This is a genomic window from Vibrio caribbeanicus ATCC BAA-2122 (genome assembly GCF_000165125.1).
GTDB classification, from domain to species: domain Bacteria; phylum Pseudomonadota; class Gammaproteobacteria; order Enterobacterales; family Vibrionaceae; genus Vibrio; species Vibrio caribbeanicus.
Window position 1 is genome coordinate 1 of record NZ_AEIU01000099.1, and the last position, 115,343, is coordinate 115,343.

The window sequence follows — 115,343 nt, forward strand, 5'->3', positions numbered from 1 at the left end:
AAGTTGGATTATCATCAACGAGTGCCCACACAGATTGATAGGTTTATATTGTTAAAGAACATTTCTTCTTAGCTATTTGCTTCGGAAGAGGCGGCCATTCTAGCGAGATAATCTTGAGTGTCAAACACTTTATTAAATTATTTCGTTTTTTGTTTTAGCCTTGTCTCTTGGCTGGATTCTCTTATTGAGCCCTTGCCCTGTCGACGAGGAGGCATTATAGAGATCTCGCTCACGTTGGCAAGTGATATTTTTAAAAAAATGTAAAAATAACGCTTAAACGATGATCTTTCGCCCAAATAGCTATTTATTCATGTTTACCCCAAAAAACCCAACAAGATAACCACAGAGTTATCCACATTTTTATTATTATGAATAAAAAAGACCACTCATATGGCCCTTTTATTCTGTCAATCTCCAAAGAAAACTATATTCCCGAGCCATCTTGCTCTGTGGAATCATCTTCATGTAAACCACATTCACGCTTTAAGCCGAAAAATCGTGTTTCCTCTTCACTCATCCCTGGCTGCCACTTTTTCGTGGTATGAACATCACCAACAGAAACGTATCCTTCGTTATGAAGCGGGTGATAAGGTAAATTATGTTTTGCCAAGTATTGGTGAACGGCTTTATTACTCCAATCAAGAATTGGAAGAAATTTAAACACTCCATTTTGAATGGAAAGAATAGGCAAGCCTGCTCGAGAGGATGATTGTTCTCTGCGAAGGCCAGAAAACCAAGTCCCCGCTCCAAGTTCATCTAAAGCTCGCTTCATCGGCTCAACTTTATTGATGTGATTGTATTGCTCTATTCCGCGTACACCTTGTTCCCAAAGCTTTCCGTATTTTGCTTCTTGCCAAGCGGCGCCGTGTTTCGCGCGATAAACAACGAGGTTTAGACTTAGCTGGCTAGAGAGTTGTTCAATAAACTGGTAGGTCTCTGCAAAAAGATAACCAGTATCGGTTAAAATAACCGGAATCTCGGGGGCATGTTCAGTGACCAAATGAAGCATTACTGCAGCTTGGATGCCAAAACTTGATGACACAACGAATTGACCCGACAAATTTTGTAATGCCCAATCAACTCTCTCTTTTGCCGTCAATGACTCAAGCATGTCATTGATCTCAGCCAGTCTGAGTGCTTGCTCAGCTTTACCAAGTGACAGCAATTCTGATAATTGTGGCTTAAGCATAAAAGTCCCTCTTTGATACCTTGACTTCATCAACAATGCCTGAGCGAATGGTAAAATCACCAAATCCCTCACCTTGAATGCGCTCGGTTGACCAACGCCCTACAAGATGATCGAGCTCTTCTAATATCTGCTTATCTGTGATGTTCTCTTTATACATCTTAGGTACGCGAGTACCCGCGCGGTTACCACCCAAGTGTAAGTTGTATCGTCCTGGAGCTTTCCCCACTAAACCAACCTCAGCTAACATTGCTCGGCCACACCCATTAGGACAACCAGTCACTCTCAGAATAATGTTGTCTTGTTGATCAAGTCCGTGGTTATCTAAAATCGCTTCAATATCTGTGACAAAGTTAGGGAGAAAACGCTCCGCTTCAGCCATCGCTAGGGGACAAGTTGGAAATGAAACACACGCCATTGAATTCTTGCGCTGTTCACTCACCGCATCATCCATTAGCCCATGCTCTCTCGCTAGTCGTTCAATCTGGGCCTTATCTTTCTCATCGATACCTGCAATGATTAAGTTTTGGTTCGCAGTCATACGAAAATCACCTCGATGAATCTTAGCGATTTCTGCCACCCCTGTTTTTAGCGGTTTATTGGGATAATCAAGTAAGCGACCATTCTCTATAAATAGTGCCAAGTGATGTTTACCATCAATGCCTTTAGTCCAGCCGATCCTATCGCCACGATCGGTAAACTCGTAAAAACGACTTGCTGCAAACTCCACTCCTGCTCTTTTTTCTACTTCTTGTTTAAACGTCTCAACACCAACTCTATCTAATGTGTATTTGGTCTTCGCATTTTTTCGATTAGATCGATTACCCCAATCACGCTGAGTGGATACCACGGCTGCAGCAACATCGAGCGTTTTATCTAAGGGAATAAAACCAAAATCATCGGCCCGTCTAGGATAAGTAGAGGTATCTCCATGAGTCATGGCCAAGCCCCCACCAACCAAAACATTAAATCCAACCAATTGCCCTTTTTCTCCAATTGCGACAAAGTTGAGATCATTGGCGTGAACATCGACATCATTTTGTGGGGGGATCACAACCGTTGTCTTAAATTTTCGTGGTAAATAGGTTTTACCTAATATGGGCTCATCACTTTCTGTCGTCTCAACTTTTTCACCATCCAACCATATCTCTGCATACGCTTTAGTCTTAGGCAGCAAGTGTTCACTGATTTTCTTTGCCCACTGGTAAGCTTGTTGATGAAGTTCAGACTCAACTGGGTTGGTTGTACATAATACGTTGCGGTTAACATCACCAGCAGTTGCAATTGAATCAATGCCAATATCATTTAAGGTCTGATGCATCAATTTAATATTCGGCTTCAATACACCATGAAATTGAAAAGTTTGCCTTGTGGTAATACGAATACTTCCATAAAGCGAATGCTCACTGGCGAATTTATCGATAGCTAGCCATTGCTTAGGCGTAATAATTCCACCCGGCATCCGTGCCCGAAGCATGACATTATGCAAAGGCTCAAGCTTTTGTTTAGCTCTCTCGTTACGGATATCACGATCATCTTGCTGATACATGCCGTGAAAACGAATCAATTGAAAGTTATCCGCTTCAAAGCCACCTGTTATCGGCCACTGTAAATCATAATCTATTGTGCCTCGCAGAAAATCACTTTCAGCTTTGAGGCGCTCATTGTCAGACAAAGGTCCAAGCTCTTTACCAAGAACCACTTGCTTATTGTTCATCAGTACACATCCTTTTGGTAACGTTTCGCTTTACGAAGTTCATTGAGAAAAGCTTCTGCTTCCTCGGGGGAATATTGACCTTGTGTTTCTATCACGCTGACAAGAGCCTGATGGACATCTTTTGCCATCCGATTCGCATCTCCACAGATGTAAATATGCGCACCTTGCTCTAACCACTGCCACACCTGCTGGGCTTGCTCGAGAATGCGGTGCTGCACATAGTACTTTTCATTCTGGTCTCGGCTAAATGCCACATCCAACCGAGTGAGCAGTCCAGACTTGAGATATTTTTGCCACTCAACCTGATAAAGAAAGTCCTGAGTGAAAGTACGATCGCCAAAGAAGAGCCAGTTTTTCCCGGTGGCACCGCGATTATCACGTTCTTGAATAAAGCTGCGAAATGGTGCGATGCCCGTTCCAGGACCAATCATGATCACCGCTACATCATCGTCTTCAGGGAGTTTAAAATGATCATTACTTTCTACATACACTTTAAGCTCGCTGCCCTCTTCAAGTTGTTGGGATAAGAAGTGTGATGCGCCGCCAAAGCGCTTTTCGTCACCGTGTTGATATTCGACCAAGCCTACAGTTAGGTGCACTTCTTCTTCTACTTCCGTTTGACTTGACGCAATCGAATACAGTCTTGGCGTCAACCTACGTAATATAGAGAGCAATTGCTGCGCGGATAAGGCGCTCTTCTTCTCTGCCAACACATCAATAACCTGCGTACTTGCAGCATAGAGGCGCAGATTTTCTTTATCTTCAATTAACTTAAGCAGTTTTTTACTCTTGGATAGGCTAGCAAATTGTGTAACCAACTGCGGGTTGGCACTGGTAACTTCGTAGTATTGGATAAGCGCATCCGTCAGGGCCATCGCTTTCCCATCAACCTCAACCTGCTCTGTTCCGGAAAGACCAACCCGTTCAACGATCGCTTGAACCAGCTTAGGACTATTTTCGAACCAAACACCAAGCGCATCACCTGGCTGGTATTGGATCGACGAGCCCTCAAGATCAATTTCAATGTGGTGGACAGATTTGCTGGAATCACGCCCGGTAATCTTTTGACTGGTGAGTAAAGTTGCACTGAATGGGTTTTGCTTAGTAAACGTGCTTTTGATTGATTGACCAAGAGGTAATGAGACCACCTCAGCTGAGGTCGCAGAGGCTAGCATCGACTCTACCGTTTGCAGTGCATTGTCACTCCAAGTACGTGCATCCGATTCATAATCAACATCACAATCAATTCTTTCCTGAAAAGCCTTGGCACCGAGTTTTGCTAAAAATGCATCGAAGTCTTTTCCTGTTTGACAGAAAAATTCATAGCTTGAATCACCAAGCCCAATAACAGCATATTGCAGTTGATCAAGCTTAGGCGCTTTTTTGGATTGAAGAAACTCATGCAGACCTAACGCATTATCAGGCGCTTCTCCCTCACCATTGGTCGACGCAACGATAATTACGTGGCTCTCTTTGGCTAAATTCTTCGGTTTATAATCGGCGGCGTCATAAAGCTCAACCGCGATTCCTCGCTCTCTTGCTTGCTGCTCTATAGATTGCGCGACGCCCTTTGCATTACCTGTTTGCGACGCAAAAATAATAGTGAGCTTACCCGCTGGTTCAGTAGCGACTGCAAGTTCCGCTGGTTGGCTTGAGATACTCTGAGCGAGCGAGCCGGACTGAGCCAACCCCCAAAAATAGCCACTCAACCAAGATAATTGCTGTCCAGATAAGCCAGCACTACCTTGTTGCAAGAGGCTGAGTTGCTGTTCATTGATGGGAGCAGAAATAGACGCCACTCCCTGAGGTGAGCTTTCACCAGATGTAACCTTACTGGTTGAAGACAGTTTATGATTCGAAGGCATAGACCTAACATCCCTATTCATTGCGTGATGTAAGGTTAAACAATGCTTCTAATAACAAGAAAGAATATAAACTTATGCTTTATAACATTTTGAGATAAGAATGGGGAACTGAGACGAACAACAAGAGCTAATCAGCTTCAACGCGTACCTGCTTGAAGCCCACGGCCATCGCCGATTTGGAGGCGAGATCGACATCGCCATAATGACATTCCTCACCGTGAACATCAGTCAGGATCACAAAGCCGCCACGCGCATGACGAAACTCCACAATCCAATTACCTTCGCGAGTCGAAGGTTCAATGATGGCTTCCACAAGCTGCTGCTCACGATAGAGATTTCTAAGTTCATTGATCGTCATAGTGATCCTTCTCTGACCGACAACTCTCTTATTCAATAAGCATGGTCAATCTATGAGAAAGTGCTAAATGAAAAGCAAGGTTATAAAGAATAGATATAACAGAACGTTTCTTATACCCGAAGGAAATGAAAATATAGGGTATAAGTCACGTTTATTAGGCGAATCACTAAAACGAATATTCTGCTCCAGCAAAGAAGCCGTTGGCAAATATCATGGGATCACCTTTTGAGCTAGGAAAGTCTTTGGACTCCATATCAATCACTCGATAGCCAGCTTTAATGATCATTGGACTATCTCCCATTGGCACTCGATATTGCATCCCTGCCATTAAGTCAGTATTTTTAATCCCACTGCTATCACCAAAATTCATTTCACCAATCACATCCCAGTGACTGTTCGGCAGCGTAATTTCGGCATACGCATACCAAGCCCAGATCAATTTGTTGAAGTCGGCTCGCGCCCCATTTTCAGGGTTAACGTATTTGGTATTACTCAAATCAGTAAAAGTAACACCAGCATCAAAATACAATAAATCATGATTGAGCAAAGGGTAATAAATACTCAAATCGAGTTTATTCAACGCCATATAATCTTCATCGAGGGAGAGATAACGTATCTGAGCATTGGGGAGATAACTAATATCATGGGATATCGCGGAATATAAAATGGGAACCATACCCGCATCTTGCCTCACCTCATTCACTTTAGTATCCGCCAACCATAGATCGGCCCCTAGGTTTATTGTGACTTCGGCTTGAGTCGGCAATGAGGCAATAGATAACATGACCAGCGTCGCTTTGGCGTACATAAAACCGTTCCCTCCATGGTTTCGTCACCTAATCATAGTTGGAAAACAGAATGTTAGATGTGTGCTGTGCGTCAAAACCCATCATACTTCTATAATATTGTATCAATAGCTTTTATTTGCTAACTATCGCGGCTGTGCCACATAAGTTTTGAAAAACCATACCCCTAGTGCGATAACGATAATCCAAGGCAGTAGTTTTAACACCACGCCGACCATACCAAGTAGCAGCATTACGACAAACGAAAACAGTACGCCTGCAATGACAGTCGCAAACGTCACACCGGTGACTAATAAAGTAGCAGCAAAGACCAAAATAAAAATCAGTTCAAACATGGTTTTCTCCTTTCAGACCTTATTACCACTACACTAATCATGCCAACAAAAGAGAAATATTAAAGCATTGATTTATAATATAAAAAAAGAGCGTCATTCATGACGCTCTAAAAGTAAAGGTGAGTATAGGTAAAAAATACCTATCTAGTTGGTGATATTTACACACCCAACTCTTGAGGAATTTTGGCCAATGCCGTTTGGACAACCTCAATACCCGAGCCAGGTTTGTGCGCATTTTCGCTGATATACCGACGCCACTGGCGAGCGCCTGGCATATTTTGAAACAAGCCCAACATATGGCGAGTTATATGCCCAAGGTACGCGCCTTGCGATAGTTGTTGTTCAATGTAAGGATACATTTCTTCAACTACTTGGCTGCGTTTTTTTATCGGACTATCAGCGCCAAAAATCAATTGATCCACTTGCGCGAGAATATAGGGATTTTGATAGGCTTCACGCCCCATCATGACGCCATCAAGGTGCACCAAATGCTCTTGAGATTCTTGCAGCGTCTTTACCCCGCCATTAATAGCGATATTCAAGTGGGAAAAGTCTTTTTTCAACTGGTAGGCTCGCGGATAATCGAGCGGTGGAATTTCTCTATTTTGCTTTGGGCTTAAACCAGAGAGCCAAGCCTTGCGAGCATGGATGGTGAACTGCTCACAGCCCCCCTTCTCTGCAACGATAGAGACAAAATCGGTCAAAAATTGGTAAGAGTCTTGGTCATCAATACCAATGCGCGTTTTTACTGTCACCGGAATATCGACCACTTCGCGCATCGCAGCCACACAATCAGCCACCAGCTGAGGCTCTGCCATCAAACACGCTCCAAATCGTCCATTTTGCACTCGATCCGATGGGCAGCCTACATTGAGGTTAATTTCATCATAACCACGTTGCTCCGCTAACTTCGCGCACTGTGCCAAGTCTTGCGGATTCGAACCGCCCAATTGCAGCGCAACAGGATGTTCCTCTTGGTTATACGCCAAGAAATCACCCTTGCCATGAATAATGGCTCCAGTGGTCACCATTTCGGTATAAAGCAAAGCTTCATTTGTGAGTAAACGATGAAAGAATCGGCAATGGCGATCAGTCCAATCCAGCATGGGAGCAATGGAGAATCGATTTGCGGCAAATGTGTGGGTGTTTTCAGGCTTCATTGGATGTTACTCAAAATCTTACTACTGTCGATAACAACAGATACTGACAACAATGACACTTTAAAATAGCAAGCTACGTTGTTGTGTTCATCTTAGTTAAAATTAGTGAGCCGATTATACACAGTTTTAAAAACATTCATAAAAAAGCACTATGCAGCAATAAACTGCTTTTAGGTAAATGTGTACATCGAAATACATAGAGTAACGGAAAACATCTAGGCCAAGAGCGGCAGCAGTGATTGCTTGGGTGGGTAAAAAGATACGCTGGCTATGGGATGAATTTAAACAACTCGTAAATAGTCTACCGGATGCTTTAATCCCTGAAGGATGGAAATTGCAAACCGAAGAAGCAGGCAAACAAGTGGATCAGTTGGCAGGGAAACTGAACAAGATAAAAGACAAGAATACCAAGTTAGGTATTACAACCAATGAGACATATAACCGAACAGAGCAACACGGTTACACTGGATATCAAGCCGGAGGATTGACCGCTCAAAGTCAATACCAACCTTATCAACCACTGGCCCCACAAACAATGAAGAGTAAATCTGAAGTATCACTGACGATAAAATCTGATAAGCCTGTTTCCGTAGACCAAGCAAAAACAGACAAAGGGACCGATCTCAATATGGATGTTGGGAATATGGGGTGGAGTTTTTGAAGTTACCTCATACTCCCAGTCTAGTTACCATGCATATTTCAGATTCAAAAAGCGCAAATCTGGACACTTCTGAGTTACAGAAATGTCATCTATGAAGGTTCAGGACAAATTCCTTTTCACGTCTTTTTAGTTAAAAATACTATAAATTCAGTTATTTTTGTGTCTTCCCAAACAGTCTTATCAGACGTTAAGATAACTCTGACAAGTTTAATAAAGGACTAAACAGTGGCTAAACGCGAATATTGTAAAATACAAGGCTTAAAACCTTCACCTCGTACCATGGCATATATAGAGCAAATGAACCACATTACTGATATGTCGACGATCTTAGATCGAATTATGAAAGTAATACCTTTTTTTCAGATTTTTGCGGGTCGTGGTTCCTACAAAGGTCTTTCCTTGGCGTCAGCCTCTTATAATGTAGAAACCTATAATTGGAATTTATATCATGATACGGTCATGGCAATAGAGCCTGTAAAGAGGGAACGTCTAGAACAAATTGCTTTAAGTGCGACGCTGAACACGTCAGGAGAAGAACGAAAGTTTTGGGAGTGTGTCTACAATGCACTTTAAATATCTATCATTGAGCCTAATACTCTGCAGTCTATCTGTCCAAGCAGAAAATCCTGACGTCTGGGCCAAACAGCTCAAAACTGAAATGGAATCCAATTATACTCTTCTAAATAATCGAGTGTCCGAATGTAAATCAATGAGAAAAGATTTTGATTATTCAAAAACACTCGATACGCAGTGGTTTACGGGTTTAGATAAATCCGAAAAACAAGCCATTATCAAATATGGCTTTGCCTATGCATCACAACAATGTGCGCTTAAAGAACGTCAAAGCTATACTAACTCTTTGATAAATTACGTCGCCTATTCAGGAGATAAAGAACCGCTAAACGAGTGGTTAAAGCTTTTAGAAGGAGACAAGAATTTACAACAAGAAATTAATTCTATTGGTATTGTGGACACTCAAAAGTTTGTCTCTGCCTATTTGTCCACTCCTTTTGATGCTCTTAAGCTACTAAAAAGTCATAAGTTGTTTTAATAAAATGTCCAATTTCTATTTGTAAATAGGAATTGGACAAAAATGTGTCAGTGGTTTTACTAAATTAGTAAGTCACCAATAACTTCAGGTATGGCAAGTTTACTGGTGAAGAGCTGGTGCGATGAGTAACATCGCACCAGAAAAAGTATTGGCTGGGTTCGCACTAAGTGACGTTACGTTAAATTTAATTCCTCACATTAAAATACATGTTGCCATCTAAAATTCAAAAAAACGCTTTAAGTCTCTGATTTTATATTGACCATGAAAGGTTAAATAGGCATAAATCAACGTATAAATACTGCATCTCGCCGTATAGAAAGCGTTAACTGGTAAAAGGAGTATTAACATTGGAAGAGCTTATAGCCCAGTATACGGGGGCAAATGAAGATGAAAGGCTAACTCGACAGTACATCACACAGCTAGAGTTTGACACAACAATGCATAAACTAATGCCTTATTTGTCAAATGGTAAATCGGTGTGTGAGTTGGGAGCAGCTACAGGTCGCTATTCTTTGACTTTTGCAAAAATGGGCTGTGATGTAACAGCTGTAGAGCTTGTGCCTGACCAAGTCGATATTTTAAACACCAAAGCAAAATCTGAGGGCATCGAATTAAAAGTGTTTGAAGGTAATGCATGTAAAGTGCCATTTATCGAAAGCAACTCTCAAGATCTTTGTGTAATCCTAGGCCCTCTTTACCATTTGAAAACTCAACATGAGAGAGAGCTGGCGATCAACGAAGCATTTCGAATTTTGAAGCCGAATGGAGTGTTAGCAGTTGCCTACATATCTCGTTTTTTTGTCGCGGGACTGTTCGCTCAGCAATTTCCAGAACTAGTAACTCCAGAAGTACTAATTGAACTAAATAAACATGGCACAGTTTCAAACTCGAAAGCAGATAGATTTTTCAACATAGGGTACTTTGCCACACCAACTGAAGTGGAAAGTTTGGTACAAGACAAAGGTTTTAGTGTTATCGGACACTCTGCGACAGACGGTTTTGGACGCTATATATCTAACGGTGTAAATAACTTTACGCCATCTCAATATCAAACTTGGTTAGACTATCACTTAATAAATTGTGATGAGCCAACTTTATTGGGCTCAAGCAATCATGGCTTAGTGGTCGCTAGAAAAGTCAGTTATCAAACTGTTTAAGAGTGATTCGCAATGCTTGGCGTTAGAAATCTGGTGTTCATTATTCCTATTATGGCAAATGTGTGTGTTTGCTATCAGAAAAAGCCACTAGACCGCCTCAAACGCTCTTAGTGAAGATTTTCGACACTTGTTCAAGGCGGTATGCTTCCATAACGCCTTGTAAGTGTGTGACGCTTCAAGAGCGGTTTGTAGAGCAAAAGTCATCGAGTTGCTTTTAACTAACAACTGCACTCTGATACTCATTTTTCGTACTTTATGAGCTTTGGGTTTCAGATTAGTTATGTTTAGTCAAAACCCATCTGACCGAGAGAGTGGCCTTTTTGGCGAAACTAACAATGGGGCATTTTTAATTTACAGCATTCCAACTGTGAAGGTTCTGGACACTTCTGAGTTAAGAAGTGCTAACTGTGAGGGTTCTGGATATAACTGAGCACAACGTTAGCGAAGCCTTCTATGTCTGGCGAGCATGCTTATTCGTCATTGATGTTATCTCACCATTTCGGCATTATGGTGCCCTGATTTATTATGTATGGGACCTCCAGTGGAGAATGATTACAAGAGAGTACAATCCAAGGAAGCACTTATTGCGTTGTTGAACTCTCTGGCTCAACAAGATACAGATAATTGGGAAAACATGTCCACACAGGATTACCTTCAAGCATTGGCGGCTTGGCTTGAAAGTTCTGATGCCTTTTATGACAATGCAAAGATTTCAATATCACACTCACCAAGCTGGCAGTTATTCGCTGATGCTATGCAAGCAGCAACAATTTATGAATGAGCTATTTTGGGGAATAGATATTTTTACAGGAGTGTGTCCTGAATAATTTTCGTCCCCGAAGGGGTGCAGAACATTTGTTCTAACACGGAAAGGGGCAGAAATGAGTTAGAGCGGTTCACCTATGGTACACCTTGAAGTCACAAAGCCCTTTAAATACTTAAAAAGTGCGTCCAATCCAGCATGGGAGCAATGGAAAATCGATTTGCGGCGAATGTGTGGGTGTTTTCAGGCTTCATTAGGTGTTACTCAAAATCTTACTATTGTCGATAACAACAGATACTGACAACAATGACACTTTAATGGGGTGGAGTTTTTAAAGTTACCTCATACTCCCAGTCTTGTTAATATACATATTTCAGATTCAAAAAAACGCAAATCTGGACAAAAGCATGTGAGTACACAAAAGTACACCTTTGTGATCACCAAGCGACTTTGTCGTTCGCTTAATTACCGAGGGAAAATATCCATACTTTAGGTGTGTGTCCCCGCTGCATACTCGCTTACTGCAATTTCTAATAATGTGACTATCAAAATCAGGGTAATACCTGATAGGTCCTTTATAGGCTTTTATTTACAATCAAGACCATTTTGAGCACCCTCTTTTCTCATGAAATTAGACAAAACAGCTCGAAGAAGAAAACACCTTTTTTTAACGAAAAATCATCATTTTAATTGTAATAATAAGTTTAGGTAGATACCGGAAATGAATATGAAATCCATATGGATAATATTGTTGTCACTTTTTTTATACGCATGTGGGGGAGGAGGAGGTGATGGTTCTAAAGAAACCTCTAGTCCCTCTAGTCCGTCCACAACGCTAACTTACCAGTCTTCAAATCAGGGACGCGCCCTCATCAATGTCGCTGGACTAAGTGAAACGACATTTACGATTGAAAACTCCAGTTCGGCTCAGTTGACCATCACCACAGAAACGTCAGGTTTGGCAGCAGGATTTTCGGTGACCAACAATCAATGTCAGGGAGCGAATCTAGCTACTTCTGATACATGCCAAATCACGGTCCAATACCAAAGAGATGAAAACTCTCAAGGAAGTATAACAGTCAGTGGCATAGCTCAAAATGGTAATCACCGGACAACTCTAGACTTGCCCGTATTTGGTATTGTTGATCCATTTAATAATAATACGGAAGAATATTCTGGCCACATTGATCCCACCAGCGCTTTTTGTAGCGTAATTGACCCTACATTGGTAAATTGTCATTTATACAAACTAGGTCAGGTGACATCTCCAGAACAAGATGCTTGGAGAACAGGAAGTGCCTCCTATCCATTAGCGTTCAATGCACCACTGATACAGACATATTTTCCCGATCAATTTCTCTTTATGACTCCTTTGGTTGCAAAGCATTCCTGCTCATCAGCAGAGTTTTATTTTGTTGCCCAGTATGGCTCCACTGTCTCAGGCGCTATCGATACCAACAACCAAGAAGATAATGTCTTTATCAAATATCATCCGCTTATGGCGAATGGGCTAACGAATGGAGTCGCAGGTAATGCTGTCAACTTCTCTGGTAGGTTAAATCTATCCACAAGTTCGGGTGATAGTTTCGCAGACAACATCACTCAGTCAGCCCATGATAGTGTTTGGTCTGGACCAAGTAACGTGGCAGGGTTGCAGCAATTGCTCAATACTAATACTAACACTTACGTTACATCATCCTACAAAGATTCCAATAACGGTAAAGCGGTATACACCGTTAACAGTCTTCTCAATAAAGACGACTTGCAAGCGTTGCTGACGTATTTACAAACCAACCCCAACCCACATGAAATTGAGACCCCTGCCGATGCTCCTGACTTGCAAGAGCCTGCTTTCCAGGCAAGTGTACGTCAGTACCGTGAAATAATCGCTCAACATTGCCTGACAGGATTCAATTGAATAAGGCTTATATAGGAGCCCTAAGGGATTTCTGGGGCATTTTCGTTTTTGATGCCCCGATAGCAAAGCTTTGGACAAAACCTTGCCAGCGCTTTAATAAATCATAAAGCCATCAATAAATAGGGTGTGAAAAAATATACTTGTAAAGAGCTAGTGCGATGAGTAGCATCACACTAGCAAAAGTATTGGTTTAGGTGCATATTAAGCGACGTTACGTTAAATTGAGAACCTTCGCACTACGGGTGTTATGTTAACTATCGATTTCAGATAACCATGCCTTAACATCACTATCAGTATAACCTCTATGAAAGCGATACCTCCATGGGTACGCTTTTTGTTTTATATTCCCTTTAAGTCTAAGAATATTGGACTTGCACAATTTTTTAGCGGGGTTCCCTGAAAAAACCAAACCGGTATCAATATTATTTTTAACAACACTACCTGCTGCGACTACAGAATCTTTACCAACTATAACACCAGGAAGTATTAAGACTTTAGAAGCCAGAACAACAAAATCCTCAATAACAACACCCTCTAAAGTTTCACTTGGTGGTGTTGGATCGTTTGTTAGTAAGACTTCAGGAAACATCCAAACATACTGTCCAACTTTTGATGCTTTTCCAATATGAACATCAGCATGCATTTTTGTAAAATTACCTATTTCACAATCGCCTTGAATGTCACCCCGAGATCCTAATTGAACGTTGGTACCTATACTGCTATTTTCACGAATAGTTACATAGTGTCCAGATACAAAATTATGACCAATGTTAGATCCAGTGTATAAACAGCTATGGCTTCTAATTCTTGAGTTGTCACCAATAATTAAGGCGTCACTGTTAGCTAACGGTGTAGGAATTCCTAATTCACAATAATTATCTATCGTTGAGTTATCACCAATTTCCACAAAATCATGGATAATACAAAATGCGCCAATTGTTACATTATTTCCAATTTTTGCATTTGGTGAGATAATAGCACTTGGATGTATCATTACGCGGTACTCCCTGCATCAACGGTAAAGGTAGCACCTGTAACGCCCGCAGCATCTTCAGACAGCAGGAACAAAGCCATGCTAGCAGCATCTTTTACATTTGCTAGACGACCCAAGCAACTGCGTCTTTTGATTTTTTCAAGCTTGTCACCAACTAAGCCTCCAGTCATATTTGTTTCCATATAACCAGGTGCGAGCGTATTAACTGTGATCTGAGATCTACCTAACTCTCGAGCTAAAGATTTTGTAAAACCACCGAGAGCTGACTTGGTAGCGCCATAAACACTCAAACCATTGAAACCTGTAGAGCCAATAATTGAACCAACATTAACAATACGGCCACCACGATTTAGTAACATAGAGCGAGATACATACTTTGTCAGTAGGATAGGAGCTTCAACATTGACTTTCAGGAGTGACGAAATATCAGATTCATGCATAGTTGCTAATACACCATCATGACCAAGAGCAGCGTTATTGATTAACCCAAAAATATGCCCGTGTTCTTTAGTGATCTTCTTAACCAACATTGATATATCTTTTACTTCAGAAAAATCATATTGATAAAAGAATACTGCCTCTGGATTACTGTCTTGTAGTTGCTGGTACTCATCCGTTGGCGTGCGGCTTATACCAAGTACTTTATATCCTGCTTCAGAAAGCATTTTTGATGTTTCTAACCCAAGTCCTTTGGCACAGCCTGTAATTATTACATTTTTCATTAACTTCTCACTTTTTTACCTGTCGCATTGGTTTTTATCGAATCAACAACTTTAATCAATGCTGGCACCTCAAATGACTGAAGACCTTTTTTACTGAATGATAAAACTTCTCGTTTAATCTCTTTAGATGAGTATTCTTTTGCACTCTCATCAATAATAATCTCACAAGCGACAAGAGAACCAAGTACTGGGTTGGCTTTGGAGAAAACCTTTGCCATAACGACATATGGATGCTGTTCAAGTACAGACTCCACTTTTTCGGGCATTACTTTATTACCACCAACGTTAATTGATCCACTTTCCCGACCTTGGAAAAGGACTCTATCATTTTCAATACGGACCATATCCCCCGTATTAATGAATCCTTCATCATTAACCTCTAGCTCTCCTTTCACAAACCTAGAGCAACCGTTAGCACTTTTTATCCATAAGTTGCTATCAATAATTTTTAGTTGGCAAGATAGGTTAGATTCATTAGTTAAATATGAACAAGGAAATCCTTCTTTTTTATCCTTAACCACAAAGCCTACGCCAGCTTCTGTTGAAGCGTATATATGAATAATAGTTGCAGAAGGATAGCGCTGTTCTAATGCAGATAGCACGCTTTGGCTGCTGATTTCTCCCCCTAAGGTTATTCGCTTGAACGAAAGGTGAAGATGTTCAGGTTCCATTAACAGTTTACGCCAAAAAGATGGGGTAGCCGATAAGCAATTCACAGAAGAGCTTGCAAACAGCATGATTACCTCACTCATGCTTGCTACGTTTGAAGGTACTGAGAGCGTTGAACCAGAGGCTAGGGCTTGAAGGTAAACCTGTAACCCTGCAAACCGATTAATGTCATAGGTCAATCCCCAAGTGAACTCGCTCCCTCGTTCAACATTATCTTTCGTAGTCATGAGTAATGTTGACAGTGAGTAGCTAGCCAGTTTTGGGGTACCTGTAGTTCCTGATGTCGCTAGAATATAGGATCTTGTTTCGTCGTCATTAACAGATGATGGCCCCGATACTGCTTTGATTCCTTGAACTTGCCCTTCAGATAGAGATATAACGTATTGGATATCAGCAGATTGATAGAAGGCATCTTCATGCCCTTCTGTATCTTGGGGTAGCAACAATACATTGCGACAAATACTGTCAATTGCAGGAAGAAGTAATGCTAAAGATTCACGATCATGAGAAATTATGGCGCAGTTTTTATCAGCAAGTTGAGGGAAGTCTAAGGAGAACTTTTTACTAATTTTCACTACATCATGATACGTGTAGGATGATACTTGTGTTTCAAGAAAAATTCTATTGAGAGGTACTCGTTTTACAAGTTCAATCAAACGAGTGGAATTATGCTGAGTATTTTTCATAAATAGCTACAAATTCACCAAAAGTTGTAGGGTAGACAGCATCTTCCATCTTTTGGAATGGGTCTAAATCTAGTTCTTCTTCGAGTAAAGCAACAAGAATTGCAAAGCCAAGAGAGTCCAAACCACTATCAAGTAGAACTTGATCATCAGGGATTTCGTCATAACGTTGTTCTACATCCATTTGCTCTAGAGCTTCATTAAATTTTTCTAAGATGATTTTTTTCATATCGACCACTAGTTAGAGACTGATTAATTAAAGATTCCAATTATCTCATATTAACTATGAAAAAAAAATTATTTTAGTAGTCATTATTCCTATTATGGTAAATACGCGAGTTTGCTATCAGAAACAGCTCCCAGAAGGCCTCAAACGCTTTTAGCGAAGATTTTAGAGACTTGGTCAAGACGATATGCTTCTATAACGCGTTGTAATTTTTTAAGCTTTAAGAGCAGTTTGTAGAGCAAAAATCATCGAGTTGCTTTGAGGTAGGAACGGAACAATGACGGCCATTTTTCGGACTTTGTGAGTTTTGGCTATCGGATTAGTTATATTTGGTCAAAATTCATCCGGAAGATGGCGTGGGCGTTTGGGCGAAAGCAATAATGGGGCACAAGTGAATTAGAGCAGCTCGCCTATGGCACACCTTGAAGTTATCAAACCCTTTATATACTTGGAAAGTTCGTCCAATCCAACATCAGGACAATGGAAGTGCAACAATCATCGATAGTCACAATGCACAATGATTGAAAGCCTTTACCTCTGAGGCGCACCCAGTCAAAAACGACAAAACCATAGTATCCAAAACAAGATTTAACGATCTCTGGCACATCTCTTAAACAAGAAACGAGGAAAACTGTCTTTTTAAGTATCGTTTTCATACCAGATAATGTAAGTTACGGTGTTACAGTTATCCTATTTACTGTTTTAACTATAGATAGTGGTCGGATAGCATTAAGTTAGGATGTTACCCAATCAGCGACGATAAACCGCAATAAATGGTATATTATTAAATTGTCCAATTGGTAATGGTGATAAGTTTGGACCAGCAGTTAGTGAAGCAAATTGAAGACATATGCTCTGCAAGAGGTGTGCGTTTAACCACTCAAAGAAAGCGTGTATTTGAATTGATATGCGCGAGCGCAAAGGCCTCAAGTGCCTATGAGCTCTTGGAGGAGTTAAAGCAAAGCGAACCTCAAGCAAAACCTCCTACCGTTTATCGGGCACTGGAGTTCTTGCTTGAACAAGGTTTCATCCACAGAGTTGAATCAACCAATAGCTACATTCAATGTGTTTCATGTAATGCGCACAAGCACTTTTCGCAACTTCTAATTTGTGACGGGTGTGGCAGCGTTATTGAGCTTCAAGATGATAGCTTGATAGCTTTACTAGCGAAAAATGCAGAGAAGCATGGCTTTGCCATTAATAACCACGTGATTGAATCACACGGTACTTGCCAAGCTTGTATCTCTGACAAAGAAAAATAGAGATATAGAAGAAGATTATGCGCGCTGAATTTGTAAACCCGTTCTTAGCCTCATTGATGAACGTGTTAAAAACGATGGCTTCTATGGAATTGACGCCTCAGAAACCACGTGTAAAAAAAGATGAGATCGCCCGTGGCGATGTATCTGGTTTAATAGGTATGGTCGCTCCACAGAGCCGCGGCTCTATGTCTATCACCTTTGACGAAAGCTTGGCATTAGAAATAATGCAAAAAATGCTCGGTGAGCGTCCCAATGGTCTCAATGATGAAGTCACTGACATGGTGGGTGAAATCACTAATATGGTGACAGGTGGTGCAAAACGTATTCTTGCCGAAAGCGGTTTTGATTTTGATATGGCAACGCCTGTAATTGTCTCTGGCAAAGGGCACACCATTCGCCACAAGTGTGAAGGCTCGATCATTCTGATGCCCTTTACCTCTCAATGGGGTAACGCATTTATCGAGATCTGTTTCGAGTAATAATCCCAACCCATTTCATTAAAAACGCTTCCCATTGGAAGCGTTTTTTTAACCTATGATTTCTCTCTCTTTGAGTAACGCAATACACTGCTCAGCTAATTCGCTTGGGGTATACTCGCCTGCTAACAGCTCAAGGGCAGGATTAAGCGGTGGCTGATATTCAGAGTCAATGCCAGTGAAATGCTGAATTTCACCAGCTCGAGCCTTTTTATATAGCCCTTTCGGATCGCGCTGTTCACAGACTTCCAAACGAGTATTGACGTAAATTTCTATAAACTCACCTTCTTCAAGAAGATCTTTAACTAGCTCTCTCTCTGCTTGGTGCGGCGAAATAAAAGCAGACAGCACAATAAGTCCAGCATCGGCCATCAATTTTGCTAGCTCACCAATACGACGGATGTTTTCTCTGCGGTCTTGGGTAGAAAAACCAAGATCACCACAAAGTCCATGGCGTACATTATCACCATCAAGTAAATAAGTATGAAATCCCGCGTTAGCTAAACGTGTTTCTAATGCTCCCGCTATGGTTGACTTACCCGCTCCAGAAAGGCCGGTGAACCATAACACAGCAGGTTTTTGCTTCTTTTGCTCAGCGCGAAATTGCTTATTGATTAGGTGCTGATGCCAAACAATATTCTCTTCGTTCGCAACGGATGTAGTGGTCATAAAACCTCCTGTTAAAAGGGAAAAAATTGGGGGATCAAACTCAAGACTAAAATTGAGTAAACCAAAGAGAGCGGGATGCCCATACGCACATAATCACTCAGACTATAATTACCCACGTTATAAACCAGCAAGTTAGTCTGATAACCGTAAGGGGAAATAAAACTGGCGCTAGCGCCAAATAACACGGCCATCACAAAGGGCATAGGATCAACCCCATAAGTCATCGCCATGCTATAACCAATCGGAAAGGCGAGCGCAGCGGCGGCATTATTGGTCACAAGCTCAGTCAAAATAACGGTAAATAAGTAGGTGGCAACCAGAGCACCAAACACGCCATAACCATTAAACGCCGAGATAAACAAGGTTCCTAAACTTGAGGAAAGTCCAGTGGTTAACATTAACTGCGCAAGAGACAAAGCAGAGCCAACAATCACAATAATATCAACTGGAAAACGCCGCCTCAGTTCACTCAGTTGAACCACGCCGCTCAACACACAAAGCAATAAGAACACACACAAACCTTTGAGTAACGGCAATACCTCACACAGTGCCAGAAGCACGACACTGGCAAACCCAGCGAGAACCCAGGTGGATTTTTGACGATCGAGACGTGCTGTGGAATCGAGATCATTGACCAGCACAAACTCTTTTCCGTTGAGCTCTCGCTCTCGCTCGAAGCGCTTTCCTGGTACAAGCACGAGCGTGTCTCCTGCAGCGAGGGTGATATTGCCAAGGCCGCCTTGTAGCCGCTCATGGCCGCGACGAATCGCAACCACCACCGCATCGAAACGATCTCTGAAATGGCTATGCTTTAATGTGGTATTACAAATACTGGCCGAAGAGCTCACGACCACCTCAACAAAGCGTTGACCATTGAGATGAGGCTGACCAAACAGTGATAGACCCTCAATTTCTTGAAGTGTGGCAACACTCTCTATGTCACCGCAAAACAACAGCCGATCGCCCGCTTGCAAGACAAAATCAGGCTGTACGGACGCGATTGTCTGCTTCCCCCTTACCACTTCAGCAAGAAACAGTTTTCTAAGCGCTCGTAATTTATTCTCACTGATGCTGCGCCCGATCAAAGGCGATCCGGCTAGTACTCTGGCTTCCAAAAAATAGGGTAAATCTTCATCGCTATGATCATCATAGCTCGGCAGCCAGTAACTTAAGGGGATTAAGATCAACAGGCCACCAATGAGTACAGACACACCGATCATAGTCGGAGCAAAAAAGCCTAAACTCGGTAACCCTGCATCTTCGACAAAGCTATTAATGATCAAGTTGGTTGAGGTTCCGATCAAAGTCAGCGTACCACCTAAGATCGCGGTGTAAGACAAAGGGATCAATAGCTTGGATGGGGCGTGTTGTTGATTACGCTTCACCGCCCCGATCAGAGACACCACAACCGCAGTGTTGTTGGTAAAAGAAGAAAGCAGTGCTGTCGACAAGCCCAGCTTGGCGACAACGGCTCCCAATCTCCCGCTTGATAAACAGCGGCTAACCCAACTGATCAAGCGAGTTTTTTCTAGCGCTGCCGACGCCAAAATCAACATCACCAAAGTTAAAAGAGAAGCATTGGTAAAGTTGGTCACAACATCTTTGAGTTCAATAATGCCACTCAAAAAAGCAATCGAGGCCATCGCTGCAAATACGTAGCTTGGCTTGATTTTGGTTGCAATAAGGCACAACACAATCCCAATCAGCAGCGCCAGAACAAAGCTTTGTTGCCACATATCCTTGTGCTCACTCTAATCACTATTTTATCCACTGACTAAGGTCGTTAGCCTGCCAATGCGGAAAGTGCTTACGAACCAGCGCATTCAACTCGATTTCAAATTGAGAGATATCAGGTTTATTATCCGCTTCAAACTCGAGTTTCTCACGCACCATAGCCGCACCGACTGTAACGTTGGTTAAACGATCAATAATGATAAACCCACCAGTATCTTGGCATTCTCCATAAGAGTCACAGGCTACGGGCTCTGTAAATGTCCATTCACAAAACCCAATACCATTGAGTGGGAGTTCATCAGCATCTAAAATAGATAAGTTATTGATGTTGTATTGATAATGGATGCTATCGACCCTGCCAAGAACACGCTTGCCTGCCAGTTTAATATCGTATTCCTTTCCGCGCTCTAGAGGCTGTTCCGTCATCCAAACCACGTCGGCGATCAGGTGCTGTGAAGCGCTCATTTCACTGCTTTGCGGAACAATCAAATCACCGCGGCTAACATCAATTTCATCTTGTAGCGTGAGTGTAACGGCTTGACCTGCTTGTGCTGTACTTAACTCACCGTCAAACGTCACAATACTTTTGATGGTCGATACCTGACCAGAAGGCAGCACTTTCACCGCTTGCCCTACGTGAACCTGTCCAGTAGACAAGGTTCCAGAAAAGCCACGAAAATCAAGATGCGGCCTATTAACGTACTGGACAGGGAATCGAAATTCACCTTGATTTGACTCACACTCGATATTGACCGTCTCTAGCACATCCAGCAATGAAGGCCCTCGATACCAAGCCATGTTTGTACTTGTCTCAACAACATTATCACCCTCAAGTGCCGACAAAGGTAAAATCTCTATACTCTTGTTGCTGCCTAAATGCTGGGCAAACGCAATGTATTCATTGCGTATTTCGTCAAAGCGAGACTGGGCATAGTCAACCAGATCCATTTTGTTGATCGCAACGACAAAATGTTTGATACCAAGTAAATCAGCAATAAAAGAGTGACGACGCGTTTGATCTAAGATGCCCTTACGCGCATCAATTAAGATCACTGCCAGATCGCAGGTCGACGCGCCCGTTGCCATGTTGCGGGTGTATTGCTCATGTCCTGGGGTATCAGCAATGATAAATTTACGCTTTTGAGTTGAAAAATAACGATAGGCAACATCAATGGTGATCCCTTGCTCTCGCTCAGCTTGCAAGCCATCGACCAGCAAGGCTAAATCTGGCTTTTCTCCCGTCGTCCCCACTCGCTGACTGTCATTGTGTACCGCAGCTAACTGATCTTCATAGATCTGTTTCGAGTCATGAAGCAGGCGTCCTATCAAGGTACTTTTGCCATCATCAACGGAACCACAGGTGAGAAATCTAAGAAGTGATTTATGTTGATGCTGAGTAAGGTAACCTTCGATCCCTAACTCACTGAGCTGAGTTTCTACTGCGTTGTTCATTTGCTTTCCTTAGATCCCTAGTTAGAAATAACCTTGGCGCTTTTTAAGCTCCATCGATCCTGACTGATCGTGGTCGATCGCCCTGCCTTGACGTTCGCTGGACGTTGCCACCAGCATTTCTTCAATAATGCCCGTCAAAGTATTCGCCTTTGATTCAATGGCGCCCGTAAGTGGATAACAACCCAAGGTCCGAAAGCGCACACTTTTGTGCTCAACTTTTTCACCTTCAGCAAGCTCCATTCTTGCGTCATCGACCATTATTAGCATGCCATCACGCTCAACAACCGGGCGGGTATCGGCGAGGTACAAAGGCACTATTTCAATCTGCTCTAGGTAGATGTATTGCCAGATATCAAGCTCTGTCCAATTGGAGAGTGGGAATACGCGAATGCTTTCGCCTTTATTGATTTGGCCGTTATAGGTATGCCATAGCTCTGGGCGCTGATTTTTCGGATCCCAGGTATGATGCTTATCGCGAAACGAATATACCCTTTCTTTGGCACGGGATTTTTCTTCATCCCGCCGTGCACCGCCAAAGGCAGCATCAAATCCATACTTGTTGAGTGCCTGCTTTAATCCTTGGGTTTTCATAATATCGGTATGTTTTGATGAACCATGAGTAAAAGGGCTGCAGCCCATCGCAAGACCTTCAGGGTTCTTATGTACCAACAGCTCAAAGTCATACTTTTTAGCCATACGATCACGAAAGGCAATCATATCCTTGAACTTCCAATCGGTATCAACGTGCAAAAGAGGAAAAGGGATCTTACCGGGGTAAAAAGCCTTGCGCGCCAAATGAAGCATCACAGAAGAGTCTTTGCCAATTGAATACATCATTACTGGATTATCGAACTCGGCAGCAACCTCGCGGATAATGTGAATACTCTCAGCTTCAAGTTGCTGTAAGTGGGTTAAACGTTGTTGATCCATGTCAGTTGCTTCCTTAATCGACGAATAGATATGGAGTAAAAAGTTACGCGCGGCGACGAATGGCGGATTTTGGTGGAACATTAAACCAAGCCAGCTTATCAGCTAGTGCCACCACCTCACCGACCACAATAAGTGAAGGCGACTGTGCGTTTTGAGCCATCTGTGACAGTTGATTGAGCCGGCCTTTAAGTACTCGCTGATTAGCGTGAGTACCGCGCTCAATAATGGCAACCGGAGTATTAGAGTCGCGTTTGTGTTTGATAAGCTGCTGCTGGATGTATTCTGATTTCATCAAACCCATGTAAATCACCAAGGTTTGCTGACTGCGTGCCAATGTCGCCCAGTCCATCACGTCTTGATCGGCTTTTAAATGCCCGGTAATAAACAAAGCAGACTGGGCATAATCCCGGTGCGTAAGGGGAATACCTGCATAGGCCGTCGCACCAGCTGCAGCCGTAATGCCGGGTACTACATGAAAAGAGATCCCCTCATTGGCAAGAACTTCAAGCTCTTCTCCGCCACGACCGAAAATAAAAGGATCGCCACCTTTAATCCGCAGTACTCGATAACCCTGTTTGGCAAAGTCGAGCAAGAGTTGGTTGGTTTTTTCTTGTGGCACACTATGATGGCCTGCTCGTTTCCCGACACAAACCAATATGGTGTTGTCTGGAATCAAGGCCAAAATCTCATCTGAAACAAGGTAGTCGTAAAGCACCACATCAGCTTGCTGAAGAAAGCGCATGGCTTTTAGTGTCAACAACTCCACATCACCCGGCCCTGCGCCGACCAATGCCACTTCACCGTACCCCAGCATACTCTGGCCTATACTGTTAAAGTCAGCCAAAGCACTCTCTTTCTGATAGTGCTTGCTAAGAGGGAATTGAGAAACCGTATCCATGCTCGCCATAACATCATCCTTATCATTGATAGAAGCATTATGGCGTTAACTTTATATTACCTGAAATTCTAAAATTATCTTTTTTATGCCAATTGGAAATATGGGTTACATCGATTTCTCTTCTTATTTGGGCTGAGCCTCACCATATTGACAGTTTAAATAAAAATAAAATGCTCAATATCACACATTGCGAATCGACAAAATCCGGGTAAAGACTGCCTTTGTTACATTATGCGCGACAATATCAATAGCACCGGATCGCAATCATGAAGCATCGTCTTTCCCCACTGTCTTTAGCTCTTTTTGGTAGTTTGTTTGGTTTTACCTCTTCAGTGATGGCCGACACCATTAACCTAAGAGTCATCGAAACCACCGATATCCACGCAAATGTCATGGATTACGACTACTACAAAGGTAAGCCATCTCTCAAAATAGGATTAGCTCGCACGGCCACCTTAGTCAAACAGGCTCGCGCGGAAGTAGAGAACAGCGTCTTAGTAGATAATGGGGATCTTATTCAGGGAAGTCCTATGGGCGATTATATGGCAGCCAAAGGCATCAAAGCTGGCCAAGTCCATCCGGTCTATAAAGCTATGAATCAACTGAATTATGATGTCGGTAACATAGGAAACCATGAGTTTAATTATGGCTTGGATTTTTTAAAAGAATCTCTTAATGATGCCAATTTTCCTTACATTAGTGCCAATGTTTTTGATAAACAAACCGGTAAACATTACTTCAAGCCCTACATCATAAAAGACCACAGCTTCAAAGATACCAAGGGTAAAACGCACAACATTAAAGTCGGTTATATTGGTTTTGTTCCACCTCAAATTATGATTTGGGATAAGAAAAACCTGACAGGCAAAGTTTTCACCCAAGACATCAAAGAATCTGCGCAAGCGTTAGTCCCACAGATGAAAAAAGAGGGTGCGGATGTGATTATCGCGATTCCTCATTCTGGTATTTCCTCTGATCCATATCGACTTGGCGCTGAAAACTCCACTTACTACCTCGCCGATGTCCAAGGCATTGATGCGATCGCCTTTGGACACTCTCACGCGGTTTTTCCCGGAAAAGGATTTGATAATATCCAAGGTGTCGATAACCAGAAGGGCACAATAAATGATGTGGCAGCGGTTATGCCGGGCCGTTGGGGCAGTCACATTGGAGTCATTGACCTTGTGCTTGAAGAAAAAGAGGGTAAATGGCAAGTTGTAAACGGTCAGGCGAAAGCTCGCCCTATCTATGATAAGAAAAAGCAGACCTCACTTGCTGCTGCTGACCCTAATATTCATAAAGCACTTGCCTCAGATCATCAAGCAACACTTGATTTTGTCAACCAACCGCTCGGAAAAGCCAGCGATGTCATGTATAGCTTTTTAGCCTTAGTTCAGGATGACCCTACAGTGCAAATTGTTAACTTAGCGCAAAGGGATTACGTCGAGCGCTATATTCAAGGCGACCCTGATTTATCTGATCTCCCCGTCCTATCAGCCGCTGCTCCCTTCAAAGCCGGTGGACGCAAGAACGACCCGACTAACTTCACTCAGGTTGAAGCCGGTCAGCTCACATTCCGTAATGCCGCCGACCTTTACCTTTACCCCAATACGCTTGTTGCCTTAAAGATATCAGGAGCGCAAGTCAAAGAGTGGCTTGAATGCACTGCAGGCCAATTTAACCAAATTGACCTTCATCAGCCCAAGCCACAACAACTGATCAACTGGGACGGTTTTAGAACCTACAACTTCGATATTATTGATGGCGTAAACTATCAAATTGACGTCTCTCAACCTGCAAAATACGACAGTGACTGTCAGATAATTAACCCAAATGCACAACGTATCACAGGTCTCAGTTATCAAGGCAAACCGATCGATCTTAAACAAAACTTCTTAGTGGCATCGAACAACTACCGAGCCTACAGCAATAAGTTTCCCGGCACTGGTGCTGAGTTTATTGCCTTTGACTCACCCAATGAAAACCGTTCGATCATCGCCGACTACATCAGTAGAGTCAGTCAACGGGACGGCCAAGTAGTTCCGACGGCAGACAACAACTGGTCATTCGCACCAATCGAGTCAAAAACTCGACTCGATATACGCTTTGAAACCTCTCCAAGCCAGGCCGCAAATGATTTTATAGAACGTAAAGGTCAATACCCAATGAAACGCGTTGCGACCGATGATGTCGGCTTTGCAGTTTATAAAATTGATCTGCAACAATAATCTAACACTAGGTCACGACGAAGTCGTGACCTAACTTCTCTTATCATCTCAATAAACTGTTGTTATTACGATCAGATCCTAAAGCCAAGTCCTGACTCAAAACTGAGCAACATCACAGTATGCATATAGGCGCATTATTTGTTGCATCCTTCTTTGCTAGATTAAGCGATTATTTATGCTGTAATCTTAATGGGAACGTTTATGAATGGACTCATAATTCACACCTCTGTGGTGAGCTTAATCCTGTCAGCCATCATGTCGCATACGGTGTTGGCAAATACTGTCGAGCTGCGCATTATAGAGACAACCGACCTACATATGAGCCCGTCGAGTAGCGCCAACTCTAAGTTGATCTCCCCACAAATGGCAAACAGACAATTAATTAATAGAGTTAAACAGGCTCGTTCTCAGGCTAAAAATAGCTTACTCATCGATAACAGTGCCTTATTTCAAAACAGCCCCATCGGCAGTTATTTAGTCAAAAAAGGGCTTGCCCCAAATTTTAGCCAGCAGATTTTAGCCCTCAACTATGATGTCGGTAATGTTGGTAGCCATGAGTTCAAATATGGCTTAGATGCTTTGAAAAAAGCTGTTTCTACAGTAAGCCATCAGTATGTAAACGCTAACTTACTCGATATTAAAACCAAGGATTATCTCTTTAAGCCCTACCATATTAAAACTCATACAGTGACGGACAACGAGGGAAATCCGCAGCAAATTAAGATTGGTTATATCGGCTTTCTTCCAGAAAAAATAATGGACTGGAGCCAACAAAGCTTGCAAGGAAAAGTGGTCAATCAACAAACGCTCGAAGCAGCTCAGGCCTTGGTTCCCAAAATGAAGCAAGAAGGCGCGGATATTATTATTGCTATCCCCCACTACATTTCCGTCGACCCTTTCAACCTAAGTAAGGAAAGTGCACTTTATCAACTGACTGATATCAAGGGTATTGATGCAGTGGTGTTTGGTCATTCACACACGCTTTTTCCTGCTAATACTTTTGCTACCACCCAAGGAATAGACAAAAATAAAGGCACTATGAATGGAGTCCCTGTGATTATGCCAGGGCGCTTCGGCCATTATCTTGGTGTCATCGATTTAGTCATCGAAAAGCAATCGCAGCAGTGGCAAGTTACCCACAATCAAGCACGCTTAAGTGCAGTATTTGACGAAAAACTCAATCAGGACATAACACATAAGTCAGGCCTAGATCTCAACCAACACATAGCGACACTAGATGGGGAACTGTCTAATGTATTGTCATTTGTTCAAGATGAGCCTAATGTACAAATCGTCAACACAGCGCAAAAACACTACGTCAAACAAGTCACGAATAGCGACCCTGACTTTGCCGGATTACCGATTCTCTCTGCAAGCTCTCCCTTTCAATCAAAGCAGAGCACTAACCAATTTTTTTACTTAAACGCTGGTGAGATAGATCTCAATCAAGCACTGCAGCTCTACCCATACGACAATAAATTAGTGGTATTAAAAATTAACAGTCAAAACATCAAAGAGTGGCTAGAATGCTCGGCCAGTTTTTTTGAGCAAATTGACGCCGAAAGCCATCAGCCACAAACACTCACCAACCAACCACAGTTCCCAGCCTATCATTTTGATATTATCGATGGCATTAACTACCAAATTGATGTGAGTCAGCCTGCAAGATATAACGCACAATGTCAGCTTATCAACCCGACAGCAGAGCGAATCGTCAATGCCCATTTCAAAGGAAAACCTCTAGAGCGCAATCAATGGTATCTTCTTGCAACCAATAACTATCGCGCCTATGGCGGCAACTTCCCTGGCACAGGCAAAAACGCCGTGGTTATTGACAGCCCCTATGATAATCGCCTCATTGTCGCTGACTACATGCAGCGCCTCAATGCCAGCAAAGGTAGCATCCACTTCTCGGTAGATAACAACTGGTCATTAAAGCCCATTGAGTCAAAACACCCTCTCGACATTCGATTTCGAGCTCCCAAAAATAAGCTGGCAACTGAATTTATTCAGCGCCACAGCCACTATCCAATGACCTTATTAGAGAGCGAAGAAAAAGAGTGGAATGAGTATCGAATCCAGCTAATCCATAATCTGTGAAATTAAGCTCGATAGCCGAGTAACAACCTCGGTGATCGAGCAACATAAGTTCTTTTGGTTCAGGTCAGCACAGGCATTTCATCGTTAAATCAACTTTAAAGTGAGTACTCATTGATTGTCATTCAACTCGAACCTGTGACTCTGTTCTTGATCCCACACCTTGAAGTCACCTAGGTATACTGAGTTAAGATAGGCACAAAGAATTAACTCAGCGAACCTAAAGATGGAAGACTTTAACCGACAATTGGTGGAGAGTGGCTTTACTGAACCAGAGATCCAACAACTACTCGAAGTAACTCAACTATTAGAATTACCAACAAGGCATGTATTACTCAAGCAAGGCGAAGTCGCACAACATATTTTTTTCCTCAACCAAGGCTTATGCCACTCTGCTTACCTGACGGAAAATGGCAAAGAATTCAGTAAAGAATTTTATTGGCACCAAGAGTGGATCATTGGTTTTGAAAGCCTGATTAACCAAAGGCCCTCACCTTATATGCTCGAATCACTCACTCCCTGTTCAATACTTACCTTACCGATTGAAATACTACGAGAATGGCGTATACAAAAACGCGACATCTATTTGAAGTTAATTGAGCGCCAATTGATGCACAAAGAGAATAAAGAACGCTTCATGCTGCTTTACTCTCCTGAGCAACGCTATGATCTCTTTTGTCAGCACTATCCTGAACTTTTGGAGCGCCTCAATGATTATCAGATTGCCGCTTATTTGGGTATAACCCCCATTAGTCTCAGCCGAATCAAGAAACGTAGCCAAAATTAACAATTGTTAATGCTGACACTTGTTTGGCTTGATAGATTGTCATTCACCTTAGATAAAGTTGTTTAATTATGATCACATGGCAATTAAAAACCTTTGCTGAGCTCACAACAAAAGAGCTCTATCAATTACTCAAGCTACGAGTCAACATCTTCGTTGTCGAGCAGACTTGCCCCTATCCAGAGCTGGATGACAAAGATCATCAAGATGGTGTCTACCACTTACTTGGCTACGCAGACAATCAACTTGTTGCCAATGCACGTTTGCTGCCAGCTGGGATAAGTTTTGATTCTGTGAGTATCGGTAGAGTTGCTACACACAAAGAATACCGAGCAACAGGACTTGGACATCAGTTGATGCAACAAGCGATAATCCATTGTGAAAATTTATGGCCGGGCATCTCGATTGAAATTGGTGCTCAGCAGCACCTTACACCCTTTTATCAGCGACACGGTTTCATCCAAACATCTGAGATGTATCTTGAAGATGACATTCCCCATGTCGACATGAAGCTGAGCAAATAATCATGAATTTTAGCCCCACTTATGCTGCAATCTTGCTTCTCGTTGCTGGAAACTTGCTTGCATCCCTCTCTGATGTAGCGGTAAAACTGGTTGGGGGTGAGATTGCCACGTTTCAATATGTGTTTATTCGTCAACTGCTATCGACACTGGTTATTTTTCCACTCTGGTGGTTCCAACCTTCCAGCCTGCGCCCACTCGAAAAAGTGGCGTTGAACACTTTTCGCGCGCATCTTATCATTATTGGCAGTGGATGTATGGTGGTTGCTATTAGTCATTTGACGCTCGCAACCGCTAATGCGGTCTTTTATGCAGCACCTCTATTGATGTTACCTTTGTCCGTATTATTACTTGGAGAAATGCCCCATATTAAAACGATATTGGCAACAGGATTCGGCTTTATCGGGGTCTTAGTCGTTCTCAGACCTGATGAATTTCATTGGGCAGCTTTCTTTGCCTTAGGCACCAGTATCACTTTGGCACTATTCAACCTTACAGCTCGGCGTCTCCCTAAACGTCAAACCACCATCAGCACCTTATTTTGGACATCAGTACTTTCGTTACCAGTATCAGCAATACTGGCTTTTCTGTCATGGCAAGAAATCACTTGGTATCAAGTTGCTTTAATCCTAATCAGTGCTGGTTTAATACTTATGTATAATGGGTTGGCAGTCATAGCCTACCGAAAAGCGCCAGCAAACCAAATTGCATTGGCAGAAAACTCTGGGTTAGTTTTTGTAGTGATACTCGGAATAAGCTTATTTAGCGAAATACCGAGTGTGCTCACCCTCATAGGGATTTTGATGATTGTTGCGCCACTGTTGCCATGGAGAGCCATTATCAAACGCAGTAATTTTTACGGTTTACTGCGTCCAAAGCCGCCGTTGGATAAACGAAAAAACATCACTGACTGATCTTTTTTCTCTAACTGGAGAATATCCACACTACCATCTTTCTTAAGCTTATAGCGAACCAGTTGACCTTTCTTAATATGGCTTAGGGGTTTATCTTGGCCTTCAACTTTGACTAAAGCGTTTAGGTCTGACATAGGTAAACCATTGCTACGAAAGACTTGGGCCAACGTATCGCCACTTTGAACCGTATATTCATGCCAGGCTGCTAAAAGTATAGGATCCTGCTTCTCACTTTTTTGCTCACTCAAACTGCGTGTATTAATATCGATAGAGACACGTTCGGGTTCTGACTTCACATTGTTGTTTTCCTCTTTCTCTGATGAAGGAATGAATAACAAAATGATGAGAACGATAGTAATGATTAATATTCCACGACGGTGAAGTTGGGGCAAAACATGCCAATAGCTAATACTTTGTTCTTTGAGAGCCTGCCAGTCAATTTGTTTGACCATTTCCAAAACGACGTCGCTCGAAACTGGGTTTTGCTGCTTTTTTCTTTTTCTGCGATTCATCGCATTAGTACTCCCCACACCACTTAACTGCAAGTATAAAAACCCGTTTGCGCTGAGTACAGTGGTTTCGTGTGGAGAGAGTAAGAAGCATGCTAAAATTCAATAAAATATTATTAAACTTAGATCGCTATCTCACAAAGTGTTCTGATACACTTGATCGTCAAAGCAGCATTTGATCGCAACATGAATGCTGGTATCCTTATCTGTTCTAAACACTACACAAAGAGAGACATCATGTCTGAAGCTAAATTTGAAACTGTGGAACAAAAGGCAAGCTACGGTATCGGTCTACAAATGGGCCAACAACTTGCTGGTTCTGGTCTTGAAGGGTTAAACGTTGAATCTATTGCTGCTGGTATCGCTACAGCACTCGTTGGCGAGCAACCACAAATCGAGATTGATCAAATCAACGAAGCACTACAACAAATGCACTCTCGTGCTGAAGAAGTACGTCAAGAAGCAGCAAAAGTTGCAGCCGCGGACGGAGAAGCATTCTTAAAAGATAATGCACTTCGCTCAGAGATCACAGTACTTGAGTCTGGTCTTCAGTATGAGATCCTTAATGCCGGTACTGGTGAGATCCCAACTGCGGAAAGCCAAGTCCGCGTTCACTACCATGGTGAGTTAACCGACGGTACAGTTTTTGATAGTTCTGTATCACGTGGTCAGCCTGCTGAATTCCCAGTAACGGGCGTTATTAAAGGTTGGGTTGAAGCACTGCAGCTTATGCCTGTTGGTTCTAAATGGAAGCTCTACATTCCTCAAGACCTTGCATATGGTGAGCGTGGTGCTGGTGCAGCGATCCCTCCTTATGCAGCACTTGTCTTTGAAGTTGAATTACTCGATATCCTGTAATCCAATTCAATAAAAGCAGCGCTAGCGCTGCTTTTTTATAATTGCCGTTAACTTTCCAAAAACTTAGAATTTGGCAAAATATCAGCATAAAAAAAGCCGAGCATAAGCTCGGCTTTTTTTCATTTCGAACCTGATTACTCAGCAGCTTCTTCAGCAGCTGGGCGATCTACAAGCTCAATGTAAGCCATTGGAGCTTTATCACCAGTACGGAAACCAGCTTTTAGGATACGAGTGTAACCGCCCTGACGAGCAGCAAAACGTGGACCTAGTTCGTTAAATAGTTTTGCAACTACTTCGTTGTCACGAGTACGTGCAAATGCTAGACGACGGTTAGCAACGCTGTCAGTCTTAGCTAGTGTAATCAAAGGCTCAACTACGCGACGTAGCTCTTTTGCTTTTGGCAATGTAGTCTTGATGACTTCATGACGTACAAGAGAGCTAGCCATGTTGCTGAACATCGCTTTACGATGTGAGCTGTTGCGGTTGAGTTGACGACCACTCTTACGATGGCGCATGACCTAATCCTTCTAACTATTATCGATTAATCTTCAGCGATAGACGCTGGTGGCCAATTTTCTAGGCGCATACCTAGAGATAGACCACGTGATGCAAGTACGTCTTTGATCTCTGTAAGAGATTTTTTACCAAGGTTAGGCGTTTTAAGTAGCTCAACCTCAGTACGCTGTACAAGATCACCGATGTAGTGAATCGCTTCTGCTTTTAGACAGTTAGCAGAGCGAACTGTTAGTTCAAGATCGTCTACAGGACGCAGTAGGATTGGATCGAATTCTGGCTTCTCTTCCTTCTCCTCAGGTACACGTACATCACGGAGATCTACGAACGCATCCAATTGCTCAGCAAGAATTGTTGCTGCACGACGGATAGCTTCCTCAGGGTCAAGAGTACCGTTTGTTTCCATATCGATGACAAGTTTGTCTAAGTCAGTACGCTGCTCTACACGAGCTGCTTCAACTGAGTAAGCAATCTTGTCTACTGGGCTGTAAGTAGCGTCTACCAGTAGGCGACCAATAGGACGCTCATCTTCTTCAGTATGGATACGCGCCGAAGCTGGAACATAACCACGACCACGTTCTACTTTGATGCGCATTGCAATCTCAGCATTGTCATCCGTTAGGTGACAAATAACGTGTTCAGGGTTAGCGATCTCTACATCACCATCATGGGTGATGTCACCTGCAACCACAGGGCCCGAGCCTGATTTGTTCAACGTGATGAACACTTCATCTTTGCCTTCGGCAACGCGTACAGCTAGACCTTTAAGGTTAAGTAGGACTTCAAGAATATCTTCTTGAACACCTTCTTTAGTACTGTACTCATGAAGTACGCCTTCGATTTCTACTTCTGTCACAGCACAACCTGGCATAGAAGATAGAAGAATACGTCGAAGCGCATTACCAAGAGTATGGCCAAAACCACGCTCTAATGGCTCAAGAGTTACTTTTGCGTGAGTCGTGCTAACTTGTTCAATGTCAACAAGACGTGGCTTAAGAAATTCTGTTACAGAACCCTGCATTGTGTCCTCTCTTTAGTTTAAACCTTACTTAGAGTAAAGCTCGACGATCAATTGTTCGTTGATGTCAGCAGATAGATCTGAACGCTCAGGCAAACGCTTGAACGTAGCTTCCATCTTACTACCATCTACTTCAATCCAAGTTGGTTTTTCACGTTGTTCAGCAACTTCTAGAGCCGCTTTGATACGAGACTGCTGTTTAGCTTTCTCGCGAATAGAAACAACATCATTTGCCGCTACTTTGAAAGAAGGAACGTTTACAACTTTACCGTTAACTAGGATAGCTTTGTGACTAACTAGCTGACGTGCTTCTGCGCGAGTTGCACCAAAGCCCATGCGGTAAACTACGTTATCAAGACGACCTTCAAGAAGTTGAAGTAGGTTTTCACCAGTGTTGCCTTTTAGACGAGCAGCTTCTTTGTAGTAGTTATGGAATTGTTTTTCTAGAACGCCGTACATACGACGAACTTTTTGCTTCTCACGAAGCTGAACGCCATACTCAGATAGACGACCGCGACGAGCGCCGTGTACACCTGGTGCGTTATCAATTTTACACTTGGTATCGATCGCGCGTACACCAGACTTAAGGAATAAGTCAGTACCTTCGCGACGGCTAAGCTTCAGCTTAGGACCCAAATATCTTGCCATGATCTTTCTCCAATTATCCTAGAAACGTTATACGCGACGTTTCTTAGGTGGACGACAACCGTTATGAGGGATTGGTGTCGCATCAACGATGTTCGTAATGCGGAAACCAGCAGCGTTCAGTGCGCGAACAGTAGATTCACGACCTGGACCTGGACCCTTAACCATAACTTCCAAGTTCTTTAGACCGTACTCTTTAGCCATTTCAGCGCAACGCTCAGCAGCAACCTGTGCAGCGAACGGTGTAGACTTACGAGAGCCACGGAAACCTGAACCACCTGCAGTAGCCCAAGCTAATGCATTACCTTGACGGTCAGTGATGGTAACGATTGTGTTGTTGAAAGAAGCATGGATGTGCGCAACGCCATCTGCAACTTGCTTGCGTACGCGCTTACGAGCGCGAGTTGGTTGTTTAGCCATTGTACTCTACCTTCCCGATTATTTCTTGATCGGCTTACGCGGACCCTTACGGGTGCGAGCGTTGGTTTTAGTACGCTGTCCACGTAGTGGTAGACTGCGACGATGACGAAGACCACGGTAACATCCAAGGTCCATTAGACGCTTGATGTTCATGGATACTTCACGACGTAGATCACCTTCTACAGTGTATTTAGCTACACCATCACGCAGTTGATCGATCTGCTCTTCAGTTAGTTCACTGATCTTAACACTTTCAGCAATACCCACTTCAGCTAGAATAGCTTGAGAACGAGTTTTACCGATACCGTAGATCGCAGTTAGTGCGATTACAGCATGTTTTTGATCAGGAATGTTAATGCCTGCAATACGGGCCATTATTCACTCCTAGTGTTTCATAAAAGAATTAGCCGCAGCAAAGCCCGTTTCGGATACGCTGCGGGATACTACTTCTTTTGCACGCAAAAGGTAGGCCGAGCAATATACTCAACACTACCTTATATTTCAAGTAAAAATTTCTGCTTATTAGCCTTGGCGCTGCTTGTGCTTTGGCTCACTGCAAATCACGCGAACGACACCGTTACGCTTGATAACTTTACAGTTACGGCAGATTTTTTTAACGGAAGCACGAACTTTCATTGCTAAACTCCGTAATAAAATCTGAGTACTAGTGCCGAGTTATCGGCCATAGCCTTTCAGATTCGCTTTCTTTAACACAGAATCATACTGTTGAGACATCAGATGAGTCTGTACCTGTGCCATAAAGTCCATGATAACAACCACTACGATAAGCAGTGATGTTCCGCCAAAGTAGAAACGAACGTTCCACGCGGCCATCATAAACTCCGGAATCAGACAGATAAATGTAATGTATAACGCACCGGCTAAGGTTAAACGAGTCATTACTTTATCAATGTATTTAGCTGTCTGCTCACCTGGGCGGATACCGGGTACAAATGCACCAGACTTCTTCAAGTTATCCGCTGTCTCTCTTGGGTTGAAAACCAACGCCGTATAGAAGAAACAGAAGAAAATAATCGCTGCCGCATATAGCATTACATACAGAGGTTGACCTGGGCTAAGAGCCAATGACACGTCAGTTAACCAACCAAACGCGCTGCTCTGGCCACCTTGACCGAACCACTGTGCCAATGTTCCTGGGAACAGTATAATGCTTGATGCAAAGATTGCTGGAATTACACCTGCCATATTTATTTTCAATGGCAAATGAGTGCTTTGTGCAGCAAATACCTTACGACCTTGTTGACGCTTTGCGTAGTTAACAACGATTCTACGTTGACCACGCTCCATGAAAACAACGAAGTAGATAACTGCAAAAGACAATACAGCAATCAACAACAGAAGAAGTACATGCAAATCACCTCGTTTCGCTTGATCGATTGTTTGACCGATTGCCGAAGGCAACCCAGCAACAATACCTGCAAAAATCAGTAGTGAAATACCATTACCAATTCCACGCTCTGTAATTTGTTCACCTAACCACATCAGGAACATGGTACCGGTTACTAAACTTACGGTAGCAATAAGTGTAAACATGGTTTGATCGATAACGACCAGATTTTCGACCATGTTTGGTAGACCTGTTGCAATACCAATAGCTTGGAGTGTTGCAAGTACAAGCGTGCCATAACGCGTATATTGGCTTATCTTACGACGGCCTGCTTCACCCTCTTTCTTGAGCTCAGCTAACGCAGGATGGACTACAGTTAGCAGTTGGACAACAATGGAAGCCGAAATATACGGCATGATGCCCAACGCTAATATAGATGCACGCTCAAGAGCACCACCAGAAAACATGTTGAACATGTCTACGATGGTACCCGCCTGCTGATCGAACAAGTCGGCAAGCACAGCAGCGTCAACACCAGGAATCGGCACGAAAGAGCCTGCTCGGAATACTAAAAGTGCACCAATTACGAATAATAAGCGCGACTTTAGCTCACTTAAGCCGCTCTGAGCACTACGAAAATCTTGTCCTGGTTTCTTAGCCATCTGTACCTCGCTCCTCGAGATTATTCCTCGATTTTACCGCCTGCAGCTTCGATTGCAGCTTTAGCGCCTTTAGTCACACGTAGACCTTTAACAGTCACTGCTTTGTTAATTTCACCAGATAGAACAACTTTTACAAATTCAATGTTCTTAGTGATTACGTTTGCAGCTTTAAGACTGTTTAGATCAACCACGTCACCAGTTACCTTCGCTAGCTCAGCTAGACGAACTTCAGCAGACACTAGGCTCTTACGAGAAGTGAAGCCGAATTTTGGTAAACGTTGTTTCAAAGGCATTTGACCACCTTCAAAACCTGGACGAACACTGCCGCCAGAACGTGATTTTTGACCTTTGTGACCACGGCCACCTGTTTTACCCAGGCCAGAGCCGATACCGCGACCTACGCGTTTAGCAGTAGTCTTAGCACCTGCAGCCGGTGATAGAGTATTCAAACGCATTATGATTACTCCTCAACTTTAACCATGTAGAAAACTTTATTGATCATGCCGCGCACGCACGGAGTATCTTCAAGTTCTACAGTGTGGTTGATTTTACGAAGGCCCAAACCTTTCAAACACGCTTTGTGCTTAGGTAGACGACCAATTGAGCTTTTAGTTTGAGTTACTTTAATAGTTGCCATTGTGTTCTTACTCCGAAATAGATTCAACAGTTAGACCACGTTTAGCAGCAACCATTTCTGGCGACTTCATGCTACCTAGCGCATCGATCGTAGCACGAACGATGTTGATAGGGTTCGTAGAACCGTATGCTTTAGATAGTACGTTGTGTACGCCAGCAACTTCTAGTACTGCACGCATCGCACCACCGGCGATAACACCCGTACCTTCTGCAGCAGGCTGCATGTAAACTTTAGAGCCCGAATGGCGACCTTTCACTGGGTGGTGAAGAGTGCCTTCGTTAAGCGCGATCGTAGTCATGTTACGACGTGCTTTTTCCATTGCTTTTTGAATCGCTGCAGGTACTTCACGGGCTTTGCCGTAACCGAAACCTACGCGACCGTTACCGTCACCAACAACTGTTAGTGCAGTAAAGCTCATGATTCGACCACCTTTAACCGTTTTTGATACACGGTTAACTGCGATTAGCTTTTCTTGCAAATCATTCGCTTGAACTTGTTGTTCTTTAGCCATCTTCCAACCCTACCTTAGAATTTCAGACCAGCTTCGCGAGCAGAATCTGCTAGCGCCGCCACTCGACCGTGGTATTGGAAACCAGAACGATCAAATGCAACTGAGTCAACGCCTTTTTCAAGCGAACGCTCTGCAATAGCTTTACCTACTGCTTTTGCTGCATCGATGTTACCAGTGTTCTTAACTTGCTCACGGATCGCTTTTTCTACAGTAGAAGCTGCTGCGATAACCTCAGAGCCGTTCGCTGCAATAACCTGAGCGTACACGTGACGAGGAGTACGGTGTACTACTAGGCGAGTTGCACCCAGTTCTGCAATCTTACGACGTGCACGTGTAGCACGACGGATGCGAGATGCTTTCTTATCCATAGTGTTACCTTACTTCTTCTTAGCTTCTTTAGTACGCTCATTTTCATCTGCGTAACGAACACCTTTACCTTTATAAGGCTCAGGCTCACGGTAAGAACGAATGTCAGCCGCAACCTGACCAACTAATTGCTTATCACAACCAGAGATCACGATTTCAGTTTGGCTTGGACATTCAGCTTTAATACCCGCTGGCAATTCATGCTCAACTGGGTGAGAGAAGCCTAATGTTAGGCCTACAGCGTTGCCTTTAATAGCAGCACGGTAACCAACACCTTTTAGAGTTAGCTTCTTCGTAAAGCCTTCAGTAACACCCACAACCATGTTGTTTACTAGAGCACGAGCAGTACCTGCTTGAGCCCATGCATTAACAACACCGTCGCGTGGACCGAAAGTTAGATTGCTTTCTTCCTGAGCTACAACTACCGCATCGTTAAGAACGCGTGATAGTTCGCCTTTAGCACCTTTTACAGTGATTTCTTGGCCGTTTAGTTTCACCTCTACGCCAGCTGGAATAGCGACAGGTGCTTTAGCAACACGAGACATATTCTACTCCTATTACGCTACGTAGCAGATGATTTCACCACCAAGACCTGCTTTACGTGCAGCACGGTCTGACATGAGACCCTTGGAAGTTGAAACAATAGCAACCCCAAGACCACCCATTACAGAAGGAAGATTATCTTTCTTCTTGTAAACGCGTAGACCTGGACGAGAAACTCGCTTAAGTTGCTCGATTACTGGTTTAGCTTGGAAGTACTTAAGAGTAACTTCTAGCTCAGGTTTAACTTCGCCTTCAACAGCGAAATCAGTGATGTAACCTTCAGCTTTTAATAGTGCAGCAATTGCAACTTTAAGCTTTGAAGAAGGCATTTTAACAGCAACTTTATTTGCTGCCTGACCGTTACGAACGCGGGTCAGCATATCCGAAATCGGATCTTGCATGCTCATATGATTTACTCCAAATGATTAAGTGGCAATTACCAGCTAGCCTTACGAAGACCCGGAATCTCGCCTTTCATGCAAGCTTCACGAACCTTAATACGGCTTAGACCGAACTTACGTAGGTAACCGTGTGGACGACCAGTTTGGTTACAACGGTTGCGCTGACGTGATGCACTTGAATCACGTGGAAGAGTCTGCAATTTAAGAACTGCGTCCCAACGATCTTCTTCTGATGCGTTTACATCGCTGATGATAGCTTTTAGCGCCGCACGCTTTTCAGCGAACTTAGCTACTAGCTTCGCACGCTTTACTTCACGTGCTTTCATTGAATTTTTAGCCATAACAGTAACCCTTCACCTTACTTACGGAATGGGAAGTTAAAGGCAGCCAGCAGAGCACGGCCTTCCTCATCAGTACCAGCAGACGTCGTAATAGTGATGTCTAGACCGCGTACTCTATCAACTTTATCAAAGTCGATTTCCGGGAAGATGATTTGCTCGCGAACGCCCATGCTGTAGTTACCGCGTCCGTCAAAAGACTTAGCGCTAACGCCACGGAAGTCACGTACACGTGGAAGAGCGATGTTAATTAAACGCTCAAGAAAATCCCACATACGTTCGCCACGCAAGGTTACTTTACAACCGATAGGGTAGCCTTCACGGATTTTGAAACCTGCAACAGATTTACGCGCTTTAGTGACAAGTGGCTTTTGACCAGAAATGATCGCCATGTCAGCTGCTGCGTTTTCTAGCAGTTTCTTATCGTTGATTGCTTCACCAACACCCATATTTAGGGTGATTTTCTCGATTCTAGGGACTTGCATGACGCTTGTGTAGCTGAACTCTTTGGTAAGTTCAGCGACTACAGACGACTTGTAGTAATCATGCAGTTTCGCCATAGTAGAACTCCAAATTACTTCTATTAGTTAGAAACGATTTCGTTGTTAGACTTAAAGAAACGAACTTTCTTACCATCTTCGAAACGGAAACCGATACGGTCAGCTTTACCAGTAGCTGCGTTGAAAACTGCAACGTTAGAAACATCAATTGCCGCTTCCTGCTCAACGATACCACCTTGGGTGCCTAGAGCTGGAACTGGTTTTTGGTGTTTTTTAACTAAGTTGATACCTTCAACGATAACTTTACCAGTTGCTAGAACCTTAGTTACTTTACCTTTCTTGCCTTTGTCTTTACCAGCAAGAACGATTACTTCGTCATTACGACGGATTTTAGCTGCCATCTTACGTGCTCCTTACAGAACTTCTGGAGCCAGTGAAACGATCTTCATGAACTTATCGCCACGAAGTTCACGAGTCACAGGACCAAAGATACGTGTACCGATTGGTTGCTCAGTGTTGTCATTTAACAATACGCAAGCATTACGGTCGAAGCGAATGACAGAACCGTCTGGACGACGTACGCCTTTACGGGTGCGAACTACCACCGCCTTCAGTACATCACCTTTTTTAACTTTACCGCGAGGAATTGCTTCCTTAACCGTAATCTTGATGATGTCACCGATATGTGCATAACGGCGGTGAGAGCCACCCAGAACCTTAATACACATTACGCTGCGAGCGCCTGAGTTATCAGCTGCGTCAAGCATACTTTGCATTTGGATCATGTTAGTGCTCCGCTAAATATATAAAAAAACTAGACCCTCACGGGTCGGGCTGCCTCTTTAAAAGGGACGCGAATTGTACCACCCTTTTTTATAATTGGGTAGTCAAAAAATAAACGGCCCCAAAATTTATTTTTGGGGCCGTTTTTGTTCATAGAATTAGAAAGATTAAATCTTCGCTTTTTCCAGAACTTTCACCAAAGTCCAAGACTTAGTCTTAGACAGTGGACGACACTCTGCGATTTCAACTTTGTCGCCTAGGCCACAATCGTTGTTCTCGTCATGTGCGTGTACTTTAGTCGTACGCTTTACGTATTTACCGTAAATTGGGTGTTTCACCATGCGTTCGATAGCAACAACGATAGACTTATCCATCTTGTCGCTAACAACACGACCTTGTTGAGTACGTTTTACTTCGCTCATTATGCGCCTGCCTTCTCAGTCAAAACAGTTTTCACACGTGCGATATCACGGCGCACAGCTTTCAGAGTATGAGTTTGCTGAAGCTGACCAGTTGCAGCTTGCATACGCAAGTTGAACTGTTCACGTAGCAAATTCAATAGCTCAGCGTTAAGCTCTTCAACGCTTTTCTCGCGTAGATCTTGTGCTTTCATCACATCACCTGCTTAGTTACAAATGTAGTTTTGAATGGCAGTTTACGAGCCGCTAGACGGAACGCTTCACGAGCCAATTCTTCAGGTACACCACCCATTTCGTACATTACCTTTCCAGGTTGGATTTGGGCTACCCAGTACTCAACGTTACCTTTACCCTTACCCTGACGAACTTCAAGTGGCTTTTCTGTGATAGGCTTATCTGGGAACACACGGATCCAGATTTTACCTTGACGCTTAACGTGACGTGTCATCGCACGACGTGCCGCTTCGATTTGACGAGCAGTTAGACGACCACGGCCAGTAGCTTTAAGACCGAATTCGCCGAAGCTTACATCAGTACCTTTAGCTAGACCACGGTTACGACCTGTCTGAACCTTACGGAACTTAGTACGTTTAGGTTGTAGCATCTGTCGACTCCTTACTTACGGCCTTTGCGCTGCTTCTTAGGCTTATCGCCTTTAGGCTCTACAGCATTAGCTGCTGGCATACCGCCTAGAATCTCACCTTTGAAGATCCAAACTTTAATGCCGATCACACCGTATTGAGTGTGAGCCGAAGAAGTTGCGTAATCAATGTCAGCACGTAGAGTGTGTAGAGGTACACGACCTTCACGGTACCACTCTGAACGTGCAATTTCAGCGCCGCCTAGACGACCACTTACTTCTACTTTGATACCCTTAGCACCTAGACGCATTGCATTTTGTACCGCGCGCTTCATAGCACGACGGAACATAACACGACGCTCTAGCTGAGACGCGATGCTATCACCAACAAGCTGTGCATCTAACTCAGGCTTACGTACTTCAGCGATGTTAATTTGCGCTGGTACACCTGCAATTTTAGCTACAGCTGTGCGTAGTTTTTCTACGTCTTCACCTTTCTTACCGATAACAACGCCTGGACGAGCAGTGTGAATAGTCACACGGATGCTCTTAGCAGGACGCTCGATAACGATACGTGATAATGATGCTTTTTTCAGTTCACTTGTAAGGAACTGACGTACCTTGAAGTCGCCGTCTAGGTTGTCAGCGAAATCTTTGGTATTAGCAAACCATGTAGCATTCCAAGGCTTAACGATGCCTAGACGAATACCATTAGGATGTACTTTTTGACCCATTGCTTACTCTCCTAGTCTCTTAGCGATCTGCTACAACAACAGTGATGTGGCTTGAACGCTTCAAGATACGATCCGCACGACCTTTAGCACGAGGCATAATACGCTTCATGATAGGGCCTTCATCTACGAAGATTTTTGCGACATTTAGATCGTCAATATCTGCGCCTTCATTATGCTCCGCGTTAGCGATAGCTGACTCAAGAACTTTCTTAATTAGATCAGCAGCTTTTTTGTTGCTGAACGTTAAGATTTCTAGAGCCTGGTCTACAGACTTACCACGAATTTGATCCGCAACTAAGCGTGCTTTCTGAGGCGAAATGCGAGCAAAGTTATGTTTAGCTAGTGCTTCCATCATCTACTCCTTAACGCTTCTTAGCTTTCTTATCCACGACGTGGCCGCGGTAAGTACGAGTTGGTGCGAATTCACCCAGTTTGTGACCGATCATTTCTTCAGTTACAAATACTGGTACGTGCTGACGACCATTATGGACAGCGATGGTCAAACCGATCATCGTAGGGATGATCATTGAACGACGGGACCAAGTCTTAATAGGCTTTTTGTCTCCGCTTTCCACCGCTTTCTCTACCTTCTTCAGCAAGTGTAGGTCAATAAATGGACCTTTCTTGAGAGAACGTGGCATGGCGATTCCTCTTTATATAGATTACTTGTTACGACGACGTACGATGTACTTGTCGGTGCGTTTGTTCTTACGAGTCTTGAAGCCTTTAGTTGGCTGACCCCATGGTGAAACTGGGTGACGACCACCAGATGTACGGCCTTCACCACCACCGTGTGGGTGGTCTACTGGGTTCATCACAACACCACGAACGGTTGGACGAACACCACGCCAGCGGTTAGCACCAGCTTTACCAAGTTCACGTAGCATGTGCTCAGAGTTACCAACTTCACCGATTGTTGCACGGCCTTCAGAAAGTACTTTGCGCATTTCGCCAGAACGTAGACGGATAGTTACGTATGCACCGTCGCGAGCAACGATTTGAGCATATGCACCAGCCGAACGAGCTAGCTGACCACCTTTACCAGGCTTAAGTTCAACGTTATGTACTGTCGAACCTACTGGGATGTTACGCATTGGAAGTGCGTTACCAGCTTTAATTGGTGCATCAGCACCAGACTGGATAGCATCACCAGCTTGAACACCTTTAGGTGCTAGGATGTAACGACGCTCACCGTCTGCGTACAGAACTAGAGCGATGTTAGCGCTACGGTTTGGATCGTATTCTAGACGCTCAACTTTCGCTGGGATACCGTCTTTAGTACGTTTGAAGTCAATTACACGGTAATGGTGCTTGTGACCACCGCCGATGTGACGTACTGTAATACGACCGTTGTTGTTACGACCACCATTCTTAGAGTTTTTCTCTAGAAGAGGTGCGTACGGCTTGCCCTTGTGTAGGTCAGCGTTAACAACTTTAACAACGTGACGACGACCAGGGGAAGTCGGCTTACATTTAACAATAGCCATTTCTCAACTACTCCTGTTATTCCGCGCCGCCAACGAAGTCAAGATCTTGACCTTCTTTCAAAGTAACATACGCCTTTTTAACGTCGCTGCGGCGACCTTGGCGTAGACCTTGACGTTTGGTCTTACCCTTAGTGATAAGAGTATTTACAGACTTAACTTCAACTTCAAATAGCTTTTCTACAGCTGCTTTGATCTCTTTTTTAGTAGCATCTGTTGCTACTTTGAAAACGATAGTGTTCGCTTTCTCAGCAGTCATAGTTGCTTTTTCAGAGATGTGCGGAGCACGTAGAACTTTTAGGATACGCTCTTCAGTGATCATGCTAGCATCTCCTCAACTTGCTTAACTGCGTCTGCAGTCATTACAACTTTGTCGAACGCGATCAGTGAAACTGGATCGATACCAGCTGCATCACGAGCGTCAACTTTGTATAGGTTACGAGCTGCTAGGAATAGATTCTCATCTACTTCACTAGTCACGATAAGCGCGTCTGTTAGCTCAAGCTCTTTCAGCTTAGCGACAAGCTCTTTAGTTTTTGGTGCTTCTACTGAGAAGTTATCAACAACGATTAGACGCTCTTGACGAACAAGCTCAGAAAGAATGCTCTTCATAGCACCACGGTACATTTTCTTGTTAACTTTTTGGCTGTGATCTTGTGGTTTCGCAGCAAAAGTAACACCACCTGTACGCCAGATTGGGCTACGGATTGTACCAGCACGTGCACGGCCAGTACCTTTTTGACGCCATGGCTTAGCGCCACCGCCAGAAACTTCTGAACGTGTTTTTTGAGCACGAGTACCTTGACGAGCACCTGCTGCGTACGCAACAACTACTTGGTGTACAAGAGCTTCGTTAAACTCACGTCCGAAAGTAGTTTCGGAAACAGTTAGTGCATCAGCACCTTTAACCATTAGTTCCATTACTTACTCCTGAGACGTTATGCTTTAACAGCTGGTTTAACGATCACGTTGCCACCTGTTGAGCCAGGGACTGCACCTTTGATAAGAAGCAGATTGCGCTCAGCGTCAACACGTACGATCTCTAGGTTTTGAGTCGTTACACGCTCAGCACCCATGTGACCTGCCATTTTCTTGCCTTTAAATACGCGACCTGGAGTCTGACATTGACCGATAGAACCAGGAGCACGGTGAGACAATGAGTTACCGTGAGTCATATCTTGAGTACGGAAGTTCCAACGCTTAACTGCGCCTTGGAAACCTTTACCTTTAGATGTACCAGTAACGTCTACTTTCTTAGTATCGTTGAACAATTCAACGGTTAGCTCAGAGCCAACTGCGAATTCTTCACCGTTTTCCAAACGGAATTCCCAAAGACCGCGACCAGCTTCAACACCTGCTTTCGCGAAGTGACCTGCTTCTGGCTTAGTTACGCGGTTAGCTTTCTTAGCACCAGTAGTAACCTGAATTGCTGCGTAGCCGTCTGTTTCAAGTGTTTTCACTTGAGATACACGGTTAGCTTCAACTTCAACTACAGTTACTGGGATAGAAACGCCTTCTTCAGTAAATACGCGGGTCATGCCCACTTTACGACCGATTAGACCAATCATTCTTCTAATCTCCCTTAACCTAGGCTAATTTGAACGTCAACGCCCGCAGCAAGGTCTAGACGCATTAGAGCATCAACAGTTTTGTCTGTTGGCTCAACGATGTCGATTAGACGCTTGTGAGTACGAATTTCGTACTGGTCACGTGCTTTCTTGTTAACGTGTGGAGAGATAAGAACTGTGAAACGCTCTTTACGAGTAGGTAGTGGGATTGGACCACGAACCTGTGCGCCAGTGCGCTTAGCTGTTTCAACGATTTCCGCTGTAGAAGCATCGATCAATTTGTAATCGAAAGCTTTTAGGCGGATACGGATGCGTTGGTTCTGCATGAGACAGAGCTCCAATATTAAAAATTACACAAACAATATCGCCACTCAGACTCGTAAGAACGAGAGAATGCCGATTGATTCATGTGAAACCGTAGCATCCAAGATTAGGATGCATTGTCAGTTAATTTTCGATTAACTACCCCTACGTGTCAGAGTCACCTCTGAGAATAGTTATTCCGAAGAATAGATAGCTAATTGTATTAACCGCGAACATAAGCTGAGTTTACATTACCTGAAATATCATAGTGATATTCCAGCTCCTCGCTGCTCATTGGTTCACAACTGGCTTAACCAGTGGGCTGCATTATACAGATCACAAATTGACATGCAAGCCCTGTTTGATAAATAAGCTTGGTGATTTTGTTATCAGGCGCATAAAAACAAGAGGTAAGGTTCTAATAGGGCAATACAAGACAGCGCAGGTTACCCTGCGCCGAATGGTTATTGAGCGAGTCGCTGACGAACAGCTTCAAAAAGGCATACGCCCGAAGCAACCGAGACATTAAGGCTGGAAACAGTGCCAGCCATGGGGATTTTTATCAAATCATCGCATGTTTCACGAGTTAAGCGACGCATTCCATCGCCCTCTGCACCCATCACGATCGCTAGTGCACCGGTTAACTTTGCTTGATAGATATCTTGGGTTGCCTCACCAGCTGTTCCGACAAACCATACCCCTTGCTCTTGTAAAGCTCGCATAGTGCGCGCTAAGTTAGTGACCCTAATCAAAGGCACAGTTTCTGCAGCTCCACAAGCCACCTTACTCACAGTGGCATTGATGTTGGCCGATTTATCTTTGGGCACGATTACCGCCGCAACCCCTGCCGCATCGGCGTTACGAAGGCAAGCTCCTAAGTTGTGCGGATCAGTCACACCATCGAGAACCAGTAATAAAGGCGCAGTATGCTGAGCAATAATATTATCCAAATCATGTTCATTGAGTAGCTTGGCAGGCTTAACCCTGGCCATAATCCCCTGATGATTGGCTCCTTTTGCCTTATCATCAAGCGTTTTACGTGTCATTAACTGAATCGAAACGCCACATACCTGTAAATCATTAAGAATTGGCCTTAGACGATCATCTTGACGCCCTTTCAAAACAAACGCTTCGATAAAGCGCTCAGGTTCTCTTTCTAAAACGGCTTTTACGGCGTGAATACCATAAATAAACTCATTGCTCATTTAATAACCTATTTACTGCTTTTATTGCGCTTCTTTTTTACTGCGCTTGGTCTTTTTGGGTTTACTACCGGGCTTTTTCTTACGCGCCTTGGTTACTTTCGGCTTGTTAGGCTTACTTTTTGACTTAGTGCCGCTCGGTGGCTTGGTTGGCTCAACTTGGGGACTGGCTGATTTAGCCGACTTATTTCCCTTAGTTGCTGCCCTTTTTTTCTCTTTGGCTTTTCTTTTCGCTTCAGCAACACGCTTTTTCGCCGTTTTGCCTTCGCCGCGTAGCTTACGACTTGTTTCCACTAATTCAAAGTCAATTTGACGATCATCAAGGTTCACAGAAAGAACTTTGACTTTGACCGCATCACCAAGACGGTAGATAGCGCCAAAGCTTTCACCTATTAATCTCTGTCCAATAGGGTCAAATTGATAGTAATCGTTCGCTAAAGCTGAAATATGTACTAGACCATCGATATGAAGCTCACTCAAACGAACAAAGAAACCAAAGCCTGTTACATTCGCGATTACACCATCGAGCTCTTCTCCGACATGGTCTTGCATGTATTCACATTTTAACCAATCAGAGACCTCGCGCGTTGCATCATCTGCTCTACGTTCAGTCATGGAGCACTGCTCACCGTAAAAGTCCATGTCATCAAAGGAATAATGGAAACCTCCGGTTGGTGTCCAGCGCTCTTTGAGCGTGCCCTGCTCTTTGGCGATTAGGTACTTGATGGCTCGATGAAGAAGTAAATCTGGGTAGCGGCGAATCGGAGAAGTAAAGTGTGCATAGCGCTTTAAGGCCAGGCCAAAGTGACCACAGTTATCAGCGTTATAAACCGCTTGTTTCATTGAACGCAACAGCATAGTTTGAATCAGTTCTTTATCCTGGCGCTCTGAAATCTGTTTAACGAGATCGGCATAATCTGTAGGGGATGGTTCAAGACCACCATTGAGATGAAGTCCCAATTCTCCTAAGAAATCTCTAAAGCCTTGCAGTTTCAATTCCCCAGGTGATTCATGAATTCGGTATAGAGCAGGCTCCTTTGCCTTTTCAACCAGAGAGGCAGACGCGATGTTGGCTAAAATCATACATTCTTCAATGATCTTATGCGCATCATTGCGAATTACGGGCTCAATACTATCGATCTTTCTTTCAGCGTTAAAAATAAACTTAGTCTCAACCGTCTCAAATTCGATAGCACCGCGGTGGTCTCTTGAACGCTTGAGGACTTTATACATCTTGTGCAACTGTTCCAGGTGAGGCACTAGAGGTTCGTATCGTTCTCTAAGCTCCTCATTACCCTCAAGAATATCATTAACCTTACTGTAAGTTAGACGAGCATGTGAATTCATGACCGCTTCGTAGTGCTGGTAGCCTGAAAGTTTCCCTGTCTCTGAAATCGTCATCTCACAAACCATACACAAACGGTCAACTTGAGGATTAAGAGAGCATAAACCGTTGGATAATACTTCGGGTAACATAGGAACGACTTGAGAGGGGAAATAGACCGAGTTTCCGCGATTGATGGCCTCTTTATCAAGTGCAGTGTCAGGACGAACGTAGTAACTCACGTCAGCAATAGCTACCCATAAGCGCCAGCCCCCGCTCTTTTTCTCTTCACAATAGACTGCATCATCAAAATCTCTGGCATCTTCACCATCTATAGTCACTAGAGGTAACTGTCTTAGATCAACTCTTCCCTCTTTCGCTTCTTCAGGCACTTCCTCACCTAGATTGGCAATTTGCTTATCGACTTCTACTGGCCACTCATGAGGGATTTGGTGAGTACGAATCGCGATTTGTGTTTCCATACCAGGTGCCATATTCTCACCTAGAACTTCAACCACTTTCCCCATCATACCTCGTGAGCGCTCTCCTCTATCGGTAATGTTAATAACCACGACATTCCCCATACGCGCCCCTGCACGTTCTTCGTTAGGAATCAAAATATCTTGGCTGATACGAGAATCGTCAGGGACCACATACGAATAACCGTACTCAGTGAAGAAACGACCTACGATTTGCGTTTGCCTTTCTTCAATAACTCGAACAAGTCGGCCCTCTTTACGCCCTCTCTTGGAGTTTTCGGTTGGTTGAACTAAAACAAAATCACCATGCAAAATGGTTTTCATTTGGTGGTGAGGCAAAACAATATCTGCGTCTTTACCTATGCTACCTTCTGGTCGAACCCAGCCGTGTCCATCTTTGTGCCCAATGACATAGCCTTTGATCATTTCTAACTTTTCAGGCAAGGCATAGCATTGCCTTCGCGTAAAGACTAATTGACCGTCTCTTTCCATCGCCCTCAAACGTCGGCGCAAGCCTTCATAATGATCTTCTCCCTTTAATTTGAGTGCTTCAAAAAGATCATTGCGATTCATAGGAACCCCGACGTTTGCTAAAAATTCAAGAATGAATTCTCGGCTGGGGATAGGATTTTCATAATTTTCCGATTCACGCTCAGCAAAAGGATCATTATGGATATTGTCTGACATAGGCACGCCTAATTAAGAAGGAAGGGTAATAAAGGTTAGTATATCCGACTGTCGTCGGAACCTACAGGTAAGTCGCTTTAATTTCGAGATTTTTGCTATGGGGCATCACCTAATAAGTCATAAATACTGGATTCGTTTGCTTCTTGAACAACAAAAACACCACTACCGTTTATTAGGCTCTTAGCTGATTAGTGAAAGGTGGGAACGTATATTACCAAAAGACATCGCGCATTTTAGCCCTTGCAACGATATTCTGTGGCATTCTTAATTCCAAACCCTGCCTGAGACGACTGATCCTCTTATGCATTCTCTGGTCTGCGGTCACAGAGTTATACAACCAACGATAAGTATCCTCATAATCAAGAGGGCTACCATAGTCACGAAGAAGGAGTTCAGCAAGGTGGATAGTCGCATTCAAATTACCCATCGCCGCCGCTTCTCGCAAATAAGGAATGGCTCGTTCCTTGTCTTGTTGCACTAAGGTTCCACGCGAATAATAACGTCCAAGCTGCTCTAGAGCGGCCGGTAATCCTTGATGAGCAGCACTTTGAATGTAATAAAGCCCAAGCTCAATATCTTTATCAACGCAGACCCCCCAAGCGAGCATGTCACCATAGAGAAACTCATAGGATGGCAGGCTGATACGCGTCGCTCGCGCAACAATGTCTTCCACCAATTGGCATTTGTCCTCTTGGACACGCTCAAGATGTTGATTATTATTTATGAGTTTAATTAGTTCTGCTTCTGTATATATCGGTATCGGCTTACCTATATCATCCGATACGTCTTCCGCTCGGGCTAGGCATGCCGTCAATATGAATACCATCGAAGCCACTAATTTTATTAGCTTCATTCTCTGCACTCTTTGCTACTATTCTCGATATGACTCTTAGGTCAACTCCTGCCCCGCCCATAAACTGGCAAGTATAAATTTGCTATCGGCAACAAATGTTAACTCTTTAATCAAAATTGCCGCTCTAGGGCAAATTGTTGCCACAAAAATGATTATTGACAAGAAAAATAATACAAAAAAGCCGACGAAAAACGCCGGCTCTTAGCAAAAAGACAAGATTAACAGCCATTAAGACTCGAAAGGATGAACCTTGATAATCGTCTCATTACGATCTGGACCTGTTGAAATAATATCAACCGGCACTCCAGTTAACTCTTCAATACGTTTGATGTAGTTGAGAGCAGCCTGCGGCAGATCATCGATAGACTTAGCACCAAATGTTGTTTCAGACCAGCCTGGCATAGTTTCATAAATTGGTGTCGCTTGTTCAAAGGCTTCAGCAGCCATTGGAGACACTTCTAAAACTGAGCCGTCTTGCATCTTGTATCCAGTACAAAGCTTCAGTTCTTCAAGCCCATCTAACACATCAAGTTTGGTCAAACAAAAACCTGAAATAGAGTTAATTTGGATAGCACGACGCATGGCTACCGCATCAAACCAGCCCGTACGACGAAGTCGACCTGTAGTTGCACCAAACTCCTGACCTACATCGCCCAAGTGCTTACCAATTGGGTCTTGTTTGTCGAGGCCATCATAGAGCTCAGTTGGGAAAGGGCCTGAACCTACACGAGTACAATACGCTTTTGTAATACCCAATATATAACCAATGTGACGAGGCCCAAAACCAGAACCTGCTGCAACACCACCAGCAGTCGTGTTAGAAGAAGTTACATAAGGGTAAGTACCGTGGTCGATGTCCAGCAGCGTGCCTTGAGCACCTTCAAACATGATCTTATCGCCACGCTTACGTGCCGCATCAAGCTCATCAGTAACATCAATAACCATTGATGTTAGTAGGTCAGCATAACCTTTAGCCTGCTCAAGTACCTCATCGTAACTTACTGGCTCTGCTTTATAGAAATGCTCTAACTGGAAGTTATGGAATTCCATCACTTCTTTTAGTTTTTCAGCGAATGCTTCCATATCGAATAAATCACCGACGCGCAAACCACGACGAGCAACTTTATCTTCGTAGGCTGGGCCAATTCCTCGGCCAGTGGTTCCTATGGCTTTTTTACCACGAGCCAACTCACGAGCCTGATCCATCGCAATGTGATATGGAAGAATTAATGGACATGCTTCAGAAATGAAAAGACGCTTACGTACCGGAATACCACGCTCTTCCAAAGGCTTCATCTCTTTCATTAGAGCTTCAGGTGATAACACAACACCGTTACCGATGACACATTTGATGTTATCGCGAAGAATACCTGATGGAATTAAGTGGAGAACGGTTTTTTCACCGTCAATGACCAGAGTGTGGCCTGCGTTGTGTCCGCCTTGATAACGAACCACATATTTGGCATCTTCAGTTAAAAGGTCAACAATTTTACCTTTACCTTCGTCACCCCATTGGGTGCCTAGAACGACTACGTTATTTCCCATCTTTCCAGTTCTGATTACTAGTTAAAAATGGATTCTAGCACTGAATCATTTTTCTTGCAGTCATTTTTTAATCATACAGGTGCAATCTTTTGCAATTAAAAGCGGCTAAAATGTGACTTCGTATTTTATCAGACACTTAGTAAAAAACGCCGAGAATGCACTACTCGTCAGCATAGATTTTAACACTCAGTGTGCCATATTTATCAATTCCCGCTCGGTACATACCAGAGCTATTCATGGCAAAATGTATATCTCCTTGGCCATTGATGCCAATCAGACCACCTTCACCACCCATTGTTTTGAGTTCACCGTCAATTATGGTATTGCATGCAGTGACAAGGTCTTCTTGTAAGTACCGCATTCTTGCTGCCACATCCACAGCCACCGATTGACGAATAAAAAACTCACCCATACCCGTTGTCGATATCGCCACATTGCCATTTTGCGCAAACGTGCCAGCACCGATCACAGCAGAGTCACCGACTCGACCATATTTTTTATTGGTAATACCACCCGTGCTAGTCGCAGCGGCAAGATTCCCATGTTTATCGAGTGCTACAGCGCCCACGGTACCGTATTTATTATCGTCAGGGTATTTCGACTCCGAGAGAGCATAGAGACCTTTCTCTCGCATTGATAACAACTGTTGGTAACGCCTTTCCGTTAAGAAATAGTCTTGCTCAGTGAAAAGGTGTCCGTGGTCGAAGGCAAATTGTTCCGCCCCTTCACCAATCAACATCACGTGATCACTGTCTCTCAGTACATCCCTTGCTAATGACACCGGATTTCTAATATGGCGCAATCCTGCAACAGAACCAGCTTGTCGCTCACGTCCATGCATTACGGAAGCATCCATTTCCACAATTTCATGATGGCTCAATACTGACCCTTTGCCCGCATTAAAATGTTCAGAGTCCTCTAATACTTGTACCGCTGCAACCACCGCATCCAGAGCATCTCCTGAATCAATTAGCACTTGATGACCGGCTCGAACTGAACGCTCTAAATCAGCAAGCAGCTCTACTTTCAACTCTGCACTCATTTGCTCGGCGACAATCGTCCCTGCACCACCATGAATTGCGATAGAAAAAGGCTTAGTCATAGCAACAACCTCCCTAATATGAATAAACAAAGAGCGTTTCGTGCTCAAAGGCAGGAAACGCTCTCTATTGGCTCTGGCGTTTATGACACCGAGTCTGGATTACTCACCGTCGCAGCAGCCACCGTCGTGGTCATGGTCATGACCACAACCGCCAGCTTGATGTACATGGCCATGTTCGATTTCTTCTGCCGTTGCCTCACGCAAAGCAACAACTTCAACATCAAATGTCAACGTATGGCCGGCCAGCATATGGTTTCCATCTACAACGACTTCGTCGCCATCTACTTCGGTTACTTCGACAGGAACTGGGCCTTGATCCGTATCCGCTAGGAAGCGCATACCAACTTCAATTTGCTCAACCCCTTGGAAAACTTCAGCAGGAACGCGTTGCACAAGTGCTTCATTATGCTCACCATACGCATCGTCAGGAGAAACAGTCACAGAGAACTTAGCGCCCGCTTCTTTTCCTTCCAACGCAGTTTCAAGACCAGTAATTAGGTTGTTGTTACCATGCAGGTAATCTAATGGCGCATCTACCGTTGATTCATCGACCACTACGCCGTCTTCAACTTTTACTTGGTAAGCTAGACTAGCAACTACGTTCTTTTCAATTTTCATATTGGCTCCAAGGAGAGTGAAGACTCCAGCAAACGCTGGAGTCTGAATGTTTACTCAGTATTATGGGGGCGTTTTAGAGAAAGGCAATCAATCTGGTTTAAAAATCCCAATCATCTCACCACCTCCGCGCTGAGTGCTTTTCTCTGGCTGAGGAGTACGCTGGTCTTTGTGACCACATTCAACACATTCAACAAGCTCAATATTATTTTCTATCCACCATCTCAGTGTGTCACTCGTCGCGCATTTCGGGCAACTTGCCCCGGCAATAAATCTCTTTTTCATGCTTCGTCTTATATTACTTATATTATTCCCAAAAACTTTTGGCTTGCTTTTCGTTTTCTAATTCACGCCCAAAAATTTCTTCGAGTTCTTTGCGAGCTTCTTTCGCTCGCTCAGCTAGCTGCTTGTCATCATTATGCTGAGGGAGTAATTCTTTCAACATAGCATCGTCCAATTTACGAAAATGCGCCTCAGCTCTTTTCGCTTGATAAGGGTGCATTCCAAGCTCGACCAATGTCTGCCGACCCAAATCCAAGGCCCCCAGAAATGTCTCGCGAGAGTAATTATCGACCCCATGACTCAACAGCTGGTAAGCCTCTACTCGGCTCCTTGCTCGAGCGAACAACTTAAGGTGAGGAAAGTGAACCTGGCATAACTCAATGGTCTTCATAATTTCATCGGGCCTGTCGGTGCAGATCACCATAGCTTCAGCTTTCTCTGCGCCGGCTGATCTCAGTAAATCAAGCTGAGTTACATCGCCATAAAACACTTTGTAGCCATATTTTCTCAGGAGTCTTATCTGGCTTGCATCGCTCTCAAGAACTGTAACTTTAATCCGGTTGGCGTACATTAATCGGCCGATGATTTGCCCGAAACGGCCAAATCCAGCGATGATCACTCGAGGCTGCTTATTGACCACATCGCTTTTCAACGTTTCAGTGTCAGTGTTTAAACCGCGGGCATACCACTTGCTTTGTGCCATTAGTAACAAAGGTGTTGTCACCATGGACAAGCTGACAACCACTAAAAGAAACGCAGTTTGATCAGAATCCAATAGGCCTTCTTTTCCCGCCGCAGTAAAAATAACAAACGCGAACTCGCCCCCTTGGCTTAAAATAGCCGCCATTTTGCTCCGAGACTTCGCGTTACTACCTGATACGCGCGCTAAGGCATAAAGGATCAGCCCTTTTACCGCAACTAAACCAAATACCGCGAGTAATACATTCACCGGATCTAGGGCCAGTAATCCTAAGTTCACCGCCATACCAACAGCAATAAAAAATAGACCAAGCAACAACCCTTTAAAGGGTTCAATCGCAATCTCTAATTCATGACGATACTCGCTCTCAGCAAGCAGCACACCCGCTAAAAACGTACCTAAAGCCATCGACAAACCAAGCTTTTGCATCAGTAATGCGATACCTATAACAAGCAGCAGTGCCGCCACGGTAAACAATTCTCTGACACCACTTAGCACCACATATCTGAACAATGGACGAAGTAAAAAGTGCCCTCCGATAAGTAGCCCACCAACACCAACCAGCATCCATATCGCATCTAACCAATTTCCTGCCGTGTTACCAGCTAGCACAGGCAATACCGCCAGCATTGGAATTACCGCGATATCTTGAAATAGTAAGACTGCAAAACCAGATTGACCTGTCTCTCCACCTGCAAGCCCTTGCTCTTCAATGACTTTCAGTGCTATCGCCGTGGATGACAGCGCTAACCCCATGCCGATCACAATACTGGTTTGCCAAGTTGCTCCAAAGAGGTTAGCGACAACAGCAATAACCACAGTACTTACGAAAACTTGGGCACCGCCTAGCCCCAGAATTGGACCGCGCATTTGAATCAATTTTTTGGGGTTAAGCTCGAGGCCAATCAAAAACAATAACAAGACCACGCCAAACTCGGCAAAATGAAGAATGGCTTCAACATCCCGAATCAAGCCAAGTCCCCATGGGCCAATGGCAACACCGGCAAGCAAATAACCCAGAACGGAACCTAAACCTAAACGCTGAGCGAGTGGAACCGCAACCACAGCCGCAGTGAGAAAAATGACACTACTTTGTAAAAAATCGCTCTCTAGTGCCATATTACCCCCCTATCTCAATCGAACAGGTTCCCAATGGGTCATTAAGCCAGCGCCGATAAACTTCGGCATGCTGGTAACGTTCCATCTCGGGTACATTTCTGGCCCAGTAAAGCACCAAAGGCTCTATCCATTGCATCTGACATAGGGCTGCTGTCAACTCAAAAGGTTGTAAGATCTCGGACAATGGATAACGGTTGTATCCCGTATCACAGAAGGCCTCCTCTTTGCCCCCAGTGGTAATCACACTACGCCAATATTTGCCCTTCATTGCTTCACCTTTGCCAAATGCAAAACCTTTCCCTAAAACACGATCTAACCATTCCTTAAGTAAAGCAGGACAAGAGTACAAATATAAGGGGTGATGAAAAACAATAACTTGGTGTTGGTTAAGCAGCCTTTGTTCGGCAGCAACGTCAATAAAGAAATCGGGATATTTGGCGTACAAATCGTGCACGGTGACATGCTCAAGTAATTCTACTCGCTCTAGCATGATCTTATTCGCGACCGAACTAGAGGACTCTGGGTGAGCGTATAGAACCAATACTCTAGGTTTATCGGCTGATGATGTCTGCATACTTTCGACGGCAATCCTTATGCTGGGTTGTGCCAGCCAAACTATTTTTTTGGTTGTCACTTTGTTATACGTGGTTCGCTACAATAACGCAATATTCGACATCGCTGGTTAACTGACCTACTATGCGACGCATTATGAGCGAAGACAAAATATAAGACTATGATTACTTTCTCTAGCATTCAACTTCTGCGTGGTGGCAAACCACTTCTAGAACAGGCGTCGGCTACCATTCACCCCGGTGATAAAATTGGCCTCGTGGGTAAAAATGGTTGCGGAAAATCGACCCTGTTTGCATTAATTAAAGACGAATTGTCAATAGATGCAGGAAGTTTTACTAAACCCGCCCATTGGGAACTGGCGTGGGTTGCCCAGGAAACCCCTGCTATAGAACGTAGTGCAATCGAATATGTCATTGATGGAGATCGTGAATACCGTGGACTCGAAGCTCAGCTAGTTGAAGCGGAAAAGCAAGACAATGGAACCTTAGTCGCCGAGCTTCACGGAAAGATTGAAACCATTGGTGGCTATAGCATACGTGCTCGAGCTGCTGAATTGCTCGATGGACTTGGTTTCAGTCAAGAGCAAATGACATGGAATCTTACCCAATTTTCGGGGGGATGGAGAATGCGATTAAATCTTGCTCAAGCTCTATTGTGCCGCTCGGATTTATTGTTGCTCGATGAACCTACCAACCACCTAGACCTTGACGCTGTCATGTGGCTAGAGCGTTGGTTACAAAACTACCCAGGCACTTTGATCCTTATCTCTCATGACCGCGACTTTCTTGACCCTGTGGTGAATCGTATCATTCATGTCGAGAACCAAAGTATGAATGAGTACACAGGTAACTATTCGTCATTCGAAGAGCAAAGAGCACAGAAACTCATTCTTCAACAAGCTCAATTCGAGAAACAACAGAAACAAATGTCACATATGCAAAAATATATTGACCGTTTCCGTTATAAGGCTTCGAAAGCTCGACAAGCACAAAGCCGTATAAAAGCTCTCGAACGAATGGAGAAAGTACTCCCTGCTCAACTAGACAATCCCTTTAGCTTTGAGTTTCGCCAGCCTGACGCTCTCCCCAACCCCATTATCATGATGGATGAAGTATCAGCAGGTTACGACCAGCACTTAATTCTAGAAAGGATTCGTCTAAACTTAGTGCCCGGTAGTCGTATTGGTTTACTAGGGCGCAATGGCGCAGGTAAATCTACCCTTATCAAATTGCTTTCAAAAGAACTAAAGCCTCAAAGTGGCTTACTCACTTATTCACAAGGGGTTAAAATCGGCTATTTTGCCCAGCACCAACTTGAAACTTTGCACCCAGAAGAAACACCGCTACAGCACATGATGCAAATCGCACCGCACAAAACAGAGCTAGAACTGCGCAACTACCTTGGTAGTTTTGGTTTTCAAGGTGAAAAAGCATTGGAGAGCGTCGCGCCTTTCTCTGGCGGAGAAAAAGCCCGCTTAGTTCTAGCTCTCATCGTGTGGCAAAAACCCAATCTTCTTCTCTTGGATGAGCCGACCAACCATCTCGACCTTGACATGCGCCAAGCACTCACTTTTGCTTTGCAAACTTTCGAGGGAGCCATGGTTATTGTTTCACACGACCGTTATTTACTCAAAGCAACCACCGATGACTTATATTTGGTTCATAATAAGCAAGTGGCACCGTTCGATGGTGACCTCAATGATTATTATAAATGGCTTACTGAGCAACAACGTCAAGAGCGTCGGGTTAACCAAGCGTCGACAGATGACAAAGTTAGTCTCAATAGTGCTGCAGCAAAAAAAGAGCAAAAGCGCCGTGAAGCTGACTTTCGTAAACAAACGGCTCCGATACGAAAAAACTTGGTCAATTTAGAAAAAAAGATGGCGTCCATCGGTGATATCTTGATGGAAGCAGAGGCACAATTGTCAGATAACGCGCTTTATGATGCAGAAAATAAAGCTAAACTTACTGAAGTATTGTCTGTCCAATCTACCAACAAGAGTGCGCTTGAAGAGGTGGAACTGGAATGGATGACCCTACAGGAACAATTGGAACAGATGGAGCAGGAGTTCAATCAACAATGAATGCAAACCGCATTAGTCTCTCACTAACTTTAGAGCGCCTGTGGCAATTTAGCCTACAATACTACGGTGTTCGAGAAGTGAAGGACGCGTGCTTACATTTGCAAAATCAGTACAAAGGTAATGTTAATCTATTGCTGTTACTGAAATGGCTTGATGAACAGAATGTGTGTTTTAGGGAACAGGACTGGCATAAAGTTGAAGAGTGTCTCGGCCGCTCAGAAACTTTACTTCATAGTTACAGAGATATGCGACGTAAAATAAAACACCACGTTCCTGAAACCCTCTACCGAGAGTCTCTACAGTTCGAACTTCAATTAGAAAAACAACAACAGTCCGACCTAGTAGATTGCATCAACGCCCTCAAACTAGAACTGAACCATGCGGAACCTCTTACTTTGAGATATTGTCGTCAGCTCGGAGGAGAAGCACTCTATGCTTCGTTTTCCGAGCCTGTTAACGACATTGCTAACTTATAGAATCACTGATGACACAATTTATTGCTGCGACAGGCTTATCCAATCCACATTTGCAAACACTGGCGCCACGCTTGATTCGTAAAAAGGCACTCTTTGAGCCTTTTTGGCAAACACTCGACACACCAGACGGTGACTTTCTTGATATCGCATGGAGCGAAGACCAAAACGCCCCAACATCCAATAGTAAGCCGATATTTATTTTGTTCCACGGCCTTGAAGGATGTTTTTATAGCCCCTATGCCAATGGACTTATGAAAGCATTTTCGGACCAAGGCTGGTTATCGGTTATGATGCATTTTCGTGGCTGTAGCGGTAAACCAAATAAACTGGCAAGAGCCTATCACTCAGGGGAAATCAATGACGCTCGATTTTTTCTAGAATATTTAGACCAACACTACCCAAATCGAATTAAAGTTGCTGTCGGCATTTCACTTGGTGGTAATATGCTGGCGAATTATTTAGCTCACTTCAACCAAAAGCCTTTACTTGATGCAGCAACCATAGTCTCAGCACCACTTGATCTTTCGGCATGTTCAAAGAGAATAGAGCAAGGCTTTTCTCGTTTATACCGTGGTTATTTGCTGTCTTCTTTAAAAAAGAGTGCACTACAAAAACACCATTTACTCAAAGGGCATCTCGGGATTAGCTATAGAAATATAAAAAGAGTGACGAGATTGTATCAATTTGACGATCTAATCACCGCGCCTTTGCATGGTTTTGAAAATGCGGATGATTATTATCAAAAGTGCTCAGGAATACACCAACTACAAAAAATCACTTTACCGACCCAAATCATTCATGCCAAGGACGATCCTTTTATGACCGAAGAGGTCATTCCTAGGTATGTACTTCCTTCCAACATAGATTATCGGCTATTCGATAAAGGTGGCCATGTTGGTTTTATCACTGGGAGTGCATTCAAACCACGATTTTGGTTAGAAGAAGCCCTACCAACCTACTATGAAAGTTTGGCTATTTCGGCATAATAGACTCCTTTAGAATCATCTAAGATACATAAAACTATGATCGTCCCTTGGCAACAGATTGAACCAACCACACTAGAAAACCTTATTCGCGAATTTGTCCTTCGGGAAGGTACAGACTATGGAGACAATGAAATTCCCCTAGCGAGCAAGATTTTGCAAATCCAAAAGCAGTTACAATCTGGCGATGCAGTGGTGGTATTTTCCGAATTGCATGAAAGTGTTGATATTCAATTGAAACGCTAGCTTCAACTAATTCAACAGCTTGCATTTTTAACGTACCCCATACAGTCAGACAGGGATAAATCGTGTTATAGTGAGTACTTGGATTAGCAACACAATTCTTAGACAAGGTTTGTCATGTCAGCAAAGCATCCCATAATTGCCGTTACAGGTTCCTCCGGAGCAGGCACCACCACAACTTCAGAAGCATTTCGTAAAATGTTTAACATGATGAAGGTAAAACCTGCTTGGGTTGAAGGTGACAGTTTCCATCGCTACACACGACCGGAGATGGACGTTGAGATCCGCAAGGCTCGCGATCAAGGCCGACATATAAGTTACTTTGGACCGCAAGCAAATGATTTTACTGGTCTCGAAGAGTTTATGCGTAAGTATGGACAGGAAGGGGTGGGACAAATACGTCGTTATTTGCATACCTTTGATGAGGCGGTTCCTTTCAACCAAGCGCCTGGAACCTTTACACCATGGCAAGACCTACCCGAAAACTCTGACGTCCTTTTTTACGAAGGATTGCACGGTGGTGTTGTTGATGGAGAGGTAAATGTAGCGCAGCACGTTGATTTTTTAATTGGGATGGTGCCTATTGTTAACCTCGAATGGATTCAAAAGTATATTCGTGACACACGCGACCGTGGTCATTCAAGGGAAGCTGTCACGGACTCTATCGTTCGTTCTATGGACGACTACCTAAATTACATTACACCGCAATTTTCCCGTACTCACATCAATTTGCAACGAGTTCCAACTATCGATACGTCCAATCCACTAAACGCTAAGGGCATTCCTAGCTTAGACGAAAGCTTTGTGGTGATCCGTTTACGTGGAATAAAAAAAGTCGACTTTCCGTATTTACTCGCTATGATTGATGGTTCATTTATGTCACAACACAACACGATAGTCGTGCCCGGTGGTAAAATGAGTTTTGCTGTTGAACTTATCGTAAGGCCGATACTCCAGCAGCTGATAGAAACAGGAAAAATTGGCTAGTAATCACATTCGGTGCACGATTACTTTTCATACCGTGATCATGTGCACGTTTTTGCTTAGGAAAAGCGCCTTCGGATTCGATTAAAGTCAAGAAATCGTTTTCGAAAAAGGATACTATTTGTAACCGAAACACAAGTTGGCTTGCAGTACTTTTAAAGTGCTCTTATCCTAATAGGTCTGAACAAGGCTTGCGATAACATGGAAAGTAGCAAGCGTACCCTGCAGAGGAAGTGAGATATTATGGTTCTAGGTAAACCTCAAACCGACCCTACATTAGAGTGGTTTCTTTCACATTGTCACATTCACAAGTACCCTTCAAAAAGCACGCTTATTCACGCGGGCGAGAAAGCGGAAACCTTGTACTACATAGTCAAAGGTTCTGTCGCGGTACTCATTAAAGATGAAGAAGGTAAGGAGATGATCCTTTCTTATCTTAATCAGGGTGATTTCATCGGTGAGCTTGGTCTTTTTGAAGAAGATCAGGAGCGTACCGCATGGGTTCGTGCTAAATCCCCTTGTGAAGTTGCAGAAATCTCATTTAAGAAATTCCGTCAGCTGATCCAAGTGAACCCGGATATCTTAATGCGTCTTTCGTCACAAATGGCCAGCCGTTTACAAGTTACGAGCCAAAAGGTCGGTGATTTAGCCTTCTTAGATGTTACAGGCCGAATCGCACAGACACTGCTGAATCTTGCTAAACAGCCAGACGCAATGACACACCCAGATGGCATGCAAATCAAGATTACTCGCCAAGAGATTGGTCAGATTGTTGGCTGTTCGCGTGAGACCGTTGGCCGCATCCTTAAGATGCTTGAAGAGCAAAACCTTATCTCAGCGCACGGTAAAACGATTGTCGTTTACGGCACACGTTGATAACACCTAAAAGCAAAAGCCACCTTAAAGGTGGCTTTTTCGTCAGTTTCAGCGCAGCAAAAACTTAACCGTTGGTACTTTCAAAAATTTTATCGGCAGAAGCTGCAACAAACCCTGGGTATAAGTTACCGTCTTTCATCGGGTAGCGCTTAGCAAACTCATAAAAGCCGCCTGGGATCTCCTCAACACCACCAGAAAACTCTACTGATACCTTATCCGCCATGGTCGAAGACTGCTCAAGCAAGACCTCGGGGGAGCCTTTTACTTCACCACCAAATTCATTGATGGTAAAGCCTGAGTCTCGCAGGTGTTGGTTAACCTCGACAACTTCTGAAAAAGCGTTCAATTGATTAACGCTAACCGTAAAGTGGTTAGCACCATAGCCATGCGCAGCCAGCCAAGAAGCATACTCGCTCTCTTGTGCCAGAACTTGGAAATCAGAGAAACTCAAGTCCCACAAACGACCACCATATAAGAACTCTGGGCTATTCAGTCGTTCTGTTTCTACTTGAGCCACTAAACGTCCTACGATCGCTTGTAGCTCCTGTGAGCATTCTTCAACCTTGAGCTCACTGATAAATATTTTGGGCTGTTTGGGGTCGGGGTGTTCATAATGTTTCGCGACGAGTTTCTTACTTTCAAAGAGATAATCACCACCTTCTGTGTAACCTATCTCTAAGAAAGGTTTGGCAAGAGTCTCAATGCCAAGCGGAGCAATATTAAAGGTTCGCAGCGCAATGTGATCATTGATCAACGCTTCGTCTTCCTGAAGTAATTGGTGAACTTGGTGAGCGGATGGGCATAAACGTTGAATATAGTCATCCCATAACTTTTGAAATAAAACATCTGGCGTCATAACGCCTCCTTGTATCAGAGTAATTTGCGTTAACAGAATTTAATTTATGGTAAAAAAGAGGCTAACCAACAAAGCTTTTATACTCTATTTGGAAAGCCTCCAACCTGTGACATTGCAAAAGCCTTCGGCTCATGAAGGCAAAAAGGGAACTGCCATCCCCAAGTGACCTCTAGGTACTTAGGTGTATACCCAAGTAACTTCAAAATGCAGGATTCAGAGCGATGCCACAGTGGTGAGTTCAAGGAAAATAACGCGGCGTAATAGTCGACTCTTACCAAGTTATTTGACAATGAAATCGGCGCTGTGGCACGCTCCCAAAGGGCGAGTTATCTAGCTTTACATGCTTCGTTACCGATTTTCAATTTAGGTGTCTAGATTTTCAAATCGTTGCCTTGCCTGTAAAGCAAGCTATTCTCGCTGAACCTAGCATCTTGAGGTCACTTGGGTATATATTATTATTTAACCTTTACAGCTCCAGTCCTGGGCTTAGTGTGTCGGGTAGTAAGGTTTCCCCCCCTTCCATCGAAGCCATAGGGTAAGCACAATAGTCCGCAGCGTAGTAAGCGCTGGGGCGCAAGTTTCCAGATGCACCAGGGCCACCAAACGGTGCGTCACCGCTGGCTCCTGTGAGCTGACGGTTACGATTAACAATCCCTGCGCGAATATGATCAACAAAATAGTCCCATTCACTATCATCGGTCGATACCAGCCCGGCCGACAAGCCGAAGCGAGTGTCATTAGCCAATTCAACGGCAGTTTCTAATCCTTGATAACGAACGACTTGTAATAATGGACCAAAATATTCCTCGTCAGGCAGATCTGTAATTGGGGTAACGTCAATGATACCCGGCGAAACGAACGCCGCTTGACCGGCCTTTGCCTCCAGTAAACTCTTCCCGCCTAATGATTGTAAGTTAGCTTGCGCAGCAAGAATAAAATCTGCAGCCGCTTTTGATATCTGAGGCCCCATGAAAGGTGCTGGCTCAGCAAAGGGCTCATCCACACGAATCTTTGTTGTCGCTTCAACCAGTTTATCAACCAACTGATCGCCCTTATCACCAACAGGCACATACAAGCGGCGTGCACATGTGCATCGCTGTCCCGCACTGATAAAGGCAGATTGGATTATGGTATAGACAGCCGCATCAAGCTCACCAAACTTCTCCGAGATCACCATAGGGTTATTGCCCCCCATCTCAAGCGCTAACATTTTTCCTGGTTGACCAGCAAACTGACGATGAAGAATATGTCCAGTATTGGCACTGCCAGTAAAGAGCACACCATCGACTCCTTTGGCTTCGGCAAGCGCGATCCCAGTCTCTTTAGCACCTTGAACAAGGTTAATCACACCTTTAGGTAAGCCAACTTCTTCCCATAGTTTCATCGCAAGCTCACCTGTAAGCGGTGTTTGCTCCGAAGGTTTAAACACCACGGTATTCCCTGCAAGCAACGCTGGAACAATATGCCCGTTTGGTAAGTGTCCTGGGAAGTTATAAGGACCGAAGACTGCCATCACACCAAGTGGACGATGACGGAGTACAATTTGATTCCCTGCCGCTTCACGCTGCGCACCACCGGTGCGATCATGATAGGCACGGATAGAAATCGCGATTTTACCTGCCATTGCAGCAGCTTCAGTGCGAGTTTCCCAAATCGGCTTTCCCGTTTCCTGCGCAATAACCGTCGCTATTTTTTCGCTGTTTTCTTTGACCTTATCTGCAAAGGCAAGCACGATTGCCTCACGCTCAGCAAAACTGAGCTTTTTCCATGAGAGGAAAGCCTCTCGTGCCGATGAAACCGCCAGTCCAACTTGTTCTGCAGTCGCGCTTTCGCCCTGCCAAATGGTTTCATTGTTATATGGGCTCTGAGAAGCAATCGACTCACCTTGGCCTTTTACCCATTCTCCAGCAATCCAATGTGTCATAATCTTTTCCTTAAACTCTTTACAGATTGAGCATGCGAACAAAGTCGCCTTGATTAACTTGCAGCGCCTCAGCGACTTCCGGTGATAGAACGACCGACTCAGATGCCTGATCATAGGAAGCCTTCGCTGCGGTTGCGCGGAAGTGTTCAAACGAGGTATTCGAGATCAAAAAGTCTTGTGAGCTTGCATGAGGAGCTATGGTGACTTTGGCTCGGAATGAGTGGCGAACCGATTCGATATTACGGACTTCACACTCAACCGATGGGCCCCCATCAAAAATATCGACGTAATTACGACACGTAAAACCTTCTTTCTCCAACAACCTCAGAGCCGGTTTGGTATTTTCATGTACTTGGCCTATCACGGCCTGAGCTTCTTTGCTCAAAAGATTGATATAAATTGGCAATTTCGGCATTAGATCAGCGATAAAACCTTTCTTGCCAATGCCTGTCAGATAATCTGCTAACTTAAAATCGATAGAGAAAAAGTGCTCTTCTAACCACTGCCAGAATGGCGAATTACCATTTTCATCTGAAACACCACGCATCTCAGCAAACACCGTTTTAGAAAAACGATGAGGGTGTTCCGCCATCATAAGAAAGCGGCATTTAGACATCAGACGACCATTAAGGCCTTGACGAAATTCAGGGCGTAAAAATAACGTACAAATCTCACTGCAGCCCGTGTAGTTGTTACCAAACGTCAACAGCTTCACTACATTATTGACGCCAAGCTTAGCGGAGGAGTGAACAATCGTACTGATGTGATAAGAATAAAAAGGTACATCCCAACCAATCGATGCTTCGATCCCGGTACAACCAGCGACCTCTCCTGTATTGGTATCAAAACCAACCATTAGGTAGCCCTCATCTCCGGGCTCAGTAACATCGGGTTTAGAAAAACTGTATTCCGAATGGGTGATACGGTTAGTTAAGAGGTCTTTATCCACCGGTAAAGAGGTGAATCCATGACCCGATTCCACTGCACACGTGTGCAATGCATCATAGTCGGACATCGCTATAGGGCGAACAACCAGCATCGTTAGTCCCTCCTGATACTGATTCCACCTGTTGACATCATTAACCGATAGGCAATACCAAACGGAGAAGAGATAAAAACCTCAATCACTGCACTCCATTTCGTTTCCACACCCTACGATCCATGTTTTCAACAGGTGGCGTTAATGTAGCAAGACCAAGCTGCAGCTTGGTCTCAATTCTGATTATTTTGCTAGAGAAGCAATCGCTCTTTCCAGTCGCGCTAAACCTTCATCAATCTCTTCTTTACTAATGACCAAAGAAGGTGTGAAGCGCACAACATTGAGGCCTGCAACCAATACCATTAGACCTTCTTTACCTGCTGCAACCAATACATCGCGAGCACGGCCTTGCCATTGCTCGTTCAATGCAGCGCCCAGTAGCAGTCCTTTACCGCGTACCTCAGCAAAGATGTTGTACTTAGCGTTAATTTTCTCCAATCCTTCACGGAAAAGTGCTTCACGCTCTAAAACGCCCGCCAATGTCTCTGGCTTGCTCACAACATCAACCACAGCTTCGGCCACCGCACAACCAAGCGGGTTACCGCCATAAGTAGAACCATGGGTTCCCACTTTCATATGTTCAGCGAGTTCTGCCGTAGTTAGCATTGCACCGATTGGGAAACCGCCACCTAAAGATTTTGCTGTGCTTAATACATCAGGTGTCACACCAAGGCCTTGGTAAGCATAAAAGTTACCAGTACGACCGTTACCTGTTTGCACTTCATCAAAGATGAGCAGTGCGTTGTGCTTATCACACAATTCACGTACCGCTTGAGCAAACTCTGGCGTCGGAGGAATAATCCCCCCCTCTCCTTGTAAAGGCTCCATCATGATGGCACAAGTACGGTCTGACATATGTTCTGTCAATGCTTCAATATCATTGTATGGCAGATGAGTAATATCGCCTGGCTTTGGACCAAAGCCATCAGAGTAAGCCGCTTGACCACCAACAGTTACAGTGAAGAAAGTACGACCATGGAAACCTTGTTTAAAGGCGATGATTTCAGTTTTCTCAGGACCGAACTTATCCGCAGCATAACGACGTACTAATTTCAGCGCTGCTTCGTTGGCCTCTGCACCCGAGTTAGCAAAAAAGACTTTATCCGCAAAACACAAATCCGTCAGTTTCTTTGCCAAACGCAGTGCGGGTTCGTTGGTCATGACGTTACTAAGGTGCCATATTTTTTGGCTTTGTTCATTAAGTGCATTGACCATGTCTGGATGACAATGACCAAGACAGCTCACTGCAATTCCGCCAGCAAAGTCGATGTATTCCTTACCTTGCTGATCCCAAACGCGAGCCCCTTCTCCCTTAACGGGAACCATTTCCATTGGGTTATAACAAGGTACCATCACCTCATCAAACAGGCCACGTTCTACTTTATTTTCTACAGTCATTGCACATTCCCTCTAGATACCGCATGCATAGCGAATATGGTGTCCTTACTTCTCTATTCAATGAAATAAGATATTGTTTTGCTTTTAAGCAATTACGGCATTGTATTTACAAATAATTAACCATTTCAATAGTGATTTATTCTTTTCCGCCCTGGTACTAGGGGCCAATAGTCACTGTGTTTGCTTATTTATGCATTAGGTAACCAATTTTATAAAGCAATATATTCTTATAGTTACAATAAGCTGTGATTAAATAGGCTCTTGATAGACAAATAAGACAAGACCTATTAGGGGCTGCGCATACTTTTTCACAAAATATTTGCGGCGCAGCTTATGAAAGAAATGTTAAAAAAAGTGATCTAAATCAGGATTTGGCAAAAACAAAAGTGTTAAAGCAATGTGGTTATAGCGGCTTACGTGACAAAAAATTGGCCAAAATCTGATGGCCTTGTTCGGTTTTAATCGACTCTGGATGAAACTGGACCGCATCAATGGGTAAATTTCGGTGTTGATAAGCCATAATTTCATCCATGCTTCCATCGGCATGCTCTGTCCAAGCCGTCAGTTCAAAACACTCAGGTAAGGTGCCATTTTTAACCACTAGTGAATGATAGCGAGTCACCGTCAGAGGATTTTTTAAGCCACGAAACACACTGAGACCGTTGTGTCGTATCGGAGAGGTTTTACCATGCATTACCTGACGAGCACGCACAACTTCACCGCCAAAAACCTGAGCGATGGCTTGATGGCCCAAGCACACTCCCAAAATAGGAAGTTTGCCAGCAAAGTGTTCAATCACCTGCATTGAAATTCCGGCTTCATTAGGGGTACATGGACCCGGTGAAATCACCAGATGGCTGGGATCGAGCGCTTCAATTTCAGCCAAGGTCGTTTGGTCATTGCGCACCACTTCAACATCTGCGCCCAACTGACAAAAATACTGGTACAAATTGTAAGTAAACGAATCGTAATTATCGATAATCAGTAGCATCTTGACGGGCTAGTAAATATAAATTTCCATATTAGGGCGGTATTTTGCAGCAAGAATAGAGAAAGGCAAGCGCAATTGACGAGATAGTTTTGTTTTGTGCTGTCAACAGTGAAGGAGTGAAACTAGAATATCTTCCCCAAACTTACGACACCTGATCGTGTTTCCTCAGTCAATTTTTGGTCAAACGCTTCGAAAATACCTTAAGTTTGATATAGTCAGAGAATAAATCAATCGAACTCGGAGTAAGAATGAAAGCATCATTAATGACCTTGATCTTAGCCTTTGCTCTCGGTGGTTGTTCCAACACTTGGCAAGGCGTCAAAGATGACTCCTCTAAAGTATGGAAAGACACCAAACAAACCATTCATGAAGCGACTGAAGAATAAATAAAAAGCCAGCATTTCTGCTGGCTTTATTATTTGCGTCTGTAGTGTTTACTGCATGTAAGCGTTCAACATCCACATCAGCTTTTCTTGCTCACCAATGTAATCACTCATTAGCGATACCGTGCCTTCATCTTCGGCATCTCCTGCTTGGGCTAAAATTACGCGCTGCTTCTTAATTAGCGAACTAAAGCCCTTTACCAAGCCATCAACACAATCTTTACCTGTGGTTGCATTTTGATGCTCAGCAATGGCACTTTTTTCTAAATACTGGCTGAAGCTATGATCAGGCGTGAAACCTAAAGTCAGAATACGCTCTGCAAGCTCATCAATTTTAGTTTGTAAGTCAGTGTATATTTCTTCAAATTTCTCATGTAATTCAAAAAATTGCTGACCTTTAATATTCCAGTGGTAACCACGAGTGTTCATGTAAAACACTTGGTAATGTGCCAATAGTTCATTTAACTCGTTTGCCAGTGCTTGTGCTTTTTCGTTGTCTAGACCAATTAGGTTAACTTGGTTTGTCATGTTCTTTATCCCCGTGTATCGCGCATATCGCGTTTCGATAAGTTCACTATACCTATCTGCTTAAAATAGTTAAAAGCGTTCATTTCTATAAAATTAATAGGTTTTGACTATCAAAAAGACAGAATGAAGGCATTCCCATAGTAGAGCATCACTACGTACGTTCAAGTGTTTGTTTATCGTAAAATGTCAGCACTGTTCTCTCCGACTTCTACAAATCTTCTTATGGGTAGAGAGATAAAAAAGCCCCTTAGTAAATACCAAGGGGGTCTTATTGAGACAAAGTGAGTTAGTTTACTTCGATGGCGCGGCCCACTCGGCCATTGCCTGCGACTGTACGTACTTTGACGCCAATACCGACCGAAGGCTTGGCACCATCATCATAATTATGCCAATGCGTACCATCGGTAGAATATTGAATCATGACGCCCGGAAATGCCGAGTTTGCGACAAGCTTTCCTGCTTCTATCTTAGCGCCCGGCACAGGAAGACGGTAGTAAACCCCGGCTCTATCAAGTTTGGCAAACTCTTTATAGCCGAGTGTGTTGGCAAAAACGGCCCAATCAGCGTCGCGCGTGGCTGTATCAACATGTTCAGTTCCGCTGAAGCCACCCACATTCGATTTAAATGTCGCAGAAGGATCATATTCAAGCTCCCAAGCCCCCTTTGACCACGCCCGCTCTGCCATGGCAATCAGTCGAGGAAACGCCATGTAATCTTGCTGGCGCGGCGTCCGGATAGTCTCAGACCAAAGATGGCCCTGCATGCCTTTGAATTTTCTAGTCAGTGTTACGCCGCCCTGAGCATATTCCATGGGTGCTCCCATACGATCAAGCAGGGTCTCAGCATTGGCGGGCAAGTTTTCCGGCATAAAACCAAACACTTCTCGCGTATCGGTTTCACGTGAACCCCAGTAGTAGCCTGGCTCTTCTGGATCCACCTCATAAGGAAAATCGAAATAGGTCGTATCTGGGGTCGAGACCACAACTTCATAACCTGTGTTGGCTATGGTATGGGTTTCATCAGCCCCTCCCCAAAAGAGAGTTCCCCATGAGTACGCTGACGTTTTCTCACCAGCCAACAAGTAAGGTTTGATGTATTCACCGTGTTTTAGGCCATCATTCCAAGCTGCGAGGGTTAAACTGTATTTTTCTAATATCCAACTGATACGCTGAATAAAATAAGGGCCGAGATCCTCGACATCATCAATACCATTCCATTCAGCATCGAACATCTTGTGACAGAGTGGTGAATCGACCCAGGCTCCCGCCGTTTCATCGGCCCCGATATGATAATCTCTCAGTGGCTGACCCGCATTACGATGCTGAGTAACGATCTCACCAATCACTTTGTCCATAAAAGCAAAGCTCGACTCCATACATGGATTTATCGTGTTGTTGGTGTAGTTTTGTACCGAAAAATACTCAGTCGTATCATCAGGATCGGTCAATAAATATTGTTTGGCCTTTTGTAAATCGGTCGCGGCAAATTTATTGTATCGCGCCTGCATCGCAACGACAGCGGCTTTGGAATGCCCCGGCATGTCCATGGATGGGATAACTTGAATATTTCGTGCTGTAGCATAGCGAATAATCTCGGCATAATCTTCTACCGAGTAATACTGCTTTTCAGATGCTGCATTGGGGCCAGAACCAAGCTGGGGTAGAAGACAAAGGCGCTCATCAAGATCATGACACCTTTTTGCCCCTATCTCAGTAAGCTCTGGTAAACCTGGAATTTCCAAACGCCAGCCTTCATCATCGGCCAAATGAAAGTGGAATTTATTCAGCTTATAGGCCGCCATTTGATCAAGGAACTTAAAGATTTGCTCTTTAGGCTGAAAATTACGCGAGACGTCCATATGCATGCCGCGGTAGTTAAAGCGCGGGGCATCGTAGTCGACCGTCACCTTAGGTAAATTAGAATCTCCCACCGTGATAAGTGAAGCAAGTGATTGAAGTCCATTAAATACCCCTGCATTATCGCGCCCCACGACAGTAATGCCATTAGCTTCGATAGATAAAGTATAAGCACCTGTCACCTCACGTCCGATAAATGCGGCATGACCAGCATTAGCCATCACTGTTACTTCAACACCAGCACCGGTTTTGCCCCCCAGCTGAGATAAACGCGCATTGACCGCCTCAATCTGGTCGGTACGCAGAGCCCCATTCATCACACGCAGGTTGAGGCCCTCAGCAATACTAATCGCCCCTGTCTTAACACTCATTTCTACCGGCGTTGGCACGATATGGCGCGCAGCGACCTCTTGACCAAGATCGGCCACATCGCGGTTTTTGACAAAGCGTGAGCCTGCTGTCGCAACTTGAGTTTTATCTCCAGAAAAACGTCGCCACTGACCTGTTTCGTTGGGGGTTGCGCTGATCGCGGTTAAAAAACCGGACAAATCTTCAAATCCTGTTTCTGCCTCTTTAACCGCAGTGTTTTGAATCAACTCCCCTTTTAATCCTTTAGAGGCCACATAATAATTAGGCATAAAATCACTGTTAACGATCTGCCAGTATTCAGCGTCATATTCAATCGTCACCGACTGATTTGGCTTTAACCCCATAAATTTCTCAGTCGGCGAGACACGATGTAAATCCCCATCAATATGTGTAATGGTAAAAAGGTCGCCACGTGTATCGAGCACACGATGGATACTAGAGAAATAAAGATCCCAGTCGTTATCAATCGCCTTCGCACTGGTATTGGTTAAGGTGATCTCAGCGCGGTAACAAAAATCCCACGGACACTCAGCTTCTGAATCACTGGGTTGATTGGTTACCAATGAGGTAGAGACATTGAGCGCATCGGCAACCCTTTTCACATCCTGTTGTGTTTGAGCCGATACCCCAGCAGTGGCAAGCGCCAAAGCCATACTTATAGCCGTTAATCTAACATTCAAAACGCAATCCCTTCTTGTTTTTTTATTCCTTAAAACAACTTCAAGCCAAAATAAGAAACCTGGCCTAAGTTGAATGGGCATTCTGCCCATTCATGGTTTAATTTGGCTATTTAGGGGGATAATGAGTCGACTTTCAATTGATTAATTTTCGTTGCGAAATAAATTTCGTAAAACTATGGCACATCGCAAATAACCGATGAGAATTGTCAATAATACCGATAATAATAGTGTGATCTGGTTTTATAAATGTGGCGAATTTGTGGTGCAGCCAGTTAAGAGATAACAAAAGCAACTATACCCAAGTGACTTCAAAATGAGGATTCAGAGCGATGCCATAGTGCTGAACCTAGCATCTTGAGGTTACTTGGGTATACATCATCACAAACTTGTTATTGCTCTATCAATATCAGAACTAATAAGTTGAAAACATTAATAAAAACAATATCATTTTAGAAAATTATATTTATCGCTCTATTTTAGGAATGTTTAATGAAAAAAATACTTTTTGCCATACTGCTGCTTGCCTCTCCGCTCTCTTTTGCTCAAGAAGCCAAAGGGATTATTGAAGAAATCCAGATTTGTGGAACAGGCACAGATGAACATAACTGGGCTAGGACTTTGCAGTTTAAGGTGGATGGTAAGTGGTTTGCTACTTGGGCAGATTACTATGGACAGGATTATGATAACAATATTTCTACATCACTGCTTTTTATGGCTGCTTCGCAAAAGCTATCCGTGCATATCAAAGCTACAGCACCTTGGCACACTTACCAAAAAAAATGTGGTATCACCGATGGAAAGATTTTCCATAAAAGCTCTGGTGATTTTATCCGTATTGTCTACTAACAAAATACCCCACTTCACTTTCAATAGCCTCGCCATAGTTCCGTGGTGAGGTTTATTTTTACCAATCATTAAAATGTACAAACTCTATATTTATTTACTCTATGTTAGGAATGTTTGATGAAAAAATGCTAATACCATTTGGTGTGTGTCCTTTATTGACTATTTAACAGAAAGTTAATTAGCACTTGAGTTCGGCGCGGCAGATAACTTTTGCTTGGATAAAGCAAATAACAGGAAAAATGCTGCGCTTGCCATCCCGGTAGCACTTTGACTAGCTGCTGGCTGCGAATATGTGGCTTGGCAATATTGTCAATCAATAGCCCCAGCCCCATATCCGCCAAAATCATATCTCGTGACAAAATCGGTGAATTGGTCGAGCAGTAGTCTTCAGGGCTAAAGCGTACCTTTTGGCTGTCATTGTATAAGGTAATTTCTCCACCATTGGTGAGTTGATTAATCACAACCCACTTATGCTCAAGTAGTGACTCTGTCGTGACAGGTTTGGCGCATCGATTGAGATAATTTGGCGAGGCATAGACTTCGAGTTTATCTTCAAACAGCTTTCTTGCTACAAAACCGAGCTCGTCCATTGAAGAAACTCGAATGGCCAAATCAATCTGATTTTTTATCAAGTCAACTTTTTCATCACTTATCAAAAAATCAAATTCAATATGCGGGTATTGCTGGCGAAATGTGGTGATGCGCGGCAAAAGCCAGTTATGGGCAATATCATAGGTTGCGGTTAAGCGAATTTTTCCGCGCAGTTGATCTTGAAGTAGTACTTTCTCGGTCATCATCAAAGACTCAAGTACAGACTGAGCCAAAGGCAAAACCTTTTCGCCTTCAGGCGTCACGTTTAGCCTTCGGGTGGAACGCTGTAAAACTCGTACTTTGAGTAGATCCTCAAGCTTGCGAATTTGCTCACTCACTGCTGGTCTACTTATTTGAAGCAAAGCTGCAGCTTTATTAAAACTGCCTGTTTTAACCACAGCAGCGAATACCGCCATCGCTTTGAGTCTTTGTAACTGCACTTATTATTCCGTTTTTCATACCAATTTAATAAGAATTTAGCGCCTTACTGATACTAATAAAAGCCTTTAGACTAAAAAACGTAATAAGGCTCTAGCCAAAATTGATTAAATTGACCTTTGAGGAGAACACAATGTCAACATTTACTAACCTTGAGCAAAATGTATCGGTTATCGACACCCTTTTTTCTAGTCTCGCTGTGGGCGATCTCGAAACCTTTGCCCGCTTATTTGCACCCAATGTGGTTTGGCACCAACCCGGCAACAACAAATTCTCGGGCGATAAGCCGAACTTTGGCGCTATCGGTGAGATGGTCAATGGCATGATGAGTGACAGCCAAGGCTCTTTTTATGTCAAACCCATTGGCAAAGCAATGGCCAACAATGACTTGGTTTCAGTGCCAGTGCAATTTGGCGGTCGAAAAGACATCAACGGCGTACAGCACGAATACGAGATGCCCGGCCACGATTTATTTCGCCTAAAAGAGGGTAAGATTGTCGAAGTGTGGCTTTTTTCTTCTGACCAAGAAGGGGAAGACCGTTTTTGGGGGAAATAAAAACAAACGCGCACACCACAAGGTGTGCGCTGCTATTTATTCACCACTCGTATGGCTCTCTTGAAGCTTAAGCACTCTGCGGGTCGCAACGCATTTATCACCAAACCTTTTGATGCCATCTGCTCTCATACTTGCTGACATTTCATCAATATAGCTGTGAAGATTTTCTTCATTATCAACATAATAAGAGGCAACCACTTTTGTATTGCCCTCTTGTTGCTCTGTATCGGTGTAAATATCGGCTTTAATAAATCCTTGGAATCTGAGCATTTCTTGTATGTGTGGCCTTAGCCATGCCATATATTCGTCAAAAATCTCATTGGAGATTTCAAGGTTCACTTCGTAGAGGATCATTATTGATTCCTTTTTTTCTTGGGTGACAGAGTAAATACAGTGTTACTCTATTTTTACCCAGCATCAAGGACAGAAATTATATAAACCAATGATTTTTATGGTTATTTATTGATATTTTTAATTCTAGATAGAGAGAAATAAGATGTTTGGTGGATTTCCCTAACAAGAAGAAAAAAGAAAGGCACCTTAATACGGTGCCTGTCCTTTATTTATTTTGGTTTGTTTTTATTTATTTTTTGGTTCTTTGTTTGGGTATCTCTCAATATAGAAATCTAACGCATCATCAAAGTTATTGCTTATATTATGAAACAAATATCCAGTCTTGTTATCTATTCCATAATACCCAACGTAATTTCCTTTATCAGATATGACCTTACCTAGGATAAGCACATTGTTTTGCCCTAAACTATCTATTTCTAGATCAAAAAAACTCTTATTTTGATGAGTATTATATTTTTCTGAGACTTCTTTATTAAAAAGAAGTAAATAGCTTAACATACCTAGCTCCAAGACTAACTTTGGATCTCGATCATTTTTTCCGATTTCATTATTATGAAAAATTATTTTTATTAATATTGCATTAGATTTATCTAGATATAACGCTTTATCTATGCATACACCCATCTCAGAAATAGAGCAACTATTAATATACTCACTAAGCTTTGGGATATCTAGCACCTTGTAGCCAGCAAATGACCTAAAAGTACCTAAAAAAAATAACATCGCAATTAGTAATATTTTCTTCATTTTTTAACTCTCAACGATTTGAGATAGAGTTCATAAGATCTAAAACTTCGTTTGGATCTACTCCTAATGGGACATCTTGTGGATCACTATAAGTCACTTTTTGAGACCGAAGTAGCTTATCTTTCTTATATCTATTACCAGAATAATGAACCTGACCTGTTTTATGATCAACAACAACTCGCTCTCCTTCAGCTTGATGGGTTATCTCTGTGACTGTTTTTAACCTGTACTTCTTGGACATTTTTATTCGAACTGCTGCTTCTATAATATCAACACCGCCCTTCGGCAATTTTTTAGATGCTTTTAGCGTGTCACCAAGCGTACCAGTAAGTTTGGAATCAGTAATTTCATCAGCCTTAGCCATAGAGTCACTTGGAGTCATACTTTCATAATGAGCGTCAAGCACTTCTTTACTAATCTCATCTCCTTTATATTCCATTTCACCGCTAGAAACACCAGCATGGTAGACACCTTGCCGATCATAGTAACCCATGCTTTTCTGTTTTTCATCTGCTATGAACTTACCACCATTGGCGTACTGAACCTCGTCACTTTCATCAATATCAACAACTTCCGTCTCCTTGTGTGAAGCTTCGGAGCTATTTCCTCGATCATTTTTGTTATTATCTTTATCTCTTCCATTATCATTTTGAGATTTATCGCCACCAAAAAAGTCCCTTACCGCATCTTTAATTTTATCCCACGTTTCTCGTAGACTAAACCCGGTCGGATCCGTATATTTCAGAGGGTTATTCCACACATACGAATAGCGGTTGAAGCTATTGGTCACGTATGGCGCTTGGACGATAGGATCCGGACTAATAAACCGCCCAAGCTCTTGGTCGTAGACCCGGCCGTTCATATGCACCAAGCCCACTTCGACGATTTCTTCATGGCCGGTATAACCGCGATTGGTGATCGCCAGTTGCATTACCTCCAGCGGTGACTCCGATTGCCAAGCCACTTTACGCTGCTTACCCCAAGTGTCGTAGCTGCGACGCTCAACCGTATTACCATAACCGTCAGTGATCATATCGACCGAATTGAGCGCGTCGTAATGGAGATAGCGAACTTGCTTATCTTTTAGCGAGTCATCGGCATTATCTGTCTGGGTATTGAGCGCAACTAACTTACCATCGGCATAGATAAAGTGCTTATGCTGCACGACTCCAGTTTTGCTGTCGGTGACGCGCTCATAAGCCTTACCAAAGTAGAAAGTTTCTACCCCGTCGCTGTTTTTCTTTAAGTAGCGACTGTGATTGGCATCGTAGAAAAACTCAACCGCCTTTCCTTTACGGACAATCTTGCTCGGCTTATTAAACTCTGTCCATTGCAATTCACGCTCATTGGTTTGACTGTTTTGCGCCCAAGCGCGCAGCATATTACCATTGGCATCGTATTGATAATTAAGCCCATTGGCTTTGGTCACCGCATGTGGACCAGCCTGCTGGCCGCTGTATTGATAATCACCAATACCGGTTTTGAACAGCAAATTACCCAGCTTATCGTATCGATAAACAAACGGACCATTAAAGTCTGGGTTATCAAGCCCGTGCTGGCTGGCATCTCTGAGCGCAATACGGTTACTCACCACACGATCCAGACCATCGTATTGCCAAGTATCAGTGACACCGAGCTGATCATCGGCGCGGTAGGTCACGTTATTGTGATTGTCATAACGATAATGAAGCAAACGGACATTGTGACCTTTTGCCGCCGCCCCCTTAATCGCCGGATTAAACAACTGACTGCCTTTGTGAGTGGCGATATAGTTTGGCCGCCCCGTGTTGGCATCGTGTACATAGGTATTGACCAAACCATTACCTAACGTCTCCGAAAGGGTATGGTCATAGGCGTCAGTTTCACGCCTTTGCCAATAATAGGTATAGGCCGAGTCTTGCAGCGAGTCGTCGAGCTGAGATTGGGTCAAAATCAGATTGAGATGATCCGCCTGACCCACCTGCTGGGTATTGCCACAAGCCACTCGCTGACTTGAGTCAAGTTGCTGACCACCAAGTTGATTGGCGTATTGGCAATAATTGCCACTGAGCTTAGCGACTTGTTCCGATAGCGCAATCAGCTCTCTGGCCAAATCAACATAAAACTTATAGCGGCTGTTGGCAACGGTGCCCGCATGGGCTAAATCATCGGCGCTAAACAGCAGTTCGCTGCGTGTTTGATTGTCTGCTTGGGCAGCGTAGATATCTTGGTTACTGATCAGATCTTTCGCGCCATTGCCATCATAATCACCCAAGATAAAGTCATGAGCAGGGGTCAGTGTCTCGGCACTGAACGCAGGTTCACTCACTGCATGCAAACTGGCTTGGTAGTGACGCACACCGGGCTGCGCCGTACTGGCTAATTGTGTTGTCAGGCGATAAATCGCCCCTTCTAAGGTGACATCCAGCGGAGTAATGACATCATCATGAAGCATTACCCAGGTTGCTGGGCGCAAGAAACACTCTCCTTGTGCATTACACCACTGCTTATAACGATAACCATCCCCAAGCATGGCCAAACTGGCGCTGTCTAGGTTATGTAAATTGACGGTTTTACTGTTGTATTGCGCGGCTTTGTCGTTGAAAAAACGCTCTTGCGTTGCGTAACGTTCGGCTTTGTCTAAATATTGATTGGCCTGCGCCATCGCTTGGTCAAGCAGCTGCTTAATATCTTGACGGAACTTGGCGCTGGTAAATACGCTATCGGCATAGGTTTTAGGGCTGCGCACTGCTGCAACATAGCCGTGCGGATTATAGACATACTCAACCGCCAGCTTATTTTGTGGATTACGCGCTGCCAGTGCTGCCGAGGTTAAATCGGTGGCTTGGCCATTCGGACGAACCTCTCGAGCAATACGTTCAAAATTATCGTAATAATAGAAGCTTGTGAAGGTTTCCCCAGCAACGGTTACTGCCTCTTCTTGGCGCAGCCCCGCTTGGTTATAGTGGTACTCGGTTTGATTACCGCGACCACTAAAGCCTGATAAGGTGCCTAGCGCCCCGTTTTCATCGTAGCGCCACGTCGACTCTTGTCCGCCTTCGGTTTGTTTTATCTTACGCCCCAACTGGTCATAGGCAATCTCAGTGACCACGCCTTTGGCATCACGCTTATAAATAAGCTCGCCTGCAGCGTTGTAGACATAAGACCACTGGCCCATATCTGGGTCATCAAGCGAGACGCGATGGCCAAAGCTGTCATAGCGTATTTGCGTGGTATTCCCGTCTGAGTCTGTACTGCTTTTCAGTTTACCATCAGGGTAATATTGGTAAGTTTGATAGGCATTATCGGGCTCTTCTTTGCGCAGAATGTGTCCAAGTAAGTTACTGGTGGTGCTGTGCTCGAACCCTCGCGCATCCGTCACTGTCACTTTTAAGCCTTGGTATCGAGTATGGTAGCTGGCCACTTTTTGGTTGCTGGCCGGCTCTTGTTTACTGATTTCGCGATCGAGTGCGTCGTAGGTAAAGCGCACTACAGGCGCAGGTCTCGACTCACCCACAAACTGTGGGCGGGTCACACTTGTCTTACGTCCACTGCGATCCCAGCGCGTATCGACCACGACTCGTTGGCCACTAAAGCTGGTATGTAACTTGCGCACCTCACGACCAGCATAATCAAAGTGAGTGATCACTTCGCCGCCTGCTGCCAGAGAACTTATTACACAGCTGAAGGTTTGCGCTAGCGCCTGTGGACAAGCGTTCCCTAACTTATATTGATTTCGAGTGACATTGCCAGCGCCCGGCAGAGTTTGGGTCACTTGGCGACCAAAGGCATCATAGCTTTGACGCGTGGTACGATTTTTTAGCGCGCTAACGGTGCGTATAAGCTGACCTTTAGCATCAAATCGAGTGTTAGACTGATGACCAAGGGCATTTTGCGTGCTGCGCAAAAAGAGACCATCACTGTCGTACTGATATTGGCTGCGGCGCACCGGTAAATCTGTTCCTTCAACACTATCACTGAGTGGGTTGCCCCATTGGTCATATTGATAACGGCGAGTAAGACTTTTTGAGCCCATCGTATCAGAGTCATACTCTGAGCTGATCACGACCTCTTGAATAGGCAGGCCTTGCTGATTGTATCGAATCTCAGTGTTCGTGCGACGACTAAGGTGGCTCAGCGTATCTGACACACGGGTGTGAACCTTTTTTATTGCGCCTAGTTGCCAGTATTTCCCACCTGTTTCGGTGACCAGTTCGGTGCGAGTGCTTATTGATGTGGCCAATTCGAGTGTACCATCACTGTTATAATCGGTAAGCGTATATTGCCCGCAAGCCTTGGCACCAGAGGCGTGAAAATCCGCCGCAGACACTTGCACCATCTGCCCTGAGTGAGTGGTCAGCCCATCAAGATCGGTGTGCGAAGCCGACTTTTGATAGTAGAAATAGTCATCATAGCGCTCAAGCACCAATGGAATATCGATATCAGAGTGGATCAGAACAACATAATCGTTGGGCTTAAAGTAAACCTTTCCATCTGCAGCGCAATATTGGCCAATACCAGCTCGGTAGGAGCTTACTAACGCATTGATATTAGAAACGTTAGAGATCGAAGTTAGATCATAAATCTGATGCTTCTGGTTTAATCCCGATGATACATATTCATAATTAGTTTCAGTAGTAAAGGCACCCGCTTGCTCTAATTGACTGGATAATTGGGTGGTTTCTTTGATTAGGTTGCCAAAGCGGTCTACGACCCGGGTTATCGTTTCTTCTTTCTCAACAGCATCATTTGTTAAGCCATACTGCTTTCTTATTTCTTTAGCGGCAAAAACATGAAAATAGTTCGCGTTATAGCCTCGTTTTGTTTCTCGGGAGTAGTCATAAGAGACTTGAGAAACATTATGGCCGTTTTTAACCACACTTAATGTCTTTACTTTCCCCGTTAGCTCAAGCGGTGTTTGAATAAAGTCGGTAGTGGTTTGAGTGGTAACTTCAGCACGTTCAGTTTTAGAGATACTCGCAAAACCTAAAAAGCCGCCGCCGTTTAGGTGACGTTTGGCCCCTTTGTAATGATATTGATACTGAGTGCTCTGATAGCCTTTGGGCGCTTTTTCCACCTGATAAACCAGATAACGTCTCGGAGTGACCACTTTTATAGGATACTGGCTCGTACCCTCTAAGGTGTAAACTCTGTTATCAGTTGCAGGCAAATAGCTTAGTCTGTAATCAACGCCAGCTTCAGAGATAACCGTAATCTTATCTTGTGCATGGGCGCTAGAGCGCTGCACGTGAGTTTTATCGTGACGAGCATTCCCACGGGTGAGCAAATCTACCCAGCCGTCACCATTTATATCTTGCAAACCAACAATTTCGTTGCTTGCGGTAATGCTAGGTGAAGTGGCAAATTGGTTATTTTTTTGATTAAGATAAATATGTTTGCCTGCGACTAAGTCTGGATAACCATCGTTATTAATATCAGCAAAAGTAGGCTTTTGAAATATTCCAATTTTAGCATTGAGTGCAATAGGGGAATTAAATGAGATACCATTAAATAAAGACACATATGACGCGCCTGTTTTCCCCTCTCGCATTATCGCATCTAAATAACCGTCATTATTTACATCACTGAGTGCTTTAAAATCCATATTGCGTGGTGATTCGCCACTAATTACGAGATCACCAACATTGCGTTGTGCTACGCCACTAATTACGTTAGAACCCATATTGCGTTGCGCTGCACCGGGCAGGCTGCCACTGCCATAGCCCGTGATATAGTAGCGATAGCCTCCAGGTGTAGTTACATCAAAGCTATGCTTATCTGCAATACCATCTCCGTTAATATCTGCGATGGCATAGCCTTTTTGCTCAGTTTCAGCCCCATCACCATTAAAGTCGCCATAATTGACTGCATGCGATGGGGAAACGGTATTATAGCAATAGACACCAAACTGGCCATTACCTTTCAGGTAAGATTTTGCTCCAATTTGGTTAAATGGAGGATAGATTTTATCGCAGGCGTTACGTTGAATGTATGGGTGAGCAACATTCCCGGCCAGGTTCATGCTGGTAACACCATGATGGGTATTGCCAGCAAGATCTTTTAAAGTGAATTTTTTAGCTTGCCAAGAGCCGTAGTCACGCTCTACAACTCCGTAACTTTCAGCCTGACCATCGCCATTAGTATCGTAGTAGCGGGCATCAACCAGTCCTGTATTGGTTACCGCTCCGAGCGCAACTTTATCACGTCCAGTCCATCTAAACTGAATGTCGGTTGAACATTGACCCGATGCGCAGTAACGCAATGCAGTAATTTGGCTACGCTGAGTGTGTGGTGACAGCTGATAATCAAGTTGGTACTGGCCAATTTCATTACCCAGACTGTCTATTGTAGTGATGCTGTTCAGCCTTTGATTGCGTCTAAGCAAGCTGCCACCTAAATAATGGGCGCTGCTGTCTGGGCGGCTTTGGTAGCCAAACTTGACTTGGCCACCGACGTATTCGATGCGTGCGAGGCGATGGGTGCCTGCGGCATTATTTTCGTGGTAGATAAAGCGGATATGGTTGGCCTTGGTGATATCACTGATTTGATTCACTGCCCACTTATAAGCGCTCGGTTTTGAGGCCAATTCAACTCTAGAATCTTGGCTCACACCATATTGGTAGACTGAACCGTCCTTGTGCCAAACCTTAAAACTCTCAGGACCATTACCTGCACGGCCAAAAGAGACAATTTTAGCGTAACCATTATTTTCTAAGCGGTACTCGGTTAGATGTCCGCCATCTTTACCTGAGATAGCGATTAATCGCTCACCATCGAGACAAAATCTGTCCTTAGCATCAAAGTTTACCCCGCCCCAATGACCATCTTTGAGAATATTTTTACCACAACGACGAATCGAGGAAAGCCCGCCTAGGCTCCAACCCATCCCCATTATACCGTTAGGTGAATCGCTGCGATACTCTAAGCTCAGCGACGGTTGATGGCCTGCACGCCCTGGTGCGACAGAAATCGGTAAGCTATAACTGGCTTGTCCTCCAGATACAGAAAAATCACCTGATAGCTGAATGGCTTTCCCTGCATCTGAGGTTAAAGCCATGGCCGGCAACGATAGACCCAAAGCGCACAAGCCAACCAATATATGGCGCCAATTTTGAGCTAAAGAAGAGGATTGAAAAGACGTTAATTTCATGAGGTCACTGCTATTGTTATGATTTTATTTAGTATTTTGTGAAGATTGAAGCTGATTTAAACGCTGACGTAGCGCGCCAAGTTCCGCTGGCTGAGGGTAATCTTGATCGATGTTACTTTGAGAAAACTCGTCAAGCTCGCCGCGCACCAGAGGCAACTGAGTTCGTTCGACTTCCACCATGCCATGTGCCAACACCTGCTGCAGCTGTACCACTGGGGTGGGAAAGTGAGCATCAGGGCTAAGTTTTACCTTATGCGCTTGCACACTGGTCGGCTGAGGCGATGAATCACCTTTAGGCTGCTTGTTAAACGCCAAAGTCCAGCCCAAAGCCACCAATATACCAAGAGTAATTAGACTGAAAAAAAACACAGGCTGTTTTATTTTGTTGCGCCACATCGGCTCGTTACCACTGTTATTTCTATCAGCTCAACGTATTTCACTGATAACACAAAAATTTCTCAAAATCATACAGATGAATCAAAAGTCATCAATAAATTAACTTTATAAATATGATTATTATCACTGATATTTTAAGTACTTGATGGGGTAGAGATGATGGCAACGAAGCAGTGATAAAAAAGAGAAAGAAAAAAGAAAGGCACCTCAATTTGGTGCCTGTCCTTTATTTGTTGAAAGAGAAAAAAGGACACACACCAAAAGAACTAAGATATCATTGCTTTGGGCACCAACCATGAAAAGTACGATGTCTTTGATCTGTACGTTCAGAGCCGACACATAATAAGAGAGTCACTCATAGACTGCAGAAGGGTAGCACTAGGTACATAAGCCAAGTTGTGTTCTATACCAAAGAATAGGGGCCAGAGAAACAATGGTTGCTTCGTATATTACGGGACAATCAGATTCTGTATTTGGGTTAATGGCGGATAAATTATATGTATCTGGCTTTTTTGCTCGATGAACTCTGCGAATTACCGTATCTCCCGCACTGGTTTCTACAATACTATATTTCCCTAAGTACAAGTCATAACAACCATCAGGAATTAATACACCACCAACATAACTGTGTTTCGAAAAGACGGGCTCCATTGAATCATCAGGAACGACTTTTACAATCGCTTGTTTATTATTCTTTTTGAAGAAATTTATCTCATTTTGTATCGCTTCATCTTCTGATATGGAAGTCTGGAAAAACTCTTCTCCAGAATCAAAAAACTTTGTCTGTGGTGGAAGCCCCTCTCCAAAAAGAAGCCATTCTTGAGAGACTTTTAAGCCCTCACTCTCAAACACTTCGGCGAGTTTTTTAGCACCTTTAGCAGATAATTTGTTCCTCTCGAGCTCCCATGACTGAAGCGTATTTGTGTTTAACCCATACTTGTCCAAAAGTTGTTGTCTGGTTAAACCCGATAAATTTCGGGCGGATCGAATGCGTTCTCCCTGCGTCATTTTCATCGTAATTTCAATCGCTTCATAAACTGTGTCCATTTCTTTTTAGCATATTTACAACTCACCTTACAATACGCATTTTTTACATATTGATATTTACAATATGTATTTTATATGTATTATTTATTAATGCAACCTAACGCATAAAAATGTCATTTCTTACTGCTACAGGCCAACTTATATTGAAAAGTGTTTGCAAGATAACAATTGAGGTTTGAGCCAAGAGATAAGGCTTATGGCTATGAACTTTTTTCTGTTTAAGGTTTAAGGGAGTTCATAGCGCAGTATTTTTAGATCCAAAGTACTGCTACCTAGCCAAACCATATTGTCACCAATCAATAAATAAAGGTGATCGTTTAACGTTTTGCCCCACTGAAAACGAGTGGGGTCCTTTTAATCGAGCGGTGAGGCTTGGTGCCTGTCCTTTATTTACTTCCATTCTTTAATTCACCACTACCTACTATTACTTAAGTTAAGTCCTATTTGCTCTATACTCTTCGATATAGTGGTTAACTTCGTGAGCTGTTCCAGTCACAGTTAATCTACCTGACTCCTTATCAATAATAATTGGAGCATTTCCACCAACCATATCTCTAAAGTCTCCAGTCTCTTGAAACTTCTTTGTGTTATAGAAGAAAACCCAACCAAAGTCTTCAGTTAGAGTTTCATCATCAAGAACTACAAGTTCTTCATCAAGGCCTAGTTTAGAGATAAACTCTTCTGCTAAAGTGTGTGCATCGTTTAAAGTGATATTTTGCATTCTTATTCTCTAATTTGTTCTCATTAAGCTAAAGCCTTTGAATCCATCTAAACTAGCAGCCTTACCCGTTTGCCCATCCAAAAATCTAACAGTTCCCTTTTGATTAACTACATTAAAGAAGTGTCCCGTCTGCGAACCTCTAGACCCAAATATAACTCCTCGGGCACCATCACCTGCTTTAAGTATTTGGGCTTGGATTCGACTTGCACTAGTCAAGCTTCCAAAAGTACGACCGAAATGCTTTTCCAAATCTACTACTTTTGTAATTCCACCATTCAATGCCGAAGCAGGATTACCTGCAAGTGTCGCGTCAGTTGATATTGAGCAGTTTGCACAGTTTTGTTTACCGCTAAGCTTATTGGCATTTCTAATAGATCCGCCTGCACTATTTGTAACACCCTTCGTATCATCTGGACTCGACCATTTCTTTATCGAATTATATGCTTTTTTTTATTCTCTCTTTCAATAATGGACGTGCTACCTTGAAGGCAACAACGCCCAATCCAGCTCCGGAGGCAGTAAGGGCTGCATCGACAGCAAGAGAGCCAATAGCATCTAAATACTGACCCTCTGGCACCTCAATTCGGTGCCTGTCCTTTATTTATCTTTTATCTAAAAAGGGTGCCTAAACTGGCATCCTTTTTATCACTCTTCAGAAAAAGTCCAACTATCTCCAATAGACTTTCTTCGGGCTACATAATTCAGTGGAAGGCTTGAAAGCTAATTGATAGAAGCATCCATTTCTAAAATACTATTAAGGCTAACTAAATCTTTAATATTCAACGCCTGTCCTCTATTTATACCAACGAAGATGACCGCTCATCTCAGATAAGTCACCTCCACTCTTTGTAACAACTAACTAGTGATTTTAATCAAAAAATCATTAAGTGGTTTTTCAGTACGCAATTGTTCAACCACATCAAAGCTCTGGTCTAACATAGCCTCTTCAGTATTGACGTCAACAATTTCTACATGGCCATATCCTGCATCCCAAAATATCAGTCGACAGTAGTAATTTTCGCACTCGAAATCCACTGTAATGCTCTGTGTTTCAGATTCTTCAGGTGAATGCCAAACTTCAAGTTCACAGCCATGCATCGTAAATACATTTGACGTTGATTCAATCCAGTTAACTACTTCTTTTAGCATTATAATCACCTAAACTTTGTTACTTTGTGGACAATACTTTCAACAGCTGGGATTGGCTGGCCTTTTTTGGTAGCTAACCTACCTGCTACAGAATTCAGCCCTGCAATTTGTGCCCAGCCTTGGCTTGTTTGTTTGAGCCACCTCAATATGATGCCTGTCCTTTATTTCTACCTGTCCTTAATTTATTCTAATTTTCTTACCTAAGATTGCTTCCTTAGCTTTGTTTCGCTTTTTGTATTTCATCATTTGTTCATTGTAGTGATCGATGGGCAGTATATTCTCATCCGTAACGCTCACTTTTTTTTCTTCATTTTCATTAATCGCAGCAAAACCAGGATAAGAGGTAGTACCAGATACAGACCTCTGTAAAATAACAATATCATCTGCTTTATAACCACTTATATTAAGAGGGAACACATTATATTCTCCTCCATTTTTTTCTGAGCTCTGGAATTAAAAAGAGCAAGAAATATATCTGCAGAATCCACAGAAAAACTCATTTTTTCTTCTTTGCTGTCAAGAGATGTATTGGGTAAAGTGTCCAAATTTACGTAGATATGGATAAAAATTTTCTTATCTTTATCTACCCCTATATTTTCTATACAAATTGGATTATCGCTTTTTTTACAGCTCGGATAATACTCTGTTATACCAGATTCATCTAAATTAATTTCTGCAGCTTGCAGAATTTGTAAACTGATAAAAAATACAAATAATAGGTATACTAATTTTTTCATTTTATCTCTCATGTAACTTGCTGTACTATTGATCGTTTCCTAAAGTTTTTATCTTAGAAAAAGAGAAAATAAATGTACCTCAATTTGGTGCCTTGCAATTATCTATCGTCTATCTGCATTTGACAATTATAAAACATCAAATGATTCAAAGTAGAAAAATACTTTATTATCCTCTAGATCTTGAAGGGCATAATTAACTCTATCAAGGCCTGAATTTTCTTCATCAACTTTTAAGTGCATGAATTGAACTAGACCACCACCGAAGTTTTTTATCTCCAATTGACTAATATCATAAAAATAAACTATTAGTTTGTCATCTTTAAACTCTTCTGAGTGACCAAGACTAATCATCAAATTATATTTAAGTGAATTTTTTTCAATATCAATAGCAATATTGAGAACACAGTTATGCTCAATAAGCGCCTCGTTCAATTCTCTAAGAGTCATCATTTTTTACCCTACTCTCATCATAACTTGTCCCATACTCACACCTCAATACGGTGCCAGTCCTTTATTTATTGTTCTAGATATATAGCGCCCTTTTTACCTATACCAAAACCTTCAATAATCAATCGCTTTTCCAACGTGTTTAGATCAAGAATCCAAAGATTGACGATCGTACTTCTGAATAACCTTTCCCTGTATTCTTGAACCAAGAGAGAATTAACTTCATTGAAGCTGGCCATAGGAAACATGTTATTTTTATTCAGAAGACTCTTGTTTATGCCTTTCAACTTATTTCCCTCGTGATCAGAGATAAAATATGTTTCATTACTTAAACAAAGAAGTTTACCATCGTCCAAACCAAATATAGGCTCACATAACCTGCTACTATCACTAAATGTTCTATTCTGTACATTAAAAAGGGAGATCTCTTTATTTTCCCCATAGGAAAGAAAAATAAGAGCTTCATCCCTATTTAATCTTATTGGACATTTAGATACGCTTCCTCTTGCTAATTTCCTTAAAACAAGTGGTTTATCGCCATCTAGACTGGAAAGATAAAGGTATTCCTCGAAACCAGAAGCTGTTTTCTCTACCTTCAAAAACAACATTTCCCCACTACTCTCAAAATAAGTTGGACAACTACTGTTATGAAACAATATCTTTTCTTGAAGAGTTTTCATATTATAGATGCCAGCTTCATTTGATGGAGTTTCAAATAAAAACTCGTTATCATTAACTTTCTGAAGATTTTTATAGTTAGCCCTATAACCTCCGTGGTCTGGTATCTTTGCCAATTCAACAACTTCTTCTCGATCAAAACTAAACTCAAACAGCTGGTTATGCCCACCGCTGAGTAATAATTTGCCCATATCATTCTCTCTAGCAAAGGCAATTGAATTAATGAAAAAGATTGCACTAGTGATTAAAAATACTTTCTTTATAAATAAAAGCTGCTTTCTCATTTTCGATTAAATGTCCCTCTCATAGCGTCTGCAAAGTCTTGGCAATTATTTCTAAAAAGACCATAATCTTTTGGCCCCCAACCACCCGATTGAGTATCAGAGTTTGATGCAGAACTCATGTTTCCATGAGAAACAGTTCTAAGAATCTATTACTTGAGTAATCACCTTCACTAAACACAGGATCCATAGCCACACCTAGTACATCTCCTACATAACCTGCTTTTATCAGGCAGTGACTTCCCCAAAGCCTATCGGATGCCCATTCTTTATTTAACTCTTATGCCCTTGCAGCATCTTAGTATAACCGGAGAAAATAGCTTCTCTGATTGCCATGTTTTCACCACTGATCGATATTGAACTCTCTACAGTTTCGTAACGATAAATTACTTTACAACGAATCTTGGCCAAATCTTTACCATCGCTTCCTCTGCGGGTAAGACAAGAAGATACCCAGTTTGAAACAAAGTCTCCTCCTGTAACCGGAGAAGACTTAAAGTATTGCCATGCTCCTGGATAACTAGCCGCTCCATAAACTCGATATAACCCTACTTTACTATCAAACTCAATAATACCGTTTTTGTATAATCCGACACCATGCCATGCATCAACAGCAGCGGGACTCACTCGTCCATGGACTTGGTAAAGACGAGCAATTATTTTATCTAATAAACCTCCTTCCAGGGCCACATCAATACCCAAATCTGCTAATGGGACTTGGATTAATGCAAAAGAAGTCTCTTTATCAAGTTCTTTCTCATCGGTCGCTATTGAATCTCTCAATCCTGATAAAAAGTATTTTTTGGGAATGGAAATGTGAGTTTCACCTATCTCAAACTCCTCTCGTTCATCACCAAACTCCGGTGCAGGTTCACTGCAACCAAACAAAAAACAAAGAATAAAAAGCCATTTTTTCATTTTAATTTTCCAACGGCAACTATCTTTATTTAACCTTATGCACTTTAATATCGAACAGTTCAGGATTGGAGGTCAAAATTATAAAGATTACGACACATAAAGAAAAACATAAGAAGTATTTTAGAAAATACCCTATTATTTTACTTCTATCATAAAATAGGCTCAGAAACACCTTTACTACAGAGTAAAAGCCATAAATAACCAGAAAGAACATCGAAAAAAACATGACATAGCCTACGTATTTCATGAAATCAGATGGTTGCATAGCGCTTATAAGCTCAAAGTGTCTACTTACTTTATAGTCGAAAACTTCAGGATTTGAACTTGCAAGCATACTAAGAGAAATAAGCAAAAAGAGTGAAATTAACAGCCTGGAAAAATCCGCTTTTACCTTATCTTTAGCAAAAAAAAGACTATGAATCGTTTTTAATAAAAAAACAACCACGCAAATTGAAATAAAATTAATCAAGAGCAGAAGCATAAAGCCTAAATAATTAAGTAAATCAGTAACCACGATATAATATAGTCTCTATAATTTTTATTACATGGCTATGGAAACATGATATCAATAATAATATTTTATCTAATCTCATTAGAATCTACCCTCCACTCCATAAAAAATGCCAGTAGCAACTTAAGTGCTAATTTTTGCTATCACCTTTAAATTCACTGAAGGGATAACACTCAAAATTGACCGAAATCATACAGAGAAATCAAAAGACATCAATAAATTCACCTTATAAATATGATTATTATCACTGATGTTTTGAGCTGTTCGAGGGGTTAGGGTGATAGTACGAAAGCCCTAAATAGAGGCAATAAAAAAGGGGGAGCAAGCTCCCCCTTTAAACGTTACTGGCGTCTGCGCCACATTGCTAGGCCAAATAGCCCGAGCATAGCCGAGAGACTAAACGCGCCGCCCATATTTAGCTCTAACACAGCAGGGTCATGGTCAGAAGCGCGGAAATGGTCGTTATACTTTGGCAAATCACCTTTGAACTTATCGGTGTAATCAAATAGCTTCGACTCACCGCCATTAATGTGCCAATCGGTAGCATCGACAAAACGGCGCTGCTGCAGGAAGCCTTCTTTCTTATAGAGACTTGGACTCATCAAAATATGATCCAGCGCACCGACTTCATCATTATACGAATAGCTCCAGCTATTTTGATGATTGATAGCAACCGCATTGAGATAGCCATAACTCTTAGTGATCACTGCTCCCTCATCCCCAAATTGTGGCTCGCCATCAATGTAGGTATTGCGCGCTGCCTTAACGCTGCCGCCATTAAGGTCAGTAAGAACGCGAACTGGGTCTTCCATTCCATACGCATTCAAATCACCAACAATGATTTTATGTCCTTCAATAGATTCAAGCGCTTCACCCAATGCTACTGCCGCTGCGACACGGAAGTTTTCACACGAGCCTTGCTTATCCTTGTCTTCTCTCCCTTGTCCACCCTGCTCAGCAGAGGCCGCATCTTCCCAGCAGGTTGAGCCTTTTGATTTGAGGTGATTAACTGCAATGGTTAGCTCCTCATCATGGACTTTAAACGTACTGGCAATTGCATTGCGCTGGTAATTTTTACCGTCCTCAATTTGTTTGCCTTTCTCATCATAGACAGGAGGCGCGAGCTGACTTGGTAAGGCAATCACCTTGCTGCTCAAAAGCTCAGCAATCCTTGGGCGATAGATAAGACCATTGGTAATCACGTCAGTGCCAACAAAATCCTCTTCATTCGTTAGGCCGTCTTGATTGGTATCAAGGGCGACATAAGTATACTGCTCAAAGCCGACTCGATCATTTAGCTGGTCGACTAATTGAGCAATCGCGCCATTATTACCAAAGCCATTGTTTTCAATTTCCATCAAACCAACAATATCTGCATCAAGCTTGTACAAGGCCTCAACGATCTTGGTTTGTTGACGTTCAAATTCTTCAAAGCTTTTCGCGCCGCGATTACTGCCATCTAAGTTTTGATCCCCACCATAAGGTGAGTTGAAATAATTGAGTACGTTAAAGGTTGCAACGCGCAAGTTACCTCTCTCGATTTCAACCTGTTGCGTACGTTTATCATTGCGGACAAAATTGTCCTTAGTCAGGGTATTGGTCGCAATCAAACGATATTCACCAAAGCTGTAGCTGATCACCCCTTCTATACCAGAGAGTGTATCGTCAATACGGATGTAATCATCCGTGCTACCATCTTGGTTAAGACTTGGCTGACCAAAATCTGGGTAGTAAGGCACTTTTCCATCCGCGGCTTTTTGATCGGATTCGATAAACAGTCGTCGCTTCTGGTTGGCCTGATTTTGTGCGTCCGCTTCTGCAGAGCCCGGGACAAACTTCTGATTGGGATGAAGGTTAATTTGCCCTTGTGCTAGCACCATATTGTTACGCTTCGCTTTGTAATCAAAACCAAAGGTTCGGGTCACTCGCATATCAAGCGCGGGAGCAAGGTTAACCAGCATACCTTCGTAGCGCTCCAGTGTGGCCGCAAAATTTGCATCTGAAGGTAAGATTTCAATGTTATGCGCTGCGGGCGCCTCTTGCGCGTCCAGTTTTAGCCATTGGTTGTTTTCTGCTTTAAGTTGGGTGCGCTCATAAAACTCCTGCACCTTGCCTTTCACACAGATAATGTCTCCTGGTTTGAACTCTGATTGAGATTGGTTAGTGTCAACAAATAGGCCCTCTGACGTTTGAGGGTCATCATCTGGCGTTAACGCTTGCAGATAAAATCCTTTGGTAAGGCCGCCGGTGACAGCACTAATTACGCCCTGTACATAAAAGTCTTGTTCAGTAATATATGGGTAGCCGTTTATAAAAGGAGAACTTTCCCCTTGGCCTTGAATATCATGAATGGATGTAAAATCAACATTGTCACAAGTGAAAGGCTCAACGGGCGCGGCTCCCCCATACGTTCCCAGACCATCTATGTTGTCTTCGGTCGTTTTATTCCAATCAGATGATGAATAGACAGTGCTCGGCATCATCGCTGCACTCCTGCGCGTAAAGGTGGCGTCTATTGCAAAATTGTCACCACCATCAAGGCCAAACACATCATGCAGCTGTCCATCTTTGAGTAACGCAACCGGGTCATTACCATTAAAAGAGGCGACCGAACTATCTTTGATATCAGTGAGCTTTAAAATCTCTTCGTTGGCTTTTGCGTTAGCGACCACCAGCACACTCTTAGCCTCTAGAGTTTGATCGGAAAGTGACAAGTTACTGCCCCACTCTCCCTTGCCGTTGGTTTTTTTCACCAGTTCATAACCAGTTAAGCTCACCGCTTGATCGCCTGTGTTGGCAATTTCAATCGCTTTGTTAAGACTGCTTCCTTCGACGTACTGAGAAATAATGATATCGGCCATTACTGGCGATGAAAGTGCACTTGCTACGACGGCAGCAAGTAGTGTCGGAGTTAATTTTTGTTTCATGTTATCCACCATGCGGCGCTTGCGTTGTCTCAAAACAACCAACAAGCGTGTTCCATGTCACTTTTGTCTGTGACTACTTCGTTATTTACCCCGCTCAGTGTTGATGTTTTTTATGAAACTAAAAATTACATTCAATGACTGTGTGATTATAATCTCATTGATTTGATCAATTATTTAACCTTAATCAAAGTTTCAACATACTGCTTTACATACGTTACAGATATCTAACTACCTATCTGAATAACATCAGCTTTTGCTAATAAATAGAGTTTTTACTCTTGTTCGTCAATCAAGACACCAGCAACAGAAAGAAAAAAGGCGCGATAATCGCGCCTGAGAGGAATCAGTACTAATTAAGTTTATCTTGATCATCGTCTTTTTTACGTTCGAACTCACCTTCAAACGTGGAGCCTTGATTAGCATCTTGATCAAAACTCCCATGAAAGCCTTTAGCTGACGACTGGAGTCTTATCCGGCTCATCAGATAACGAGCAAGCATAGCCCTAGGTGCAGGTAGCAAAATAACCATACCAACGAGGTCAGTCACAAAGCCCGGAATCAAAAGAAAAACACCCGCGGCAGCGAGCAGCATACCCTCAAAAATCTGTTGAGCAGGTAATTCGCCCTGCTGAAGACGCTGCTGCACAGAGAGCAAGGTTTGCAGTCCTTGGCTGCGCACTAATGATGCACCGACAAATGCCGTGATAAGCACCAGACCAATGGTGGGCCAAAGCCCTATCGAACCACCAACTTGAATCAACACGCCGATTTCAACCACAGGGACAAAAATAAACATCAATAATAAAATGGCAAACACAAGCACTCCTTGAGAGGTAAAGCCAGTGCCCAGTTTACGTCTAATGCGCAGTGAGCTCAAATAAAAGTCCGCTTCACAATAACATGTCAATGCCCGACATCACCAAGCATTCGCTATTACAAAGCGTAAATTTTCATCACTGATAAAATGCTATATTCGGTCGATCGAAGCCTCGGTGAACAACAATGACCAAACCCTGACGAAATAAAGGTAAAAAAGGTGATCAAGCTACTATTTTTCTGCGTTGATAACAGTATCATGTGCTAATAAATCAGGATCGATACTCCAGCCCAACATTCTGCCGAATGGATTCTCAAATAACAGAAAGGCTATAAACAGCGCCAACCTAAATAAACACATTATTTGGGTATAGTTACCAATTCAATCTAAAAGGATCCTGTATGGCAACCCTAACTGATGCTCCTACACAAGCCGAGCAAGCCACCCGTATTGAGCATGACCTACTCGGTGAACGCCACGTGCCTGTTGATGCCTACTACGGCATCCATACCTTGCGTGCCATGGAGAACTTCACCATCTCTAACATGACCATTTCTGATGTGCCTGAGTTTGTTCGTGGCATGGTCATGACCAAAAAAGCCGCAACCCTTGCTAACAAAGAGCTAGGGGTGATCCCACAAGACGTTGCGGGTTATATTCTCCAGGCCTGCGACCTGATCCTTGATACGGGTAAGTGTATGGATCAGTTCCCATCTGACGTTTTTCAAGGAGGCGCAGGCACATCCGTCAACATGAATACCAATGAGGTTATTGCCAACGTCGCACTGGAGCTTGCAGGTAAAGAAAAAGGCGATTATGCCTTTATCAACCCCAATGACCACGTTAATAAAAGCCAGTCAACAAACTGTGCCTACCCGACTGGTTTTCGCATCGCCGTGTACAACAGCGTCGCAAAGCTGATTGAAACCATCGAATATCTTAAAGGCGCTTTCGAGCTTAAGAGCCAAGAGTTTAATGGCATTTTAAAAATGGGACGCACCCAGCTACAAGATGCGGTTCCAATGACAGTAGGCCAAGAGTTCCATGCTTGGTCTGTGACGCTAAACGAAGAAATTCGTGCTCTAGAATATACCTCTAAACTATTACTGGAAATAAACCTTGGTGCGACGGCAATCGGCACGGGCCTTAACGCCGCACAAGGCTATCAAGACGCTGCGGTCAAACATCTTGCCAATGTCACCGGGCTTGACGTCATTCCAGCAGAAGATTTAATCGAAGCCACATCAGATTGTGGGGCTTATGTCATGACCCATGGCGCACTCAAGCGTTTAGCAGTTAAACTATCCAAGATTTGTAATGATCTTCGCCTGCTCTCTTCTGGTCCGCGTGCTGGTCTCAATGAGCTCAATTTACCGGAGCTTCAAGCTGGCTCCTCAATCATGCCAGCCAAAGTCAATCCTGTGGTACCTGAAGTCGTCAATCAAGTGTGCTTTAAGGTCATGGGCAACGATAACACTATCTCAATCGCCGCAGAGGGTGGACAGTTGCAGCTCAACGTGATGGAGCCGGTTATCGCGCAAAGCATGTTTGAGTCAATTTCTATTCTTGCCAATGCTTGTGTCAATCTCCGTGATAAGTGTATCGATGGCATCACTGTCAACAAAGAAGTCTGTGAAAGCTATGTTTACAACTCAATTGGCATCGTCACTTACCTAAACCCTTACATTGGTCATCATGAAGGAGATATTGTCGGTCGGATCTGCGCGGAAACAGGTAAGAGTGTTCGCGAGGTCGTCCTTGAACGTGGCCTACTCAGTGAAGCAGAGCTGGACGACATTCTTTCTGTTGAAAACTTTATGAACCCCACATACAAAGCTAAGCGTTATTAATCCCTAGGGTTACCACACCAAGCCACTGACTCTGGTCAGTGGCTTGTTCTTTCTGCCAGCCAAAATCATCGGCGATGACTTTATAACTCAGACTCCTGCATCTTGAGCTTAGGTGTGCCCATCGACAAAAACGCATAATAGTGACAACAACTTGAAACTTATTTGCTCTTTTTCCGGTCTGATTAGGGTAAAATAACCACAAATTAACTCAAGTGATACTCGTATGCGCTGCGCTTTAGCTTTTTTATTGTTCTCTCTGACGGCCATGTCTGCGACCGTTTTTGCCAACTTTGAAAATTCAAACAACTTTATTTTGCCCCAGCAACAGCAAGATTTTGTTGCCGTTGACGAGGCATTTGCCTTCAACGCCTATCAGCAAAACGATCAGGTATTGATCGATTGGCAAATTAAACCCGATTATTACTTGTATCAAAGTAAACTGAAGGTGACGGGAGAGAATGTCGAGATTGGCTCGTTTGATCTGCGAGAAGGCAAGCCCTATCAAGATGAATTTTTTGGTGAAGTGAACATTTACACTGAGCCGCTATTTGTGACGATTCCACTGCGTAATTATCAGCCTGGAGCCAAAGTTACCATTGAGTATCAAGGCTGCGCTAAAGCAGGCTTTTGCTATCCGCCAGAGAGGCGAAGCATAGACCTTAGCCCATTTACCAGTTCATCCAACGACAACTTTACCCCTAATGTCGATACCTCCGAAGCGGTTCCTGTTTCGAGCGAATCCAATCTTGCGGCGAAGCTGAGCGACAATTGGTGGACACCTTTGCTGTTTTTAGCTTTGGGTGTGGGCCTTGCTTTCACGCCTTGTGTCTTACCCATGTACCCTATTTTAACCAGTATCGTTTTGGGAAGTGGCAAGCTCTCTCAAACCCGTGCGCTTACGCTTGCTTTTATTTATGTGCAAGGTATGGCGTTAACCTACACTTTACTTGGCTTGGTGGTCGCTTCAGCAGGATTGCAATTTCAGGCGGCCATGCAGCACCCCTATGTATTGATTGGCCTCAGTGTATTGTTTGTCGCGCTATCCCTCTCTATGTTCGGTCTTTATAGCCTCCAGCTACCAAGCAGTGCTCAAACCTGGCTCAATAACCTCAGCAACAAACAAACTGGGGGCAATAGTGTAGGCGTGTTTGCCATGGGCGCTATTTCAGGATTAGTGTGTTCACCATGCACAACCGCCCCGCTTTCGGGCGCTCTGCTGTACGTTGCACAAAGTGGCGACTTACTCACAGGGGGTATTGCCTTATATGCACTGGCGATGGGAATGGGTATTCCTCTTATTTTAGTTGCGGTGTTCGGTAATAAGTTGCTACCCAAAGCAGGCGGATGGATGGACAGAGTAAAAACCTTGTTCGGTTTTGTACTACTCGCTGCCCCTATTTTCTTGCTTGAACGCATTTTACCACCAGTGTGGTCAATGGCGCTCTGGTCAGGCTTGGGCTTTGCCTTCTTTGCCTGGTTGTATCATATTAAAAGCGCACTGCCTTTTGGAGGATGGAAGCAAAGTTTGGTTGGCATCGTCGCCGTTCTTGGACTACTTTTTTCCGCACAACCCATCTTTCAGCAATTTATGACCCCAGAGGCTAAAGAGGTTCAAGCTGAATCAATCTTTACACCAATCAAGAATCTTGACGAGCTCAAACAACAATTGGAACAAGCCAAAGCGCTCGGTAAACCCGTCATGCTCGATTTTTACGCCGATTGGTGTGCAGCATGCAAGGAGTTCGATAAATACACCTTCCATCAAGCGGACGTACAAGACAAATTAGGTAGTTTTGTGCTGCTGCAGGCCGATGTTACCAAGAGTACGCCTCAAGATATCGAGTTACTTGAGTACATGAAAATTTTAGGTCTACCTACTATCGCTTTTTGGGACAGTTCCGGCCAAGCGATTGACGCAGCGCGCATTACCGGCTTTATGAAAGCCGCTCCATTCCTTAACCATATCGAAACACATCAACTCTAGTCTGAGCCATAAAATAGTTGCGCTGGTGATAAAACCAGCGCATTAGCACTATTTATTTAAGCATCAATATGTTACTTTAACAAAAGTATCGAAAAAGCCTTGATTGCTACCTAGTAACTAAGTCTAAAATCAGATACAGTTCAGACTTTCAGAGGTGGATTATTGTCGCCTCTGCGAAAGGGTACAATAATTCTATTCACAACTGGCATAATCGTTACTCGTCATGGACTCGACCTACACTATTCTCATCGCTGATGACCACCCACTATTTCGCAATGCACTTTTCCAATCGGTGCATATGGCGATAAGCGGTGCCAATATTCTAGAGGCGGATTCGATCACGGGTTTGTTCGATCTGTTAGCAAAAGAAGAGCCCGATTTGTTGCTATTGGATTTAAAAATGCCAGGTGCAAACGGTATGTCCGGCCTGATCCAGCTTCGTTGTGATTATCCACACCTCCCTATCGTAGTCATCTCTGCAAGCGAGGAACCTGCAGTTATCGCTCAAGTTAAACGCCATGGGGCATTTGGGTTTATTCCTAAATCGAGTGATATGCGAGCTTTAGTTAATGCTCTCAATCAGGTCCTAGAAGGTAATATGTTTTTCCCAGAGACTGTGGCAGATTTTGGCTCTGAAAAAAATAGATTAGCTGAAAAAATTGCCAGTTTAACGCCCCAACAGCACAAAGTCTTAGGAATGCTCTCAGATGGCCTACTAAACAAGCAGATAGCTTATGAGTTAAATGTCTCTGAAGCGACAATTAAAGCCCACATGACGGCAATTTTTAGAAAGTTAGATGTAAAAAATAGGACTCAAGCCGTTATTTTGATTCAACAGCTAGAATCAGAGACTCAATAGATATCATAACCCCGCAAATTTTGTTAGACTTATGCAGTCAGGCAGAAATCTGATTTACCCCTCTGTTCCATAAACTCTGGGAGTACTTCTCTTGCTAAGCATCTTAGTCACACAATTTGTCGTATTATGGGCCGTGATTGACCCTATCGGATCAGTCCCCGTGTACCTCTCACAAACTCAACACCTGACTGCTAAGCAGCGGCGCTTAGTTGCACTCAAAGCAGTCGCAATATCTACTGGCGTGCTGTTGTTTTTTCTTATTGCAGGTCAGCAATTACTCGACGCCATGCAAATCCCTCTTCCCGCTTTTCAAGCTGCAGGTGGACTTGTGCTGCTCTTATTTGCTCTTACCATGATCTTTGGTGAATCAAAACCGGAGCAAGAAACCAAATTATCTGAGGAGGTCAGCCACTCAGATTTAGCTGATCTTGCGGTTTACCCTTTGGCGATTCCATCGATTGCCTCGCCAGGCGCTATGATGGCCATCGTGCTCCTCACCGACAATCATCGCTATTCCGCTGGTGATCAGTTGATCACCGCTGCAGTTATGATGACAGTGTTGGTGATTACTTTATTGCTACTCCTTGGTGCTACCCATATCCAAAAGTGGATTGGTAACGTTGGTGCTGCCATTATTAGCCGTGTTATGGGTCTGATCCTGGCAGCTGTCGCTGTCAACAATCTTTTAATGGGAATCAAGGATTTTTATATTAGCTGAAGGGTTGATTGAGAAAAAAAGTTCATACTGGCTATTAGACTAAAGCCTAATAAATAACCCACACTAATTAGTCGTTGAACAATGATTATTTCACTAAGCGCTCAATATATGAGCGCTTTTTTTATTTTTACACGCCCGACTAAAGTTGAAAAGCCTAATCGTCTGCGCACTGATAATGTAGACGGTAACAATTTGTTAACAAGCGCAAGGAGGCATGTATGGATTCGAATGACAAGCAAAAGGCACAAGCTTATTGGCAAAAGAATGTCAGATTGATGATGATTCTTATGGTGATTTGGTTTGCCGTTTCATTCGGCTGCGGGATTTTATTTGTCGAGCAGCTCAATCAGTTTCAAATTGGCGGTTATAAGTTAGGTTTTTGGTTTGCGCAGCAAGGCTCTATCTACACTTTTCTCGCTATTATCTTTTACTACGCTTGGAAAATGCGACGCATTGACCGAGAGTTCGACGTTGATGAATAAGGAATAGCACACATGGAACTGAAAACTCTCACTTACCTCATTGTTGGTGCTACCTTTGTTCTGTATATCGGTATTGCAATTTGGGCCCGAGCGGGTTCGACTAAAGAATTTTATGTCGCTGGTGGTGGTATTCACCCAATAGCGAATGGTATGGCAACGGCAGCAGACTGGATGTCCGCGGCCTCATTTATCTCGATGGCTGGTTTGATTGCCTTTATGGGCTATGGTGGTTCAGTCTTTCTCATGGGCTGGACAGGTGGATATGTCTTACTTGCGCTATTACTCGCGCCTTACTTGAGGAAGTTCGGTAAATTTACTGTCCCTGAGTTTGTTGGTGAACGCTTCTACTCAAACACCGCTAGAATCGTTGCGGTTGTCTGTCTTATCATTGCCTCTGTCACTTATGTGATTGGGCAAATGAAAGGCGTTGGCGTTGCATTTGGCCGTTTCCTAGAAGTTGATTACTCAACAGGGCTTTTAATCGGCATGTGTATTGTCTTTCTCTATGCCGTTATGGGAGGGATGAAGGGGATCACCTACACTCAAATCGCTCAGTACTGCGTACTCATCCTCGCTTACACCATACCGGCTATCTTTATCTCCCTACAATTAACTGGTAACCCTATCCCACAAATAGGGCTTGGCAGCACGATGAACGGTAGCAATGTTTATCTTCTTGATCGTTTAGATCAAGTTGTTACCGAGCTGGGTTTCAGTCAATACACTACTCAAGTACGTGGTGATACGCTCAATATGTTTGTCTATACCTTATCATTGATGATAGGTACGGCAGGCCTACCTCATGTGATTATCCGCTTTTTCACCGTCCCAAAAGTTCGTGATGCGCGCACTTCAGCAGGCTGGGCATTAGTGTTTATTGCCATCCTGTACACAACTGCGCCCGCTGTATCTGCAATGGCACGTCTCAACCTTATGGACACGGTCAATCCCGAGGTAGGTAAAAATCTCGCTTATGATCAGCGTCCAGATTGGTTTAAGAACTGGGAAAAAACCGGACTTTTGGCCTTCGATGATAAAAACGGTGATGGCAACATTCAATACACCCCAGATTCAACCACCAATGAACTCAAGGTCGACAGAGACATCATGGTACTGGCTAACCCAGAGATCGCTAAACTGCCAAATTGGGTGATAGCCCTAGTCGCAGCGGGAGGGCTCGCAGCAGCACTCTCAACCGCAGCAGGGTTACTGCTTGCGATTTCATCGGCGATTTCGCACGATTTAATCAAGGGCGTCATCAACCCCAATATCACAGAGAAAAAGGAGTTACTCGCAAGTCGGATCTCCATGGCGGCCGCGATTGCCGTGGCAGGCTATCTTGGCCTTAACCCGCCCGGGTTCGCGGCCGGCACCGTTGCGTTAGCCTTTGGGCTCGCTGCTTCCTCTATTTTCCCAGTGCTGATGATGGGAATTTTCAGTAAAAACATTAACAAGGAAGGGGCGATTGCAGGCATGGTTGCTGGTATTTCTGTCACCCTGTTTTACGTATTTCAGCATAAAGGGATACTATTTATCGCCGATTGGAAGTACCTGCAAAACTTAGGCAGTAACTGGTTTTTTGGTATCGAACCCAATGCATTTGGCGCAGTTGGTGCTTTATTTAACTTTATTGTCGCGTTCGCGGTATCAAAAGTAACCGCTGAAACACCGCAAGAGGTTAAAGACTTGGTAGAACACGTTCGTATACCGTCAGGTGCTGGTGCCTCAATTGATCATTAGTTAGGTAAACTAAACGGGTAATTTTGCTACCTCATTACCCGTAAGACATACACCCAAGTCCCTTCACGGGGCTTGGCTGTATTCGACATTACTCAGCGAGAAACACCAATATGTTGAAAAATAAACACATTACTATTGCTTTATTGATCGCCCCTATTTTATCTCTCATTGCTTATTTTGCGACCGACAGGCTCGTGAGCGAGCAGCCTCATTCAGCACAAAAAGGTCGAAGCTACAAACTGGTTGCTAGCTCAAATTGTCGCTATACCAGTGGCTTATGCGATATGAAAAACGGCGACTTTAAGATACAGTTTCGCGCGCTTCCTACTCAAGATGACCATTTACAGTTTATTCTCACCAGTGTCTTTCCGCTCAAGGGCGCAAAGCTTTCTCTGGTAGACCAACCAGAGCAGAATACTGCGCCAATTGACATGCAGCCAAACAATAACCAGAACATGATTTGGAGCATTACACTACCTAAACCCAACGCAAAGCAAAGTAGGTTACGCGTTGCCGTACAAGCTAACGACAGCGTTTATTACGGTGAGACAAACACTCAATTTATTGAATACCAAACCTTATTCAGTCAACCGTAGTCGGATGATTGACGAAGATTTGATTTAACATTGCTCTCAACTTAAGCGGCTTGACAGGTTTTGGCAAAAAACTAAATCCACTTGCATCAATGGACGACAACATGGCTTCTGAACGGTCAGCACTAATGATCACACCCAAAAACTCTTCTAGATAAAGAGCACGAAAATGCTGTAACACATCCAATCCAGTGTGCTCGTCTTCCAGCCGATAATCAGACAAAATCACATCAGGCAGCCAATCTTGTCCGACGGTGTCGATACTGGCTTTAAGATTCAGAGCGATGCGAACATCACACCCCCAACGCTCAAGCAAACTCTGCATTCCATGTAAAATATCGATTTCATTATCAACGCACAGCACTTTTAAACCATTGAGATTAGTACTAGGTAAAGAAGAGCTCACCTCTTTGGGCGATGGTCTCTTTTCACAACGTGGGATTTCAATAGAAAAAACGCTGCCTTTTCCTAGCCAAGATCGCATGGTAATTTGATGGCCCAGCACATGTGAAATACCTTTTGATATCGCCAGCCCTAAACCTAAGCCTTGCTCAGCACGAAGTTGGGTACCTCGTTTAAACTCTTGAAAAATCTCTTGCTGCTTGTCTGGCTCAATGCCCATACCATTATCCCAAACCTCGATCTTAATATGGGGCCCAGCGCGCCTAACTCCCAATACGACTTTACCCTCAGGGCTATAACGAAAGGCATTAGTGAGAAAGTTTTGAATCACACGACGCAGCAACTTGGGGTCAGAGCGAACCCAGAGCTGACTCAATATGGTCTGAAATTCGATATTTTGTTGTTTAGAGAGCGCATCAAATTCTGCGCTTAAATTGGTCAACACATCATTAATCGCAAATCCGTGAACATTGGCTTCCAATTTTCCAGATTCCAAACGGGAAATATCGAGCAAATCACCAATCAGGTCTTCGGCGGCCTCCAATGAACTCTCGATATTTCGTGCCAGCTGACGACACTCTCTATCAGCGGTCACTTCATTCAAGGTAGAAGCAAACAAGCGAGCAGCATTAAGCGGCTGCATTAAGTCATGGCTCACTGCAGCAAGGAAACGGGATTTAGAACGAGACTCATGCTCCGATTGCTTAGTGGCGGTCACCAATTGTTGATTCAAGTGCTGTAATTGTTCCGTGCGTTTTATGACTCGTTCTTCAAGGTTTTCGTTCGCTTGTTTTAGCGCTTGCTCTGCCTCTCGAAACACTGTGATATCGCTAAAGCTCATAACAAAGCCACCATTTGGCATCGGGTTTCCTTGTACCTCAATCACTCGACCATCCGCTCTAAGTCTTGAGGAAGTGTGTGCTGAACCTTGTTTAAGGAAAGCCAACCTGCGCTGAACTTGTTCCTCTATATCGCCCGGTCCACACAAACCTTGCTCCGCATTGTAGCGAATGATGTCTTCAATGGGACGTCCTACTTGTACAAGCCCCCTTGGGAAGGAAAACAGCTCCAGGTAACGCTTGTTCCAAGCCACAAGCCTTAATTGTTTGTCGATAACGGAAATACCTTGACCAATATGCTCAATCGCCCCCTGTAGTAATCCACGACTAAAATCATAAAGCTCTGAAGCTTCATCAACAATGGTCACCACATCCTCAAGCTGCATATTGCGCCCTTGCAATGCAGAATTAAGTACCAGCTTAGCGGATGAAGCCCCAAATACCCCTGCCAGAACACGCTCAGTGTGACGAATTAAGTTAGCAGGCGCCTGCTGGTTCGACGGTAAAGGAATACCATGTGAATGCCAGTATTGACGAAATGCACCTTGTACTCGCTGATGGCCAACAAATCTTGAGGCCAAAGTCTGTAATTCTTCCACTGTGACACGACTCTGATACATGGTCATATTTTCGCTGTTAGGTTCAGGGATACCAACAAAAGCTGCCGATTGAAGCCGCTCACTTAAGCTTGCCCGAGTAACTAAAGAAACCATCACGTAACACAATGTATTGAGTGTAATACTGAGAATAATTCCCCAATCGAAATCCGTGACCTCTAGAGCCTTCAACCAGTTGGGAGGCGTCATAATCCAAACTAAGACATTGTCTTCAACGCTTCCCAACAAGAGCTCTGCTTGATTCATCAAGGTCATTAGCCATATCGCAAAACCGACCGCTAATCCTACATAAACTCCTTTACGATTGCCCTGACGCCAATAGATTCCTCCAATAAGAGCAGGCGCAAACTGGCTAATCGCGGTAAATGAGAGAAAACCGATCGCCGATAATGAATGGATGTTGCCTAGAACTTGATAAAACCCCCAAGAACCAAGTAAGAGCAGGACGATCAGTACTCGCCGAATTTGCAGTAGTAACTTGGTGACAGGCTTACCCTGCCTCCTCGCCAAATGGATCCGACGCAGCAAAAAAGGCATCACCAAATCATTCGACAACATTATCGCCAGTGCAATAGTGGAAACAATCACCATGCCACTGGCCGCAGAAGTTCCACCTAAAAATGCTAACAGCGCAATATCATTAGCTCCAATTGCCTTAGGCAAACTAATCACAAAGGAGTCTGGGCTGACGCCATCACCGAGAAGGGTTTGTCCAACCCAGGCAATAGGCAATACAAACAGTCCCATCAGCACCAAGTAAGTGGGAAATAACCAGCGTGCGGTCTTTAAATCCTGCTCACACTCATTTTCCACCACCATGGTATGGAATTGACGCGGTAAACATAAAATCGCAAGCATGGTCAGAAGCAAATGAATAATAAAGGTCGGAATATTAGGGGCTTGGTAGGTCTGATAAGCGATATCCGTGAGTTTCACTTCTGGTAAAGAAACTGCCAAGCTAGTAATAAAAATCCCTACCACTAGGAACGCGACCAGTTTAATGGTTGATTCAAAAGCGATCGCTGTCATCATTCCACGGTGGTGTTCGGTATTATCAATATGACGTGTACCAAAGAGCATGGTGAACACGGCAAGCGCAATGACGACAAAGAAAGAAACATCAAGTCCCAGCCCTGAAAACTCAGTAGGGAGATCAGGAGCAATTAGGTTCAGCCCCATAGTAATGCCGCGCAACTGGAGTGAAATGTAAGGTAAGATACCAGCAACAGCGATAAGTGTGATCACTGCGGCCAAACCTTGTGATTTTCCGTATCGGGCGGCAATAAAATCCGCAATCGAAGTAATATGCTCTCGATTTGCAGTTGCAACGATCTTGGTAATGACTCTCCAGCCCAGAGTAAACATCAATATCGGCGCAAGATAGATAGGAATAAAAGCCCAAGGGTTAGCACTTGCCTGTCCAACCGTGCCGTAAAAAGACCAAGAGGTACAATAGACCGCGATAGAGAGGCTGTATATCCAAGGTCGCCATTTTGACAATCGTTTATATTGCTTGTCACCATACCAAGCTATCAAAAACAAGATGCCTAAATACATCAATGATGCAGTGATAACTTGTAAGCCTTGCATTTAATACCCTTTTGTTACGCTATTGCACAGCGACATTGATCAAATAACCTTTTTGTCATTTATACCGAAACTTCGCGTAAAATCCCAAACTTTCTCTCAGAAATTCACGACGAAACCTCCTTTACTGACGACATGATGGGTCGCACCTTAACAAAAAGTGACAGAACCCCCATCACAGCCATCAACCAAAAAACACTCGCTCCCCAAGATTCATATCCCCAGCCACTGACTGCAGTCATGACAGCGATGACAGCGCCCATAGGAATAGCATTATACAAGGCTTGCAGGGCCACCATTTGGTGTTGCCCCGCATGTTGGATGTACTGAATGGCAGCAATATGAGCAACCGCAAAAGTCACGCCATGTAGTAATTGGATAACAACCAAAGCACTCAAATCCGTTGTTGATGCTGTCAGTCCCCAGCGGACGATAGCTCCCAGTGATGCGAGCATGAAAAGTGCACGTAATGACCAACCAGAGAAAAGACGCCTACTCAGAGCAAACACGACGACCTCAGCAACCACACCCAAGCTCCATAAGTAGCCAATGACGTCCTCTGTGTATCCGGCTTCTTTCCAATGAATCGAGCTAAAGCCGAAATAAGCGGCGTGGCTTCCTTGGATAAGAGCCGTGAGTGCTAAAAAACGCACAACGGATGGGACAGACAATAAAGCAACCAAACTTGGACGATGCTGCTCTTTTTCTGGTGAAATTGCTGGCATAGGCTCAATATTGCGCAACGAAAATATCAAGGTCACAGCCATTCCCACTAGCGCCGTCCAGACAATCATGCCTAGTCCGTAATGTGCACTCAAAAAGCCCGCAATCGTAGAACCGGCAATAAAAGCAATGGAACCCCAAAGACGAGAGAAACCATAATCAAGTTTTTTTATGCTGGCATAATAATTCGCAAGCGCATCAGAGAGTGGGACAATAGGCCCAAAGCAGAGATTGACCAGTACCGTCACCGCTGCCAGTAACCAAAAACTTCCACCAGTAACGAGATGTATGATAATAAAAATAATACCCGCTAAACTCAGCCACCTCAAAGCAGGAATGACGTGTTGAATTCTGTGGACTAACGGTGTCAACACCAAGTTAGCAATACAACGCGTGGCAAAACCAATACCAATTAACAACCCAATATCCGAGGCCGATACACCTTGGCCAGAGAACCACATCGACCAAAATGGCAAATAAACACCATAAACAAAGAAAAAGCCGAAGAAATATTGAGAAACCCAGCCGAAGGGGGTTGGTGTGAGCATGATTACCTCGAGATACAGATTGGGAAAGCGCCGATATTATCGTTTGCCTCAACAGGAATAAAAAGGGAATAAATGACATAAATAAGTTTCCTTATTGTCATATATCCAGGTGACTTCAAGATATAGGGTTCGAATCTTGTCACAGTGTCGAGTTCAAGCAAAGCTGTGATTCAAAACGGAATATTATCCGGTTAGAGATCTCAGTTTTACACATAGATTATTAATTTGTAAGCAAAATCTTATTTATCATCCTAAAGTCTAATTGCCGAAAGAACGCCCGTGTTTAACAGTGGTGAACACAAGGAGTAATGATCAGGCCCATTAGGCGTGCTAAACAAGCACTTAATGTCTGAGTCATCGAGCGCAAGGAGAGAGATAATGAGTGAAGCCCATATTTACCCCGTCAAAAAGCACATTGAGCATAATGCCCATGCAAACGACGAGACCTACCAGTCTATGTACCAAGATTCGGTTGCAAACCCAGAAGCCTTCTGGGCAGAGCATGGTAAGATCATTGACTGGATCAAGCCCTATTCCAAGGTGAAAAATACATCTTTTGATACTGGTCATGTCGATATCCGCTGGTTCGAAGATGGTACACTCAATGTCTCAGCCAACTGCCTCGACCGCCATTTACCTGAACGTGGTAACGAAACCGCCATCATTTGGGAAGGGGACGACCCTAAAGAAGATAAATTTCTCACGTTCAATCAATTACACAAAGAAGTATGTCTATTTGCCAATGCATTGAAAAACCAGGGTATTAGGAAGGGTGATGTCGTATGTCTTTACATGCCTATGGTCGTCGAAGCCGCTGTTGCTATGCTTGCCTGTACTCGAATCGGAGCAGTACATACGGTTGTTTTTGGGGGCTTTTCTCCAGAAGCATTGGCTGGTCGGATTATAGATTCTGATGCCAAGGCGATTATCACTGCTGATGAAGGCATTCGGGGTGGACGCTCAGTGCCACTAAAAAGCAACGTTGATCAGGCTATTAATCACCCAGATGTTAATGGTGTCAATACTGTCATTGTTATGAAGCGCACTGGAGCTGAGATTAATTGGCATCAAGAACGTGATGTTTGGTGGCATGAGGTAACAGCAGATGCCTCATCGGACTGTGAGCCAGAAGAAATGAGTGCAGAAGATCCACTGTTCATTCTGTACACCTCGGGTTCAACAGGCAAACCCAAGGGCGTTCTACACACTACTGGTGGATATTTAGTTTACGCGGCGATGACCTTTAAGTATGTCTTTGATTACCAACCTGGTGAGACATTCTGGTGCACCGCAGATGTTGGCTGGATTACTGGCCACACTTACCTTATCTATGGGCCTCTCGCCAATGGTGCTAAAACGATCCTCTTTGAAGGTGTGCCCAACTACCCCAACACCAGCCGGATGAGCGAAGTGGTTGATAAGCACCAAGTCAATATACTTTATACTGCACCTACAGCGATCAGAGCATTGATGGCAAAAGGCGATGAGGCCATCAAAGGTACTCAACGCTCTAGTCTAAGAATTATGGGATCGGTGGGAGAGCCCATTAACCCAGAAGCATGGGAGTGGTACTACAAAACGATTGGCAATGAAAGTTCACCCATTGTCGATACTTGGTGGCAAACAGAAACTGGGGGCATTCTAATTTCACCTTTACCGGGTGCCACTGCGCTCAAACCTGGTTCCGCGACGCGGCCCTTCTTTGGCGTACAACCCGCTCTAGTGGACAATAGCGGTAACATTATTGAGGGTGCAGCAGATGGTAATTTGGTCATACTCGACTCCTGGCCAGGCCAAATGCGCACTGTCTATGGTGACCATGAAAGGTTTGAACAAACTTACTTCTCAACTTTTAAAGGTATGTATTTTACCAGCGATGGTGCGAGAAGAGATGAAGATGGTTACTACTGGATCACAGGCAGAGTGGATGACGTATTAAACGTCTCGGGTCATCGAATGGGAACCGCAGAAGTCGAATCCGCACTCGTTGCCCACAATAAAATCGCAGAAGCCGCAATTGTAGGTGTACCCCATGATATAAAGGGACAAGCAATTTATGCCTACATTACACTTAATGACGGAGAATTCCCTTCTGCAGAGCTGCATAAGGAGGTCAAAGACTGGGTGCGTAAAGAAATCGGCCCAATTGCGATTCCTGATACGTTGCACTGGACGGACTCCTTGCCCAAAACACGTTCAGGTAAAATAATGCGCCGTATTCTGCGTAAAATTGCCACTGGCGACACCAGTAACCTTGGTGATACTTCAACTTTGGCGGATCCGAGCGTAGTTGACAAACTTATTGCTGAAAAATCCGAATTAATATAAAAAGTTATAATAAGCCGTTGCTCAGTAACGGCTTATTTACGTTTCACCCTGCACAAAATCGCCTCGACTCTAAGCCCTTCCTAACAAATCTTGCGTCTTGATAACAAAACACTAACTTTAAACATAGTGATTAGACCAGTAAATTGCTGCTAATTGCGTTGAATTAGCTATAATCTGTGACTATTTTAAAGATTCGGTAAAAATTTAATGAAATAACTATGCCGAATTGGAGAAAATATGGGAATATACTATTTAACCCCATGAAGTAGGAAGATAGCAGCATAATGACAGCAAAATTACGCATTCTTGTTTTAAATGGTCCAAATTTGAACTTGTTAGGATTACGCGAGCCTACTCATTACGGCTCACAGACTCTTACACAGATAGTCGATTCATTGACTGAGCAAGCTCACGATGCAGGTGTCGAACTCGAACACCTTCAATCCAATCGTGAATATGAACTTATCGACGCAGTTCATGCAGCTCACGGCAAGATAGATTTTATCATTATAAACCCTGCTGCCTTCACACACACCAGCATTGCATTGAGAGATGCTCTACTCGGTGTTGCTATCCCATTTATCGAAGTGCATTTATCAAATGTGCATGCTCGGGAACCGTTTCGCCACCACTCTTATTTATCGGATAAAGCGGAAGGCGTTATTTGTGGTCTCGGAGCTCAAGGTTACGAATTCGCTTTGGCAGCGGCGCTGAAAAAGTTGACGTCAAAGTAAAAATACACTCTGCAGCTTTAAATAAGCTGTCTTATTCACAAGATAAAAGAGAACGAAAACATGGATATCCGCAAAATCAAAAAGCTTATCGAATTAGTTGAAGAGTCTGGCATTGCTGAGCTAGAAATTGCCGAAGGTGAAGAGTCTGTACGTATCAGCCGCAATGGCACTGCAGCACCTGCCCCAATCCAATACGCAGCAGCACCTATGCCTGCACCTACAGCAGCTCCAGTTGCAGCGGCAGCAGAAGCACCTGCAGCAGCACCTGCTGCACCTACTGCACCTACTGCACCTTCAGGTCATCACGTTCTTTCTCCAATGGTGGGAACTTTCTATCGTTCACCAAGCCCAGAAGCGAAATCCTTCGTTGAAGTTGGCCAGACAGTAAGCGCTGGTGATACTTTATGTATTGTTGAAGCGATGAAAATGATGAACCAAATCGAAGCAGACAAATCTGGTGTTGTCACCGCGATTCTGGTTGAAGACGGTCAACCCGTTGAATTCGATCAGCCACTTGTTGTTATCGAATAGTCGAGGCTTCGTCTTATGTTAGATAAATTAGTCATTGCTAACCGAGGTGAAATTGCACTTCGGATTTTGCGCGCATGTAAAGAGCTTGGGATCAAAACCGTCGCAGTACACTCTACTGCAGACCGTGACCTCAAGCATGTACTTCTCGCTGACGAGTCAATCTGTATCGGTCCTGCGCGCGGTATCGATAGTTACTTGAACATTCCTCGTATTATCTCTGCTGCCGAAGTAACAGGTGCAGTGGCCATTCACCCCGGTTACGGCTTTCTATCAGAAAATGCCGACTTTGCAGAACAAGTCGAGCGTAGCGGCTTTATCTTTGTTGGGCCAAAAGCAGAGACCATTCGCATCATGGGCGATAAAGTCTCTGCAATTAACTCAATGAAAAAAGCTGGCGTACCTTGTGTACCGGGTTCAGATGGCCCGCTCAATGATGATGACCAAGCCAACAAAGCACACGCTAAACGCATTGGCTATCCGGTTATCATCAAGGCCTCAGGTGGCGGCGGTGGTCGCGGTATGCGTGTTGTTCGCTCAGAATCAGAATTGGTTGAAGCTATTGCCATGACACGTGCTGAAGCAAAAGCAGCGTTCAACAATGACATGGTTTACATGGAAAAATTCCTTGAGAACCCTCGTCATGTGGAAGTTCAGGTCATTGCCGACGGACAAGGTAACGCAATCCACCTTGGCGAGCGCGATTGCTCTATGCAACGTCGCCATCAAAAAGTTGTCGAAGAAGCGCCAGCTCCGGGCATCACTGAAGAAATGCGTAAATACATTGGCGAACGTTGTACTCGTGCGTGTATCGAGATCGGTTACCGCGGAGCAGGTACATTTGAATTCCTGTATGAAAACGGTGAGTTCTACTTTATTGAAATGAATACTCGTATTCAGGTTGAACACCCTGTGACTGAAATGGTGACAGGCGTCGATTTGATAAAAGAACAGCTCAGAGTCGCAGCCGGACAACCACTTTCCTTTACGCAAGATGACATTAAAATTCGAGGCCATGCCGTCGAATGCCGTATTAATGCCGAAGATCCAGAGCGCTTTTTACCTTCACCTGGAAAAATAGAGCGTTTCCACCCACCAGGTGGTTTGGGAGTTCGTTGGGAATCCCACATTTACACTGGGTACTCTGTTCCTCCTCATTATGACTCAATGATAGGTAAGCTCATTACCTACGGTGAGAATCGTGATGTTGCCATTGCTAGAATGAAAAATGCATTGGGAGAAATGATCGTTGAAGGCATTAAGACCAATGTACCTCTGCAAGAGAGCATAATGAATGACGAGAACTTCCAGCATGGCGGAGCGAACATTCATTACCTTGAGAAAAAGCTTGGTCTTCAATAACGAGCAATAAATGATAGAAATGCTCACATCTGTGGGCATTTTTTATTACACGCTGAGAATTGTACAGGCTCTATAAAAATCTGCTAGACTCGGCGCCAATTGCTTTCAACCCTTTCTCGATAAGAGTGCAATCTCATGCCTTGGATTCAAATAAAACTCAACGCAACTAGCGAAAATGCAGAACAAATCGGTGACATGTTAATGGAGGAGGCTGGTGCGCTATCCATTACCTTTCTGGATGCCCATGATACTCCGGTCTTTGAACCGCTGCCTGGCGAAACTCGCTTATGGGGAGACACCGATATTTTAGCGCTATTCGATGCACAAGCGGATACGAATTTCATCATTCAGCAAATAAAATCCAGCAACATGCTTGAGCAAGATTTTGCTTATAAAGTTGAACAGCTTGAGGACAAAGATTGGGAACGTGAGTGGATGGATAACTTCCACCCAATGAAGTTCGGTGAAAGGTTATGGATTTGTCCAAGCTGGCGAGATATACCAGAGCCTGACGCGGTCAATGTCATGCTAGATCCCGGGCTGGCGTTTGGTACAGGTACCCACCCTACTACTGCTTTATGTCTTGAATGGCTTGAAGGATTGGACTTATCGGGTAAAACAGTGATCGATTTTGGTTGTGGCTCAGGAATATTAGCCATTGCCGCGATTAAACTCGGTGCTAAACAGGTTATCGGTATCGACATAGACCCTCAAGCATTGCTTGCCTCTCAAGATAATGCACAAAGAAATGGCGTCGCTGATAAGCTGGAAGTTTATTTACCTAAAGATCAGCCAGAGAATTTACTTGCTGATGTGGTGGTAGCCAATATACTCGCGGGTCCACTACGTGAGTTATCACCTATCATCAAGTCACTGGTGAAACCAGAAGGTCATCTAGCAATGTCTGGCGTGTTAGATACTCAAGCGGAAGATGTCGCCAGCTATTATCATCAAGATTTTAAACTCGATCCAACAAAAGAGCTGAATGAATGGTGTTTAATCGCTGGTTGTAAGCAAAGCTAGAAGCAACTTTCTCGCCTAATCGGCTGATTTTTATTCATTTTGCAAAAACAATTTGTAAATGCTCAAATATTAGTCTTTTCACAGCGACAAAAAATGCGTAAAATGCGCGCCCGCCCCTAGTTAAGGGCAATGGATATAATCTACAGCTGTGAAGACGTTTTGAAAATCGGAAATCATCAACTTAAGAATAACCTTATTGTTGCTCCTATGGCTGGAGTAACTGATAGACCCTTTCGTGAGTTGTGTCTCCGTTATGGTGCAGGGATGGCCGTCAGTGAAATGATGTCCTCAAACCCTAAACTATGGAAAACGTCAAAGTCAAAGCAACGCATGGTACACGAGGGCGAGTCGGGCATTCGCTCTGTACAAATTGCAGGCTCTGATCCACAACTGATGGCTGATGCAGCGCAATTCAGTGTTGAAAACGGTGCTCAAATTATCGATATCAACATGGGTTGCCCTGCAAAGAAAGTCAATAAAAAGCTGGCTGGCTCTGCACTACTACGCTATCCGGATATCATCGAAGATATCCTGCGTGCAGTAGTTAGTGCGGTTGATGTTCCCGTAACATTGAAAACCCGGACTGGCTGGGACACTGAAAATAAAAACTGTGTCCATATTGCTAAACTCGCCGAAGACTGTGGCATACAAGCTTTTGCTCTACACGGTAGAACGAAGGCTTGCATGTATAAAGGTCTGGCCGAATACGACAGCATCAAGGCTGTTAAGCAAGCTATCTCTATTCCGGTTATCGCTAACGGTGATATCGATAGCCCTGAGAGAGCAAAGCATGTACTGGATTATACTGGTGCAGACGCTTTAATGATTGGACGCCCTGCCCAAGGACGTCCGTGGATTTTTCAGGAAATCCAACACTTTTTGGAAAACGGTACCACAATGCCACCGCTTCCCTACCAGGAAGTCAAAAGCATTTTACTTGGTCATGTTATCGCTCTGCATGAGTTCTATGGGGAGTACTTGGGGCCACGCATCGCGCGCAAGCACGTTGGTTGGTACCTCAAGGAGCATGAGCAAGCCTGTGAGTTTCGCCGTACCTTCAATGCGATTGATGTAGCAGAGCTACAACTTGAAGCACTAGAAGGTTATTTTGATAACGTTGCATCATAATTAAGAGAAGAGCTAGACCGAATATGTTCGAACAAAATCTGACTTCAGAAGCATTAACAGTAACAACAGTAACATCGCAAGACCAGATTACTCAAAAGCCATTACGTGACTCTGTTAAGGCATCTCTTAAAAACTACTTGACCCAATTGAATGGCCAAGAAGTCACAGAACTTTATGAGTTAGTTCTAGCTGAAGTTGAACAACCACTATTAGATACCATCATGCAGCATACTCGTGGTAACCAAACTCGTGCTGCAACCATGATGGGTATCAATCGCGGTACTCTTCGCAAAAAACTTAAAAAGTACGGTATGAACTAATACTTGGTATAGATCATACATACTGATATGAAAAAGGACTCCTCCTCTCTGGTGAGTCCTTTTTCCATTCATTACTTCTTTCATCAGTGATTATCTGCAAGTATTTGACCTTGGGCTTTACTGTCATGCCATGTTAATCGGTAAACTTGCGCACCGTAATAAGACTGCACCTGTGCATCTAACCAATCTCGAACAAAATTCAACGCAACGAAAATACTGACTCTCTCGATCGGTAATTGCTCTCCATTTAGTAAACGTATATCACCCTTTCTGGCGACAGCAGCGATGATACCCACCAGTTCATTGGCCTCATTGTATACCCCGCCCCCGCTCATACCATCTTGGACAGGGGCATCGGTAATACTCGCTGGACAAGCTTTAAAGTATTTAGACTCAATAAGCATTAGATCTCTATGATAAGCACCGTCACCACGTAATACCTGTCCGGTAAAATTCATCCCGAACGTTTGAACTTTATCATTCGGATAAACCAGCCCCAATGACGAAAAACTCTGAACTGAGTTGTCTGATTCTACCAATGCCAAATCACACTCTGGATGATATGCGATCACCTTGTCATAATTAGTCTTCGCAACGTGTGCTGCGGTCAAGCTTAAATTGGGAGTAATTGGCGTGCTAGTGCCAAAACCAAAAAATAGAATTGGGATGCCCGTCATTTCATAATCGAGAGCAGGATGCTCAGTCACCGCAGTCAATCGACCATTAGCACAGCCCGATACTAACGTTACCACTAACAAAAGAAAAACAGCAGAATATATCCATTTAAAGCAAGCCATACTTACACCCCTACCGACAAGTAAAAATTACGATGGAAACTCCGATGAGAAAATGAGTTCAGCCTTAAGACTAGGGGGGAGCTCGTATGAAATCTAGCCGCATTGCTTAACGATGAGTGACTATGGTATGCGTGTCACTGACTTTTAAAGTGGTACAACCAATAATTGAGAGCAAGTTAAAAATGTTGTATTTATCTCAAAGATTAAATTTAATTAATGAAAATATCGACATTTACCGCACTTTTAACCTTGTCATGTTGCATTTTGTCGATATAATGAGCAGTTATGCTTAAAAATAAATCTATCCATAAAAAAAATGTCGACAAAAGCCATCGTTTAGAACTCATGTTGCAAGCAATGGCTGATCGCATCTTCTTGATCAATGAAGACATGACGATTGTTGAGCAATATGGTAGTGCTGCCGAAACCTTGACTGATTTTGATGTACTCTACCCTGCGCATGTAAGTCACGAACTAAAAAGCGCGCTATCAGATGTATTGCGCTCACAACAACCCATCACAATACGCTACTCAGTGCTACTGTGCGAACAGCTCGATCTTTCGATATCAGAGATCGAAGCATGGAATGGCATAGATGAAAGGTGGTTTGAAGTTATCATCAAACCAATAGATACTTGTGAAGAGACGTCTTATGCACTTTTGCATGAACGAGAGATCACGCAAACCTATATGGACGAGAAAGAGCTGCGTCGCCTTGCAGACACCGATGAGCTGACCCAAGTTCTTAATCGCCGTGCTTTCACTCGGCACCTTGAGCATGCTTTCAATGATTCGACCACTACTGTAGTGTCCTGTTTAATGATAGATATTGATCATTTTAAAGAAATCAACGACCGAGTTGGTCACCTATCCGGAGATGAAGTCATTACTCAAGTAGCGAGGATATGTAAAGATAATATCCGCAGCAATGACTATATCGGCCGATTGGGTGGTGAAGAGTTCGGCATCATGCTTAATAGAACTAACGCGATCCAAGCCTATGACGTTGCAGAGCGAATACGCGAAGCGGTAGCGTCGAGTTCCTGCCATATCGATGGTCATATCATTGTCCCTACTGTAAGTATAGGTATTGCTGAATTAACGGAGCATGTTACGTCAGTTAGAGAGTTAATGGTTAATGCCGATAAAGCAATGTACTACTCTAAACAAACAGGCCGTAACCAAGTGACGGTACATCATGATAACCTCCCTCACCTCAGCACCGCCCCATTAAATGGTGCCAATATTCGCCGAGCTGGCTAGCCGATCAATTCTCAAACTTGGTTAGCAACACGAATCTAAAGGCTCGTCAGCAAGCGCACCTAATATCGAACAGTGACTCGCATCATCGTCCACTTCTCCACA

120 protein-coding genes (1 of these 120 running past the window's edge) are annotated in these 115,343 nt (G+C 43.6%); 38 read left to right on the top strand and 82 right to left on the bottom strand.

Features of this window, described 5'->3' with window-relative positions:
• Positions 1-424: 424 nt before the first annotated feature.
• From RH40_RS16825 to dusA, 7 genes are all read right to left on the bottom strand, one after another.
• Complete coding sequence (locus RH40_RS16825) at positions 425-1,189, bottom strand: phosphoadenylyl-sulfate reductase (protein WP_009602875.1); 765 nt, start codon at positions 1,187-1,189, stop codon at positions 425-427.
• The gene (gene cysI / locus RH40_RS16830; RefSeq protein ID WP_009602876.1) at positions 1,182-2,903 is read right to left on the bottom strand and encodes an assimilatory sulfite reductase (NADPH) hemoprotein subunit; all 1,722 of its coding nucleotides are present in this window, start codon (positions 2,901-2,903) and stop codon (positions 1,182-1,184) included. Before cysI ends, RH40_RS16825 begins: the two co-directional genes overlap by 8 nt.
• The gene (locus tag RH40_RS16835) at positions 2,903-4,768 is read right to left on the bottom strand and encodes an assimilatory sulfite reductase (NADPH) flavoprotein subunit (RefSeq protein WP_009602877.1); all 1,866 of its coding nucleotides are present in this window, start codon (positions 4,766-4,768) and stop codon (positions 2,903-2,905) included. Before RH40_RS16835 ends, cysI begins: the two co-directional genes overlap by 1 nt.
• Before the next feature lie 127 nt (positions 4,769-4,895).
• The gene (locus tag RH40_RS16840; RefSeq protein WP_009602878.1) at positions 4,896-5,126 is read right to left on the bottom strand and encodes a hypothetical protein; all 231 of its coding nucleotides are present in this window, start codon (positions 5,124-5,126) and stop codon (positions 4,896-4,898) included.
• 166 nt (positions 5,127-5,292) lie between these two features.
• On the bottom strand, positions 5,293-5,934 hold the full coding sequence (locus RH40_RS16845) for a TIGR04219 family outer membrane beta-barrel protein (protein ID WP_009602879.1): 642 nt from the start codon (positions 5,932-5,934) through the stop codon (positions 5,293-5,295).
• Between the two features lie 123 nt (positions 5,935-6,057).
• A complete protein-coding gene (pspG, locus tag RH40_RS16850) occupies positions 6,058-6,267 on the bottom strand; it encodes an envelope stress response protein PspG (RefSeq protein WP_009602880.1) in 210 nt (69 codons plus the stop codon).
• Positions 6,268-6,425: 158 nt separating this feature from the next.
• The gene (dusA, locus tag RH40_RS16855; RefSeq protein WP_009602881.1) at positions 6,426-7,427 is read right to left on the bottom strand and encodes a tRNA dihydrouridine(20/20a) synthase DusA; all 1,002 of its coding nucleotides are present in this window, start codon (positions 7,425-7,427) and stop codon (positions 6,426-6,428) included.
• 235 nt (positions 7,428-7,662) lie between these two features.
• Here dusA and RH40_RS16860 point away from each other — a divergent pair, with 235 nt between their 5' ends.
• The 6 genes from RH40_RS16860 (at position 7,663) to RH40_RS16885 (ending at position 12,977) form a co-directional block, all read left to right on the top strand.
• Positions 7,663-8,088 (top strand): hypothetical protein, encoded by a 426-nt coding sequence (locus RH40_RS16860; RefSeq protein ID WP_009602882.1) that lies wholly within the window; start codon positions 7,663-7,665, stop codon positions 8,086-8,088.
• 225 nt (positions 8,089-8,313) lie between these two features.
• Positions 8,314-8,661 carry a hypothetical protein gene (locus tag RH40_RS16865; protein ID WP_009602883.1) on the top strand — a complete coding sequence of 116 codons (348 nt, stop codon included), beginning with the start codon at positions 8,314-8,316 and terminating at the stop codon, positions 8,659-8,661.
• 136 nt (positions 8,662-8,797) lie between these two features.
• The gene (locus tag RH40_RS16870; RefSeq protein WP_241209906.1) at positions 8,798-9,139 is read left to right on the top strand and encodes a hypothetical protein; all 342 of its coding nucleotides are present in this window, start codon (positions 8,798-8,800) and stop codon (positions 9,137-9,139) included.
• A gap of 347 nt (positions 9,140-9,486) precedes the next feature.
• Positions 9,487-10,296, top strand: coding sequence for a class I SAM-dependent methyltransferase (locus RH40_RS16875; RefSeq protein ID WP_009602885.1), 810 nt, complete (start codon positions 9,487-9,489; stop codon positions 10,294-10,296).
• 541 nt (positions 10,297-10,837) lie between these two features.
• Positions 10,838-11,077: a DUF7660 family protein gene (locus tag RH40_RS16880; protein WP_009602886.1), complete on the top strand. Its 240-nt coding sequence runs from the start codon at positions 10,838-10,840 to the stop codon at positions 11,075-11,077.
• Positions 11,078-11,786: 709 nt separating this feature from the next.
• A complete protein-coding gene (locus RH40_RS16885) occupies positions 11,787-12,977 on the top strand; it encodes a hypothetical protein (protein WP_039954892.1) in 1,191 nt (396 codons plus the stop codon).
• A 250-nt stretch (positions 12,978-13,227) separates the two neighbouring features.
• Here the strand turns inward: RH40_RS16885 and RH40_RS16890 are convergent, their stop codons facing one another.
• The 4 genes from RH40_RS16890 to RH40_RS16905 are packed head-to-tail and all read right to left on the bottom strand — an operon-like array spanning position 13,228 to position 16,274.
• Positions 13,228-13,971, bottom strand: a complete 744-nt coding sequence (locus RH40_RS16890) for an acyltransferase (RefSeq protein ID WP_009602888.1) — start codon at positions 13,969-13,971, stop codon at positions 13,228-13,230.
• Positions 13,971-14,693, bottom strand: coding sequence for an SDR family NAD(P)-dependent oxidoreductase (locus RH40_RS16895; protein ID WP_009602889.1), 723 nt, complete (start codon positions 14,691-14,693; stop codon positions 13,971-13,973). The genes RH40_RS16890 and RH40_RS16895 overlap by 1 nt, the downstream gene beginning before the upstream one ends.
• Complete coding sequence (locus RH40_RS16900; protein ID WP_009602890.1) at positions 14,693-16,048, bottom strand: AMP-binding protein; 1,356 nt, start codon at positions 16,046-16,048, stop codon at positions 14,693-14,695. Before RH40_RS16900 ends, RH40_RS16895 begins: the two co-directional genes overlap by 1 nt.
• Complete coding sequence (locus RH40_RS16905) at positions 16,029-16,274, bottom strand: acyl carrier protein (protein ID WP_009602891.1); 246 nt, start codon at positions 16,272-16,274, stop codon at positions 16,029-16,031. The genes RH40_RS16900 and RH40_RS16905 overlap by 20 nt, the downstream gene beginning before the upstream one ends.
• 800 nt (positions 16,275-17,074) lie before the next feature.
• On the opposite strand from RH40_RS16905, the gene zur reads away from it, so the two are divergent.
• Positions 17,075-17,533 (top strand): zinc uptake transcriptional repressor Zur, encoded by a 459-nt coding sequence (zur, locus tag RH40_RS16910; RefSeq protein WP_039954893.1) that lies wholly within the window; start codon positions 17,075-17,077, stop codon positions 17,531-17,533.
• A 17-nt stretch (positions 17,534-17,550) separates the two neighbouring features.
• On the top strand, positions 17,551-18,012 hold the full coding sequence (locus tag RH40_RS16915; RefSeq protein WP_009602893.1) for a chemotaxis protein CheX: 462 nt from the start codon (positions 17,551-17,553) through the stop codon (positions 18,010-18,012).
• Positions 18,013-18,060: 48 nt separating this feature from the next.
• Here the strand turns inward: RH40_RS16915 and cysC are convergent, their stop codons facing one another.
• Genes cysC through cobA form a run of 5 tightly spaced genes read right to left on the bottom strand, consistent with a single transcriptional unit; the run spans position 18,061 to position 23,701 of the window.
• Positions 18,061-18,678 carry an adenylyl-sulfate kinase gene (cysC, locus tag RH40_RS16920; RefSeq protein WP_009602894.1) on the bottom strand — a complete coding sequence of 206 codons (618 nt, stop codon included), beginning with the start codon at positions 18,676-18,678 and terminating at the stop codon, positions 18,061-18,063.
• Between the two features lie 11 nt (positions 18,679-18,689).
• Complete coding sequence (locus tag RH40_RS16925) at positions 18,690-20,414, bottom strand: SLC13 family permease (protein ID WP_009602895.1); 1,725 nt, start codon at positions 20,412-20,414, stop codon at positions 18,690-18,692.
• A 22-nt stretch (positions 20,415-20,436) separates the two neighbouring features.
• Positions 20,437-21,864, bottom strand: a complete 1,428-nt coding sequence (gene cysN / locus RH40_RS16930; RefSeq protein ID WP_009602896.1) for a sulfate adenylyltransferase subunit CysN — start codon at positions 21,862-21,864, stop codon at positions 20,437-20,439.
• Positions 21,865-21,885: 21 nt separating this feature from the next.
• Positions 21,886-22,875, bottom strand: coding sequence for a sulfate adenylyltransferase subunit CysD (gene cysD / locus RH40_RS16935; RefSeq protein WP_081455028.1), 990 nt, complete (start codon positions 22,873-22,875; stop codon positions 21,886-21,888).
• Entirely contained in the window at positions 22,838-23,701 is an 864-nt protein-coding gene (gene cobA, locus RH40_RS16940; protein WP_009602898.1) for a uroporphyrinogen-III C-methyltransferase, read from the bottom strand. The genes cysD and cobA overlap by 38 nt, the downstream gene beginning before the upstream one ends.
• 257 nt (positions 23,702-23,958) lie before the next feature.
• On the opposite strand from cobA, the gene RH40_RS16945 reads away from it, so the two are divergent.
• The 5 genes from RH40_RS16945 to RH40_RS16965 all read left to right on the top strand — a co-directional run bounded on the left by RH40_RS16945 (position 23,959) and on the right by RH40_RS16965 (position 30,236).
• On the top strand, positions 23,959-25,920 hold the full coding sequence (locus tag RH40_RS16945) for a bifunctional 2',3'-cyclic-nucleotide 2'-phosphodiesterase/3'-nucleotidase (RefSeq protein ID WP_009602899.1): 1,962 nt from the start codon (positions 23,959-23,961) through the stop codon (positions 25,918-25,920).
• A gap of 201 nt (positions 25,921-26,121) precedes the next feature.
• Positions 26,122-28,020, top strand: a complete 1,899-nt coding sequence (locus RH40_RS16950; RefSeq protein ID WP_009602900.1) for a bifunctional 2',3'-cyclic-nucleotide 2'-phosphodiesterase/3'-nucleotidase — start codon at positions 26,122-26,124, stop codon at positions 28,018-28,020.
• Between the two features lie 223 nt (positions 28,021-28,243).
• Positions 28,244-28,804 (top strand): Crp/Fnr family transcriptional regulator, encoded by a 561-nt coding sequence (locus RH40_RS16955; protein ID WP_009602901.1) that lies wholly within the window; start codon positions 28,244-28,246, stop codon positions 28,802-28,804.
• A gap of 68 nt (positions 28,805-28,872) precedes the next feature.
• Positions 28,873-29,325 (top strand): GNAT family N-acetyltransferase, encoded by a 453-nt coding sequence (locus RH40_RS16960; RefSeq protein ID WP_009602902.1) that lies wholly within the window; start codon positions 28,873-28,875, stop codon positions 29,323-29,325.
• Between the two features lie 2 nt (positions 29,326-29,327).
• On the top strand, positions 29,328-30,236 hold the full coding sequence (locus RH40_RS16965; RefSeq protein ID WP_009602904.1) for a DMT family transporter: 909 nt from the start codon (positions 29,328-29,330) through the stop codon (positions 30,234-30,236).
• Here the strand turns inward: RH40_RS16965 and RH40_RS16970 are convergent.
• Positions 30,179-30,748 (bottom strand): LysM-like peptidoglycan-binding domain-containing protein, encoded by a 570-nt coding sequence (locus tag RH40_RS16970; RefSeq protein WP_039954895.1) that lies wholly within the window; start codon positions 30,746-30,748, stop codon positions 30,179-30,181. The two genes, RH40_RS16965 and RH40_RS16970, sit on opposite strands and share 58 nt — an antisense overlap.
• Before the next feature lie 234 nt (positions 30,749-30,982).
• Here RH40_RS16970 and bamJ point away from each other — a divergent pair, with 234 nt between their 5' ends.
• The gene (bamJ, locus tag RH40_RS16975; protein ID WP_009602906.1) at positions 30,983-31,603 is read left to right on the top strand and encodes a BamJ family beta-barrel-assembly machinery protein; all 621 of its coding nucleotides are present in this window, start codon (positions 30,983-30,985) and stop codon (positions 31,601-31,603) included.
• 134 nt (positions 31,604-31,737) lie between these two features.
• Here the strand turns inward: bamJ and rplQ are convergent, their stop codons facing one another.
• The 37 genes from rplQ to kefG all read right to left on the bottom strand — a co-directional run bounded on the left by rplQ (position 31,738) and on the right by kefG (position 55,858).
• Positions 31,738-32,118 carry a 50S ribosomal protein L17 gene (gene rplQ, locus RH40_RS16980; RefSeq protein ID WP_004410405.1) on the bottom strand — a complete coding sequence of 127 codons (381 nt, stop codon included), beginning with the start codon at positions 32,116-32,118 and terminating at the stop codon, positions 31,738-31,740.
• A 26-nt stretch (positions 32,119-32,144) separates the two neighbouring features.
• Complete coding sequence (locus RH40_RS16985; RefSeq protein WP_009602907.1) at positions 32,145-33,137, bottom strand: DNA-directed RNA polymerase subunit alpha; 993 nt, start codon at positions 33,135-33,137, stop codon at positions 32,145-32,147.
• A 24-nt stretch (positions 33,138-33,161) separates the two neighbouring features.
• Positions 33,162-33,782 (bottom strand): 30S ribosomal protein S4, encoded by a 621-nt coding sequence (gene rpsD, locus RH40_RS16990; protein WP_009602908.1) that lies wholly within the window; start codon positions 33,780-33,782, stop codon positions 33,162-33,164.
• Between the two features lie 27 nt (positions 33,783-33,809).
• A complete protein-coding gene (gene rpsK, locus RH40_RS16995; RefSeq protein WP_001118870.1) occupies positions 33,810-34,199 on the bottom strand; it encodes a 30S ribosomal protein S11 in 390 nt (129 codons plus the stop codon).
• 18 nt (positions 34,200-34,217) lie between these two features.
• Entirely contained in the window at positions 34,218-34,574 is a 357-nt protein-coding gene (gene rpsM / locus RH40_RS17000) for a 30S ribosomal protein S13 (RefSeq protein WP_009602909.1), read from the bottom strand.
• 147 nt (positions 34,575-34,721) lie between these two features.
• Positions 34,722-34,835, bottom strand: coding sequence for a 50S ribosomal protein L36 (rpmJ, locus tag RH40_RS17005; RefSeq protein ID WP_000868186.1), 114 nt, complete (start codon positions 34,833-34,835; stop codon positions 34,722-34,724).
• A 39-nt stretch (positions 34,836-34,874) separates the two neighbouring features.
• The gene (gene secY, locus RH40_RS17010; RefSeq protein WP_009602912.1) at positions 34,875-36,209 is read right to left on the bottom strand and encodes a preprotein translocase subunit SecY; all 1,335 of its coding nucleotides are present in this window, start codon (positions 36,207-36,209) and stop codon (positions 34,875-34,877) included.
• A 20-nt stretch (positions 36,210-36,229) separates the two neighbouring features.
• Positions 36,230-36,664 carry a 50S ribosomal protein L15 gene (gene rplO, locus RH40_RS17015; RefSeq protein WP_004410426.1) on the bottom strand — a complete coding sequence of 145 codons (435 nt, stop codon included), beginning with the start codon at positions 36,662-36,664 and terminating at the stop codon, positions 36,230-36,232.
• Between the two features lie 5 nt (positions 36,665-36,669).
• A complete protein-coding gene (rpmD, locus tag RH40_RS17020) occupies positions 36,670-36,846 on the bottom strand; it encodes a 50S ribosomal protein L30 (RefSeq protein ID WP_006963207.1) in 177 nt (58 codons plus the stop codon).
• A 7-nt stretch (positions 36,847-36,853) separates the two neighbouring features.
• Positions 36,854-37,357, bottom strand: coding sequence for a 30S ribosomal protein S5 (gene rpsE / locus RH40_RS17025; RefSeq protein ID WP_004745894.1), 504 nt, complete (start codon positions 37,355-37,357; stop codon positions 36,854-36,856).
• A gap of 14 nt (positions 37,358-37,371) precedes the next feature.
• Entirely contained in the window at positions 37,372-37,725 is a 354-nt protein-coding gene (gene rplR / locus RH40_RS17030) for a 50S ribosomal protein L18 (protein ID WP_009602913.1), read from the bottom strand.
• A 9-nt stretch (positions 37,726-37,734) separates the two neighbouring features.
• Complete coding sequence (gene rplF / locus RH40_RS17035) at positions 37,735-38,268, bottom strand: 50S ribosomal protein L6 (protein WP_009602914.1); 534 nt, start codon at positions 38,266-38,268, stop codon at positions 37,735-37,737.
• Positions 38,269-38,280: 12 nt separating this feature from the next.
• Positions 38,281-38,673: a 30S ribosomal protein S8 gene (rpsH, locus tag RH40_RS17040; RefSeq protein ID WP_009602915.1), complete on the bottom strand. Its 393-nt coding sequence runs from the start codon at positions 38,671-38,673 to the stop codon at positions 38,281-38,283.
• Between the two features lie 29 nt (positions 38,674-38,702).
• On the bottom strand, positions 38,703-39,008 hold the full coding sequence (rpsN, locus tag RH40_RS17045) for a 30S ribosomal protein S14 (RefSeq protein ID WP_009602916.1): 306 nt from the start codon (positions 39,006-39,008) through the stop codon (positions 38,703-38,705).
• Between the two features lie 17 nt (positions 39,009-39,025).
• A complete protein-coding gene (gene rplE / locus RH40_RS17050) occupies positions 39,026-39,565 on the bottom strand; it encodes a 50S ribosomal protein L5 (protein ID WP_009602917.1) in 540 nt (179 codons plus the stop codon).
• A 23-nt stretch (positions 39,566-39,588) separates the two neighbouring features.
• Positions 39,589-39,906 (bottom strand): 50S ribosomal protein L24, encoded by a 318-nt coding sequence (rplX, locus tag RH40_RS17055; RefSeq protein ID WP_009602918.1) that lies wholly within the window; start codon positions 39,904-39,906, stop codon positions 39,589-39,591.
• Positions 39,907-39,918: 12 nt separating this feature from the next.
• Positions 39,919-40,290 carry a 50S ribosomal protein L14 gene (rplN, locus tag RH40_RS17060; protein WP_009602919.1) on the bottom strand — a complete coding sequence of 124 codons (372 nt, stop codon included), beginning with the start codon at positions 40,288-40,290 and terminating at the stop codon, positions 39,919-39,921.
• A 165-nt stretch (positions 40,291-40,455) separates the two neighbouring features.
• Positions 40,456-40,710 (bottom strand): 30S ribosomal protein S17, encoded by a 255-nt coding sequence (gene rpsQ, locus RH40_RS17065; RefSeq protein ID WP_009602920.1) that lies wholly within the window; start codon positions 40,708-40,710, stop codon positions 40,456-40,458.
• Complete coding sequence (rpmC, locus tag RH40_RS17070) at positions 40,710-40,901, bottom strand: 50S ribosomal protein L29 (RefSeq protein ID WP_004410456.1); 192 nt, start codon at positions 40,899-40,901, stop codon at positions 40,710-40,712. The genes rpsQ and rpmC overlap by 1 nt, the downstream gene beginning before the upstream one ends.
• A complete protein-coding gene (rplP, locus tag RH40_RS17075; protein WP_004410459.1) occupies positions 40,901-41,311 on the bottom strand; it encodes a 50S ribosomal protein L16 in 411 nt (136 codons plus the stop codon). The genes rpmC and rplP overlap by 1 nt, the downstream gene beginning before the upstream one ends.
• A gap of 11 nt (positions 41,312-41,322) precedes the next feature.
• Positions 41,323-42,021: a 30S ribosomal protein S3 gene (gene rpsC, locus RH40_RS17080; RefSeq protein WP_004745879.1), complete on the bottom strand. Its 699-nt coding sequence runs from the start codon at positions 42,019-42,021 to the stop codon at positions 41,323-41,325.
• 19 nt (positions 42,022-42,040) lie between these two features.
• Positions 42,041-42,373 carry a 50S ribosomal protein L22 gene (rplV, locus tag RH40_RS17085; protein ID WP_004745877.1) on the bottom strand — a complete coding sequence of 111 codons (333 nt, stop codon included), beginning with the start codon at positions 42,371-42,373 and terminating at the stop codon, positions 42,041-42,043.
• Positions 42,374-42,383: 10 nt separating this feature from the next.
• Positions 42,384-42,662 (bottom strand): 30S ribosomal protein S19, encoded by a 279-nt coding sequence (gene rpsS / locus RH40_RS17090; RefSeq protein WP_004745876.1) that lies wholly within the window; start codon positions 42,660-42,662, stop codon positions 42,384-42,386.
• Between the two features lie 21 nt (positions 42,663-42,683).
• Positions 42,684-43,508 (bottom strand): 50S ribosomal protein L2, encoded by an 825-nt coding sequence (gene rplB / locus RH40_RS17095; RefSeq protein WP_009602921.1) that lies wholly within the window; start codon positions 43,506-43,508, stop codon positions 42,684-42,686.
• Positions 43,509-43,524: 16 nt separating this feature from the next.
• Complete coding sequence (gene rplW, locus RH40_RS17100) at positions 43,525-43,827, bottom strand: 50S ribosomal protein L23 (protein WP_009602922.1); 303 nt, start codon at positions 43,825-43,827, stop codon at positions 43,525-43,527.
• Positions 43,824-44,426, bottom strand: a complete 603-nt coding sequence (gene rplD, locus RH40_RS17105) for a 50S ribosomal protein L4 (RefSeq protein ID WP_009602923.1) — start codon at positions 44,424-44,426, stop codon at positions 43,824-43,826. Before rplD ends, rplW begins: the two co-directional genes overlap by 4 nt.
• A 17-nt stretch (positions 44,427-44,443) precedes the next feature.
• On the bottom strand, positions 44,444-45,073 hold the full coding sequence (gene rplC, locus RH40_RS17110; RefSeq protein ID WP_009602924.1) for a 50S ribosomal protein L3: 630 nt from the start codon (positions 45,071-45,073) through the stop codon (positions 44,444-44,446).
• A 14-nt stretch (positions 45,074-45,087) separates the two neighbouring features.
• Positions 45,088-45,399 carry a 30S ribosomal protein S10 gene (rpsJ, locus tag RH40_RS17115; protein ID WP_004410492.1) on the bottom strand — a complete coding sequence of 104 codons (312 nt, stop codon included), beginning with the start codon at positions 45,397-45,399 and terminating at the stop codon, positions 45,088-45,090.
• A 441-nt stretch (positions 45,400-45,840) separates the two neighbouring features.
• Positions 45,841-46,581 carry a 23S rRNA (guanosine(2251)-2'-O)-methyltransferase RlmB gene (gene rlmB, locus RH40_RS17120; RefSeq protein ID WP_009602925.1) on the bottom strand — a complete coding sequence of 247 codons (741 nt, stop codon included), beginning with the start codon at positions 46,579-46,581 and terminating at the stop codon, positions 45,841-45,843.
• A 21-nt stretch (positions 46,582-46,602) separates the two neighbouring features.
• Positions 46,603-49,068 carry a ribonuclease R gene (rnr, locus tag RH40_RS17125; RefSeq protein WP_009602926.1) on the bottom strand — a complete coding sequence of 822 codons (2,466 nt, stop codon included), beginning with the start codon at positions 49,066-49,068 and terminating at the stop codon, positions 46,603-46,605.
• Positions 49,069-49,279: 211 nt separating this feature from the next.
• Positions 49,280-49,921 (bottom strand): flagellar protein MotX, encoded by a 642-nt coding sequence (motX, locus tag RH40_RS17130; protein WP_009602927.1) that lies wholly within the window; start codon positions 49,919-49,921, stop codon positions 49,280-49,282.
• A 228-nt stretch (positions 49,922-50,149) separates the two neighbouring features.
• Positions 50,150-51,466, bottom strand: coding sequence for an adenylosuccinate synthase (locus tag RH40_RS17135; RefSeq protein WP_009602929.1), 1,317 nt, complete (start codon positions 51,464-51,466; stop codon positions 50,150-50,152).
• Between the two features lie 160 nt (positions 51,467-51,626).
• Complete coding sequence (locus tag RH40_RS17140) at positions 51,627-52,568, bottom strand: isoaspartyl peptidase/L-asparaginase family protein (protein ID WP_009602931.1); 942 nt, start codon at positions 52,566-52,568, stop codon at positions 51,627-51,629.
• A gap of 99 nt (positions 52,569-52,667) precedes the next feature.
• The gene (gene slyD, locus RH40_RS17145; protein WP_009602932.1) at positions 52,668-53,186 is read right to left on the bottom strand and encodes a peptidylprolyl isomerase; all 519 of its coding nucleotides are present in this window, start codon (positions 53,184-53,186) and stop codon (positions 52,668-52,670) included.
• An 87-nt stretch (positions 53,187-53,273) separates the two neighbouring features.
• The gene (locus RH40_RS17150) at positions 53,274-53,468 is read right to left on the bottom strand and encodes a YheV family putative zinc ribbon protein (RefSeq protein WP_009602934.1); all 195 of its coding nucleotides are present in this window, start codon (positions 53,466-53,468) and stop codon (positions 53,274-53,276) included.
• A gap of 22 nt (positions 53,469-53,490) precedes the next feature.
• Positions 53,491-55,284: a glutathione-regulated potassium-efflux system protein KefB gene (gene kefB, locus RH40_RS17155; RefSeq protein ID WP_009602935.1), complete on the bottom strand. Its 1,794-nt coding sequence runs from the start codon at positions 55,282-55,284 to the stop codon at positions 53,491-53,493.
• A gap of 1 nt (position 55,285) precedes the next feature.
• A complete protein-coding gene (gene kefG, locus RH40_RS17160) occupies positions 55,286-55,858 on the bottom strand; it encodes a glutathione-regulated potassium-efflux system ancillary protein KefG (protein ID WP_009602937.1) in 573 nt (190 codons plus the stop codon).
• A gap of 159 nt (positions 55,859-56,017) precedes the next feature.
• Between kefG and RH40_RS17165 the strand changes: the two genes are divergently transcribed.
• From RH40_RS17165 to crp, 6 genes are all read left to right on the top strand, one after another.
• Positions 56,018-57,940: an ABC transporter ATP-binding protein gene (locus RH40_RS17165; protein WP_009602939.1), complete on the top strand. Its 1,923-nt coding sequence runs from the start codon at positions 56,018-56,020 to the stop codon at positions 57,938-57,940.
• Complete coding sequence (locus RH40_RS17170) at positions 57,937-58,416, top strand: TIGR02444 family protein (protein WP_009602941.1); 480 nt, start codon at positions 57,937-57,939, stop codon at positions 58,414-58,416. Before RH40_RS17165 ends, RH40_RS17170 begins: the two co-directional genes overlap by 4 nt.
• Before the next feature lie 8 nt (positions 58,417-58,424).
• Positions 58,425-59,402 carry a hydrolase gene (locus tag RH40_RS17175; protein WP_009602943.1) on the top strand — a complete coding sequence of 326 codons (978 nt, stop codon included), beginning with the start codon at positions 58,425-58,427 and terminating at the stop codon, positions 59,400-59,402.
• Between the two features lie 36 nt (positions 59,403-59,438).
• Positions 59,439-59,645: a YheU family protein gene (locus RH40_RS17180; protein ID WP_009602945.1), complete on the top strand. Its 207-nt coding sequence runs from the start codon at positions 59,439-59,441 to the stop codon at positions 59,643-59,645.
• A gap of 114 nt (positions 59,646-59,759) precedes the next feature.
• The gene (locus RH40_RS17185; RefSeq protein WP_009602946.1) at positions 59,760-60,629 is read left to right on the top strand and encodes a phosphoribulokinase; all 870 of its coding nucleotides are present in this window, start codon (positions 59,760-59,762) and stop codon (positions 60,627-60,629) included.
• A gap of 240 nt (positions 60,630-60,869) precedes the next feature.
• Positions 60,870-61,502 carry a cAMP-activated global transcriptional regulator CRP gene (gene crp, locus RH40_RS17190; RefSeq protein ID WP_009602948.1) on the top strand — a complete coding sequence of 211 codons (633 nt, stop codon included), beginning with the start codon at positions 60,870-60,872 and terminating at the stop codon, positions 61,500-61,502.
• Between the two features lie 64 nt (positions 61,503-61,566).
• On the opposite strand, the gene RH40_RS17195 is transcribed toward crp, so the two are convergent.
• The 5 genes from RH40_RS17195 to RH40_RS17215 form a co-directional block, all read right to left on the bottom strand.
• Positions 61,567-62,358, bottom strand: coding sequence for a DUF1338 domain-containing protein (locus RH40_RS17195; RefSeq protein ID WP_009602950.1), 792 nt, complete (start codon positions 62,356-62,358; stop codon positions 61,567-61,569).
• Positions 62,359-62,824: 466 nt separating this feature from the next.
• A complete protein-coding gene (gene astD, locus RH40_RS17200; protein ID WP_009602951.1) occupies positions 62,825-64,282 on the bottom strand; it encodes a succinylglutamate-semialdehyde dehydrogenase in 1,458 nt (485 codons plus the stop codon).
• Between the two features lie 19 nt (positions 64,283-64,301).
• Positions 64,302-65,321: an arginine N-succinyltransferase gene (gene astA / locus RH40_RS17205; RefSeq protein ID WP_009602952.1), complete on the bottom strand. Its 1,020-nt coding sequence runs from the start codon at positions 65,319-65,321 to the stop codon at positions 64,302-64,304.
• Positions 65,322-65,504: 183 nt separating this feature from the next.
• Positions 65,505-66,719: an aspartate aminotransferase family protein gene (locus RH40_RS17210; protein ID WP_009602953.1), complete on the bottom strand. Its 1,215-nt coding sequence runs from the start codon at positions 66,717-66,719 to the stop codon at positions 65,505-65,507.
• A 403-nt stretch (positions 66,720-67,122) separates the two neighbouring features.
• Positions 67,123-67,710, bottom strand: a complete 588-nt coding sequence (locus tag RH40_RS17215; protein WP_009602954.1) for an aminodeoxychorismate/anthranilate synthase component II — start codon at positions 67,708-67,710, stop codon at positions 67,123-67,125.
• Positions 67,711-67,958: 248 nt separating this feature from the next.
• Between RH40_RS17215 and RH40_RS17220 the strand changes: the two genes are divergently transcribed.
• Positions 67,959-68,096, top strand: coding sequence for a hypothetical protein (locus RH40_RS17220; protein WP_009602955.1), 138 nt, complete (start codon positions 67,959-67,961; stop codon positions 68,094-68,096).
• A gap of 48 nt (positions 68,097-68,144) precedes the next feature.
• On the opposite strand, the gene RH40_RS17225 is transcribed toward RH40_RS17220, so the two are convergent.
• Complete coding sequence (locus RH40_RS17225) at positions 68,145-68,621, bottom strand: Dps family protein (protein ID WP_009602956.1); 477 nt, start codon at positions 68,619-68,621, stop codon at positions 68,145-68,147.
• Positions 68,622-68,907: 286 nt separating this feature from the next.
• Positions 68,908-71,526 (bottom strand): beta-N-acetylhexosaminidase, encoded by a 2,619-nt coding sequence (locus RH40_RS17230; protein WP_039954907.1) that lies wholly within the window; start codon positions 71,524-71,526, stop codon positions 68,908-68,910.
• Positions 71,527-72,015: 489 nt separating this feature from the next.
• On the opposite strand from RH40_RS17230, the gene RH40_RS17235 reads away from it, so the two are divergent.
• A complete protein-coding gene (locus RH40_RS17235; RefSeq protein WP_009602958.1) occupies positions 72,016-72,372 on the top strand; it encodes a hypothetical protein in 357 nt (118 codons plus the stop codon).
• A gap of 152 nt (positions 72,373-72,524) precedes the next feature.
• Here RH40_RS17235 and RH40_RS17240 read toward each other — a convergent pair whose 3' ends face one another.
• Positions 72,525-73,403 carry a LysR family transcriptional regulator gene (locus RH40_RS17240; RefSeq protein WP_009602959.1) on the bottom strand — a complete coding sequence of 293 codons (879 nt, stop codon included), beginning with the start codon at positions 73,401-73,403 and terminating at the stop codon, positions 72,525-72,527.
• 131 nt (positions 73,404-73,534) lie between these two features.
• Between RH40_RS17240 and RH40_RS17245 the strand changes: the two genes are divergently transcribed.
• Positions 73,535-73,957 carry a nuclear transport factor 2 family protein gene (locus tag RH40_RS17245; RefSeq protein WP_009602960.1) on the top strand — a complete coding sequence of 141 codons (423 nt, stop codon included), beginning with the start codon at positions 73,535-73,537 and terminating at the stop codon, positions 73,955-73,957.
• A 36-nt stretch (positions 73,958-73,993) separates the two neighbouring features.
• Here RH40_RS17245 and RH40_RS17250 read toward each other — a convergent pair whose 3' ends face one another.
• The 16 genes from RH40_RS17250 to RH40_RS17325 all read right to left on the bottom strand — a co-directional run bounded on the left by RH40_RS17250 (position 73,994) and on the right by RH40_RS17325 (position 92,816).
• The gene (locus RH40_RS17250) at positions 73,994-74,311 is read right to left on the bottom strand and encodes a DUF4286 family protein (protein ID WP_009602961.1); all 318 of its coding nucleotides are present in this window, start codon (positions 74,309-74,311) and stop codon (positions 73,994-73,996) included.
• Between the two features lie 225 nt (positions 74,312-74,536).
• A complete protein-coding gene (locus RH40_RS17255; protein ID WP_009602962.1) occupies positions 74,537-75,058 on the bottom strand; it encodes a hypothetical protein in 522 nt (173 codons plus the stop codon).
• Positions 75,059-75,068: 10 nt separating this feature from the next.
• Entirely contained in the window at positions 75,069-82,187 is a 7,119-nt protein-coding gene (locus RH40_RS17260) for an RHS repeat-associated core domain-containing protein (protein ID WP_009602963.1), read from the bottom strand.
• Positions 82,188-82,211: 24 nt separating this feature from the next.
• Positions 82,212-82,583: a hypothetical protein gene (locus RH40_RS20130; RefSeq protein ID WP_009602964.1), complete on the bottom strand. Its 372-nt coding sequence runs from the start codon at positions 82,581-82,583 to the stop codon at positions 82,212-82,214.
• 378 nt (positions 82,584-82,961) lie between these two features.
• Positions 82,962-83,630: a hypothetical protein gene (locus RH40_RS17270; protein ID WP_009602965.1), complete on the bottom strand. Its 669-nt coding sequence runs from the start codon at positions 83,628-83,630 to the stop codon at positions 82,962-82,964.
• A gap of 433 nt (positions 83,631-84,063) precedes the next feature.
• Positions 84,064-84,351, bottom strand: coding sequence for a YrhB domain-containing protein (locus tag RH40_RS17275; protein ID WP_009602966.1), 288 nt, complete (start codon positions 84,349-84,351; stop codon positions 84,064-84,066).
• A gap of 9 nt (positions 84,352-84,360) precedes the next feature.
• Positions 84,361-84,783 carry a toxin glutamine deamidase domain-containing protein gene (locus RH40_RS21265; protein ID WP_081455030.1) on the bottom strand — a complete coding sequence of 141 codons (423 nt, stop codon included), beginning with the start codon at positions 84,781-84,783 and terminating at the stop codon, positions 84,361-84,363.
• Between the two features lie 4 nt (positions 84,784-84,787).
• A complete protein-coding gene (locus RH40_RS20855) occupies positions 84,788-84,928 on the bottom strand; it encodes a hypothetical protein (RefSeq protein WP_009602968.1) in 141 nt (46 codons plus the stop codon).
• A 278-nt stretch (positions 84,929-85,206) separates the two neighbouring features.
• On the bottom strand, positions 85,207-85,500 hold the full coding sequence (locus tag RH40_RS17285; RefSeq protein ID WP_009602969.1) for an immunity protein TriTu family protein: 294 nt from the start codon (positions 85,498-85,500) through the stop codon (positions 85,207-85,209).
• 177 nt (positions 85,501-85,677) lie between these two features.
• Positions 85,678-85,917: a hypothetical protein gene (locus RH40_RS17290; protein ID WP_009602970.1), complete on the bottom strand. Its 240-nt coding sequence runs from the start codon at positions 85,915-85,917 to the stop codon at positions 85,678-85,680.
• Positions 85,899-86,237, bottom strand: coding sequence for a hypothetical protein (locus RH40_RS17295; RefSeq protein ID WP_009602971.1), 339 nt, complete (start codon positions 86,235-86,237; stop codon positions 85,899-85,901). The genes RH40_RS17290 and RH40_RS17295 overlap by 19 nt, the downstream gene beginning before the upstream one ends.
• A gap of 126 nt (positions 86,238-86,363) precedes the next feature.
• Positions 86,364-86,687, bottom strand: coding sequence for a hypothetical protein (locus RH40_RS17300; protein WP_039954899.1), 324 nt, complete (start codon positions 86,685-86,687; stop codon positions 86,364-86,366).
• Between the two features lie 65 nt (positions 86,688-86,752).
• Entirely contained in the window at positions 86,753-87,646 is an 894-nt protein-coding gene (locus tag RH40_RS17305) for a hypothetical protein (RefSeq protein WP_009602973.1), read from the bottom strand.
• A gap of 270 nt (positions 87,647-87,916) precedes the next feature.
• Positions 87,917-88,561 (bottom strand): hypothetical protein, encoded by a 645-nt coding sequence (locus RH40_RS17310; protein WP_009602975.1) that lies wholly within the window; start codon positions 88,559-88,561, stop codon positions 87,917-87,919.
• A gap of 852 nt (positions 88,562-89,413) precedes the next feature.
• The gene (locus tag RH40_RS17320; RefSeq protein ID WP_009602977.1) at positions 89,414-91,999 is read right to left on the bottom strand and encodes an ExeM/NucH family extracellular endonuclease; all 2,586 of its coding nucleotides are present in this window, start codon (positions 91,997-91,999) and stop codon (positions 89,414-89,416) included.
• A 349-nt stretch (positions 92,000-92,348) separates the two neighbouring features.
• Positions 92,349-92,816, bottom strand: coding sequence for an FxsA family protein (locus RH40_RS17325; protein WP_009602978.1), 468 nt, complete (start codon positions 92,814-92,816; stop codon positions 92,349-92,351).
• Between the two features lie 401 nt (positions 92,817-93,217).
• Between RH40_RS17325 and aspA the strand changes: the two genes are divergently transcribed.
• From aspA to RH40_RS17365, 7 genes are all read left to right on the top strand, one after another.
• Complete coding sequence (gene aspA, locus RH40_RS17330; RefSeq protein ID WP_009602979.1) at positions 93,218-94,666, top strand: aspartate ammonia-lyase; 1,449 nt, start codon at positions 93,218-93,220, stop codon at positions 94,664-94,666.
• Positions 94,667-94,889: 223 nt separating this feature from the next.
• Complete coding sequence (locus RH40_RS17340) at positions 94,890-96,650, top strand: protein-disulfide reductase DsbD (RefSeq protein ID WP_009602980.1); 1,761 nt, start codon at positions 94,890-94,892, stop codon at positions 96,648-96,650.
• Positions 96,651-96,873: 223 nt separating this feature from the next.
• The gene (locus tag RH40_RS17345; RefSeq protein WP_009602981.1) at positions 96,874-97,509 is read left to right on the top strand and encodes a response regulator; all 636 of its coding nucleotides are present in this window, start codon (positions 96,874-96,876) and stop codon (positions 97,507-97,509) included.
• A gap of 91 nt (positions 97,510-97,600) precedes the next feature.
• Positions 97,601-98,227 carry a MarC family protein gene (locus tag RH40_RS17350; protein WP_009602982.1) on the top strand — a complete coding sequence of 209 codons (627 nt, stop codon included), beginning with the start codon at positions 97,601-97,603 and terminating at the stop codon, positions 98,225-98,227.
• A gap of 218 nt (positions 98,228-98,445) precedes the next feature.
• Positions 98,446-98,709 carry a DUF4212 domain-containing protein gene (locus tag RH40_RS17355; RefSeq protein ID WP_009602983.1) on the top strand — a complete coding sequence of 88 codons (264 nt, stop codon included), beginning with the start codon at positions 98,446-98,448 and terminating at the stop codon, positions 98,707-98,709.
• A gap of 12 nt (positions 98,710-98,721) precedes the next feature.
• Entirely contained in the window at positions 98,722-100,449 is a 1,728-nt protein-coding gene (locus RH40_RS17360) for a sodium:solute symporter family protein (protein ID WP_009602984.1), read from the top strand.
• Positions 100,450-100,559: 110 nt separating this feature from the next.
• On the top strand, positions 100,560-101,045 hold the full coding sequence (locus tag RH40_RS17365) for a hypothetical protein (protein WP_009602985.1): 486 nt from the start codon (positions 100,560-100,562) through the stop codon (positions 101,043-101,045).
• Here RH40_RS17365 and RH40_RS17370 read toward each other — a convergent pair.
• Both RH40_RS17370 and RH40_RS17375 read right to left on the bottom strand, forming a co-directional pair.
• The gene (locus RH40_RS17370) at positions 101,032-104,490 is read right to left on the bottom strand and encodes a PAS domain-containing hybrid sensor histidine kinase/response regulator (protein WP_009602986.1); all 3,459 of its coding nucleotides are present in this window, start codon (positions 104,488-104,490) and stop codon (positions 101,032-101,034) included. The two genes, RH40_RS17365 and RH40_RS17370, sit on opposite strands and share 14 nt — an antisense overlap.
• 104 nt (positions 104,491-104,594) lie before the next feature.
• Complete coding sequence (locus RH40_RS17375) at positions 104,595-105,758, bottom strand: 3-phenylpropionate MFS transporter (protein WP_009602987.1); 1,164 nt, start codon at positions 105,756-105,758, stop codon at positions 104,595-104,597.
• A gap of 378 nt (positions 105,759-106,136) precedes the next feature.
• On the opposite strand from RH40_RS17375, the gene acs reads away from it, so the two are divergent.
• From acs to fis, 7 genes are all read left to right on the top strand, one after another.
• A complete protein-coding gene (gene acs / locus RH40_RS17380) occupies positions 106,137-108,086 on the top strand; it encodes an acetate--CoA ligase (protein ID WP_009602988.1) in 1,950 nt (649 codons plus the stop codon).
• Between the two features lie 284 nt (positions 108,087-108,370).
• Positions 108,371-108,820 carry a type II 3-dehydroquinate dehydratase gene (aroQ, locus tag RH40_RS17385; RefSeq protein ID WP_009602989.1) on the top strand — a complete coding sequence of 150 codons (450 nt, stop codon included), beginning with the start codon at positions 108,371-108,373 and terminating at the stop codon, positions 108,818-108,820.
• Positions 108,821-108,880: 60 nt separating this feature from the next.
• The gene (accB, locus tag RH40_RS17390) at positions 108,881-109,351 is read left to right on the top strand and encodes an acetyl-CoA carboxylase biotin carboxyl carrier protein (RefSeq protein ID WP_009602990.1); all 471 of its coding nucleotides are present in this window, start codon (positions 108,881-108,883) and stop codon (positions 109,349-109,351) included.
• A gap of 15 nt (positions 109,352-109,366) precedes the next feature.
• Positions 109,367-110,710, top strand: coding sequence for an acetyl-CoA carboxylase biotin carboxylase subunit (gene accC, locus RH40_RS17395; protein WP_009602991.1), 1,344 nt, complete (start codon positions 109,367-109,369; stop codon positions 110,708-110,710).
• A gap of 135 nt (positions 110,711-110,845) precedes the next feature.
• On the top strand, positions 110,846-111,733 hold the full coding sequence (prmA, locus tag RH40_RS17400) for a 50S ribosomal protein L11 methyltransferase (RefSeq protein ID WP_009602992.1): 888 nt from the start codon (positions 110,846-110,848) through the stop codon (positions 111,731-111,733).
• A gap of 159 nt (positions 111,734-111,892) precedes the next feature.
• Positions 111,893-112,861, top strand: a complete 969-nt coding sequence (dusB, locus tag RH40_RS17405) for a tRNA dihydrouridine synthase DusB (RefSeq protein WP_009602993.1) — start codon at positions 111,893-111,895, stop codon at positions 112,859-112,861.
• Positions 112,862-112,884: 23 nt separating this feature from the next.
• Positions 112,885-113,181 (top strand): DNA-binding transcriptional regulator Fis, encoded by a 297-nt coding sequence (fis, locus tag RH40_RS17410; RefSeq protein ID WP_009602994.1) that lies wholly within the window; start codon positions 112,885-112,887, stop codon positions 113,179-113,181.
• Positions 113,182-113,264: 83 nt separating this feature from the next.
• On the opposite strand, the gene RH40_RS17415 is transcribed toward fis, so the two are convergent.
• On the bottom strand, positions 113,265-113,978 hold the full coding sequence (locus RH40_RS17415; protein WP_009602995.1) for a S1 family serine peptidase: 714 nt from the start codon (positions 113,976-113,978) through the stop codon (positions 113,265-113,267).
• A 285-nt stretch (positions 113,979-114,263) separates the two neighbouring features.
• On the opposite strand from RH40_RS17415, the gene RH40_RS17420 reads away from it, so the two are divergent.
• Positions 114,264-115,241 (top strand): GGDEF domain-containing protein, encoded by a 978-nt coding sequence (locus tag RH40_RS17420; protein WP_009602997.1) that lies wholly within the window; start codon positions 114,264-114,266, stop codon positions 115,239-115,241.
• Between the two features lie 21 nt (positions 115,242-115,262).
• Here RH40_RS17420 and zntR read toward each other — a convergent pair whose 3' ends face one another.
• On the bottom strand, positions 115,263-115,343 hold the 3' end of the coding sequence (zntR, locus tag RH40_RS17425) for a Zn(2+)-responsive transcriptional regulator (RefSeq protein WP_009602998.1). 342 nt of this gene lie beyond the right edge of the window; only the last 81 of its 423 coding nucleotides appear in the window; its start codon lies beyond the right edge, outside the window; its stop codon occupies positions 115,263-115,265.

Excerpts from the sequence above, each read along its gene's own strand:
- RH40_RS16825 (WP_009602875.1), bottom strand. The coding sequence starts at position 1,189 with ATGCTTAAGCCACAATTATCAGAATTGCTGTCACTTGGTAAAGCTGAG.
- cysI (WP_009602876.1), bottom strand. The coding sequence starts at position 2,903 with ATGAACAATAAGCAAGTGGTTCTTGGTAAAGAGCTTGGACCTTTGTCT.
- RH40_RS16835 (WP_009602877.1), bottom strand. The coding sequence starts at position 4,768 with ATGCCTTCGAATCATAAACTGTCTTCAACCAGTAAGGTTACATCTGGT.
- RH40_RS16840 (WP_009602878.1), bottom strand. The coding sequence starts at position 5,126 with ATGACGATCAATGAACTTAGAAATCTCTATCGTGAGCAGCAGCTTGTG.
- RH40_RS16845 (WP_009602879.1), bottom strand. The coding sequence starts at position 5,934 with ATGTACGCCAAAGCGACGCTGGTCATGTTATCTATTGCCTCATTGCCG.
- pspG (WP_009602880.1), bottom strand. The coding sequence starts at position 6,267 with ATGTTTGAACTGATTTTTATTTTGGTCTTTGCTGCTACTTTATTAGTC.
- dusA (WP_009602881.1), bottom strand. The coding sequence starts at position 7,427 with ATGAAGCCTGAAAACACCCACACATTTGCCGCAAATCGATTCTCCATT.
- RH40_RS16870 (WP_241209906.1), top strand. The coding sequence starts at position 8,798 with ATGAGAAAAGATTTTGATTATTCAAAAACACTCGATACGCAGTGGTTT.
- RH40_RS16885 (WP_039954892.1), top strand. The coding sequence starts at position 11,787 with ATGAAATCCATATGGATAATATTGTTGTCACTTTTTTTATACGCATGT.
- RH40_RS16890 (WP_009602888.1), bottom strand. The coding sequence starts at position 13,971 with ATGATACATCCAAGTGCTATTATCTCACCAAATGCAAAAATTGGAAAT.
- RH40_RS16895 (WP_009602889.1), bottom strand. The coding sequence starts at position 14,693 with ATGAAAAATGTAATAATTACAGGCTGTGCCAAAGGACTTGGGTTAGAA.
- RH40_RS16900 (WP_009602890.1), bottom strand. The coding sequence starts at position 16,048 with ATGAAAAATACTCAGCATAATTCCACTCGTTTGATTGAACTTGTAAAA.
- RH40_RS16905 (WP_009602891.1), bottom strand. The coding sequence starts at position 16,274 with ATGAAAAAAATCATCTTAGAAAAATTTAATGAAGCTCTAGAGCAAATG.
- zur (WP_039954893.1), top strand. The coding sequence starts at position 17,075 with ATGGTGATAAGTTTGGACCAGCAGTTAGTGAAGCAAATTGAAGACATA.
- RH40_RS16915 (WP_009602893.1), top strand. The coding sequence starts at position 17,551 with ATGCGCGCTGAATTTGTAAACCCGTTCTTAGCCTCATTGATGAACGTG.
- cysC (WP_009602894.1), bottom strand. The coding sequence starts at position 18,678 with ATGACCACTACATCCGTTGCGAACGAAGAGAATATTGTTTGGCATCAG.
- RH40_RS16925 (WP_009602895.1), bottom strand. The coding sequence starts at position 20,414 with ATGTGGCAACAAAGCTTTGTTCTGGCGCTGCTGATTGGGATTGTGTTG.
- cysN (WP_009602896.1), bottom strand. The coding sequence starts at position 21,864 with ATGAACAACGCAGTAGAAACTCAGCTCAGTGAGTTAGGGATCGAAGGT.
- cysD (WP_081455028.1), bottom strand. The coding sequence starts at position 22,875 with ATGTTCCACCAAAATCCGCCATTCGTCGCCGCGCGTAACTTTTTACTC.
- cobA (WP_009602898.1), bottom strand. The coding sequence starts at position 23,701 with ATGGCGAGCATGGATACGGTTTCTCAATTCCCTCTTAGCAAGCACTAT.
- RH40_RS16945 (WP_009602899.1), top strand. The coding sequence starts at position 23,959 with ATGAAGCATCGTCTTTCCCCACTGTCTTTAGCTCTTTTTGGTAGTTTG.
- RH40_RS16950 (WP_009602900.1), top strand. The coding sequence starts at position 26,122 with ATGAATGGACTCATAATTCACACCTCTGTGGTGAGCTTAATCCTGTCA.
- RH40_RS16955 (WP_009602901.1), top strand. The coding sequence starts at position 28,244 with ATGGAAGACTTTAACCGACAATTGGTGGAGAGTGGCTTTACTGAACCA.
- RH40_RS16960 (WP_009602902.1), top strand. The coding sequence starts at position 28,873 with ATGATCACATGGCAATTAAAAACCTTTGCTGAGCTCACAACAAAAGAG.
- RH40_RS16965 (WP_009602904.1), top strand. The coding sequence starts at position 29,328 with ATGAATTTTAGCCCCACTTATGCTGCAATCTTGCTTCTCGTTGCTGGA.
- RH40_RS16970 (WP_039954895.1), bottom strand. The coding sequence starts at position 30,748 with ATGAATCGCAGAAAAAGAAAAAAGCAGCAAAACCCAGTTTCGAGCGAC.
- bamJ (WP_009602906.1), top strand. The coding sequence starts at position 30,983 with ATGTCTGAAGCTAAATTTGAAACTGTGGAACAAAAGGCAAGCTACGGT.
- rplQ (WP_004410405.1), bottom strand. The coding sequence starts at position 32,118 with ATGCGCCATCGTAAGAGTGGTCGTCAACTCAACCGCAACAGCTCACAT.
- RH40_RS16985 (WP_009602907.1), bottom strand. The coding sequence starts at position 33,137 with ATGCAGGGTTCTGTAACAGAATTTCTTAAGCCACGTCTTGTTGACATT.
- rpsD (WP_009602908.1), bottom strand. The coding sequence starts at position 33,782 with ATGGCAAGATATTTGGGTCCTAAGCTGAAGCTTAGCCGTCGCGAAGGT.
- rpsK (WP_001118870.1), bottom strand. The coding sequence starts at position 34,199 with ATGGCTAAACAACCAACTCGCGCTCGTAAGCGCGTACGCAAGCAAGTT.
- rpsM (WP_009602909.1), bottom strand. The coding sequence starts at position 34,574 with ATGGCCCGTATTGCAGGCATTAACATTCCTGATCAAAAACATGCTGTA.
- rpmJ (WP_000868186.1), bottom strand. The coding sequence starts at position 34,835 with ATGAAAGTTCGTGCTTCCGTTAAAAAAATCTGCCGTAACTGTAAAGTT.
- secY (WP_009602912.1), bottom strand. The coding sequence starts at position 36,209 with ATGGCTAAGAAACCAGGACAAGATTTTCGTAGTGCTCAGAGCGGCTTA.
- rplO (WP_004410426.1), bottom strand. The coding sequence starts at position 36,664 with ATGCGTTTGAATACTCTATCACCGGCTGCAGGTGCTAAGACTACTGCT.
- rpmD (WP_006963207.1), bottom strand. The coding sequence starts at position 36,846 with ATGGCAACTATTAAAGTAACTCAAACTAAAAGCTCAATTGGTCGTCTA.
- rpsE (WP_004745894.1), bottom strand. The coding sequence starts at position 37,357 with ATGGCTAAAGAACAACAAGTTCAAGCGAATGATTTGCAAGAAAAGCTA.
- rplR (WP_009602913.1), bottom strand. The coding sequence starts at position 37,725 with ATGGATAAGAAAGCATCTCGCATCCGTCGTGCTACACGTGCACGTCGT.
- rplF (WP_009602914.1), bottom strand. The coding sequence starts at position 38,268 with ATGTCTCGTGTTGCTAAAGCACCTGTCGCTATTCCAGCTGGCGTAGAG.
- rpsH (WP_009602915.1), bottom strand. The coding sequence starts at position 38,673 with ATGAGCATGCAAGATCCGATTTCGGATATGCTGACCCGCGTTCGTAAC.
- rpsN (WP_009602916.1), bottom strand. The coding sequence starts at position 39,008 with ATGGCTAAAAATTCAATGAAAGCACGTGAAGTAAAGCGTGCGAAGCTA.
- rplE (WP_009602917.1), bottom strand. The coding sequence starts at position 39,565 with ATGGCGAAACTGCATGATTACTACAAGTCGTCTGTAGTCGCTGAACTT.
- rplX (WP_009602918.1), bottom strand. The coding sequence starts at position 39,906 with ATGGCAGCTAAAATCCGTCGTAATGACGAAGTAATCGTTCTTGCTGGT.
- rplN (WP_009602919.1), bottom strand. The coding sequence starts at position 40,290 with ATGATCCAAATGCAAAGTATGCTTGACGCAGCTGATAACTCAGGCGCT.
- rpsQ (WP_009602920.1), bottom strand. The coding sequence starts at position 40,710 with ATGAGCGAAGTAAAACGTACTCAACAAGGTCGTGTTGTTAGCGACAAG.
- rpmC (WP_004410456.1), bottom strand. The coding sequence starts at position 40,901 with ATGAAAGCACAAGATCTACGCGAGAAAAGCGTTGAAGAGCTTAACGCT.
- rplP (WP_004410459.1), bottom strand. The coding sequence starts at position 41,311 with ATGCTACAACCTAAACGTACTAAGTTCCGTAAGGTTCAGACAGGTCGT.
- rpsC (WP_004745879.1), bottom strand. The coding sequence starts at position 42,021 with ATGGGTCAAAAAGTACATCCTAATGGTATTCGTCTAGGCATCGTTAAG.
- rplV (WP_004745877.1), bottom strand. The coding sequence starts at position 42,373 with ATGGAAGCACTAGCTAAACATAACTTTGCTCGCATTTCGCCTCAGAAA.
- rpsS (WP_004745876.1), bottom strand. The coding sequence starts at position 42,662 with ATGCCACGTTCTCTCAAGAAAGGTCCATTTATTGACCTACACTTGCTG.
- rplB (WP_009602921.1), bottom strand. The coding sequence starts at position 43,508 with ATGGCTATTGTTAAATGTAAGCCGACTTCCCCTGGTCGTCGTCACGTT.
- rplW (WP_009602922.1), bottom strand. The coding sequence starts at position 43,827 with ATGATCACTGAAGAGCGTATCCTAAAAGTTCTACGTGCTCCGCACATC.
- rplD (WP_009602923.1), bottom strand. The coding sequence starts at position 44,426 with ATGGAACTAATGGTTAAAGGTGCTGATGCACTAACTGTTTCCGAAACT.
- rplC (WP_009602924.1), bottom strand. The coding sequence starts at position 45,073 with ATGATTGGTCTAATCGGTCGTAAAGTGGGCATGACCCGCGTATTTACT.
- rpsJ (WP_004410492.1), bottom strand. The coding sequence starts at position 45,399 with ATGCAGAACCAACGCATCCGTATCCGCCTAAAAGCTTTCGATTACAAA.
- rlmB (WP_009602925.1), bottom strand. The coding sequence starts at position 46,581 with ATGAGCAATGAGTTTATTTATGGTATTCACGCCGTAAAAGCCGTTTTA.
- rnr (WP_009602926.1), bottom strand. The coding sequence starts at position 49,068 with ATGTCAGACAATATCCATAATGATCCTTTTGCTGAGCGTGAATCGGAA.
- motX (WP_009602927.1), bottom strand. The coding sequence starts at position 49,921 with ATGAAGCTAATAAAATTAGTGGCTTCGATGGTATTCATATTGACGGCA.
- RH40_RS17135 (WP_009602929.1), bottom strand. The coding sequence starts at position 51,466 with ATGGGAAATAACGTAGTCGTTCTAGGCACCCAATGGGGTGACGAAGGT.
- RH40_RS17140 (WP_009602931.1), bottom strand. The coding sequence starts at position 52,568 with ATGACTAAGCCTTTTTCTATCGCAATTCATGGTGGTGCAGGGACGATT.
- slyD (WP_009602932.1), bottom strand. The coding sequence starts at position 53,186 with ATGAAAATTGAAAAGAACGTAGTTGCTAGTCTAGCTTACCAAGTAAAA.
- RH40_RS17150 (WP_009602934.1), bottom strand. The coding sequence starts at position 53,468 with ATGAAAAAGAGATTTATTGCCGGGGCAAGTTGCCCGAAATGCGCGACG.
- kefB (WP_009602935.1), bottom strand. The coding sequence starts at position 55,284 with ATGGCACTAGAGAGCGATTTTTTACAAAGTAGTGTCATTTTTCTCACT.
- kefG (WP_009602937.1), bottom strand. The coding sequence starts at position 55,858 with ATGCAGACATCATCAGCCGATAAACCTAGAGTATTGGTTCTATACGCT.
- RH40_RS17165 (WP_009602939.1), top strand. The coding sequence starts at position 56,018 with ATGATTACTTTCTCTAGCATTCAACTTCTGCGTGGTGGCAAACCACTT.
- RH40_RS17170 (WP_009602941.1), top strand. The coding sequence starts at position 57,937 with ATGAATGCAAACCGCATTAGTCTCTCACTAACTTTAGAGCGCCTGTGG.
- RH40_RS17175 (WP_009602943.1), top strand. The coding sequence starts at position 58,425 with ATGACACAATTTATTGCTGCGACAGGCTTATCCAATCCACATTTGCAA.
- RH40_RS17180 (WP_009602945.1), top strand. The coding sequence starts at position 59,439 with ATGATCGTCCCTTGGCAACAGATTGAACCAACCACACTAGAAAACCTT.
- RH40_RS17185 (WP_009602946.1), top strand. The coding sequence starts at position 59,760 with ATGTCAGCAAAGCATCCCATAATTGCCGTTACAGGTTCCTCCGGAGCA.
- crp (WP_009602948.1), top strand. The coding sequence starts at position 60,870 with ATGGTTCTAGGTAAACCTCAAACCGACCCTACATTAGAGTGGTTTCTT.
- RH40_RS17195 (WP_009602950.1), bottom strand. The coding sequence starts at position 62,358 with ATGACGCCAGATGTTTTATTTCAAAAGTTATGGGATGACTATATTCAA.
- astD (WP_009602951.1), bottom strand. The coding sequence starts at position 64,282 with ATGACACATTGGATTGCTGGAGAATGGGTAAAAGGCCAAGGTGAGTCG.
- astA (WP_009602952.1), bottom strand. The coding sequence starts at position 65,321 with ATGCTGGTTGTTCGCCCTATAGCGATGTCCGACTATGATGCATTGCAC.
- RH40_RS17210 (WP_009602953.1), bottom strand. The coding sequence starts at position 66,719 with ATGACTGTAGAAAATAAAGTAGAACGTGGCCTGTTTGATGAGGTGATG.
- RH40_RS17215 (WP_009602954.1), bottom strand. The coding sequence starts at position 67,710 with ATGCTACTGATTATCGATAATTACGATTCGTTTACTTACAATTTGTAC.
- RH40_RS17220 (WP_009602955.1), top strand. The coding sequence starts at position 67,959 with ATGAAAGCATCATTAATGACCTTGATCTTAGCCTTTGCTCTCGGTGGT.
- RH40_RS17225 (WP_009602956.1), bottom strand. The coding sequence starts at position 68,621 with ATGACAAACCAAGTTAACCTAATTGGTCTAGACAACGAAAAAGCACAA.
- RH40_RS17235 (WP_009602958.1), top strand. The coding sequence starts at position 72,016 with ATGAAAAAAATACTTTTTGCCATACTGCTGCTTGCCTCTCCGCTCTCT.
- RH40_RS17245 (WP_009602960.1), top strand. The coding sequence starts at position 73,535 with ATGTCAACATTTACTAACCTTGAGCAAAATGTATCGGTTATCGACACC.
- RH40_RS17250 (WP_009602961.1), bottom strand. The coding sequence starts at position 74,311 with ATGATCCTCTACGAAGTGAACCTTGAAATCTCCAATGAGATTTTTGAC.
- RH40_RS17255 (WP_009602962.1), bottom strand. The coding sequence starts at position 75,058 with ATGAAGAAAATATTACTAATTGCGATGTTATTTTTTTTAGGTACTTTT.
- RH40_RS17260 (WP_009602963.1), bottom strand. The coding sequence starts at position 82,187 with ATGAAATTAACGTCTTTTCAATCCTCTTCTTTAGCTCAAAATTGGCGC.
- RH40_RS20130 (WP_009602964.1), bottom strand. The coding sequence starts at position 82,583 with ATGTGGCGCAACAAAATAAAACAGCCTGTGTTTTTTTTCAGTCTAATT.
- RH40_RS17270 (WP_009602965.1), bottom strand. The coding sequence starts at position 83,630 with ATGGACACAGTTTATGAAGCGATTGAAATTACGATGAAAATGACGCAG.
- RH40_RS17275 (WP_009602966.1), bottom strand. The coding sequence starts at position 84,351 with ATGCAAAATATCACTTTAAACGATGCACACACTTTAGCAGAAGAGTTT.
- RH40_RS17285 (WP_009602969.1), bottom strand. The coding sequence starts at position 85,500 with ATGCTAAAAGAAGTAGTTAACTGGATTGAATCAACGTCAAATGTATTT.
- RH40_RS17295 (WP_009602971.1), bottom strand. The coding sequence starts at position 86,237 with ATGAAAAAATTAGTATACCTATTATTTGTATTTTTTATCAGTTTACAA.
- RH40_RS17300 (WP_039954899.1), bottom strand. The coding sequence starts at position 86,687 with ATGATGACTCTTAGAGAATTGAACGAGGCGCTTATTGAGCATAACTGT.
- RH40_RS17305 (WP_009602973.1), bottom strand. The coding sequence starts at position 87,646 with ATGAGAAAGCAGCTTTTATTTATAAAGAAAGTATTTTTAATCACTAGT.
- RH40_RS17310 (WP_009602975.1), bottom strand. The coding sequence starts at position 88,561 with ATGAAAAAATGGCTTTTTATTCTTTGTTTTTTGTTTGGTTGCAGTGAA.
- RH40_RS17320 (WP_009602977.1), bottom strand. The coding sequence starts at position 91,999 with ATGAAACAAAAATTAACTCCGACACTACTTGCTGCCGTCGTAGCAAGT.
- aspA (WP_009602979.1), top strand. The coding sequence starts at position 93,218 with ATGGCAACCCTAACTGATGCTCCTACACAAGCCGAGCAAGCCACCCGT.
- RH40_RS17340 (WP_009602980.1), top strand. The coding sequence starts at position 94,890 with ATGCGCTGCGCTTTAGCTTTTTTATTGTTCTCTCTGACGGCCATGTCT.
- RH40_RS17345 (WP_009602981.1), top strand. The coding sequence starts at position 96,874 with ATGGACTCGACCTACACTATTCTCATCGCTGATGACCACCCACTATTT.
- RH40_RS17355 (WP_009602983.1), top strand. The coding sequence starts at position 98,446 with ATGGATTCGAATGACAAGCAAAAGGCACAAGCTTATTGGCAAAAGAAT.
- RH40_RS17360 (WP_009602984.1), top strand. The coding sequence starts at position 98,722 with ATGGAACTGAAAACTCTCACTTACCTCATTGTTGGTGCTACCTTTGTT.
- RH40_RS17365 (WP_009602985.1), top strand. The coding sequence starts at position 100,560 with ATGTTGAAAAATAAACACATTACTATTGCTTTATTGATCGCCCCTATT.
- RH40_RS17370 (WP_009602986.1), bottom strand. The coding sequence starts at position 104,490 with ATGCAAGGCTTACAAGTTATCACTGCATCATTGATGTATTTAGGCATC.
- RH40_RS17375 (WP_009602987.1), bottom strand. The coding sequence starts at position 105,758 with ATGCTCACACCAACCCCCTTCGGCTGGGTTTCTCAATATTTCTTCGGC.
- acs (WP_009602988.1), top strand. The coding sequence starts at position 106,137 with ATGAGTGAAGCCCATATTTACCCCGTCAAAAAGCACATTGAGCATAAT.
- aroQ (WP_009602989.1), top strand. The coding sequence starts at position 108,371 with ATGACAGCAAAATTACGCATTCTTGTTTTAAATGGTCCAAATTTGAAC.
- accB (WP_009602990.1), top strand. The coding sequence starts at position 108,881 with ATGGATATCCGCAAAATCAAAAAGCTTATCGAATTAGTTGAAGAGTCT.
- accC (WP_009602991.1), top strand. The coding sequence starts at position 109,367 with ATGTTAGATAAATTAGTCATTGCTAACCGAGGTGAAATTGCACTTCGG.
- prmA (WP_009602992.1), top strand. The coding sequence starts at position 110,846 with ATGCCTTGGATTCAAATAAAACTCAACGCAACTAGCGAAAATGCAGAA.
- fis (WP_009602994.1), top strand. The coding sequence starts at position 112,885 with ATGTTCGAACAAAATCTGACTTCAGAAGCATTAACAGTAACAACAGTA.
- RH40_RS17415 (WP_009602995.1), bottom strand. The coding sequence starts at position 113,978 with ATGGCTTGCTTTAAATGGATATATTCTGCTGTTTTTCTTTTGTTAGTG.
- RH40_RS17420 (WP_009602997.1), top strand. The coding sequence starts at position 114,264 with ATGCTTAAAAATAAATCTATCCATAAAAAAAATGTCGACAAAAGCCAT.